We start from the raw sequence: 114,448 nt of genomic DNA on the forward strand, positions 1-114,448 counted from the left end.
TATTTTCGCTTTCGTCTGACTGACGCCGGGGTTGTTAAGCCGCTTTCGAAGCCGCTTCACCGTGTCAGTGGAGGCGCATTATAGGGAGTTCTCAGAGCCTGACAACCCCTAATTTGAAAAAACTTTCTGACCGCATTCTTTTTCACCAACGACGCGCAGAAAGCCAGCAAATCAGGGATATTTGCTGCATAAATCACCGCAAAATCATCGCCGGTGGCATACTAGGGTAAGAAATACAGCTAAAGGAATTGCGTCATGTCTTTATCCACTCAACAGCTCGCCGCCCAAAAAAACCTTTCTTATGTACTGGCGGAGAAAATAGCCCAGCGAATTCTTAAGGGTGAGTATGCGGCAGGCAGCATTCTTCCGGGCGAGATGGAACTGGGCGATCTCTTTGGCGTCAGCCGGACGGCCGTTCGTGAAGCCGTCAAGACGCTAGCCGCTAAAGGCATGCTGTTGCCTCGTCCAAGGATTGGCACTCGCGTTATGCCCCGCAGCCACTGGAATTTCCTTGATAAGGAACTGATAGCCTGGTGGATGACCAAAGATAACTTCAGCCATGTAGTAGAAGAGTTTTTGATTATGCGTAATAGCCTGGAACCGCAGGCCTGCGCATTAGCCGCTATTAATAGTAATGAGGAGCAACGCACCAGGCTGGCTCAACTGATGGCGCAAATGACGGAACTGCAGACGGCCTTTGACCGTCAGCGGTGGATTGAAGTGGATATGGCCTACCACGAGCTCATCTATGAAATGAGCGGTAACCCTTTCATGACATCTTTCGCGAACTTATTCAGATCGATTTATTACACTTACTTCACCGCGATTACCGATAACCAAGTCATTAAGCTCGATTTGCATCAGGCGATTGTTGATGCCATTACTCAGGGAGAGGACCAGGTAGCCTTTAACGCCTGCCTGGCGCTATTAAAGGAACCCGTCGTTCATCGGTAGTTAAAGGCGTACATAACCTTCAGGATAATAATGACGAAAACAGCACGCAGTATGGCCGGCTTGCCGTGGATAGCCGCAATGGCGTTCTTTATGCAGGCGCTGGATGCCACCATCCTTAACACCGCGCTACCGGCAATAGCCCATAGCCTGAATCGCTCCCCGCTGGCCATGCAGGCCGCCATTATTAGCTACACCTTAACCGTCGCCATGCTTATCCCGGTAAGCGGCTGGCTAGCCGATCGCTTTGGCACACGCCGCGTATTTATGGTAGCCGTTAGCCTGTTTACTCTCGGCTCCTTTGCCTGCGCCATGTCGGGATCTTTAACCGAACTGGTTATCTTCCGCGTGATTCAGGGAATTGGCGGCGCAATGATGATGCCGGTTGCGCGTCTGGCATTACTTCGGGCTTACCCACGCAGCGAGCTATTGCCTGTACTCAACTTTGTGACCATGCCCGGCTTGGTCGGCCCCATTATTGGCCCACTGCTCGGCGGCGTTCTGGTGACCTGGGCAAGCTGGCACTGGATATTTTTAATCAATATCCCGATTGGCATTCTGGGTCTGCTGTATGCCCGCAAGTATATGCCCAACTTCACCACACCGAAGCGCGGGTTTGATATGAGCGGCTTCCTGCTGTTTGGTGCGGGCCTGGTTCTGATCTCCAGCGGGGTTGAGCTGTTTGGCGAGCGAATCGTTGCCAGCTATATAGGGATGTTAGTCATTCTGGGCGGTATTTTATTGCTGCTGGCTTATGTCTGGCATGCCCGCCGCGTTCCAACGCCGCTTATCCCCCTTCCTCTCTTTAAAACGCGTACCTTCTCCGTTGGCATAGTCGGCAATATAGCCTCTCGGCTCGGCACCGGCTGCGTACCTTTTTTAATGCCGCTTATGCTGCAGGTCGGTTTTGGTTACTCGGCACTGCTGGCTGGCTGCATGATGGCACCTACGGCGGTGGGTTCGTTACTGGCTAAATCGACGGTGACTCAGGTGCTGCGCTGGCTGGGCTATCGTAAAACGCTGGTCGGGATCACTCTGGTCATCGGTCTGCTGATTGCGCAGTTCTCGCTGCAGTCACCGGGCATGGAGGTCTGGCTGCTGATCCTACCCCTCTTTATATTAGGGATGGCAATGTCGACGCAGTTTACGGCCATGAACACCATTACCCTTGCGGACCTGACGGATGAGAACGCCAGCAGCGGTAACAGCGTGCTGGCCGTGACTCAACAGCTCTCAATTAGCCTTGGGGTTGCCGTTAGTGCCGCGGTGCTACGTGCATGGGAAGGAATAGACAGCGTCAATACCATTGAACAGTTCCATTACACGCTGCTGACGATGGGCGCGATAACGCTAGTCTCTTCGGCGGTATTTCTGCTGTTGCGCCCAAAAGACGGGCGCAACTTAATAAAAGAACGTCACAAGCCTTAAACGGAGCTTCGCTCCACCAGCTCTGGCGTGAGCAGTAAGCGTTGCTGCGCCAGGTCTGGCTGCCCCATTCGGTGAATCAGCACATCCACGGCCAGCTCGCCGAGCTCATCTTTAGGCTGATGAATGGTCGTCAACGGCGGTGTCATGTAGCGCGCAAGTTCAATATCATCGTAGCCAATCACCGCCATATCCTGCGGAATGCTAAGACCAGCCTGATACAAAGCATGGTAGGCCCCAACGGCCATGGCGTCATTTCCCATGAATACCGCGTCCGGCCTGTCCGCCAGGGTAAGCAGTTCGCTCATGGCGCTAAATCCCCCCTGAAACTCGAAATCACCGATAATTTCATATCCTGGATGAATAATTAGCCCGGCCTGCGCCATTGCCTTACGGTAGCCTTCAAGGCGCAGTCTGGCCGGTGTTTTGTCCTGCGGCCCGGCGATGCAGGCAATACGGGTATAGCCATTGTCGATCAGGTGCTGCGTGGCCATTTCTCCTCCGAGCAGCGAGTTATCCTGAATCACATCGCTTTGTCCTTCAAACGGTGCCCAGTCCATCATCACGGTCGGAATAGTTGGGTAGCGGTTGATGATTTCAGGCGAGGGCTGATGTGTTTCGGTACACAACAGCAGTAATCCATCGACGCGCTTTTGCAGCAACGTTTCCAGATTTCGATTCATGCGGTGTTCATCGCCTTCGGTGTTGCACAGCACCAGGCTGTAGCCGCGCTCAAAGCAGCTACGCTCCACGCCGCGAACCAGTTCGGAATAAAAGGGGTTGCTACTCGCGGTGATCAGCATACCGATGGTATGCGTTTGATTCAGCTTGAGGCTGCGAGCCAACGCAGAAGGCGCATAATTCAGCGTTTTTACCGCAGCCTCAACCTTCTGGCGAATGGCATCGCTAACAAAGCGATCGTTATTAATGACGTGAGAAACGGTAGAAGTAGAAACGCCCGCCAGGCGGGCGACGTCTTTCATGGTAGCCATGGCTTACCTCTGCTGCTGCAGGAACTCATCTATTTCCTTGCGCCACGGCACGGACGGCTGAGCACCTTTTCGCGTTACGGCAATTGCGGCGGCAGCGTGAGCAAATCGCACGGCGTCTTCCATCGGCTTATCTTCCAGCAATGCAGTCACCAGCGCACCGTTAAAGGTGTCGCCGGCGGCGATAGTATCGACGGCTTTAACCTTAAAGCCTGGTACACGTTTGCCGTGACCTTTTTCACTTAGCCATACGCCACGGCTGCCGAGCGTGATAATCACCGTTTCGATTCCCTTACCGTGCAGCACTTCTGCAGCTTTGGCAGCATCTGCATCGTTCTCAACGCGCACGCCGGTCAGTTTTTCTGCTTCCGTTTCGTTCGGCGTGATCATATCTAACAGAGAAAGAAGCTCATCAGAGAGTTCACAGGCCGGGGCCGGGTTTAGAATCACTTTGGTCTGGTGTTGATGGGCAATTTTCGCCGCCGCCAGCACGCTTTCAAGCGGGGATTCCAGCTGCATTAATAATGCCGAAGCATCAGCGATTTTTTGCCGTTGGGCTTCAACCAGCACAGGGGTCAATACCGCGTTAGCGCCTGCATGAATGCCGATCACATTTTCACCTGCACCGTTGACAAAAATTAGTGCCACGCCGGTCGCTTCATCTTTAATGGTACTGATTGGCGAAGTATCAATATTATCGCTGGCAAGCTGCTTACAAACGCGGCCACCGGTATCGTCATCGCCCACACAGGCAATAAACGCAATGTCTGCTCCACTGCGCCCTGCCGCAACGGCCTGGTTCGCACCTTTACCGCCGAACGCCACCTGATACCCCTGCCCGGTGACGGTTTCACCCGGCGTTGGGAAATGTTCGAGGTTGAGGATATGGTCAGCATTGATGCTGCCAAGAACGACGAGTTTGCCTGTGCTTTTCATATCTTGATATCCAGTTTGAGTGCGCCGCTCATGCCTGAGCGGCGCGTTGCCCTGCTTTTCTTTAATTCTTATTTGGTGATCAGTTTTAAATCAACCGGGATTTTCGCATCCACTTTCTCGCCTTTGAGCACTTTATCAGCGGTTTCCACACCGATAACGCCGATCTGGTCAGCCATCTGAGCCACTGTCGCGCCCAGTTTGCCGCCTTCAACCGCTTTCACACCGTCAGCCGTACCATCGAAACCGACGACCAGCACATCAGATTTACCCGCGGTTTGCAGCGCACGCAGGGCACCCAATGCCATTTCGTCGTTCTGAGCAAACACAGCCTGGACGTTAGGGTGTGCAGTCAGCAGGTTCTGCATAACGTTCAGACCTTTAGTACGATCGAAGTCAGCTGGCTGGCTGGCCAGCACGTCAAATTTATGTGCCGCAACCGCCTGTTTGAAACCTTCGCCGCGTTCACGGGCTGCGGAAGCACCAGCAATACCCTGCAGCTCAATAACTTTCGCGCCGTCGCCCAGTTTCTTAGCGATGAAATCACCGGCCATTTTACCGCCAGCAACGTTATCAGAAGCAATGTGGCTCACCACGGTACCCTGGTTGGCCATACGGTCGAGGGTGATCACCGGGATTTTAGCCTGGTTTGCCATCTTAACGGCATTGCCCACCGCGTCGGAATCCGTTGGGTTAATCAGCATTAATTTGGTGCCGCGAACCGTTAAGTCTTGCACGTTGGCCAGCTCTTTTGCCGGGTTGTTTTGTGAATCCAGCACCACCAGGTTGTAGCCCAGTTTGTCAGCTTCTTTCTGCGCGCCATCTTTTAGCGACACGAAGAACGGGTTATTCAGGGTAGACACTACCAGCGCGATGGTGTCTTTTGCCATGGCGTTTGCGCTTACGGTGGCGCTCAGGGCGACAGCGGAAACCAGGGTAGCCAGTTTTTTCATGTTCATAGTCAGATGTCCTGTAGGGTTATGGTTTTACTGCTTTTTATTGTCCACCAGCACCGCCAGCAAAATTACCACCGCTTTGACGATCATCTGGTAATAAGAAGAAACACCTAATAAATTCAGACCGTTGTTCAGGAAGCCGAGGATCAATGCCCCGATCAGCGTGCCGACAATCCGGCCTTTGCCGCCCGCCAGACTGGTACCGCCCAGCACAACCGCCGCAATAGCATCCAGTTCATATCCCGCACCCGCCGTTGGCTGCGCAGAGGAAAGACGTGCTACTTCGATGATCCCAGCCAGCGAGGCCAGCAGACCACACAGAGAGTAGACGATGATTTTCACTTTGTTGACGCTAATACCTGACAGGCGCGTTGCCGCTTCGTTGCCGCCGAGGGCATAGATATAACGCCCCAGGCGAGTGTGATGCAGCATGTACCATGCGGCCAGGAAAACAATCGCCATGATCCAGACCGGCGTCGGGATCCCCAGCGGGCGGCCAATACCGAACCAGCCAAACAGGTCAGCATTATCCGAGAAGCCGGTGTTCATCGGGCTGCCGTTGGTGTAAACCAGCGTCACCCCGCGCAGCAGCAGCATCATCACCAGGGTGGCAATAAAGGCCTGAACCCGCCCTTTCGCTACAATCACGCCCGTTACGGCACCAATTGCGGCCCCGAGAGCCAGCGCAGCGGCAACGGCCACCAGTGCATTCACCTCAAAGCCCACAATCGAAGCCGCTACCGCTCCGGTCAACGCCAGAAGAGAACCGACGGACAGGTCGATCCCGGATGTCAGAATGACCAGCGTCATTCCCACCGCCATAATGGCGTTCACCGACGTTTGCTGCAGGATGTTGAACAGGTTATTCACGGTAAAGAAGTTCGGGCTCAGGGCCGAGACAATCGCAATCAGCACCAGCAGAGCGATCAGCGATTTTTGCTCCATCAGCCACGCTTTGGTGAACCAGCGACGGGTGGACACGGTCTGGGTACTCATTTATCTAACTCCTGATTCACTCGATGAAGCTTACCAACGGCCGCGGCCATCAGCGCCTCCTGGGTGGCCTCTTCACGGGAGAATTCACCGCTCAGTCGACCTTCGTGGATAACCATTATACGGTCGCTCATGCCCAGCACTTCCGGCATCTCGGACGACACAAGGATGATGCTCAACCCTTCGGCTTTAAACTGGTTAATTAACTGATAAATTTCTTTTTTCGCCCCAACGTCCACGCCACGGGTTGGCTCGTCGAGGATCAGCACTTTCGGGCGGGTCATCAGCCCGCGCGCAATGGCGACTTTCTGTTGGTTACCACCGGACAGCAGGCCAATCGGCTGCTCCATAGATGGCGTTTTGACGTTGAACAGGCGAATAAAGTCCTGCACCGCCTGCTGCTCATCTTTATGCTTCAGGCTGCCCGCCCCGCGGCTGAAATAACGCAGCGCGGTCAGCGACATGTTCTCCTTCACCGACATCCCCAGAACCAGGCCATCACGCTTGCGGTCTTCAGAGATATAAACGATGCCGTTAGCCAGCCCATCCTGCGGAGAGCGAGTCACCACCTCACGGCCATCCAGCGCCACATAGCCGCCGGTTCTCGGCAGCGCGCCATACAGCACTTTCATCAATTCGGTACGCCCGGCGCCCATCAGTCCGGCAACGCCGAGGATTTCGCCTTTGCGCAGCGTGAAAGAAACCGCCTTCACGCCGGGGCCGGAGACGTTATCGACCCGCAGGCGAATATCGCCGGGCTGTTTGTCCAGATGCGGATACTGGTCTTCCAGCTTGCGGCCAACCATCATTTCGATCAGGGTATCTTCGGTAAGCGAGGAGACTTCACGCTCGGCAATAAACTGCCCGTCGCGCAGCACGGTAACATCGTCGCACACCTCAAAAATTTCTTTCATGCGGTGGGAGATATAAACAATGCCGCAGCCCTGGGCCTTCAGTTCACGGATAACGCGGAACAGCGACTCGGTTTCCGTGTCGGTCAGCGCATCGGTAGGCTCATCCATAACGATGACTTTAGACTCAAAGCTCAGCACTTTGGCGATCTCAACCATTTGCTGATCGCCAATCGACAGCTCACCCACCAGACGCTCGCTGGTGTAGCGTAAATTCAGCTTCGCCAGCAGCTTGTCGGCTTCGCGGTACATCTTCTTCCAGTCAATGTTGCCAAAATGCCCGACAAACTCGCGGCCAAGGAAGATGTTCTCCGCAATGCTGAGCTGCGGGATCAGGTTGAGTTCCTGGTGGATAATCCCGATACCGGCTTCCTGAGACGCTTTGGGCCCGCTAAAGGCGGTTTCTTTTCCCAACCACAGCAGTGAACCGGCATCCTTGGTATAGATCCCGGTCAGGACTTTCATCATCGTGGATTTGCCGGCGCCGTTTTCACCCACCAGCGCCATAGCACGACCCGGATAGACGTTCAGCGCCGCGCCAGACAGGGCTTTCACCCCAGGGAACGATTTATCGATCCCTTTAAGTTGCAGTAAGGGTTCCATGCTGACCTCCTCAGAAGGTTACGCCGGCACAGAGAATGATATTCGCATACGGGGAACACTCCCCGCTGCGAATAACCGCATGTGCATCCGCGGTGTGCTGCTTGAACTGCTCATGGCTGATGTAACGAATAGTTATGGTGTTTCCCTGGTGTTTTTGCAGCTGCTCAATATGGCTGAGCAACGTTTCGTGAAGCGCGGGATTATGTTGTTTGATTTCAGAAGCAATGATTGCCGCCTCAACCTGCATTTCCTGCGTTACCACATCCACGACCTGCATAAAGCCCGGGACGCCGTGAGTTAATGCCAAATCAATGCGCTGGGTATGACGCGGAATTGGCAGTCCGGCATCGGCAACCACCAGCATATCGGTGTGCCCCAGACGGGAGATAACGGCCGAAATATCAGCGTTAAGAACGGTACCTTTCTTCATTTTCCTGCTCCACTAGCGAAACGTTTCGCTGATAATGAGTGTAGGAAAAGAGGTGGCGGTTAAACAACCACTAGGTTAAAGAAGTGTGATCGACATCGAAACGTTTCGCTAATAAATGCAAAACGGCACCTGAGTACCGTTTTTTAGTCTTTGCGCCCTCTCCTTGTGGGAGAGGGTCGGGGTGAGGGCATCAGGCCAGTAAAGACTGGCTGACTTAAATCTCGACCTGGGTTCCCAACTCGATAACCCTGTTCGGTGGGATCTCAAACTGGTCAGGCGCGCGCAGTGCATTTCGCTGCAGGGCCAGGAACAGCTTTCCGCGCAGGCGGAGGTACCAGGGGCGTTTGCCGATAATCAGCGACTCATGCGACATGAAGAACGAGGTTTCCATCATCCGGCAGCTCAGGCCTTCCAGACCACAGCGGTGGAAAATCTCTTCCACGTTCGGCGTTTCACGCCAGCCGTAGCTGGCCACCACGCGCCAGAAGGTGGGCGACAGCTGCTCAATAGAAACGCGCTTAACGTTGTGAACATAGGGGGCGTCTTCGGTGCGCAGCGTCAGCAATACGACTCGCTCATGCAGCACTTTGTTGTGCTTCAGGTTATGCAGCATAGCAAACGGGATCACGTTCAACGCGCGGGACATATAAACCGCTGTACCCGGCACACGAACCGGCGGCGATTTCTCAAGGGACGCAATCATCGCTTCCAGCGAGTTACCGTGCTCGTGCATACGCCGCAGCAGGCGGAAACGCTCGCTTTTCCACGTCGTCATGATGGTAAACATGACAAGCCCCAGCGTAAGCGGCAGCCAGCCACCGGAGACGATTTTCTCGAGGTTAGCAGAGAACAGCGGCACGTCGATAAACAGGAAACCCACGCACATCAGGAGCACGGCAATTTTATTCCAGTGCCAGTTTTTGCGCGCAACGGTACAGCAAAGAATCGAGGTCAGCACCATTGTGCCGGTTACTGCGATCCCGTATGCCGCCGCCAGGTTACTTGAATGTTCGAAGCTAACGATGACGATCACCACGGCGATATACAGAATCCAGTTAATCGCTGGAATGTAAATCTGCCCGGATTCCATTTCCGAGGTATGGATGATACGCATTGGCGAGAGATAACCCAGGCGAACCGCCTGACGAGTCAGCGAGAATACGCCGGAAATCACGGCCTGAGATGCGATAACCGTTGCCAGCGTTGCCAGAACCAGGAGCGGGATCAGCGCCCAGTCAGGAGCCAGCAGGAAGAACGGGTTTTTAATCGCTTCCGGGTTCTTTAATAGCAGGGCGCCCTGGCCAAAATAGTTCAGAACTAATGAAGGCAGAACCGCGATAAACCATGCGATACGAATCGGGAGCTTACCAAAGTGCCCCATATCGGCATATAGCGCTTCAACCCCGGTTATAGCCAGCACAACAGCGCCGAGAGCAACGAACGACACGGCTTTGTACTGCACGAAGAAATTCACCGCCCAGGCCGGGTTAAGCGCCTGCAGAACTTCCGGGTTGCCGATGATACTGCGCGCGCCCAGAACAGCGAGCGTCAGAAACCACAGCAGCATAACCGGCGCAAACAGCTTGCCCACGATGCCGGTACCGTGTTTCTGAATCATAAACAGCAGCGTCAGCACAATAATAGAAAGGGGAACGATGTACTGATCGAGCTGCGGCGCGGCTATCTCCAGGCCCTCTATGGCCGACATCACCGATATCGCCGGCGTGATAACCACCTCGCCGTAGAAGAAGCTACCGCCAATCAACCCCATGATTACCAGTACAGAGGTCATTCGCGCCGTCGTATTACGCCCGGCAAGCGACATTAACGTTAAGATCCCGCCTTCTCCGGCGTTATCCGCCCGCATCACGAAGGTGAGATATTTGATGGAAACGACCAGTACCAACAGCCAAAAAATTAACGATAAAAAGCCAAACACGGCGTCGCGTTCAACGCCAAACCCAAACTGCCCGGACAGGCATTCTCGAAGGGTATAAAGCGGGCTGGTACCAATATCACCGTACACAACCCCGATAGCAGCCAGCGTAACTGCCGGCAATGATTGTTTATTATCAGCGCTCATAGACTAATCTTTTGTTGGAATCCCGAAAACGTGTGCTTAGTCCCTTGGCCCACAAAACGGCGCACAGTATGCACGATAATTGTGTAAATCGTACTCCTAAATGCATTTGACTTATCCCAGCTCAAACGCTGCATGCGGCATAATCAGCACATTAACTGGCTAAAAATAAACGCTATACTCGCGTTTCTCCACAGGGTTAACCGCGTAAGGATGCAAAGCTAATTATGGCTCAATCACATTTGCTGGCCGAAAGAATTTCTCGTCTCAGCCAGGCGCTGGAAAAGGGACTTTTTGAACGTCAGCACGCCGTTCGCCTCTGCTTGCTGGCGGCGCTGAGCGGCGAAAGTGTCTTTTTACTTGGCCCGCCAGGTATTGCAAAAAGCCTGATCGCCCGCCGCCTTAAATTCGCCTTTCGCGAAGCCCGCGCCTTTGAATATCTAATGACTCGCTTCTCAACGCCAGAAGAAGTTTTTGGCCCGCTTTCTATTCAGGCGCTGAAAGATGAAGGCCGCTATGAGCGCCTGACCGCCGGCTACCTGCCGGAAGCCGAGATCGTGTTTCTGGATGAGATCTGGAAAGCCGGCCCGGCAATTTTAAACACCCTGTTGACCGCCATTAACGAACGTCGCTTCCGCAACGGCGCCAGCGAAGAAAAAATCCCCATGCGCCTGCTGGTGGCGGCCTCCAACGAATTACCCGAAGCGGACAGCAGCCTGGAAGCGCTGTATGACCGTATGCTGATCCGCCTGTGGCTCGACAAAGTGCAGGACAAAGCGAATTTCCGCTCAATGCTCATCAGCCAGCACGACGAAAACTTCAATCCGGTCACCGAAAACCTACAGGTCACCGATGAAGAATATTTCGCCTGGCAGCAGCAAATTGGCGGCGTCGCGCTGCCGGACGACGTTTTTGAACTGATCTTCACCCTGAGGCAGTTGCTTGAGGCGACGCCTGGGGCGCCTTATGTATCCGATCGCCGCTGGAAAAAAGCCATTCGTCTGCTGCAGGCCAGCGCCTTCTTTAACGGCCGCGATACCGTGGCACCTATCGATCTTATCCTGCTCAAAGACTGTCTGTGGCACGACACGGCGACCATGAATTTGATGCAGCAACAGATTGAAGTTTTGATGACCGGGCACGCGTGGCAGCAGCAGGCCATTCTGAGCAAACTCAGCGCCATCGTACAGCGCCGCCTTCAGCTTCAGCAGCAAAGCAGCGATCGCGATGCTTTTACCGTGCTCAAGCAAACCGGCATGTTCAGCCGCAAACCGCAGTACCAGCTCCCGGATGAGTTAACAGGCGAAACGCTGACGCTTTTACTGCAAAAGCCGCTAAAGCTTCACGATATCGAAGTGATCCATATCACTCTGGCGCGTGAGGCGCTGGCGCAGTGGCTTAATAAAGGCGGCGAGATCCGCGGCAAACTGAACGGTATCGGCTTTGCGCAGTTGCTTAACCTCGAAGTGGACAACAGCCTGCACCTGACCATTCGCGATGTCAGCCTTCAGGCCACGCGGCTGGCGCTGCCGGGCCACCAGCAGCAGGGCGTACCTGATGAGATCAAAAAGCAGTTTGACGATCTCGACGCCGCGCTGCACCAGCAGCACGAGCGCTTTAACGATCAGCAAAAATGCCTGTTTATTGAAAGCAACTGGCTGGGAAAAATTGAAGCCAGCCTGCAGGACGTCGCGGCACAGCTGAAACAGGCCCGGCAATGATAAGCGTTGAAACGCTGGATATGATCCTGGCTATTGGTGAAGGTGAACTGATAGAAGAGATCATTATTACTCTGCTGGCTGCCCCGCAGCTGGCGGTGTTTTTCGAAAAATTCCCGCGTTTAAAAAAAGCCGTTAGTGAAGACTTACCTCGCTGGCGAGACCAGCTTAAAGGCCGCCTGAAGGACGGACTCGTTCCGGATGAGCTGGCACAGGAAGTCCTTTGCTACCAGCAAAGCCAGCTGCTGACGACAGGACAACTCATCATCCAGCTGCCGGAAATTATTCAGCTGCTGCATAAGCTCGGCTCGCCGTTCTATGAACAGGCCAAAGCGCTGGTGGCCGATAATCCACACTTTACCCCGGCGCAGCATACGCTGTTTCTGCAGCGCTGGCGGTTGAGCCTGGTTGTACAGGCCACGTCGCTTAATCAACAGCTGTTAGAAGACGAGCGCGACAAGCTGCTGGCGGAGATTCAGGAACGTCTGGCACTTAGCGGGCAACTTGACCCTGCACTTGCCGAAAACGATAAAGCCGCGGGCAAGCTGTGGGACATGAGCGGCGGCACGCTCAAACGCGGGGACTACCAGCTGATTGTGCAATACGGCGAGTTTCTCACCGGCCAGCCGGAGCTAATGCAGCTTGCTGAACAGCTGGGCCGCTCCCGCGAGGCAAAATCCGTCCCACGGAAAGACTCACCCACGGAGCCCTGGCGTATGCTGGTTCGGGAACCTGCCACCGTGCCCGAACAGGTTGATGGCCTGCAGCGCAGCGACGATATCCTGCGCCTGCTGCCGCCAGAGCTGGCAACCCTGGGGATTACCGAACTGGAATTTGAGTTCTACCGCCGTCTGGTGGAGAAGCAACTGCTCACTTACCGTCTGCACGGTGACGCATGGCGTGAAAAAGTCATCGAACGTCCGGTTGCTCATCAGGACTTTGACGAACAGCCTCGAGGGCCATTTATTGTCTGCGTGGACACTTCCGGTTCCATGGGCGGGTTCAACGAGCAATGCGCCAAAGCCTTTTGCCTCGCACTGATGCGTATTGCCCTCGCCGATAACCGGCGCTGTTTCATTATGCTGTTTTCCAGCGAAGTGGTGCGCTATGAGGTCAGCGGGCGGGACGGCATCGATCAGGCGATCCGTTTTTTAAGCCAGCACTTCAGCGGTGGGACGGATCTGGCCAGCTGTTTTCGCTCAATCCTGGAAAAAATGCAAACCGGAGACTGGCATGACGCCGATGCGGTGGTGATCTCAGATTTTATCGCCCAGCGGCTGCCGGACGATGTCGTCAGCAGCGTGAAGGCGCTGCAGCGACAGTATCAGAACCGCTTTCACGCGGTCGCCATGTCGGGCCATGGAAAGCCCGGTATCATGCGCATTTTTGACCATATCTGGCGCTTTGACACCGGGATGAGAAGCCGCCTGCTGCGTCGCTGGCGGCGCTAAGACTTACAGCAGGTCGCTAACCTTAGCCTGTACTTCTGGTGCCCAAACGCCGCACTGAACCTGGCCGATATGCGGCAGCTGAAGCAGCAGCATCGTCAGGCGGGACTGGCCGATACCACCGCCAATGGTTTGCGGCATTTCACCTTTCACCAGCGACTGATGCCATTCGAGCTGAAGCCTGTCTTCGTCTCCGGTGATCGCCAGCTGGCGCTTCAGGGTGTCCGCATCCACGCGGATCCCCATTGAAGAAAGCTCCAGCGCATCTTCCAGCACCGAGTTCCAGACAAGAATATCGCCGTTCAGCCCCGGTAAACCGGCTTCTCCGCCCGTTGACCAGTCATCATAATCCGGGGCGCGAACGTCGTGACGCTTCCCGTCCGACAGCTTGCCCCCGATGCCGATTAAGAAAACCGCACCCAGCTCTTTAGCGATCGCCCGCTCGCGGCCTTTTGCGTCCAGACCAGGAAAGCGCTGCAATAACGTTTCGCTGTGAACAAAATGGATTTTCTCCGGCAGCAAGGCGGCCAGGCCAAACCGTTCACTCACTTCAGCCTCGGTAGCCTTAATTGCCGCCCAGATGCTTTCTACGGTTTGTTTTAGCGTGCCGGTGTGGCGTTCGCCGTCACCCATCACGCGTTCCCAGTCCCACTGATCGACATAGACCGAGTGAATCGGGGATAAACGGTCTTCATCGGGGCGAAGAGCTTTCATGTGCGTGTAAAGCCCTTCGCCCGCGCTGAAGTCGTGCTGGCCGAGCGTTTTTCTTTTCCATTTGGCCAGCGAATGCACCACTTCAAACTGCGCCTGCGGCAAGGTTTTCACCTTGACCTGCACTGCTTTCTCGCTGCCAGAAAGGTTGTCCTGTGTGCCATCCCCCACGCGGCTGAGGATCGGGGCCTGTACTTCTATCAGGCCCAGCTTCTCTTCCAGCTGACGGGAAAAATGGGTTTTCACAAAACTGATCTGACGTTGTTTAGCAATCCAGGCGGTTTTCATGGCTTTTCTCTTTGTTGTGGTGTTTCTGTCATCGATTAAGCAACAAAAACGTCACCGTATTCAATAATCAACAATAAAAAAGGCCAGCCTCTTTTTAATCGACGAATTTAAGGCTATAAAAAATGGAAAATCGGCATTTATCATAGGAAAAAACGATGGATAATTATCAGATCGACAATCTCGATCGCGGCATACTCGAAGCATTAATGGCAAATGCCCGCACCGCATATGCAGAACTGGCCAAACAGTTTGGCGTCAGCCCGGGTACCATTCACGTTCGCGTCGAAAAAATGAAGCAGGCGGGAATAATTACCGGCGCGCGCATCGACATCAGCCCGAAGCAGCTCGGCTACGATGTCTGCTGCTTTATCGGCATTATTCTGAAAAGCGCCAAAGACTATCCTTCCGCCCTCACCAAGCTGGAGAACCTGGATGAGGTGACCGAGGCTTATTACACCACTGGCCACTACAGCATCTTTATAAAGGTAATGTGCCGCTCCATTGATGCCCTTCAGCAGGTACTTATCAACAAGATCCAAACAATCGATGAAATTCAATCCACTGAAACGCTGATCTCGCTGCAGAACCCGATCATGCGTACTATCCGGCCCTGATCGTTAATTTTAATACCCATATTATCCACAGGTAGATCCCCGCTCTTTCACAGCGTACAATACGCGACGATTTGAAAAGGCGGGACACAATGGCTGATATCACTCTGATTAGCGGCAGTACGCTGGGTAGTGCCGAATACGTAGCAGAACACCTGGCAGAGAAGCTTGAAGAAGCGGGACATGGCACTGAAATGCTGCACGGCCCTCTTTTAGAGGATCTGAAAGCCAGCGGTATCTGGCTGGTGGTCTCTTCCACGCATGGTGCTGGCGATCTGCCGGACAACCTGCAGCCTTTCTATGACGCTATAAATGAACAGCGTCCGGATCTGAGCGACGTAAGCTATGGCGCGATCGGGATCGGCAGCCGCGAATACGACACATTTTGCGGTGCTATAGAGAAGATCGATCTGCTGCTGACCGAATGTGGTGCGACCCGCATAGGATCTTTGCTCAAAATAAACATCCTCGATCACGACATTCCTGAGGATCCAGCCGAAATTTGGGTAGGTTCCTGGATTAATTTACTCCCTGAAGTGTAAATATTGCGCGATCAGATGTGGATAACTCTGGTTAAAAGCTTGGATTAACCCGTAGTTATCCAAATAACAACTGTTGTTCACTTTTTGAGTTGTGCATAAACCTCAATTCTGATCCCAGCTTATACGGTCCGGGATCACCGGTAGTACACAGCAAACGATCCTTTCCAGGTTGTTGATCCTAAAATGGATAAATGGCTTATCCACAGAGGTGGTCGATCCTAATAAGAGATCACAATAAAGAGATCTTTAAATAAAAAAGATCTTCTTTTAATTACCGAAGATCCCGACGCTTTCTCGAAAGACTAAAGTTGAGTAGAATCCCCAGCCCGGGAAGTCACAAACCCTCATTCGCGAAACCGAGGCAGTTACCATGTTTTATCCAGATCCTTTTGACGTCATTATCATCGGCGGGGGTCATGCAGGCACAGAGGCGGCAATGGCCGCAGCTCGTATGGGTCAGCAGACCCTGCTTCTGACACACAATATCGACACGCTGGGACAGATGTCCTGTAACCCGGCTATCGGCGGTATTGGCAAGGGACATTTGGTTAAGGAAGTGGATGCCCTCGGTGGCCTGATGGCTACCGCGATCGATCATGCGGGTATTCAGTTTAGAATACTAAACGCCAGCAAAGGCCCGGCAGTCCGAGCCACTCGTGCTCAGGCGGACCGCGTGCTTTACCGGCAGGCCGTTCGCACTGCGCTGGAGAACCAGCCCAACCTGATGATTTTCCAGCAGGCGGTGGAAGATCTTATCGTTGAGAACGATCGTGTCGTCGGGGCGGTTACCCAAATGGGGCTCAAATTCCGCGCCAAAGCGGTGGTGCTGACCGTAGGGACCTTCCTGGATGGTAAGATCCATATCGGGCTGGACAACTACAGCGGTGGCCGTGCAGGGGATCCTCCGTCGATCCCGCTCTCACGCCGCTTACGTGAACTGCCGCTGCGCGTCAGCCGTCTGAAAACGGGGACACCTCCGCGCATTGACGCCCGCACTATTGATTTCAGCGTACTTGCTCCGCAGCACGGGGATAACCCAATGCCGGTTTTCTCCTTCATGGGGAATGTGAACCAGCATCCGGAGCAGGTACCTTGCTACATCACGCATACCAACGAACAAACCCATGAGGTGATCCGCAATAACCTCGACCGCAGCCCAATGTATGCGGGGATTATCGAAGGTATCGGCCCTCGCTACTGTCCGTCTATCGAAGACAAAGTCATGCGTTTTGCCGATCGCAACGCGCACCAAATTTTCCTCGAGCCAGAAGGGCTGACCAGCAACGAGATTTACCCGAACGGGATCTCCACCAGCCTGCCGTTTGACGTTCAAATGCAAATCGTTCGTTCGATGAAGGGGATGGAAAACGCGAAGATCGTTCGTCCAGGCTACGCGATTGAGTATGACTTCTTCGATCCGCGCGATCTGAAGCCAACCCTGGAAAGCAAATTTATTCAGGGGCTGTTCTTTGCGGGACAGATCAACGGTACCACCGGGTACGAAGAAGCCGCTGCTCAGGGCCTGCTTGCCGGTCTTAACGCTGCCCGTTTCTCTGCTGAGAAAGAGGGCTGGGCACCGCGTCGCGATCAGGCTTACCTTGGCGTACTGGTCGATGACCTGTGCACTTTGGGGACCAAAGAACCGTACCGCATGTTTACTTCTCGGGCTGAATATCGCCTGATGCTGCGTGAAGATAACGCCGATCTGCGTCTCACCGAAGCAGGCCGTGAGCTGGGTCTGGTGGATGATGCTCGCTGGGCTCGTTTCAACGATAAGCTTGAAATGATCGAACGTGAGCGCCAGCGCCTGAAAGATATCTGGCTGCACCCGAACGCTGAGCAGGTCGCAGAGGTGAACGCGCAGCTCAGTGCCCCGCTTTCCAAAGAAGCTAACGGCGAAGATCTGCTGCGTCGCCCTGAAATGACCTACGCTGCGATGACGCAGTTGTCGACTTTTGCGCCCGGTCTGGAAGATCCTCAGGCTGCCGAGCAGGTTGAGATCCAGGTTAAATACGAAGGCTACATCGCGCGGCAGCAGGACGAGATTGAAAAGCAGCAGCGTAATGAAAATACGGTGCTGCCAGCTACGCTTGACTATAGTCAAGTGAGTGGGCTGTCTAACGAGGTGATCGCGAAGCTTAACGATCACAAACCCGTTTCAATTGGCCAGGCATCCCGTATTTCGGGGATCACCCCGGCGGCAATCTCTATTTTGCTTGTCTGGCTTAAGAAACAAGGGCTGCTGCGACGCAGTGCTTAAAAACAGACGACAACAGGCCTGGCAAACCTGGCCTCTTTTTTTGATGGATTTACGACGTGCTGACTAAATTATCTCGCCTGCTGAAAGAAGCGGGCATCACTCTCCCTGAAAATCAGCAGCAGCAACTGGTGGGTTATGTTTCGCTGCTCGACAAATGGAACAAGGCCTATAACCTCACTTCGGTGCGTAATCCTGATGAAATGCTGGTGCGGCATATTCTGGATAGCATTGTGGTCGAACCGCATTTGCAGGGCAGCCGGTTTATCGACGTTGGCACGGGCCCTGGTCTGCCTGGGATCCCGCTGGCAATCGTGCGCCCTGATTCGCATTTCACTCTGCTGGACAGCCTCGGCAAACGTGTGCGATTCCTGCGTCAGGTACAGCACGAGCTGAAGCTGGAAAACATTACTCCGGTACAAAGCCGCGTGGAGGATTTTCCGGCGGAACCTCCGTTTGACGGCGTTATCAGCCGGGCTTTTGCCTCGCTAAGCGACATGGTGAACTGGTGTCACCATCTGCCTGCCGCGCACGGGAAGTTCTATGCGCTGAAAGGGGTACGTCCGGACGAAGAAATAACCCAACTACCTGCCGGATTCACCGTTGAAAATATCGTCAAACTCAATGTGCCGAGCCTGGAAGGGGAGAGGCATTTGGTGCTGATTAAGGCAAACAAAACTTAATATTTATCAAAAAACGACGCGATAGAGATGTTTCACTGAGGTTAAAAAGCGACGGGGCGATCGATGTAATGGTTGGTTACATTTAACCAACTTTTAACTAGGATTTATCCTTCTTTTAACTTAGAAGTGATTAATTACCAGGGTAATAATTTTATTCGAAAATATCATCCGGCTAAAATTATGCCGAAAAACGGCCTTTGTCGGATGTTAAAAGTTTAACTGGAATGTCAATGAAAGGTTTTTATGATGTTTCAGCTTGTTTTAAACAGAGTGCACATTAATCAGCTTAATTATCAGTCATCTGTAATTAGTGCTTTCTTAGACGGCAAAATAATGTCTGCCGATAAGATGTTTAATTTGTGATCGTGTGCACGCTTTGCTGTCAGGGATTTCGGCCTATTTGCACTTTTTGAGGAAGCCGATGCGATTCATCAAAAGTCAGAAAATGGCTGTGCAGAAAATTAATTAAACATTTGTTCACCTTTTCGCTACTTATTGTTTGAAATCACTGGGCCGCACCGTATAATTTGCTCGCTTTTTGAGGCTTGACTCAGCGTCGCAAAGACAGTTTTATACGACACGCGACATACCTCATAGGTAGCAGGAGTTAGGAAACGTCATGTCTGTGTCGCTCTTGAGTAAGAACGTAGCCCGCAAGCTATTGTTCATCCAACTTCTGGCTGTAGTAGCAATTGGACTGCTGTTTTGCCTTAAAGCGCCTTCTTGGGGCGCTTCCGCGCTCGGCGGAGGCCTGGCGGTTTGGCTGCCAAACGTGCTGTTTATGATTTTTGCCTGGCGCCATCAGGCGCATACACCCGCTAAAGGCCGCGTGGCCTGGACATTCGCTCTCGGCGAAGTGCTAAAGGTGATTGCGACCTTCATCATTTTAGTGGTGGCGCTGGCGTACTTTAAGGCGGTGGTATTGCCGCTAATAGTGACGTGGGTTTCGGTGCTGGTTGTGCAGATACTCGCACCAGCTGTAATTAACAACAAAGGGTAAGAGGCATCATGTCTGCAGGAGAAATCTCTACACCGCAGGAGTATATAGGTCACCACCTGAAGAACCTTCAGTTGGACCTGCGTACTTTCTCGCTGGTGGATCCGCATAACCCCCCGGCTACCTTCTGGACGCTCAACATCGACTCCATGTTTTTCTCAGTATTTCTGGGTCTGGTGTTCCTGGTGTTGTTCCGTAAAGTGGCGAAAACCGCAACCAGCGGTGTCCCGGGAAAATTCCAGACTTTTGTAGAGCTGATTATTGGCTTTGTACATGGCAGCGTGAAAGACATGTACCATGGCAAAAGCAAGGTTATCGCTCCACTCGCCCTGACGATTTTCGTCTGGGTCTTCCTGATGAACTTGATGGATCTGCTGCCTATCGATCTGCTGCCATACATTGGTGAGCACATCTTTGGCCTGCCAGCCCTGCGCGTGGTGCCGTCTGCGGACGTGAATATCACCCTCTCTATGGCGCTTGGCGTGTTTATCCTCATTCTGTTCTACAGCATCAAAATGAAAGGCATTGGCGGCTTCACGAAAGAGCTGACGCTGCAGCCGTTCAATCACTGGGCATTTATTCCTGTCAACTTAATCCTTGAAGGGGTAAGCCTGCTGTCCAAACCTGTATCACTGGGTCTGCGACTTTTCGGCAACATGTATGCCGGTGAGCTGATTTTCATTCTGATTGCTGGCCTGCTGCCGTGGTGGTCACAGTGGATTCTGAATGTGCCTTGGGCCATTTTCCACATCCTGATTATTACGCTGCAAGCCTTCATCTTCATGGTTCTGACGATCGTCTATCTGTCGATGGCGTCTGAAGAACATTAATTTACTTACCACTACTGCGTTTAACTGAAACAAACTTGGAGACTGTCATGGAAAACCTGAATATGGATCTGCTGTACATGGCTGCCGCTGTGATGATGGGTCTGGCGGCAATCGGTGCTGCGATCGGTATCGGCATCCTCGGGGGCAAATTCCTGGAAGGCGCTGCACGCCAACCAGATCTGATTCCACTTCTGCGTACTCAGTTCTTTATCGTAATGGGTCTGGTGGATGCAATCCCAATGATTGCTGTTGGTCTGGGTCTGTACGTGATGTTCGCCGTCGCCTAGTGAGCGATGTTTGAGTCATCTAGTAATATCAGAACGTTAACTAACAAAGAGGCATTGTGCTGTGAACATTAACGCAACAATCCTCGGCCAGGCCATCGCGTTTGTCCTGTTTGTTCTGTTCTGCATGAAGTACGTATGGCCGCCATTAATGGCAGCCATCGAGAAGCGTCAGAAAGAAATTGCTGACGGTCTTGCTTCTGCAGAACGTGCACAAAAGGACCTTGACCTTGCACAGGCCAACGCGACCGACCAGCTGAAAAAAGCCAAAGCGGAAGCTCAGGTGATCATTGAGCAGGCGAACAAACGCCGTGCCCAGATCCTTGATGAAGCGAAAACTGAGGCAGAGCAGGAACGTAATAAAATCGTTGGACAGGCTCAGGCAGAAATCGACGCTGAGCGTAAACGCGCTCGTGAAGAGCTGCGTAAGCAGGTCGCTCTGCTGGCAATTGCCGGTGCCGAGAAGATAATCGAACGTTCCGTAGATGAAGCTGCTAACAGCGACATCGTCGATAAACTGGTCGCTGAACTGTAAGGAGGGAGGGGCTGATGTCTGAATTTGTTACTGTAGCTCGCCCCTACGCCAAAGCAGCTTTTGACTTTGCCGTCGAACACCAGAGCGTAGACCGCTGGCAGAACATGCTGGCGTTTGCCGCCGAGGTAACGAAAAACGAACAAATGGAAGAGCTTCTTTCCGGTGCACTGGCACCAGAAACGCTCGCAGATTCGTTCATCGCCATTTGCGGCGAGCAGCTGGACGCCAACGGCCAGAACCTGATTAAGGTGATGGCTGATAACGGTCGTTTGAAAGCGCTCCCGGATGTTCTTGAGCAGTTCGCGCATTTGCGCGCGCTGAGTGAAGCGATTGCAGAGGTTCAGGTAACCTCCGCGTCTGAACTTAGCCATGAACAGCTTGCAAACATTACGTCCGCAATGGAAAAACGTCTGTCACGCAAAGTTAAGCTGAATTGCAAAATCGATAAGTCTGTTATGGCGGGCGTTATCATCCAGTCGGGTGATATGGTCATTGACGGTAGCGTACGCGGCCGTCTTGAACGCCTTGCAGACGTCTTGCAGTCTTAAGGGGACTGGAGCATGCAACTGAATTCCACCGAAATCAGCGAACTGATCAAGCAGCGCATTGCTCAGTTCAATGTTGTGAGCGAAGCTCATAACGAAGGTACTATTGTTTCTGTAAGTGACGGTATTATCCGCGTTCACGGCCTGGCCGATTGTATGCAGGGTGAGATGATTTCCCTGCCGGGTAACCGTTACGCTATCGCACTGAACCTGGAGCGCGACTCCGTAGGTGCGGTAGTGATGGGTCCATACGCTGACCTCGCCGAAGGCATGAAGGTTAAGTGTACTGGCCGTATTCTGGAAGTACCGGTTGGCCGTGGCCTGCTGGGCCGCGTGGTGAACACCCTGGGTGCACCAATTGACGGTAAAGGTCCGGTTGATAACGATGGCTTCTCGCCAATCGAAGTTATCGCGCCGGGCGTAATCGAACGTCAGTCCGTCGACCAGCCGGTTCAGACCGGTTATAAATCCGTCGATGCGATGATTCCAATCGGCCGTGGCCAGCGTGAGCTGATCATCGGTGACCGTCAGACCGGTAAAACCGCGATGGCAATCGATGCCATCATCAACCAGCGTGACTCCGGCATTAAATGTGTGTACGTGGCTATCGGCCAGAAAGCGTCCACCATTTCTAATGTGGTTCGTAAACTGGAAGAGCACGGTGCACTGTCCAACACCATCGTTGTTGTGGCAACTGCTTCTGAATCCGCTGCACTGCAATATCTGGCACCATACGCCGGTTGCGCAATGGGCGAGTACTTCCGTGACCGCGGTGAAGATGCGCTGATCGTATACGATGACCTGTCTAAACAGGCCGTTGCTTATCGTCAGGTTTCCCTGCTGCTTCGTCGTCCACCAGGTCGTGAAGCCTTCCCGGGCGACGTGTTCTACCTCCACTCCCGTCTGCTGGAGCGCGCATCCCGCGTTAACGCTGAATACGTGGAAGCTTTCACCAAAGGTGAAGTTAAAGGTAAAACCGGCTCCCTGACCGCTCTGCCGATTATCGAAACCCAGGCGGGTGACGTTTCTGCGTTCGTTCCAACCAACGTAATTTCGATTACCGATGGTCAGATCTTCCTGGAAACCAACCTCTTTAACTCCGGTATTCGTCCGGCGGTTAACCCAGGTATTTCGGTATCTCGTGTTGGTGGTGCTGCTCAGACCAAGATCATCAAGAAACTGTCCGGTGGTATCCGTACCGCGCTGGCACAGTATCGTGAACTGGCTGCGTTCTCTCAGTTCGCATCCGATCTGGACGAAGCCACCCGTAAACAGCTGAGCCACGGTCAGAAAGTGACCGAGCTGCTGAAACAGAAACAGTATGCCCCAATGTCTGTTGCACAGCAGGGCCTGGTGCTGTTCGCGGCTGAGCGCGGTTACCTCGAAGACGTGGAACTGGCGAAAATCGGTAGCTTCGAAGCCGCTCTGCTGGCTTACGCTGACCGTGATCACGCTCCGCTGATGCAAGAAATTAACCAGACCGGTGGCTATAACGACGAGATCGAAGGCAAGCTGAAAGGCATCCTCGACTCCTTTAAAGCAACCCAGTCCTGGTAACGTCTGGCGGCTTGCCTTAGGGCAGGCCGCAAGGCATTGAGGAGAAGCTCATGGCCGGCGCAAAAGAGATACGTAGTAAGATCGCAAGCGTCCAGAACACGCAGAAGATCACCAAAGCGATGGAGATGGTCGCCGCTTCCAAAATGCGTAAATCGCAGGATCGCATGGCGGCCAGCCGTCCTTATGCAGATACCATGCGCAAAGTGATTGGTCACCTTGCCAACGGTAATCTGGAATATAAGCACCCATACCTGGAAGAACGCGACGTTAAGCGCGTGGGCTACCTGGTGGTGTCGACCGATCGTGGTTTGTGCGGCGGTTTGAACATTAACCTGTTCAAAAAAGTGCTGGCGGATATGAAAGAGTGGTCCGATAAGGGCGTTCAGAGCGAACTCGCGATGATCGGCTCCAAAGGCGTTTCTTTCTTCAACTCCGTTGGCGGCAACGTGGTTGCTCAGGTTACCGGCATGGGAGATACCCCTTCCCTGTCAGAACTGATCGGCCCGGTGAAAGTGATGCTGCAAGCCTACGACGAAGGTCGTCTGGACAAGCTGTACGTTGTCAGCAATAAATTTGTTAACACCATGTCTCAGGTTCCGACCATCACTCAGCTGCTGCCGTTACCGGCATCAGAAGATGAGGAGCTGAAGCGTAAATCCTGGGACTACCTGTACGAACCGGACCCGAAAGCGCTGCTGGACACCCTGCTGCGTCGTTATGTCGAGTCTCAGGTTTATCAGGGCGTCGTAGAAAACCTGGCCAGCGAGCAGGCCGCACGTATGGTGGCGATGAAAGCCGCAACCGATAACGGCGGCAGCCTGATTAAAGAGCTGCGGTTGGTATACAACAAAGCTCGTCAGGCCAGCATTACTCAGGAACTTACCGAAATCGTCGGTGGTGCGTCCGCGGTTTAAACCAGGTTTATTACCCTAAATAGTTCGGTTTGCAGAAAGACGCCAACTGAGCAAATCCTCAAGAGCTTACTTCAGTAAGTGACGGAGGTGAGGGAAGGCAGTCAACGCATCTGCAAATTGAAATATGACGGGTAAACGAATTACGTAGAGGATTCAAGATGGCTACTGGAAAGATTGTCCAGGTAATCGGCGCCGTGGTGGACGTCGAGTTCCCTCAGGACGGCGTACCACGCGTTTATGACGCGCTTGAGGTACAGAACAACAATGAGAAGCTGGTGCTGGAAGTTCAGCAGCAGCTCGGCGGCGGTATCGTGCGTACCATCGCAATGGGTTCCTCCGACGGTCTGCGTCGCGGTCTGCAAGTCAATGACCTCGAGCACCCGATCGAAGTCCCGGTAGGTAAAGCGACCCTGGGCCGTATCATGAACGTGCTGGGTCAGCCAATCGACATGAAAGGCGACATCGGCGAAGAAGACCGTTGGGCTATTCACCGTGCAGCACCTTCCTACGAAGAGCTCTCCAGCTCTCAGGAACTGCTGGAAACCGGCATCAAAGTTATCGATCTGATTTGTCCGTTCGCTAAAGGCGGTAAAGTTGGTCTGTTCGGTGGTGCGGGCGTAGGTAAAACCGTAAACATGATGGAGCTGATCCGTAACATCGCGATCGAGCACTCCGGTTATTCCGTGTTTGCGGGCGTGGGTGAGCGTACTCGTGAGGGTAACGACTTCTACCACGAAATGACCGACTCCAACGTTCTGGATAAAGTAGCCCTGGTTTACGGCCAGATGAACGAGCCACCAGGTAACCGTCTGCGCGTAGCGCTGACCGGTCTGACCATCGCGGAGAAATTCCGTGACGAAGGCCGTGACGTTCTGCTGTTCGTTGATAACATCTATCGTTATACCCTGGCCGGTACAGAAGTATCTGCGCTGCTGGGTCGTATGCCTTCTGCGGTAGGTTATCAGCCTACGCTGGCAGAAGAGATGGGTGTTCTTCAGGAGCGTATTACCTCCACCAAGACCGGTTCTATCACCTCCGTACAGGCCGTTTACGTTCCTGCGGATGACTTGACTGACCCGTCTCCGGCGACCACCTTTGCGCACCTGGACTCAACGGTTACGCTGAGCCGTCAGATCGCATCTCTGGGTATTTACCCGGCAGTTGACCCGCTGGACTCCACCAGCCGTCAGCTGGATCCACTGGTAGTTGGTCAGGAGCACTACGACACCGCGCGTGGCGTTCAGTCTATCCTGCAGCGTTACCAGGAACTGAAAGACATCATCGCGATTCTGGGTATGGACGAACTGTCCGAAGAAGACAAACTGGTTGTAGCACGTGCGCGTAAGATCCAGCGCTTCCTGTCTCAGCCATTCTTCGTAGCAGAAGTCTTTACCGGTTCTCCAGGCAAATACGTTTCGCTGAAAGATACCATCCGTGGCTTTAAAGGCATCATGGACGGCGAATACGACCATCTGCCAGAGCAGGCGTTCTACATGGTTGGCTCCATCGACGAAGCCGTTGAGAAAGCGAAAAAACTTTAACGCCTAATCGGAGGGTGACATGGCTATGACTTACCACCTGGACGTCGTCAGCGCGGAGCAGCAAATGTTCTCCGGTCTGGTCGAAAAGATCCAGGTAACGGGCAGCGAAGGTGAGCTGGGTATCTACCCAGGTCACGCCCCGCTGCTCACCGCCATTAAGCCTGGTATGATTCGCATCGTTAAACAGCACGGACATGAAGAGTTTATCTACCTGTCCGGCGGTGTTCTGGAAGTGCAGCCGGGTAACGTAACCGTCCTGGCTGACACCGCGATTCGCGGTCAGGATCTCGACGAAGCGCGTGCCCTGGAAGCGAAACGCAAAGCTGAAGAGCACATGCACAGCTCCCACGGTGACGTGGATTACGCTCAGGCTTCTGCTGAACTGGCTAAAGCGATCGCCAAACTGCGCGTTATCGAGTTAACCAAAAAAGCGATGTAACTACCTGCTTGAAAAGACAAATGCCAGTCCGGGAAACCTGACTGGCATTTTTTTATTCCGCAGCTTTATTCCATGCTCAAAATAACCATAAAACCAGCTAGATAGCGGTTTTCTCGAGGTGTTTAGCCCCTGTTTCGGCCTTAATTCTCATGGATTCTACCGCAATTACTGCTATAAAAGACGCAGACAATGTCAAGGCGGTTAAATTAGCAGCAACGTATTTTTTGGTGCAAAATATGTAGAATTTTCAAGGCTAAATCGCTTTACTTCACACACTAAACAGATTCAGGACACGTATGTCAAACAGCGCAATGAGCGTGGTTATCCTTGCCGCCGGCAAAGGAACCCGCATGTACTCAGATCTTCCAAAGGTGCTGCACACGCTGGCTGGGAAGCCAATGGTTCAGCATGTCATTGACGCCGCTAATAAATTGGGCGCCCAGCGGGTAAACCTGGTGTATGGCCACGGCGGCGACCTGTTAAAGCAAACCTTGAATGACGGCTCGCTTAACTGGGTATTGCAGGCGGAGCAGCTGGGAACCGGCCATGCGATGCAGATGGCGGCGCCGTTTTTTGCCGATGACGAAGATATTCTGATGCTGTACGGCGATGTGCCGCTGATCTCCGTCGAGACTTTACGGCGCTTGCGTGAAGCCAAACCGCAGGGCGGCATTGGTTTGCTGACCGTTAAGCTTGATGATCCTACCGGCTATGGCCGCATTGCGCGGGAAAATGGCAAAGTCGTTGGCATCGTTGAGCATAAAGACGCCAGCGAAGAGCAGCGCAAAATCAATGAAATCAACACCGGGATTCTGGTGGCTAACGGTGCAGATCTGAAGCGCTGGCTCGGTAAACTGGACAACAACAACGCCCAGGGCGAGTTTTACATCACGGACATTATTGCTCTGGCTCATGGTGAAGGGCGTGAAATTGCCGCCGTTCATCCGGATCGCCTGAGTGAAGTCGAAGGCGTGAATAACCGCCTACAGCTTTCTCGCCTGGAACGCGTTTACCAAACGGAGCAGGCCGATAAGCTGCTGCTGGCGGGCGTCATGCTGCGCGATCCGGCTCGTTTCGATCTGCGCGGTGAATTAACGCACGGGCGCGATGTTGAAATCGATACTAATGTCATTGTGGAAGGCCGCGTTACGCTGGGTAACCGCGTGAAGATCGGGACCGGCTGCGTGATTAAAAACGCCGTTATTGGCGATGACTGCGAAATCAGTCCGTATAGCGTGATTGAGGATGCGACGCTTGAAGCAGCCTGCACCATCGGACCATTTGCCCGACTGCGACCTGGCGCTGAACTGGCGCAAGGCGCTCACGTCGGCAACTTTGTTGAAATGAAGAAAGCTCGTCTGGGTAAAGGCTCCAAAGCTGGTCATTTGAGCTACCTCGGTGATGCCGAAATTGGTGATAACGTGAACATCGGTGCCGGCACTATTACCTGTAACTACGATGGCGCGAACAAACATAAAACCATTATTGGTGATGACGTGTTTGTTGGTTCTGATACTCAGCTGGTGGCCCCGGTCACCGTGGCCAGTGGCGTTACAATTGGCGCCGGAACGACTGTGACGCGCGACATTGCTGAAAACGAACTGGTGATCAGCCGCGTAAAACAGAAACACATTCAGGGCTGGCAGCGTCCGGTGAAGAAAAAGTAATTTCCCCTCACCCTAACCCTCTCCCCTAAGGGAGAGGGAACTGGACTGAGATGGCTTTCCCTTCCTCTCAAAGGGCCAGGGAGCTGAATCAAACACGGATTTTCTCCCTCTCCCCAAAGGGGCATGGGAACTGAACAAAACACGGATTTCCTCCCTCTCCCCAAAGGGCCTGGGAGCTGAATAAAACACAGATTTCCTCCCTCTCCCTTCCAGGGAGAGGGTTGGGGTGAGGGTCGTTCTTGAAAACGCCCCACCCAAAAGCAGTAACCATAAAAATAACCCCACTCTCTACAAGGCTCGGGGCTCCGGAAAACCGGAATAAACAGGTCAGCGACAACACATGGCTAACGCCATTATCAGGACTTAAAAATTATGTGTGGAATTGTTGGCGCAGTGGCGCAACGTGATATCGCTGAAATCCTTCTCGAAGGGCTTCGTCGTCTGGAATACCGCGGGTACGACTCCGCGGGCCTGGCGGTTGTTGACGAGAAAGGTCAAATGACCCGTCTGCGTCGTCTGGGTAAAGTACAGAAGCTCGCAGAAGCGGCAGAAGAAACCGCTCTGCATGGCGGCACCGGGATTGCCCATACCCGCTGGGCAACGCACGGCGAACCTTCAGAAATTAACGCTCACCCACATGTTTCCGACCATATTGTGGTCGTACACAACGGCATTATCGAAAACCACGAGCCGCTGCGTGAAGCGCTGCAGTCTCGCGGCTACACGTTTGTCTCCCAGACGGATACCGAAGTTATTGCTCACCTGGTGCACTGGGAGCTGGAGCAGGGTGGCACGCTGCGCGAGGCGGTCCTTCGCGCTATTCCTCAGCTTCGCGGCGCTTACGGCACCGTGATTATGGACACCCGCAACCCGGATGTTCTGCTGGCCGCGCGCTCCGGTAGTCCGATGGTTATCGGTCTGGGCATGGGTGAAAACTTTATCGCTTCTGACCAACTGGCATTGCTGCCGGTGACCCGCCGCTTCATCTTCCTTGAAGAGGGCGATATCGCCGAAGTGACGCGCCGCGCAGTGACCGTTTTTGATACCAAAGGCGAGCAGGTTCAGCGCCCGGACATTGAATCTAACCTGCAGTATGACGCTGGCGACAAAGGCATTTATCGCCATTACATGCAGAAAGAGATTTATGAGCAGCCGAATGCCATCAAAAACACCCTGGCCGGGCGCATCAGCCACGGTGAAGTGGATTTGACGGAGCTGGGGCCAAAAGCCAACGAAATGCTCTCTCAGGTTGAGCATATTCAAATTGTCGCCTGCGGCACTTCCTATAACTCAGGTATGGTTTCCCGCTACTGGTTCGAAGCGCTGGCCGGCGTGCCTTGCGATGTTGAAATCGCCTCTGAATTCCGCTACCGCAAATCTGCCGTGCGCCGCAACAGCCTGATGATTACCCTTTCCCAGTCTGGTGAAACGGCAGACACGCTGGCGGCGCTGCGCCTGTCTAAAGATCTGGGCTATCTCGGTTCGCTGGCGATTTGTAACGTGGCAGGCTCTTCTCTGGTGCGTGAATCCGATCTGGCGCTGATGACCAATGCCGGAACGGAAATCGGCGTGGCTTCAACCAAAGCGTTTACCACTCAACTGACCGTACTGTTGATGCTGGTGGCTAAGCTGAGCCGCCTGAAAGGCGCTGACGCTCAGATTGAGCAAGATATCGTGCATGGCCTGCAGGCGCTGCCAAGCCGTATCGAGCAGATGCTGTCCCAGGACAAACGCATTGAGCAGCTGGCGGAAGATTTCTCTGATAAGCATCATGCTCTGTTCCTTGGCCGTGGCGATCAGTACCCGATCGCCATGGAAGGTGCGCTGAAGCTGAAAGAGATCTCCTATATTCACGCTGAAGCCTACGCGGCAGGCGAGCTGAAGCACGGTCCGCTGGCGCTGATTGACGCCGATATGCCGGTTATCGTTGTGGCACCGAATAACGAGCTGTTGGAAAAACTGAAATCCAACATCGAAGAAGTTCGCGCCCGCGGCGGCCAGCTGTATGTCTTCGCCGACCGTGATGCCGGCTTTACCAGCAGCGACAACATGCACATCATCGAGATGCCGCATGTGGAAGAGGTGATTGCACCAATCTTCTACACTGTCCCGCTGCAGCTGCTGTCCTACCACGTGGCGCTGATCAAAGGCACCGACGTGGACCAGCCGCGCAATCTGGCGAAATCGGTAACGGTTGAGTAATTTTTTGTCACTAATCAGTCGCGATTAGCGGATGGAAAAGCCGTTTCTCACCAGATCAATAATGCTATAAACGAAGCTAACCTCGGGCGAGATACCGGGTTAGCTATCGCATCCACCCTGCGAACGGCGAGTTTGCAGGGTGTTTTTATTTCTGAGCGGGAAACAACAAATGTCGGCAAACAAACCTCACTGTCGGCTGGTCAAGCCGCAGCCAGTATTTATCGGTAAGCAGGGGCTTTCTTATCAGGTAGGTGTTTCAAAGGAGGCCGTCGATTCGCAGCATATCCATATGCAGCTGGCGACCATTCCTCCTCGTTCGCAGGCTAAAGCCCACAAGCACGAACACCATGAAACCGCAATTTATGCCCTGAGCGGAACTTCGTCGGTGCTTTATGGCGATGCGCTGGAGCATTTTCTTGAGCTTCCCGCCGGCAGCTTTCTTTATATCCCGATGGATACCCCGCACCTGCCTTACAACAATACCGATGAGCCTGCGGTGGTGATTATTTCGCGGACCGATCCTAACGAGCAGGAGAGCGTGGTGATGATGCCCGAGCTGGACAGAGACGTGCTCTAGCGTCGCCGGATAAATTGTCGCGGAGTCATAGATAAGCCCTCAACTGCGTAGAGGGCTTTTTTGTTATTTAATTTTCTGGGCGAGTTCATCAATCTTGCGGGAAAGCTGCTCGTTATCCCGCTTCAGGCTGTCCATTTTGGATTGCTGCTCATTGGCTTTACTTTCCATTTGAGACAGTTTGTTTTTCATCTCATCCAGCCTGCTTTCCTGCTCATCTATTTTCCTGACGCTACCGTCGTAATTTGACTGCAACTTTTCCAGGCGATTCTTCATCTCGACAATTGTGCTTTCCTTAATCGATGTCGGGACGATCGTACTACTGCCTGCAAAGGTGGCGAGCGTAGAGGTGAAAGAATCCGTATTGCGTGCCTGAACGGCATCAGCGTAAACGGTAGAGGCTGTCATAATGAGTGATATCGTACATAATACAGACAGATAGGCTTTCATTTTTACACACCTTTTTAAACAAACTGAATTTAATGATGCTTTAAAAAACATGGGGTTGTGTGTTTTTTTATGACACTGAGCGGATTGTCATAAAACTGTCATAATTCGTACATTTAACTGTCACCAAACTGTCCTATTTTCTACCCTGTATTTAATTAAACAACAATTTACGAACATCTGGCAGGAGACATTATGAACGTTATGCGTACCACTGTCGCAACTGTTGTCGCCGCGACCTTATCTCTGAGCGCTTCTACTGCGTTTGCAGCTGCAAGCCTGACTGGCGCTGGTGCAACCTTCCCTGCGCCGGTGTATGCCAAGTGGGCAGATACCTACCAGAAAGAAACTGGTAACAAGGTGAACTATCAGGGTATCGGTTCCTCCGGCGGCGTGAAGCAAATCATTGCTAACACCGTTGACTTCGGCGCTTCTGACGCCCCTCTGGCGGATGACAAATTACAGCAAGAAGGCCTGTTCCAGTTCCCTACCGTAATCGGTGGCGTAGTGCTGGCGGTTAACCTGCCTGGCTTCAAGTCTGGCGAGCTGGTCCTGGACGGCAAAACCCTGGGCGACATCTACCTGGGCACCATCAAAAAATGGAACGACCCGGCGATTGCTAAGCTGAACCCAGGCCACAAACTGCCGGATCAGAACATCGCGGTTGTTCGTCGTGCTGACGGCTCCGGTACTTCCTTCGTGTTCACCAGCTACCTGTCTAAAGTGAACGAAGAGTGGAAATCTAAAATTGGCGCAGGCTCTACCGTTAACTGGCCAACTGGTCTGGGCGGTAAAGGCAACGACGGCATCGCGGCCTTCGTACAGCGTCTGCCAGGCTCCATCGGCTACGTTGAATACGCTTACGCTAAGCAGAACAACCTGACTTACACCAAGCTGCTGTCCGCTGACGGTAAGCCAGTTAGCCCGACCGAAGCAAACTTTGCTAACGCGGCTAAAGGCGCTGACTGGAGCAAATCCTTCGCACAGGATCTGACCAACCAGAAAGGTGACGAAGCGTGGCCAATCACCTCCACCACCTTCATCCTGGTTCACAAAGAGCAGAAAAACCCTGAGCAGGGCGCAGAAGTGCTGAAGTTCTTTGACTGGGCATACAAATCCGGCGCGAAAGAAGCTAACGCCCTGGATTACGCAACGCTGCCGGCCTCTGTGGTTGAGCAAGTTCGCGCTGCATGGAAGACCAATGTAAAAGACAGTTCCGGTAAGGCGCTGTACTAAGTGCAAAAATCTGGGGTAACAGGTATGTTACCCCGGTTTATTCAGCAACTACGAAGAGTACGCTATGGCTGTGACTAAGCCGACGTTTAAAGCCCCTGGCAAACAAGGCGATGTAATTTTCAGTGCGCTGGTAAGACTGGCTGCGCTGATTGTGCTATTTCTGCTGGGTGGGATTATCATCTCGCTGTTTATCTCCTCGCTGCCGAGCATTGAGAAGTTTGGCTTCTCTTTCCTCTGGTCTAAAGAGTGGGATGCCCCTAATGAAGTTTTCGGCGCGCTGGTGCCGATTTACGGAACCCTCGTTACCTCGTTTATCGCTCTGCTGATTGCGGTTCCGGTGAGCTTTGGTATCGCCCTGTTCCTGACAGAACTTGCGCCCGGCTGGCTGAAGCGCCCGCTGGGTATCGCTATTGAACTGCTGGCGGCCATTCCAAGTATCGTGTACGGCATGTGGGGCCTGTTTATCTTTGCTCCCCTGTTCGCGACCTACTTCCAGGAACCCGTAGGCAACGTGCTCTCTGCCGTGCCTATCGTTGGCGCGCTGTTCTCTGGCCCTGCGTTTGGTATCGGCATTCTTGCCGCCGGCGTGATCCTCGCCATTATGATCATCCCTTACATCGCCTCCGTGATGCGCGATGTCTTCGAACAAACGCCAGTGATGATGAAAGAATCGGCCTACGGCATCGGCTGCACCACCTGGGAAGTTATCTGGCGCATTGTTCTGCCGTTCACCAAAAACGGCGTTATCGGCGGCGTGATGCTTGGCCTTGGCCGTGCGCTGGGCGAAACCATGGCGGTGACCTTTATCATCGGTAATACCTACCAGCTCGACAGCGCCTCGCTGTATATGCCGGGCAACAGTATTACCTCTGCGCTGGCGAACGAGTTTGCCGAAGCGGAATCCGGCCTGCATACCGCCGCGCTGATGGAGCTTGGCTTAATTCTGTTTGTGATTACCTTTATCGTACTGGCTATCTCTAAGTTCATGATTATGCGCCTGGCGAAAAACGAAGGGGCTCGCTCATGACCACGATGGAAATGCAAAGCAGCGCGGCACTGGCTGAGTCGCGCCGCAAAATGCAGGCGCGTCGCCGCATGAAGAACCGTATCGCCCTGACGCTCTCTATGGCGACCATGGTGTTCGGTCTGTTTTGGCTGGTGTGGATCCTATTTTCCACGGTAACCCGCGGCATCGACGGCATGTCGCTGGCGCTGTTTACCGAAATGACGCCTCCGCCTAATACCGCGGGCGGTGGCCTGGCTAACGCCCTGGCGGGCAGCGGCCTGCTGATCCTGTGGGCGACCGTTATCGGCACGCCGCTGGGCATCATGGCCGGGATTTATCTGGCGGAGTACGGACGTAAGTCCGCGCTGGCCGAAGTGATTCGTTTTATTAACGACATTCTTTTGTCTGCCCCGTCGATTGTGGTCGGCCTGTTCGTTTACACCATTGTGGTGGCGAAAATGGAACACTTCTCCGGCTGGGCGGGCGTGATTGCGCTGGCGCTGCTGCAGGTGCCTATCGTCATTCGCACCACTGAAAACATGCTGAAACTGGTGCCGGACAGTCTGCGCGAAGCAGCTTACGCACTGGGAACACCAAAATGGAAGATGATCTCCGCGATTACGCTTAAGGCGTCCGTCTCCGGGATTATCACCGGCGTGCTGCTGGCGATTGCGCGTATCGCTGGCGAAACCGCTCCGCTGCTCTTCACCTCCCTCTCCAACCAGTTCTGGAGCACGGACATGATGCAGCCTATCGCCAACCTGCCGGTGACCATTTTCAAATTTGCGATGAGCCCGTTTTCCGAGTGGCAACAGCTGGCCTGGGCAGGGGTGCTGATTATTACCCTCTGCGTGCTGCTGCTGAACATTCTGGCGCGCGTGATTTTCTCGAAGAGTAAACACGGTTAAATTTTACGGCGCGGCTCTCGCGGCGCCGGACGGAGATTAAGACACAGATGAGTAAGGTTGATTTAGCCCCAGGCAAAATCCAGGTTCGCGATCTGAACTTCTACTACGGTAAGTTCCACGCCCTGAAGAACATCAATCTGGATATCGCGAAGAACCAGGTTACCGCCTTCATTGGGCCGTCAGGCTGTGGTAAATCCACCCTGCTGCGTACCTTTAACAAAATGTACTCGCTCTATCCTGAGCAGCGTGCAGAAGGTGAAATCCTGCTGGATGGGGAAAATATTCTCACCCAGAGCCAGGACATCGCCCTGCTGCGTGCCAAAGTCGGCATGGTCTTCCAGAAGCCGACGCCGTTCCCAATGTCCATCTACGACAACATCGCTTTTGGCGTGCGTCTGTTTGAAAAGCTGTCCCGCAGCGACATGGATGAACGCGTGCAGTGGGCATTGACCAAAGCCGCGCTGTGGAACGAAACTAAAGATAAACTGCACCAGAGCGGCTACAGTCTCTCCGGTGGCCAGCAGCAGCGTCTGTGCATCGCTCGCGGCATCGCAATCCGCCCGGAAGTTCTGCTGCTGGATGAGCCGTGTTCCGCGCTTGACCCGATCTCCACCGGGCGTATCGAAGAGCTGATCACCGAGCTGAAAGAAGACTATACCGTAGTGATCGTGACCCACAACATGCAGCAGGCGGCGCGTTGTTCTGACCACACGGCGTTTATGTACCTCGGCGAGCTGATCGAATTCAGCGAAACCGATACGCTGTTTACTACGCCAGCGAAGAAACAAACCGAAGATTACATTACTGGCCGCTACGGTTGATTTGGAGAGCGCGATGGATAACCTCAACTTAAACAAACACATTTCTGGCCAGTTCAACGCCGAGCTGGAGTACATCCGTACTCAGGTGATGACGATGGGCGGGCTGGTGGAACAACAGCTCTCCGACGCGATCACCGCGATGCACAACCAGGACAGCGAGCTGGCGAAGCGCGTTATTGCCGGTGACCAGAAGGTTAACATGATGGAAGTGGCGATCGATGAAGCCTGCGTGCGCATCATCGCCAAACGTCAGCCAACCGCCAGCGACCTGCGTCTGGTGATGGCTATCATCAAAACCATCGCCGAGCTGGAACGTATTGGTGACGTAGCGGACAAAATCTGCCGCACCGCGCTGGAGAAATTCTCCCAGCAACACCAGCCGCTGCTGGTCAGCCTGGAATCGCTGGGGCGCCACACCGTGCAGATGCTGCACGACGTGCTGGACGCTTTCGCGCGTATGGATCTGGATGAAGCGGTACGTATCTACCGCGAAGACAAGAAAGTTGACCAGGAATATGAAGGCATCGTGCGTCAGCTGATGACCTACATGATGGAAGACTCCCGTACGATTCCAAGCGTGCTGACCGCGCTGTTCTGCGCCCGTTCTATCGAGCGTATCGGTGACCGCTGCCAGAATATCTGCGAATACATCTTCTACTTCGTGAAGGGGCAGGATTTCCGTCACGTGGGCGGCGATGAGCTGGACAAGCTGCTGGCAGGTAAAGATCCGAAAGAGTAAGCATTTCCGTTCCCTCTCCTTTTAGGAGAGGGTTCGACGCTTCTTTCCCCCCTCTCCCTTTTGGGGAGAGGGTTGGGGTGAGGGGACGTTACTTCCCGAACAAACGCCGCGAATTATCCTCGATCTTCCCTGAAATTCTGCGCTTCTGCATCGTTCTGCTCCAGCTTACCGACAGTCCCGCCGCCGACAAAAGCCGATGATATTGCGAGTCATCAAACGGCATATGCCAGGCAATGGCGATAGCTTCTGCCACCGTCACGTCGCTAACGCGAGAGGCCAGTTCCAGCGGTGCATCGGCGGAAACATTCCCCGCCAGAATCACCCGATAAAGCCAGCCGCAGTAGCCCGCTTCTTGCATCCGCGTTGCCATATCCTCCACGCCAAAATGGTAGTTCAGCTTAAAGCACGGGGAACGAGGCTGCGTTACCTGAATCAGCGCCTCACCCCAGCGGTAAATATCCCCCATAAAGACGTTCTTTTCCGTCATCCCTTCTGTCGACAGATTTTCACCGAAGGCCGGGGCGTTAAACAGCTCCGCTTTATCCGGGAAGAGTTGCGCCCAGTGCTGATAATGCTCGCGCGGATAGTGGCACAGCGCCCTGTCTGGTCCGCCGTGAATCACCTTCTCCGCCTGCTCGTCTCCTTCCAGCCCAGTCTCGGTCAGGCGAAGTTCGCCGTCCACCTGAACTTTGGCGATGGCGCTGGGCCGACTCCCTTCGTAATCACGAATTTGGCCGGCGTAAACCTGAAGCGGATAGCGGTGCATAAGCGACTCCCTGCGAAATAGACATAAAAAAAGCGAGCCATCAGGCTCGCTTCTCTAAGGTCGTATTGCAACCTTATTTTTTAGCGGCGAAACGTGCTGCTGCTTCGTCCCAGTTAACCACGTTCCAGAACTCTTTCGCGTAGTCCGGGCGACGGTTCTGGAATTTCAGGTAGTAAGCGTGTTCCCAAACGTCCAGGCCTACAATCGGGAAGCCGGAAGCGCCGGAGACAGCTTCACCCATCAGCGGGCTGTCCTGGTTTGCAGTAGACACTACAGCCAGTTTGTCGCCTTTCAGTACCAGCCACGCCCAGCCGGAGCCGAAACGGGTAGCAGCTGCTTTTTCGAACTCAGCTTTGAACGCGTCAACGCTGCCGAAATCGCGCTCGATAGCGGCTTTCAGGTCACCCTTCAGCTCGGTGCCTTTTTTCAGGCCTTTCCAGAAGAAGCTGTGGTTAGCGTGGCCGCCGGCGTTGTTACGCAGTACGGTTTTCTTATCCGCTGGCAGCTGATCCAGTTTGGTAATCAGCTCTTCAGCAGACAGGCTGGCAAACTCAGGCAGGGATTCCAGCGCGGCGTTCGCGTTGTTAACGTAGGCCTGGTGGTGTTTGCTGTGGTGGATTTCCATGGTTTCTTTATCGAAATGCGGTTCCAGCGCGTCGTAAGCGTAAGGCAGGGATGGCAGTGTATAGCTCATATTCATCGTCTCCATTAACGTAGAGCGGCTGTAGTGCTGTTAACGCCGCGTAATCAGTCGGTTCATTATAGTTAATTAAATGATATTGAAAATGTTTATCAATGCCGTACTTAGCGTGTGGTTATAACTTTTCTTCATGAAACCACGGCTTACGGCTATAACGCAGCGGGTAAAAAGTCCCTCTTCGCAGAGTAGCGACGGATTGTTACCCGGTCGTGACGTTAAGCTTTGGCAGGGAAAGGGGGATAACAAACTGTGATCGCCATCAGCAGCATTCTCTGATTTTTGCCAGCTTCCCCCGGCGTGCGGCACTGCCCTAAAGGTTAGCCGGTTGCTCACTCTTTAGACTCGTTGATATTGCAGGCTGTCGCAGAGGCGACGGCCCAAAAACAGCGAGGGTTAATCATGAGCAATGCAATCACGATGGGGATCCTGTGGCATCTGATCGGTGCCGCCAGCGCCGCCTGTTTTTATGCCCCGTTTAAAAAAGTGCGGCACTGGTCCTGGGAAACCATGTGGTCCGTCGGCGGGATTGTCTCCTGGCTTATCCTGCCCTGGGCGGTGAGTGCCGTACTGCTGCCCGATTTCTGGGGTTATTACGGCTCGTTCAGCGCGGCCACGCTGCTGTCTGTGTTTTTGTTTGGTGCCATGTGGGGCATCGGTAATATCAATTATGGCCTGACGATGCGCTATCTGGGAATGTCGATGGGGATTGGCATCGCCATCGGCATCACGCTGATTGTCGGCACATTACTGACCCCGATCATCAATGGCAAATTTGCCATGCTGACGGGTACGCCAGGCGGACGCATGACGCTCCTTGGCGTGCTGGTGGCGCTTATCGGTGTGGCTATTGTGACCTGGGCAGGCCTGCTAAAAGAGCGTCAGATGGGGATTAAAGCGGAAGAATTTAACCTGAAAAAAGGGCTGCTGCTGGCGGTGATCTGCGGCATTTTTTCCGCCGGTATGTCATTTGCGATGGATGCAGCGAAGCCCATGCATCAGGCGGCGTCGAATCTTGGCGTCGATCCGCTTTATATTGCCCTGCCAAGCTATGTGGTGATCATGGGGGGCGGGGCCGTTATTAATCTGGGCTTCTGCTTTATCCGGCTGGTAAAAGTAAAGAAATTGTCGGTAAAAGCTGATTTCTCGCTGGCAAAATCGCTGATTGTCACCAACCTGATTTTATCGGCACTTGGCGGCCTGATGTGGTATCTGCAATTCTTCTTCTACGCCTGGGGGCACGCTAAAATTCCGGCACAGTATGACTACATGAGCTGGATGCTGCATATGAGTTTCTATGTGCTCTGCGGCGGGCTGGTAGGGTTAATCATGAAGGAGTGGAAGTCCGCGGGGCGCAGGCCGGTTGGCGTACTGGCGATGGGCTGCCTGACGATCATTCTTGCCGCCAATATCGTCGGTATGGGCATGGCTAACGGATGAGGCTTAACGAAAACGCTGGCGCCATAACCTTGGCGTTACGCCCGTCTCTTTAGTGAACACCACGGAAAAATAGTTACTGTCCTCGAAGCCGCACTGGGCGGCAATTTCGCTGATCAGCAGTTCGCTGTGGCGCAGCAGATACTGCGCCTGGCAAATACCGAGCTGGCGCAGGTACTGGTTTAGCGTCATGCCCGTTTGCTGGCGAAACAAGGCACGCATCTGCCGCTCTGTTACCTGATGGTGGTGGCAAAACAGCTTGAAATCAAACGGCTCGTCAAGGCTGTTTCCTAGCGCGGCCATCAGCAGATCCAGCGTTTCACCCTCACGCAGGCTGGTGGCATCGGCCACCCGGTAGCGATGGCGGCGCAGGGTTATCAGCAGTTGTAAAAACAAGCTTTCCGACAGGCAGCGTGACAGTGGGTCCGTTTTCGGGCTTTCATGCTCAAGCTGCCCGATTATCTGACGTACCTGCGCCATGCCCTGGCTGCTCAGACGCCAGCGCGGATCGCTACCGTCAGGCATGGCTGGATTATGCAGAAGATCGGCCCAGTCGACGTTTAGCGCCAACCTTTCCGGGCAGTAAATGATGTTATGTAGCACCAGCTCATGCACCGACTCATAGCCGTGCCGATCCTCCGCGCGGATATAAAACAAATCCCCGCAGGTAATACGCCAGGGCCTGCCGTTAAGCATGTGCAGCCCGTTGCCGCGCCATACTACGACCAGTTCGCAAAAATCATGGGTATGCTCGGCAAAAACGTTTTGCGGATAGCGGTCGGCCACCGCTACCGGCTGCGCATCCGAGGCAAAAAAATCCGCTTTCTTTAGTATCAACTGGCCTGGCACAGACATTGCTCCGTTACTGAATGACCTGAAAGTATTGAGTTTTTTTGCCTAAAAAACGGTGATGGTCTCCGCGTTACGCAAATTCGCGATCGAGTCCCTGGCGTACGGCGCGAGGGCTGCAGGAAAACTCGCGTTTAAACAGCGTGGAGAAATGGTTGCTGTCGCCAAAGCCGCACTGGAAGGCGATATTCGTGATGTTCTCTTCGCTGTGGCGCAGCAAATAGCGCGCTTTAATCAGGCGTAGCCGGTTGAGGTAGCGCTGCGGCGTCAGGCCGGTTTTCTGCTTTAGCTGGCGGTGCAGCGTACGAAGGGAGAGCGTAAAAGACGCTGCCAGCTGCTCCCAGCAAACCTCCTCGGCATAATTCTCTTCAAGCCAGGCGACAAGCTGGTTTAAGCGCTCGTCGGCTCCGCCCCCGTTCTCTGCCTGATTAGCCTGCCGGAGCAGCATCAGAAGCTGCATAAACAGAAGCTCACGGTTGGCAACCGAGTGGTCGTCGCTTGCGCCGCTCAGGCTCTCAAAGCGGTCAATAAACCCTTTAACCTGATGCAATACGCTCTGGCTTATGCGCCAGTGGGCGGGGTAGTTGCCGTCCCGTTCCTGAGGGAGCAGCTTTTCGAATCCGGAAAGAAAACAAAAAGCCTGAGCTTCCCGATGGAGGATGTTTGTCAGGCAAAGATTTTCGGTGTGCTCAAACAGGTGACGATCGTGGTCGCGAACAAAACAGACTGAGCCGCCGCTCAGGGTATAGGGTTGCCCGTTGAAAATGTGGCATCCGGTGCCGTGCTCCACGATAATAATTTCACTAAAATCATGGTGATGCTCAGGGAAATCTGGCTGAGGCAGGCGAGGTTCAATGGTCACTGATATCGAGGTTTCCGGGAAAAAATCAACGCTGTGTAATACCGTCATGACTGCCTCCTGCCGTACTGAATGTCGCTCGATAGTAGAGAACGCTGCCCGACAGCACCTTAAATTTTTGACGCAAAATCGCGCAAAAAGCGCTCGTTTTTGAAGATAAGACGGGCTTTGTTGGAAAATGCGCGTGCGGTCACAGGCCAGGGCACAGACCGCTCTGAGGCGGCTAAAGCAAAAGTGTGAACTGCCTTTCGTTCACCTTTGCCTCCTTGCCAGACGTGGCTGGCCGCTGTCAGTAAGGCGAAGGTAGGGGCAGACTGACATTTTTAGACTGATGGGTAATGACTCCAATAAGGACACCCATCATGACCCTTCGCCACAGCGTTGCCGTTGACCTCGGTGCCTCCAGCGGCCGCGTAATGCTGGCCCGTTTCGACGCGTCCTCCCGGCATCTCTCCTTGCGTGAAATTCACCGCTTTACCAATCGCCTGGTCCGCATTGACGGCTATGACTGCTGGGATCTGGATAGCCTCGAAGCTGAAATACGTTTTGGGCTACAACAAGCCTGCGATGAAGGCGTACGCATTGAAAGTATTGGTATCGATACCTGGGGCGTGGACTTCGTGCTGGTGGACGAAAACGGCAGCCGGATTGGCCTGCCCGTCTCCTATCGCGATAGCCGAACGGACGGCGTAATGGCGCGAGCTGTGAGCGAGCCTGGGCGTGAAGAGATTTACCGCCGCAGCGGCATCCAGTTCTTACCCTTCAATACGCTGTATCAACTTCGTGCTTTGGTTGAGCAACGCCCTGAGTGGGTGAAGCGAACGGCGCATGCTCTGCTTATCCCAGATTATTTCTGTTTTCGCCTGACCGGCGTGCTGAACTGGGAATACACCAACGCCACCACAACCCAGATGATAAATATCCACACCGACAGCTGGGACAGACAGCTGCTGGCGTGGGCTGGCGTTCCTGAGCGCTGGTTCGGAAAGCCAACCTACCCCGGCGTGGCGATCGGGGAATGGGTCTGTCGCGAAGGTAACAAGATCCCGGTAGTCAGCGTTGCCACGCACGATACGGCCAGCGCGGTGATTGCTGCTCCGCTGACGGGTAACCATGCGGCTTATCTCTCCTCCGGTACCTGGTCGTTGATGGGCTTTGAAAGCAAAACGCCCTGCGTCAGCGAGGCCGCGCTGGCGGCCAATATCACTAACGAAGGCGGTGCGGAAGGACGCTACCGGGTACTGAAAAACATCATGGGGCTGTGGCTGCTGCAGCGTGTTTCCCGCGAAAGATCGATCACGGATATCGCAGAGCTTATTGGCCTCGCTCAGCAGCTACCCGGCTGCCGCTTTACCATCAACCCCAACGACGATCGCTTTATTAACCCCGAGAGTATGTGCCGTGAGATTCAGGCTGCCTGCCGCGAGGCGAACCAGCCCGTGCCGGAAAGCGATGCAGAGCTTGCGCGCTGTATTTTCGACAGCCTGGCTTTGCTCTATGCCGGGGTACTGCACGAGCTGGAAATGTTGCGGGGCCAGGCTTTTGACTGTCTGCATATCGTCGGCGGCGGTAGCCAGAATCATTTTCTCAACCAGCTTTGTGCTGACGCCTGCGGGATCCCCGTTGTTGCCGGGCCGGTGGAGGCTTCAGCGCTGGGAAACATTGGCTGTCAGCTGATGGCGCTGGACGTTATTCCTGACGTAAACGCTTTTCGCCATCTTGTGCGCCAAAACAGCAATCTCATTTCCTTCATGCCGACCCCGGACAGTGACATTTGCCGCCACGTCGGGCTGCAACGGCAAAACATTCAGACACGTAAGGAGCTTTACGCATGACGACACAAATCGAAGAAGCATGGGCCCTGGCGAAACAGCGTTTTGCCGAGGTAGGCGTTGATGTGGAAGAGGCTTTACGCCAGCTCGACCGCCTGCCCGTCTCCATACACTGCTGGCAGGGCGATGACGTGGCCGGGTTTGAAAACCCCGAAGGTGAGTTAAGCGGCGGCATCCAGGCAACGGGCAACTACCCGGGTAAAGCGCGTAATCCGGCTGAACTGCGCGCCGATCTGGACTGCGCCCTGAACCTGATTCCGGGACCAAAGCGTCTGAATTTGCATGCGATTTATCTCGAGTCCGACGAACCTGTCTCTCGCGATCGCATCAAGCCCGAGCATTTCAAAAACTGGGTTGCGTGGGCTAAAAAACACGGTCTGGGGCTGGATTTTAACCCTTCCTGCTTCTCTCACCCGCTGAGTGCGGACGGTTTTACGCTGTCACACGCCAATGATGAAACCCGCCAGTTCTGGATCGATCATGTGAAAGCCTGCCGTAAAATATCGGCTTACTTCGGCGAACAGCTGGGAACGCCATCGGTGATGAATATCTGGATCCCGGACGGCATGAAAGATATCACCGTCGACCGTCTCGGCCCGCGCAGGCGCCTCGTGGAGGCACTGGATGACGCTACGGCTGAAAAACTTAACCCGGCACACCACATTGATGCGGTGGAAAGCAAACTGTTCGGTATCGGCGCGGAAAGCTACACCGTTGGCTCCAGTGAATTTTACTTCGGCTATGCCACCAGCCGCCAGACGGCCCTGTGCCTCGATGCTGGCCATTTCCATCCCACCGAAGTGATATCCGACAAAATCTCCAGCGCCATGCTCTACATCCCTCGCCTGTTGCTGCACGTCAGCCGCCCGGTACGCTGGGACAGCGACCACGTTGTGCTGCTGGACGACGAGACCCAGGCTATCGCCAGCGAAATCATCCGTCACGACCTGTTTGACCGCGTCCATATTGGCCTCGACTTCTTTGATGCCTCAATCAACCGCGTTGCCGCCTGGGTTATCGGCACGCGCAACATGAAGAAAGCCCTGCTACGCGCCCTGCTTGAGCCTACCGCACAGCTTCGTCAACTGGAGCTGGCAGGTGATTACACCGCCCGCCTGGCGCTGCTTGAAGAGCAGAAATGTCTGCCGTGGCAGGCCGTCTGGGAGATGTACTGCCTGCGCCACGACACTCCAGCGGATGCCTCCTGGCTGAGCACTGTTCGCCAGTATGAACAGCAAATTTTAGCGCAGCGCGTGAATTGACCCTCATCCCGGCCTCTCCCTGAAAGGGAGAGGGGGAAACCGACATGCTTACTGAACAATACCCTCGCCCCTTTGGGGAAAGGGTCAGGATGAGGGGCCGTCTTCATCCTTCTTTAAGGAACACGAAACAATGCAGAACATCCTCAATTCATGGTTTATTCAGGACATGGTGAAGGCCACCAGCGATATGTGGCTAAAGGGCTGGGACGAGCGCAACGGCGGCAATATTAGCCTGCGGCTGGATGCCGAAGACGTCGAATATTACCGCGACCAATTCAGCCAGGCACCGCACTGCGTCGCGCTAAGCCAGCCCGCAGAAATGCTGGCGGGAAGCTGGTTTTTGGTGACCGGCTCAGGCAAGTTTTTCCGTAACGTTCAGCTCGATCCGGCGGACAACCTGGCGCTGCTGCAGGTCAGCGGTGATGGCCAGTCCTACAACATCCACTGGGGGCTGACCAACGGCGGGATGCCAACGTCAGAACTCGCGGCACATTTCCAGTCCCACGCGGTACGCAAGCTCATCTCCGGCGGGAAAGATCGGGTGATCATGCATTGCCACGCCACCAACCTGATTGCGCTGAGCTACGTCCTGCCGTTGGAGAACGCAGCCTTCACGCGCCAGCTTTGGGAAGGCAGTACCGAATGCCTGGTGGTCTTCCCGGAGGGTATCGGCATTGTGCCGTGGAAGGTACCTGGCACTGACGACATAGGCAACGCCACCGCGGATCAAATGCGCGCTCACAGCCTGGTGCTGTGGCCTCATCATGGCATTTTTGGCACCGGACCCACGCTCGACGAAGCCTTTGGCCTGATAGACACCGCAGAGAAGTCCGCTGAAATTCTGGTGAAAGTCTATTCGATGGGCGGCATGAAGCAGACTATCACTCGCACGGAACTGGTGGCACTTGGCGAGCGTTTCGGCGTCACGCCGCTTGCAGAGGCACTTAAGGATTGAGGAGCAAAAGATGAGTTTTATGCTGGCACTACCCAAAATCAGCCTGCACGGAGCGGGCGCCATTGGCGATATGGTGGAACTCATCGCCGAAAAACGCTGGGGCAAAGCGTTAGTGGTAACCGACGGACAACTGGTGAAAATGGGGCTATTAGATAGCCTGTTTGCGGCGCTGGACGCGCATCACCTGCCTTACGAACTGTTTGATGAAGTGTTCCCCAACCCGACCGAAGCGCTGGTGCAAAAAGGCATCACAAGATTTAACCTGGCCGACTGCGACTACCTCATTGCTTTCGGCGGCGGCAGCCCGATTGATACGGCGAAAGCGGTGAAAATCCTAACCGCAAACCCGGGGCTTTCCGTGCATTATTCCGGTGTAGGGAAAGTAAAAAATGGCGGAGTTCCTCTGGTGGCGATTAACACCACGGCGGGCACGGCGGCGGAAATGACCAGCAATGCGGTGATTACCGACAGCGAGCGTCAGGTGAAGGCGGTGATCATCGACACCAACCTTATCCCGGATATTGCCGTGGATGATGCCAGCGTGATGCTGAATATTCCGTCCTCCATTACCGCTGCAACGGGGATGGATGCGCTTACCCACGCCGTTGAAGCCTATGTTTCCGTTAGCGCACATCCGCTAACGGATGCCAACGCGCTGGAGGCTATTCGCCTGATAAACACCTGGCTGCCGAAAGCCGTAGAGGACGGGCAGAACCTGGACGCGCGTGAAATGATGGCCTACGGCCAATACCTCGCGGGGATGGCGTTCAACAGCGCGGGGTTGGGACTGGTACATGCGATGGCACACCAGCCGGGCGCGACGCATAACCTGCCGCACGGCGTTTGTAATGCGATTTTGCTGCCGGTTGTTGAAGCCTTTAACCGACCCAATGCGGTGTCTCGCTTTGCCCGCCTGGCGCAGGCTATGGGGAATGATACTCAGGGGCTGACAGACGAACAGGCAAGCTATAAAGCCATCGAAGCGATTCGTGTGTTATCCGCCAGGGTTGGCATCCCGTCCGGCTTTCGGGAGCTTGGCGTTCAGCCTGCCGATATTGAAGGCTGGCTGGACAAGGCGCTGGCCGACCCGTGCGCGCCGTGTAACCCAAGAAACGCCTCGCGTGAAGAGATTCGCCAGCTTTATCTGGAGGCGCTGTGATCAGGAAAGCTTTTGCTATGCAGGTTAATCCTGACGCCCACGAAGAGTATCAGCGCCGTCATTCGCCGATTTGGCCCGAGCTGGAAGAGGTGCTTAAACGGCACGGCGCTCATCACTATGCGATCTATCTGGACGAACAGCGTCATCTGCTGTTTGCCACGGTAGAAATTGAGTCCGAAGCGCTCTGGAATGCCGTGGCCGGGACCGAAGTTTGCCTGCGCTGGTGGCAGCATATGCGCGACATCATGCCCTGCAACCCGGACGGCAGCCCGGTCAGTCAGGCGCTAAAAGAAGTGTTCTGGCTTGAATAAAAAAACAAGGCCCGGTTTCCGGGCCTTTTCTCATCTCTTAACGCGTGGCGGCGTCTTCCAGCGCTTTGTGAATCACGGAAGACAGCTCGGCGACGTCAAACTTGGCGACATAGCCGTTGGCGCCGACTTTGCGGACGTGATCTTCGTTGGCGCTGCCGGAAAGCGAGGAATGGATCACCACCGGAATGTGCTTCAGCGAAGGTTCGGTCTTAATGTTGCGGGTCAGGGTAAAACCGTCCATCTCCGGCATCTCGATATCGGTCAGCACCAGGCCGATTTTGTCGGTGATCGGCGTGCCGGATGCTTTGGCATCGGCAGCAATAAGTTTGATTTTTTCCCAGGCTTCCAGGCCGGTTGCGTGCATGATGGCCGGAATGCCCATCCCTTTCAGGCCCTGCTCCAGCATTGATCGCGCGACTTTGGAATCTTCGGCAACAATAGCCACCGCGCCAGGCTTCAGGGTATACGTTTTCTCTTCTATCGCGGCAATATTCACATCTCTCCCGGATGGGATAATGTCATACAGGATCTGCTCCACGTCCAGCACCAGCGCCAGGTCTTTGCCGGTTAGCGGGTCGTCAATATTGGCGATGCTGGTGATATTGCGGCTGCTGACCCCGGCCTCGGCGGCGTGCACCTGGCTCCAGTCGAGGCGAATAATGTTCTCCACGGACTCCACGGCAAACGCCTGGGTGCTGCGGGCATATTCGGTGATCAGTAATAAATTCAGGCCGGTGGTCGGCGTGCAGCCGGTGACCGCAGGCAGATCGATAACCGGGATAATCTGGTCGCGAATATTAGCCATGCCCAGCAGCGGTGATTCCATGCCTGCGGCACGGTTAATCTTCGGCATCGGCACAATTTCACGCAGCTTAAAAACGTTGATACCGTACAGCTCGGACTTGCTGTCGTGCTGGCTGGTGCCTAAGCGGAACAGCAGCAGCTCGAACTTGTTGGATAACGCCAGGTTGGCCCTTTCATCGATATCTTTCTGAAAACTATCCATTTTAACCTCAAGTGATAACCCGGCCTCAGAACCCAACCGTACGGAGTGAATGCTTGTCTAAGTTATCGGCAGCGTCTGGAAAAAATGAAGGGAAAAGGCGAAATGATTTCGCTTAGAGGGACGTGATATCCCTCTGAGCGGACGGCGCTTACTTTTTCTTGTTCAGCATCGCTTTGAGGTCGGCAAACGGATTATAGGTTGCTTCGCCTACATCCTTTTGCGCGTCCTCTCCGGCAATCACCGTGGAGCCGTACTGGTCGGCCTCGGTGTATTTAGAATGTTCATGATCGTGGCAGTACAGGCATAAAAGCTCCCAATTGCTGCCATCTTCCGGGTTGTTGGTGTGATCGTGATCCATATGGTGAACGGTCAGTTCGCGCAGATTGGAATAAACAAACTCGCGCGAGCAGCGCCCGCAGACCCACGGGAAAAGCTTCAGCGCCTTTTCGCGGTAGCCGCTTTCCAGTCGCGTATAGTTCTTGGGGATAATCGCCATGATTCAGGTTCCAGACAAAAATGTAGGGTTATGCCCAGTTTCCGGCTAAAGCGCGTCTTTATCAATCCCCAGGCGCTTCATCCGGGAAAGTAACGTAGTGCGCTTCAGTCCTAATCGCTGGGCAGCGCCGCGAGGCCCGGCCACCACGCCGTTTGCCTCTTTCAGCACGCGCAGGATGCGCTGGTACTCGTCCTCATCTTCCCGCCTCTCTTCTTCCACACCCGGAGAAAGATGGCGTTCCAGAGGAGGGCGGTGATCCATTTCCGGTAGGGAAAGATGCAGCACGCTGCCCCGGGTTAACAGCACCGCCCGCTCAATCACGTTTTCCAGCTCGCGCACGTTGCCCGGCCACTCCATGCGGCTCAGGGCGCGCAGCGTTTCCGCCGGGATACTGTCGATGTTGCGGTTCAGGCGGCGGGCGATTTTAAAGGTGAAGGATTTCACCAGCAGCGGGATGTCCTCCGGGCGTTCGCGCAGCGGCGGCAGAGTGATAGGAAAAACGTTCAGCCGGTAATACAGATCGCTGCGAAACTCCCGGTCGGCGACCATCTCTTTCAGGTTGCGGTTAGTGGCGGCGATCAGACGCACGTCCACTTCCTGAATCTTATTACTGCCGAGGCGTTCGAACTCCTGCTCCTGCAGCACGCGCAGTAGCTTGGGCTGTAGCTCGAGGGGCATATCGCCCACTTCATCCAGAAACAACGAACTTTTATCCGCCAGCTCAAAGCGGCCGATGCGCTGATTGTTCGCCCCGGTAAACGCCCCGCGCTCGTGGCCGAATAAATCACTCTCCAGCAGCCCGGCTGGCATGGCAGCGCAGTTGATCTTCACCATCCGGCGGCTGTTGCGTTCGCTCAGATTATGGATCGCCCGGGCAATCAGCTCTTTACCGGTGCCGGTCTCGCCGAGGATCAGCACCGTGCTGTCGCTGCTGGCGACCATTTCAACCTGCTTCAGCACGATAGACATCGCCTCGCCGCGCCCGATAATTTCGCCAAAATCGCTGTCGACGTTATTAATCTGCTCGGTAAGGTAAAGGTTTTCATCCACCAGGTTCTCTTTCAGGCGGTTGATTTCCTGATAGGCAAGGGCGTTATCCACCGCGATGGCAATGCGTTCGGCGATCTGGCGCAGCAGTTTAAGGTTGGCCGGCGTAAAGCCCTGCTCGCTGCATTTGGCAAGCTTCAGGACGCCCAGCATATTGGGGCCGAACTTCAGCGGCAGCAGGCAAAGCGTCTGCGGTTTGTTATCCCACATCTCCAGCAGCATCCGCTCATACGGTGCCAGTTTGTCGTCAGGGCAAAGGTTGAGCAGCAGCATTTCGCCACTTTTAAAGACGCGTTCTGACAGCGTGCCTTCCTCAAGTACGTCACTTTGATCGTGAATCGGCGAGGCTTCATCAACAAAGTGAGTGGAATAGAGCGTGAGCCGCGACTTGCGGCTGCTTTTCAGCACGATGCTGATGGAATCAATGGCGAAGTGATAGTGAATTTCCCGGGCAATCTCGCCGATCAGTTCGTCCAGGTCCAGCTTCGACAGCACCGCGTTGGTGACGGCCACCAGAATGCGAAAATCGTCGCGCTCCCGGCATAACAGCTGGTGATCGTGGCTCGAATTGAGCCGGGTCTGGATCTGCTCGGTCACCAGGCTCACAATTTGCGCCAGGGTATAAAGCCGGTTCAGTTCTTTTTCAGTCCAGGCCTCCGCCCGGTTGCGGATAAATTCGCAGCCGCCGAAAATTTTGCCTTCAGAGGCCAGCGGCAGCAGGCAGTAACGGCCAAAAGAGGCGTACAGATCGAGGCTCGCCATTTGCGGCCAGGTTTCATCGAATTCTTGCTGGCTGCAAATCAGCGCCTCCGGACGCGACAGTATGCGGCGTACCGGGCCGTTGGCCAGCGCCATTTCATCTTCGTAGTGCAGTTCCTTGCCGTGTTTATCCTTGCCATAAAAGCTCACCCGCTGATGCCGGGGATGGTAAAGCAGAATGTTAACGCGATCGGCCAGCGCACCCTGTTTCACCAGCTGCGTCAGGCTGCTGGCGAGTTCGTTGATATCGGGCTGCTGGAGTAGCGTGCGGGTGATATCAAATAATCCCTGCTGCCCGAGATCGCTCATCGGCGTGTATGACATTTTTGCTTTCCATTGAAATGCCCTGCGGCGTGCGCAGGGCCAAAAAATATTATTAATATAAATATTGTTTAAGTTTAGTCAGCGTTGCGTGAACGCATACTGGTGCAGGTCAACAAATGCGCGGTAAGGGTTCAAAATGCGGCAGATCCAGCGTGCGTTTTACGCCATAAAGTCCCGTCACGCGCACGCCTTTTCGTGCCACAACTTCGCCCACGATAGCCGCCTGTTTGCCGCATGGATGCTGCTGTAACGCCTGAATAACGGCCGCGGCAGACTCGGGAGAAGCGGCGATAACCAGCTTGCCTTCATTAGCAAAATTTAACGCATCCAGCCCAAGCAGTTCGCAGACGCCGCGCACCGCCGGGTTCAGGGGCAATTTATTTTCGCTGATTTCCATCCCGCAGCCGCTGGTTGCGGCAAACTCATACAGCACGGCGTTTACCCCGCCGCGCGTGGCGTCCCTCAGCGCTTTTACGCCGGGAATTTGCAGCAGCGGGGCGATCATCGGCGCCAGCACCGCACAATCGCTTTGTAGATCGCCGTCCAGACCCAGCTTCTCGCGCAGGTTGAGGATGGTTGCGCCGTGATCGCCGAGCGTGCCGCTCACGATAAGCAGATCGCCGGCGTTAATCTGAGCCGCGCCCCAGTTAACGCCGGCAGGAATAGCGCCGATCCCGGCGGTATTGATAAACAGTTTGTCTGCCGCGCCGCGCGGTACGACTTTGGTGTCGCCGGTGACGATGGCGATATTCGCCGAGCGAGCCGCGTTTGCCATGCTGATGACCACACGCTCCAGCGTTTCAAACGGCAGGCCTTCTTCCAGAATGAAGCCGCACGACAGCCAGCGTGGCGTAGCGCCGCTTACCGCGACGTCGTTTGCCGTGCCGCACACGGCCAGCTTGCCGATATCGCCGCCGGGAAAAAACAGCGGGTCAATAACGTAGCTGTCGGTAGAAAATGCCAGCCGGTCGCCGCTGGCGGTAAGTTCTGCCAGCGAAAGCCGGGCCTGATCTTCCTGCTCCGCCAGCCACGGATTATCGAAGGCTTGCATAAACAGGCTGGCGATAAGCTGCTGCATTGCCTGTCCGCCGCTGCCGTGAGCCAGCTCAACGGTTTTCATACTTCACACTCCTGAGAACGGTACTGATACCACGCCGCGCAGGCTCCTTCGGAGGAGACCATCAGCGCGCCGAAGGCGTTTTGCGGATTGCAGTCGCGGCCAAACAGCGGGCATTGCTGCGGCCTGCAGCGCCCGGTGAGCACATCGCCGCAGCGGGCTTTCGGGTCGTCGTAAACCCGCTGAGGTGTGGGCTGGAAATGCACCTCTGCATCAAACTGACGATACGCTTCGGTGAGCTGCACGCCGGAATCGCCGATGACGCCCAGGCCGCGCCATTCCGCTTCGCCGCGCACCGTAAACACGTCGCTTATCGCCTTCTGTGCAAGCAAATTGCCTTCCTCCGGCACGACCCGACGGTACTGGTTTTCTACCTTGCTGTGCTGCTGGATTTTTTGTTCCACCAGCATCATTACGCCCTGCAGCAGATCGAGCGGCTCAAAACCGGCCACCACCAGCGGGCGCTGGTGTTCAGAGGCAATAAAGTCATAGGCTTCGATACCAATCACCATGCTGACATGCCCCGGCGCCAGAAAAGCGCCGATGCCGTTATCGGGCCGGGAAAGCAGGCTGCGCAGCGTCGGGATCAGCGTGATGTGCTGGCAGAAGAAAGAGAAGTTATCGATGCCCTGCGACTTCGCCTGTTGAAGCGTGATTGCCGTGGCGGGCATGGTGGTTTCGAAGCCGAGGCCAAAGAACACCACTTTTCGCTCCGGATTCTGGCGAGCCAGCGTCAGCGCGTCCATGGGCGAGTAAATCACCCTGACGTCCGCGCCTCGCGCTTTGGCCTGCATCAGCGAGCCGTTTTTACCCGGGACGCGCATCGCATCCCCAAAGGTGCAGAAAATCACTTCCGGGTGGCTGGCTATCTCAATGCAGCTGTCGATTCGCCCCATCGGCAGCACGCAAACCGGGCAGCCGGGGCCGTGGATAAACTCGATGTTTTCCGGCAGCAGCCGATCGAGGCCGAATTTAAAAATGGCGTGGGTATGGCCGCCGCAAACTTCCATGATGCGCAGGGGGTGGCTCGCCGTGTAGTTGAGCTGCGTGGCGCGGGCTTTCAGCGTCTCAATCAGCTGCATCACGCGGTCTGGATCGCGGTATTCATCGACGTAGCGCATCAGCGACGCTCCTCGCCGTAAAGCAGCGCGCCGACGTCCGGCTCAACCTCGAACATGTTTTGCAGGGCATCCAGCGTGTCCCGCGCCTCCGCTTCGTCGATAATGCTCATAGCAAACCCGACGTGAACCAAAACCCATTGCCCCACGACGGCGTCGCCCACCAGGGTTAAATTCACGTCGCGCTGCACGCCGCAGACGTCCACTTTCGCGCTGCCGTCGGCCTGGCGCTCAACAATTTGCCCTGGAATGCCTATGCACATTGCTCCGCCTCCAGCCAGCTAAGCCACTCGTCCATCCCTTCGCCGCTGGTCGCTGAAACCAGAATGATTTTGATGTCCGGATTGACCTCGCGGGCAAAAGCTAAGCACTTGCTGACGTCGAACTGCAGGTACGGCAGCAGGTCAATCTTGTTCAGCAGCATCAACGACGCTGCAGCGAACATGTGCGGGTATTTCAGCGGCTTATCTTCGCCTTCCGTCACCGACAGCACCGCGACCTTATGGCGCTCGCCTAAATCAAAGCTCGCCGGGCAAACCAGGTTGCCGACGTTTTCGATAAACAGCACGCCGTCGCGCTCAAGCGGCAGGCGCAGCATGGCATCGCGAATCATCTGGGCATCAAGATGGCAGCCTTTCCCGGTATTCACCTGAATGGCCGGTGTGCCGGTTTCGCGGATGCGCGCGGCGTCGTTCACCGTTTGCTGATCGCCTTCGATAACCGCGCACGGCACTTTGGCATTCAGGCGCTTCAGCGTTTCGGTGAGCAGGGTGGTTTTGCCGGAACCGGGGCTGGAGACGAGATTCAGCACCAGTTGATTCTGGCTGGCGAAACGGTCGCGGTTATGGGCGGCGAGCTGGTTATTTTTGTCGAGCACGTTCAGCTCGATCTCCAGCATCTTACGCTGAGTCATCCCCGGCGCGTGGGTTCCCGCCGCGCCGTGGCCGTAATGCAGGTCACCCTGTTCGTCGGCCGTGGGGGCAAATTTGATGCCGGTTATCTGCTGCATCGGGCGTGCCGCCGGGGCAAACGGGGCGCTGCGAAAGCCAGAGTGGGGATTGCGTTCGTCCCCTTCAATGTACAGGTTGCCTTCGCCGCAACCGCAAGTGCTACACATGAGCTATCTCCTGATCGATTTCCAGACGTTTAATCTGCATGCCGTCATCCGCCACGATGCGCAGGTTGCTGCCGTTACAGTTGGGACAGCACTTCACGCGCTGAGTCAGTAAGGTGACGAACTGCTGGCAGTCGTGGCACCAGCATTCGGCTTCCTGCTGGTGGATATGCAGCTCGCAGCCTTCCGCCAGAGTGCCGCGGCAAACAAGATCAAAGCAAAACTCCAGGGCGCTGGTTTCCACGCACGAAAAGGCGCCGACCTCCAGCCAGACGCCGGTCACGCGACGGGCATTGTTCTGGCGGGCGTGGTTTTCGATAAGTTCGACTGCGCGCTGGCAAAGGGTGATTTCGTGCATGGGGCCTCCGGGGTTAACTGGGGCGGATAATGCAAGGACGGTGCCAGGCTTTTTCTGTGCCCCTCACCCCGGCCCTCTCCCCGAAGGGGCGAGGGAGAATTCTTTTAAGAAAAGGGAACGTTTATCCCGTCTCCCTTCCGGGAGTAGCCTGGATTGCTTTTATCCCCTCTCCCTTCCGGGGAGAGGGTAAGGGTAAAAAAGTGCCGTCAGCCAAAGTCAAAGATGACGAAATGACACGCCACCCGTCATTTCCCCGGCACAAATTTCAATGAAAAACATTTAAAAACAATAAATTAAAAACATGGCACGAAACGTGCCTTACGGAGGGACAAGCACTAACAGAGCGAACAAAACATGAACATTTGGGAACTGAGCGAAAAAGCCGAGTACATCGCCGACAAGCACCAGCGGCTGCTTTCGCAGTGGCATCTGTACGGCAACACCCTGATTCAGGGGATCACCTTATCCAAAGCGAAGCTGCATCACGCCGTGGGCTGCAACCCGGACGAAAGCCTGCGCTTCTTCTTATTTGACCACTTCGTCATTCAAATCAATCTCGCCGAAGGCTTTAACAGCCACACCATCGAGTACAGCATCGAACTGCGCGACGGCAGCGATAACGTGCTGATTGCCAAGGCGACTATCGACGATAACGGACTGATTGATAACGCCGTCAGCAACCGCGATCGCGAGAAAGTGCTGGAACACTATCTGGAGCTTATCCGCCCGGTGTACGACAGCCTTTATCTGGCCGTGCAGCAAAACACCCCGCTATCCATGGCGCTGCTGCAAAAGTCCGCCGTGGCATGAAGAGATCTGGGGTGTCGAGAACTGTCGAACCGGCAGCTTTTCGGCATGTTTTCGTCAAAAATGACGATTGTCACCTGAGGAAGAACTGGTGAACCGTTTTGTAATCGCTGACTCAAAATTGTGTATGGGCTGCCATACCTGTGAAGCGGCCTGCGCCGAGACGCACCGCCTGCACGGTCTGCAGTCCATGCCGCGCCTGAAAGTCATGCGCAACCTGAATGAATCTGCGCCGCAGATGTGCCACCACTGTGAAGACGCCCCCTGCGCCGGGGTTTGCCCGGTCAACGCGATCACCAGCGTGGACGGCGCCGTACAGCTGAATGAAAGCCTGTGCGTAAGCTGCAAACTTTGCGGCATCGCCTGCCCGTTCGGCGCCATTGAATTTTCCGGCAGCCGCCCGCGGCATATTCCCGCCAACGTGAACAGCCCGAAAGCCCCGCCTGCGCCTCCGGCCCCGGCTCGCGTCAGCCCGCTGCTGGACTGGGTTCCCGGCGTTCGCGCTATCGCCGTGAAATGCGACCTGTGCAGCTTCGACGAAAGCGGCCCGGCCTGCGTTCGCACCTGCCCGACCAAGGCGCTGCGGCTGATCGACACCAAAGACATCGCTCAGGCCAGCAAGCGCAAACGTGAGCTGACCCTTGGCGCAACGCTTGGCGACCTGACCCTGTTTACCCAGCCAGAGGCGAGAAAATGAATGCTTTTTTACTGATTCACTGGGCGCTATTGGGATTTGTCACCAGCGCTGTGTTAGCCGGCGTTCTGGCATTTTCCAGGCCTGTGAGCGGCTTTATCGGCGGCGTTGGCGGTGCAATTAGCGCCGTAATTTTGCTGGTGGCCGGTATTCAGGCGCTGCTCGGCTTCAGCGGCGATGCACAAATCTGGCACTGGCACCTGCAGCTCAACGCCTTTAACGGCGTCTGGCTGGTAACGGTAGCAATCAGCGGCCTGTTTATTTCCGTCTATAACTGCGCCTGGCATTGCCACCCTGAAGTAAAAGCCAACGGCCTGCTGATTAACTTAATCCTTGCGGCAAGCGTGGCTGCGCTGGTGGCCGACAACTTTGTCACCCTGGTGGCGATGGCGGAAATTATCTCCCTGGCGGGTTATTTCCTCACCGGCTGCCAGCAGTCCGGGCAGCTGTGGTTTGCCCTTGGTCGTCTGGGCACCGTGCTGCTGGCGATGGCCTGCTGGCTGCTGTGGCAGCGCTACGGCACCCTGGAGTATGGCTCTCTGCGTCATCTGCTCGACGGCGCGCCGCTGCCTGCCCCGGTGCTGATCCTCGCGCTGCTCGGTTTTGGGCTGCTTGCCGGGATTATTCCGCTACACGGCTGGGTGCCGCAGGCGCATGCGAATGCCTCCGCGCCGGCAGCCGCGTTGTTCTCCGCCGTGGTGTTGAAGATTGGTCTGTACGGCATTATGAGCTTCTCGCTTATCAGCAATACGCTGCCGCTGTGGTGGGGCGTGCTGGTGGTGGTGGTCGGCATGATCACCGCGTTTATCGGCGGGCTTTACGCGCTGATGGAGCACAACATCAACCGCCTGCTGGCTTATCACTCCCTTGAAAATATCGGCATTATTTTGCTGGGGCTGGGCTGCGGCCTGATCGGTATCGCGCTGCATGAGCCGGTGCTGGTGGCGCTGGGCATGACCGGCGGTCTTTATCACCTGTTCAACCATAGCCTGTTTAAAACCACGCTGTTCCTTGGCGCTGGCGCGGTGTGGTTCCGTACCGGACACCGTGACATCGAGAAGCTGGGCGGGATCGGCAAACGTATGCCGGTTATTTCGCTGGCGATGCTGGTTGGGCTGATGGCGATGGCCGCGCTGCCGCCGCTGAACGGCTTTGCCGGGGAATGGGTGATTTATCAGTCGTTCTTCCGTCTCGGCAGCCTGCCGATGTTTGTGGGCCGCTTTATCGGGCCGTTGCTGGCCGTGGGGCTGGCAATCACCGGCGCGCTGGCGGTGATGTGCATGGCGAAAGTGTATGGCGTCACCTTCCTCGGTGCGCCACGTACTCAACAAGCGGAAAGCGCGACCTCTGTGCCGTGGCTCATGAATGTCTCCGTCGCCCTGCTTGCCGCGTGCTGCGTGGTCGCCGGGGTTGCTGCCCCGTGGCTGCTGCCCCTGCTTCAGCACGCCGTACCATTGCCTCTGCAACCGGCACATACCGCCGTATCCCAGCCGATGATAACGCTGCTGCTGATCGCCTCTCCGCTGCTGCCGTTTATTTTGATGATCGTTTTCCGCGGCGACCGTTTGCCAAACCGCTCTCGCGGCTCGGCCTGGGTCTGCGGCTACGATCACGAACAGGCGATGGTGATCACCGCGACGGGCTTTGCTCAGCCGGTAAAAGCGGCGTTTGCGCCTTTGCTTAAGCTGCGCCAAACCCTGAACCCGGTGAAGTGGATCCCTGGCTGGCAGGGCGAGTGTCTGTCCGGCACGTTCCGCCGCCTGGCGATGGTTGAGCTGGCGGTCTTACTGGTGGCGGTAGTTGCCTGAGGAACTGATATGACTACGTTTTTATTTGCTTTAATCCAGGCGCTGGCACTGTTTTTTGCTGCACCGCTGCTGGCCGGGATTACCCGCGCAACGCGTGCCCGCCTGCATAATCGCCGTGGTCCCGGCGTGCTGCAGGAATACCGGGATCTGTTCAAACTGCTGGGCCGCCAGAGCGTGGCACCTGCCGCCTCAGGCTGGGTTTTCCGTCTGATGCCGTTTGTGATGGTGGGCGTGATGCTTACCATCGCCACCGCGCTGCCGGTCGTGGCGATTGCTTCCCCGCTGCCGTCATTAGGAGACCTGATCACCTTAATTTACCTGTTCGCCATCGCCCGCTTCTTCTTCGCCATTGCCGGGCTGGACACCGGCAGCCCGTTCACCGGGATTGGCGCGAGCCGCGAAGCGATGCTGGGTGTGTTGGTCGAGCCTATCCTGCTGCTTGGCCTGTGGGTGGCCGCGCAGGTGGCCGGCAGCACGCACATCAGCAATATCGCCGGGGCGATTCACGCCTGGCCGACGACGCAAAGCCTGACGCTGGTCCTGGCCTTCGCTGCCTGCGCCTTCGCCACCTTCATTGAAATGGGCAAGCTGCCGTTTGACCTCGCCGAAGCCGAGCAAGAGCTGCAGGAAGGGCCGTTGTCCGAATACAGCGGCGCGGGTTTTGCGGTGCTGAAGTGGGGCATTGCTCTTAAGCAACTGGTTGTGCTGCAAATGTTTGTCGGCGTGTTCCTGCCGTGGGGACAGATGAGCGCCTTTAGCTGGGGTGGGCTGGTCCTTGCCCTGGCGCTGGCCGTTGTGAAGCTGGTGGCGGGCGTGCTGATTATCGCGCTGTTCGAAAACAGCATGGCGCGCCTGCGGATGCTGGAAACCTCGCGGATTACCTGGGCCGGTTTTGGCTTTGCCTTTTTAGCCTTCGTCTCCTTGCTGGCGGCGTGATTTAAGAGAACCTATCAATGTCTGAAGAAAAAATTGGTCAACACTATCTCGCCGCGCTGCATAAGCAATTCCCGAATGCCGTGCTCGACGAAGCCTGGCAAACGAAAGATCAAATCACCGTCACCGTGAAGCTCAACATGCTGCCGGAGGTGGTGGAATGGCTTTACTACCAGCAGGGCGGCTGGCTTTCGGTGCTGTTTGGCAACGATGAACGCCAGCTGTGCGGCAGCTATGCGGTGTATTACGTGCTGTCGATGGAAAGCGGCGTGAAGTGCTGGATCACCGTGCGCGTGGAAGTGGACGCCGACAAACCAGAGTTCCCATCCGTCACGCCTCGCGTTCCTGCCGCCGTTTGGGGCGAGCGCGAAGTCCGCGATATGTACGGCCTGCAGCCGGTTGGCCTGCCCGATGAGCGTCGTCTGGTGCTGCCGGACGACTGGCCTGACGATCTTTATCCGCTGCGTAAAGACAGCATGGATTACCGCCAGCGCCCGGCACCGACCACCGACAAAGAGACCTACGAGTTTATTAACGAACTGGGCACGAAAAAGAACAACGTGGTGCCGATTGGCCCGCTGCACGTCACTTCTGATGAACCCGGCCATTTCCGCCTGTTCGTCGATGGCGAAAACATTATCGACGCCGACTACCGCCTGTTCTACGTCCATCGCGGCATGGAAAAGCTGGCGGAAACCCGCATGGGCTACAACGAAGTCACCTTCCTGTCCGATCGCGTGTGCGGTATCTGCGGCTTTGCCCACAGTACCGCCTATACCACCTCGGTGGAAAACGCGATGGGGATTGTGGTGCCGGAGCGCGCGCAAATGATCCGCGCCATCCTGCTTGAAGTTGAGCGCCTGCACAGCCATCTGCTGAACCTCGGCCTGGCCTGCCACTTTGTCGGCTTCGATTCCGGTTTTATGCAGTTCTTCCGCGTGCGTGAAATGTCGATGAAGATGGCGGAAATCCTCACCGGGGCGCGGAAAACCTACGGCCTGAATCTGATCGGCGGCATCCGCCGCGACCTGCTGAAAGACGACATGATCCAGACCCGCCAGCTCGCCCAGCAGATGCGCCGGGAAGTGCAAGATCTGGTGGATATCCTGCTGAGCACGCCGAACATTGAGCAGCGCACCGTCGGCATTGGCCGACTCGATCCGCAAATCGCCCGCGACTTCAGCAACGTCGGTCCAATGGTTCGCGCCAGCGGCCACGCCCGCGACACCCGTGCCGATCACTCGTTTGTGGGTTACGGCCTGCTGCCGATGGAAGTGCATAGCCTTGACGGCTGCGACGTGCTTTCCCGCCTGAAAGTACGCATCAACGAAGTCTTCACCGCGCTGAACATGATTGATTTCGGGCTGGATAACCTGCCGGGCGGCCCGCTCGCCGTGGAAGGCTTTACCTACATTCCAAACCGCTTTGCCCTGGGCTTCTCGGAAGCGCCGCGCGGGGACGATATCCACTGGAGCATGACCGGCGACAACCAGAAGCTGTACCGCTGGCGCTGCCGCGCGGCGACGTATGCCAACTGGCCAACGCTGCGCTACATGCTGCGCGGCAATACGGTATCGGACGCGCCGCTGATTATCGGCAGTCTTGACCCTTGCTATTCCTGCACCGACCGCATGACGGTGGTGGACGTGCGCAAGAAGAAAAGCCAGGTGGTGCCGTACAAAGAGCTGGAGCGCTACAGCATTGAGCGCACCAATTCGCCGCTGAAATGATTTTGATGCCTGGTGTTTGAGGGAAACCCCCTCACCCTAACCCTCTCCCCAAAGAGGAGAGGGAACTGCATCGAGCCAGATTTCTCCCTCTCCCTTTCAGGGAGAGGGCCGGGGTGAGGGTCAATCATTCAGGCCAGGCAAACAAGGAAAACGCATGTTTAATTTCATCAAAAAAGCCATCAAGGGCGGCGTGGCAACCGAGTCTTATCCGCTCCAGCCGATTGCCGTCGATCCGAATTTTCGCGGCAAACCGGAGCACAATTCGCAGCAATGCATCGGCTGTGCGGCCTGCGTGAACGCCTGCCCGTCCAATGCCCTGAGCGTTGAGACCGATCTTGCCGCCGGTCAGTTGCAGTGGAGCTTTAACCTCGGACGCTGCATCTTCTGCGGGCGCTGTGAAGAGGTTTGCCCGACGGCCGCCATCAAACTCTCACAGCAGTACGAGCTGGCTGTGTGGAATAAAGCCGACTTCCTGCAGCAGGCCAGCTTCCCGCTGTGCAACTGTCGCGAATGTGGCCGCCCGTTTGCCGTGCAAAAAGAGATCGACTACGCCATTGCGCTGCTTGAGCACAACGGTGATTTCCGCGCGGAAAGTCGCCGTGGGGCATTTGAAACCTGCCCGGACTGCAAACGCCAGCAAAGCCTGGTGTCGTCCGACCGGATCGACTTTAGCCGTCAGATGAGAGAGGCCAGCTAATGAGTAACCTACTTGGGCCGCGCGACCACAATGGCATTCCGGTGCCGATGACGGTGGACGAGTCTATCGCCAGCATGAAGGCGTCGCTGCTGAAAAACATTAAACGATCCGCCTACGTTTATCGCGTGGACTGCGGCGGCTGTAACGGCTGCGAAATCGAGATTTTTGCTACGCTTTCGCCACTTTTCGACGCAGAACGCTTTGGAATCAAAGTGGTTCCTTCCCCGCGCCATGCCGATATTCTGCTGTTTACCGGGGCGGTAACCCGCGCGATGCGTTCCCCGGCGCTGCGTGCCTGGGAGTCGGCGCCTGACCCTAAAATCTGTATCTCCTACGGCGCCTGCGGCAACAGCGGCGGGATTTTCCACGACCTTTATTGCGTCTGGGGTGGCACCGACAAAATCGTGCCGGTCGATGTTTATATTCCCGGCTGCCCGCCAACGCCTGCTGCCACGCTGTACGGTTTCGCGATGGCGCTTGGCCTGCTGGAGCAAAAAATCCATGCCCGCCCGGCAAGCGAACTGGACGTTGAGCCTGCAAAAATCCTCCATCCGGATATGGTCCAGCCGCTGCGTGTGCGCATTGACCGCGCTGCTCGCCGCCTGGCCGGTTACCGCTATGGCCGCCAGATTGCCGACAGCTACATGACTAACCTGACGACCGGGGGCGACGCCGTTCAGCAGTGGCTGAGCGCGGAAAACGACCCACGCCTGACGGAAATCGTCACTAACCTTGAGCAACTGGTTCATCAGGAGCGCGCGTAATGAGCGAGTCGGTGGTGTTCTGTCAGCTCAGCCGCAAGTTTGTCGACGAGAACGACAACACCCCGGCTGACGCTCAGCAGGTGGTCTACTACAGCCTGGCGATTGGCCACCATTTGGGGGTGATCGACTGCCTGAAAGAGAGCCTGGTTTGCCCACTGGAAGCCTATCAGGCGTGGATTGCCACGCTTGACGCTGACGGCGAGGCCTGGCGAAAAATGAACGGCGTGCCGCGCTACGGCGAAATCGTTATCGACCAGAATCACGTGGTGATGCTGGCCCGGGCTCTGGATGCCGTTAAGCCGACGCAGACCCCGGAACAGCAGGCCTGGAGCCAGGCACTGCTCGACATGCTGCAGGCCATTCAACAAGAACCCGCCATCTACCTGATGGTAAGGAGACGCTATGACTAAGGTACTGCTTTGCGTAGGTAACAGCATGATGGGTGACGACGGGGCTGGCCCGCTGCTGGCCGAGAAGTGCCTGGCTTCTCCGCAGGGAGACTGGGTGGTGATTGACGGCGGCAGCGCCCCGGAAAACGATGTGGTGGCCATCCGCGAACTGCATCCGGAACTGCTACTGATTGTGGATGCCACCGACATGATGCTCAACCCCGGCGAGATCCGCGTCATTGATCCGGACGACATCGCCGAGATGTTTATGATGACCACCCACAATATGCCGCTTAATTATCTGGTCGATCAGCTGAAAGAGGACGTGGGGGAAGTGGTGTTCCTCGGCATTCAGCCGGATATCGTCGGCTTTTACTACCCGATGACGGAGGCGATGAAAGCGGCGGTGGAGCAGGTTTATCAGCGGCTGGCGACGTGGACTGGCTTTGGCGGGTATGAGCCCCTCACGCTTTCAGAGAGCGAAACGTCTTTCTAGTCTTTCCCCTCACCCTAACCCTCTCCCCAAGGGGAGAGGGGATCAGAACGGCAGTACTACTTTTCCCCTGCTTACATGGGAGAAAGGGCACGATTCTTTTCCCTTATTTACATGGATGAAGGGCGCGACTCTTTTCCCCCTCTCCCTTCCAGGGAGAGGGCCGGGGTGAGGGTCATTAATGACCAGTGTTACCAAAATGACATCGTCAAAAGTGTCGAATATTCCTCTGACCTCTCATCAAACCCGCTAACCACGCGGCCTGTAAACCTGGCACGCTTTATGAATAACCCCACGCAATAACACACTTATTGCAGGAGTTTATGATGAACCGCTTCATCATTGCCGATTCGGGCAAATGCATCGGCTGCCGCACTTGTGAGGTGGCGTGCGTGGTCTCTCACCAGGAGAATCAGGACTGTTCGGCGCTGACCCCACAAACCTTCTTGCCGCGCATTCACGTCATCAAAGGCGTGAATGTCTCTACCGCCACCATGTGCCGCCAGTGCGAGGATGCACCCTGCGCCAACGTCTGCCCTAACGGCGCCATCAGCCGTGACAACGACTTTGTGCACGTGATGCAAGAGCGCTGCATCGGCTGCAAAACCTGCGTCGTCGCCTGCCCTTATGGCGCGATGGAGGTCGTCGTGCGGCCGGTTATTCGCAATAGCGGTGCCGGGCTGAACGTGATGGCGGAAAAAGCCGAGGCCAACAAATGCGACCTTTGCTACCACCGTGAGGCTGGCCCGGCCTGCCTGGAAGCCTGCCCGACTAACGCCATCCTGTGCGTGGACCGTAACCGGCTGGAACAAATGAGCGCGGAAAAACGTCGCCGTGCCGCGTTGGATGCCCCTGCGGCGCTGACTTTCTAATCCCTTTGCATTTCAACTTTTAACAGGTCTGTTACTGATGAAAAAAATTACCAGCGTCTGCCCTTACTGCGGGGCCGGCTGCAAACTGAAACTGGTCGTTGAGAACAACAAAATTATTCGCGCCGAAGCGGCCGGGGGCGTGACCAACCAGAACGAACTCTGCCTGAAAGGCTACTACGGCTGGGATTTTCTTAACGACACCAAACTGCTGACGCCTCGCCTGACGCAGCCGATGATCCGCTACGAAAAGGGCGGCAAGCTGCAGCCGGTAAGCTGGGAAGAGGCGATTAGCTATACCGCTGCGCGCCTGAAGGCGATCAAAGAGCAGTTCGGCCCCCGCGCCATTATGACCACCGGTTCTTCACGCGGAACGGGGAACGAAACCAACTTTGTGATGCAGAAATTTGCCCGCGCGGTGCTGAACACCAACAACGTCGACTGTTGCGCCCGCGTGTGCCACGGCCCTTCAGTTGCAGGGCTGCAAGCAACGCTGGGTAACGGGGCGATGAGCAACTCCATCGGCGATATCGAAAACTCCAAATGCCTTCTGGTGGTGGGCTATAACTGTGCCGATTCGCACCCTATCGTGGCTCGTCGGGTGATTAAAGCCAAAAGCAACGGCGCGAAAATCATTGTCTGCGACCCGCGCCGCATCGAAACCGCCCGCATAGCCGATCAGCATCTGCAAATCAAAAACGGCTGCAATATGGCGCTGGTGAACGCCTTTGGCTATGTCCTGCTGGAAGAGCAGCTGTACGACAAAGAGTACGTCGCCAAATATGCCGAAGGCCTGGAGGCCTACCGCGAAACCGTGAAGGACTACGCGCCGGAGGACGTCGAGCATTTAACCGGCGTCCCGGCTCTGCAGGTTCGCCAGGCGATGCGGACCTTCGCCGCAGCGCCTTCCGCCACCATCATGTGGGGCATGGGCGTGACCCAGTTCGGCCAGGCGGTGGACGTGGTAAAAGGGTTGTCCAGCCTGGCGTTACTCACCGGCAATCTGGGCCGTGAAAACGTCGGCGTTGGCCCGGTGCGTGGGCAGAACAATGTGCAAGGCGCCTGCGATATGGGCGTGTTGCCTAACCAGTTCCCTGGCTATCAGGATGTGGTGGATCCTGAAGTGCGCGCGAAGTTTGCCCAGGCCTGGGGCATCGACCCGGCGGTGATGGATGACAAAGTTGGCGTGCGTATTACCGAAGTACCGCACCTGGCGATAGAAGGCAAAGTCAAAGCCTACTACATCATGGGGGAAGATCCGCTCCAGACAGAAGCGGACCTGGGCCTGGTGCGCAAAGGATTTGAGGCGCTCGACTTTGTGGTGGTACAGGACATCTTCATGACCAAAACCGCCGAGGTTGCGGACGTGCTGCTGCCCGCCACGTCCTGGGGGGAGCACGGCGGCGTCTTTACCTGTGCCGACCGGGGCTTCCAGCGTTTCGAGAAAGCCATCGAGCCGAAGTACAACGTGAAGCGCGACTGGGAAATCATCAGCCTGCTTTCGACGGCGATGGGCTACCCGATGCACTACGAAAACAACCAGCAAATCTGGGATGAGCTGCGCGAGCTTTGCCCGCTGTTTTATGGCGTTACCTACGAAAAAATGGGCGATATGGGGCACGTGCAGTGGCCTTGCCCGACGCTGGACCACCCCGGTACGCCGTATCTCTACAAAGACAGCAAATTCGACACGCCGAGCGGAAAGGGCCAGCTGTTTGCCGCCGCCTGGCGTGCGCCCGCCGAAGTGCCTGACGATACCTACCCGCTGGTGCTTTGCACCGTCCGCGAAGTCGGGCACTACTCCTGCCGCTCGATGACCGGCAACTGCGCGGCGCTGCAAACCCTCGCCGATGAGCCCGGCTTTGTGCAAATCAACCCGCTGGATGCGGATACGTTAGGCATTAAGGACCGACAACTGGTCTGGGTAAGTTCGCGTCGCGGCAAGGTTATCAGCCGCGCGGACGTGAACGAGCGCATCAATAAAGGCTCCGTCTACATGACGTATCAATGGTGGATTGGCGCCTGTAACGAGCTGACGCAGGACAACCTCGACCCGATCTCCAAAACGCCGGAAACCAAATATTGCGCGGTGAACGTTAGCGCGATTGAGGATCAGGCGTGGGCGGAGAACTATGCGCAAACGACCTATAACAGCATGAAAGCGCGGCTGCGCGAGGCGGTGGAAGCGTGATTTTTACCCTCACCCCGGATGGAGGAAACGTGGAGTCTGAACGCGATTTTTCCCCTCGCCCCTTTGGGGAGAGGGTTAGGGTGAGGGGCACCGAACTCCGCATTCGCGGCAAAGTGCAGGGCGTTGGCTTCCGCCCCTTTGTCTGGCAAATCGCCCAGCGGCTGAAGCTGGTGGGCGATGTCTGCAATGATGGCGAAGGCGTTGTGGTACGTCTGGCGGCCAGCCCGGAAGCGTTTCTGAACGAGCTGTACCAACATTGCCCGCCGCTGGCGCGCATCGACAGTGTGGCGCAGCAGCCAATTTTCTGGGACGTTTTGCCCCAGGACTTTAGCATTCGTCACAGCGGCCATGGCGCGATGGACACCCAAATCGTGCCGGATGCCGCTACCTGCCCGGAATGTCTGCGGGAGCTTAACGATCCGACGGACCGCCGCTATCGCTACCCGTTTATCAACTGCACCCACTGTGGGCCGCGCTTCACCATCATCCGGGCGATGCCTTATGACCGCCCGTCTACGGTGATGGCGGCTTTTCCGCTCTGTGCCGCCTGTGAGGCCGAGTATTGCAGCCCGTTGGACAGGCGTTTTCACGCTCAGCCGGTAGCCTGCCCGGACTGCGGGCCGCAGATCTACTGGCAGCAGGGCGAGCAGCGACTGGATCGCGAACAGGCAATCGCCCGGGCCGTTGCCGCGCTGCAGGAAGGTAAAATCGTTGCGGTAAAAGGCCTCGGCGGTTTTCACCTTGCAGTGGATGCCCGTAACGATGCCGCCGTTGAACGCCTCCGGGCACGTAAGCAGCGGCCAGACAAACCGCTGGCGGTGATGATTACCACGACCGAAGGGATGCCTGATGAGGCCGTGGCGCGGCTTTCAACGCCTGCGGCGCCGGTGGTGCTGGTGGCCAGTGATTTTCTGCCTGAGCTGAGCGCAGCCGTGGCGCCGGGACGAAACGAAACCGGCGTAATGCTGCCCGCTAATCCGCTCCAGCACTTGCTGGTTCAGGACTTCGGTGGCCCGCTGGTGATGACCTCCGGGAACCTCAACGGCAGGCCGCCGGCCATCGACAATGCTCAGGCGCTTCAGGATTTGGAAGGCGTTGCCGACGGTTTTTTGCTGCATAACCGCGATATTCTTCAGCGCATGGACGACTCGGTTATGCGTGCCAGCGGTGAAATGCTGCGCCGTGCGCGAGGTTTCGTACCGGATGCGCTTCCTTTGCCTGCAGGCTTTCAAGATCTTCCGCCGATTCTGGCGCTGGGGGGAGATCTCAAGAACACCTTCTGTCTGGTTCGCGGCGGGCAGGCGGTGCTCAGTCAGCATTTTGGCGATCTGGCCCAGGAGGGCGTTGAGGCCCAATGGCAAAGTTCGCTGGCGCTGATGAGCGAAATCTATGGCTTTAAGGCAGAGCATGTCGCGCTCGACGCACATCCTTGCTACCGCAGCGCGCGGGTTGGGCGTGACATGGCGCTTCCGGTTACTGAAGTGCTGCATCACCACGCGCACGCGGCGGCCTGCCTGGCCGAGCACGGCTGGCCGCTGAACGGCGGCAATGTACTTACCCTTGCGCTGGACGGTATTGGCTATGGCGAGGCCGGCAAGCTCTGGGGAGGCGAATGTCTGCTGGTAAATTACCGGCGCTGCGTCTCTCTCGGCGGGCTGCCCGCCGTGGCGTTGCCGGGGGGAGACCTGGCCGCCGTGCAACCGTGGCGTAACCTGCTCGCCCAGTGCGAGGCCTTTGTGCCCGGCTGGCAGCGTTATCCCGAAACAGAAGGGGTGCGAGCGCAGGCGTGGCGACCTCTGGCGAAAGCGATGGCTCGCGGAGTTAATGCTCCACTGGCCTCCTCCTGCGGGCGACTGTTTGACGCGGTTGCCGCTGCGCTCAACTGTGCACCGTACCAACAGAGCTATGAGGGCGAAGCCGCCTGCCGCCTTGAAGCCCTGGCGCTGGACGCTGGCCCTTGCTCGCACCCTGTCACGCTGCCGTTGGTGAACGGTCATCTCGACCTGGCGGCCTTCTGGCGGCAGTGGCTGGGCTGGCAGGGTGAGGCTGGAGCGCGGGCCTGGGCATTTCACGATGCGCTGGCGAAAGGCCTGTCGGCGCTGGTTCGCTATCATGCCCTGCTCACCGGCGTGACCACCGTGGCCTGCTGCGGTGGCGTACTGCACAACCGCCTGCTGCGCGAGCGCCTGGCGTTCTACCTCTCCGATTTTACAACGCTCTTCCCAACGCGACTCCCGGCCGGCGACGGGGCGCTTTCCCTGGGGCAGGCGGTGGTTGCCGCTGCCCGCTATTTGAATCACCACAAGGATAAAAAAGATGTTAATGCGTGTCCTTCGTGACAACCCGCGCGCCGGCCTGCTGCTGGCGGTTTTAGTGGCGGCGAACGTTGCCGCCTGGGCCTGGGCGCTGGCGGCGTTTAACCACATCCCGGCGCTGATGGCAGCCAGCCTGCTGGCCTGGGGCTACGGCCTGCGCCACGCGGTGGATGCCGACCATATTGCCGCGATTGATAACGTTACGCGCAAAATGATGCAGCAGGGCAAACGCCCGTTTGGCGTCGGGGCCTGGTTTTCGCTGGGCCACTCAAGCATTGTAATCCTGGCTTCTGTCGCCATTGCGGTCGCGGCGGCGGCCTTCCAGCAAAAAATGAACTGGTTCCACGACGTTGGCGGCGCGATCGGCACCGCCGTATCGGCCTGTTTCCTGCTGGCGATGGCGCTGGTCAACCTGGTTATCCTGCGTGGCGTGTGGCGCAGCTTCCGCCAGCTTAAGCGCGGTGAAGCACTGGCCGCAGAGGCGACGGAAATAACCGGCGGCGGCATGATGAGCTGGCTGTTTAACTCTGTTTTCCGCCTGATCGGCAAAAGCTGGCATATGTACCTGGTCGGCTTCCTGTTTGGCCTGGGCTTTGACACCGCCACCGAGATTGGCGTACTGGGTATTTCTGCCGCCAGCGCCTCCAGCGGCATGTCCATCTGGTCGATTCTGGTCTTCCCAGCGCTGTTTGCCAGCGGTATGGCGCTGGTCGATACCCTCGACAATGTGATTATGGTGGGCGCTTACGGCTGGGCGTTTAACAAACCGCAGCGCAAGCTCTACTACAACATGACGATTACCGGCACTTCTGTGATAGTGGCGCTGTTTATCGGCGGGCTTGAAGCGCTGGGCCTGCTGGCTGATAAATTCCAGCTTGAGGGCGGGATCTGGCCGTGGGTTGGCGCGCTCAATGATAACCTCGGCAATGCCGGATTTGTTGTGGTCGGGCTGTTTATCGCCTGTTGGGGGATTTCGATGCTGAACTACCGCTGGAAAGGCTATGACGCTTTAGCGGTGAGATAAGAAAACGGGGCATTACGCCCCGTTTTACATTGTTGCTCGTTACTCGGCTTCCGCCCAGGCTCGCTCAATCTCTTCGGCCAGAATTTTTACCCCCGCCTCGATCTTCTCCGGCTCCGGGACATAGTTCATGCGCATGCACTGGTGCGTGTGCGGCCACGGCTTGTCCAGCCCCGGGAAGAAGTAATCGCCCGGCACCATCAGCACGCCGCGCTTTTTCAGGCGCTGGTAGAGCAGCTCGGTGGTGATCGGCAGGTCTTTAAACCACAGCCAGAGGAAGATAGCGCCTTCTGGCTTATGGATCAGGCAGCGTTCCGGCGACAGATAACGGCGGATCACGGCAATAGTTTCGTGCACGCGCTGGTAGTAGAACGGCTTGATAACCGTTTCGGACAGGCGCAGCAGATCGTTGCGCTTAATCATTTCGCAGGCCATGGCCGGGCCAATGCCGCCCGGTGCCAGGCTGATGATGCCGTTCATGTTGCTGATGGCGGAGATGATTTTCTCGTTAGCGATAATTATCCCGCAGCGGCTGCCCGGCAGGCCGAGCTTGGACAGACTCATGCAAAGGATGATGTTCGGGTTCCACAGCGGGCGGGCTTCGCTGAAGATGATGCCAGGGAACGGCACGCCGTAGGCGTTATCGATCACCAGCGGAATACCGTGCTGGTTCGCCAGCGCGTCCAGCTTCATCAGCTCTTCGTCGGTGATCACGTTGCCGGTGGGGTTAGTCGGGCGAGAGACGCAGATCATGCCGGTATCTTCGCCGATATGCAGATGTTCGAAGTCTACGTGGTACTTAAACTGGCCTTCCGGCAGCAGTTCGATGTTCGGACGGGTGGAGACAAAGAGCTCCTCTTCCAGCCCTGCATCCGCGTAGCCAATGTACTCCGGCGCCAGCGGGAAAAGCACCTTTTTGGTGCGGCCATCCGCATGACGTCCGGCGAAAAGGTTAAACAAGTAGAAAAACGCGCTCTGACTGCCGTTTGTTAGTGCAATATTCTGTGGTTCGATGTCCCAACCCAGTTCATCGCGCAGCATACCGGCAAGCAATTTTAGCAGTTCACTTTTCCCCTGCGGACCGTCGTAGTTGCATAGCGTGTCGGTCAGTTTACCGCTGGCCAGCATCTCGGAAAGCAGCTGCTGGAAGTAGTCGTTCATCGCCGGAATCTGCGCAGGGTTGCCGCCGCCAAGCATGATGGCGCCTGGCGTGCGCAGGCCGTCGTTGAGATCCTCCATCAGGCGGGTGATGCCTGCATGGCGGGTGAATTTATCGCCGAAAAGTGAAAACGTCATAACGTGGGTCTGCTGAATACTTTTGAAAAGAGGCTAACCATAGCGCTACAAATAACGCCGTGCAAACCCGGTAAGCATAGCCACTGTTGGCGAATATGCTGTGTGATTTGTGCTGTGCAGCAGGATATGTTGAAGCCGGGCGCTCTTTTCAGGGATGTGGCGTTATTACCCTCACCCTAATCCTCTCCCTCACGGAAGGGGAATAAACCGCTTATTTTCTCCCTTGCTGAGGGGCTTTAACGCCTATGGATTGCCCGCCCACACCACCATCACTTTGTCAGCGCCGCTGACCCGGCTAAAGGCATAGCCCTGCTTCACGCTCAACGTGGTTTGTTTCCCTGCTCCAATAGCCTGGTGGCGGGCGCGGAACTGGCTCAGCTTCTGCCAGTGGGCAAGCGTTGCGGCCTGTTTGCCGGTGGTATCCTGCCAGTTCATGTCCGAGCGGGTGCCCTGCAGCGGGTCAGAGCCCGTGGGGCCAAACGGCCTTTGGGTTTCATCCCCGTAGAAAATCTGCACCGTGCCTGGCGTGAGCAGCAACAGCTCCGCCGCTTTTTGTCCGCCTTCCCGGAACAGACGGGTATCGTGGGAGGAGAGGTAGCTCAGCACGTTGAATTGCTGGAGTTTGTCTGACATTTGCTGCCAGGTTGGGTCAATCGTGGCCAGGCAATCTACCGCTTTGGCCGCCTGTTCCTGATAGTCGAAGTTGATCATCGCGTCGAAGCCGCTGGCGTAGTAATCGCTTTTCATCACGCCGTGGCCCCAGGCTTCGCCGGTCATCCAGAATGGTGCGTCATCGATTTTTTTGTCCGGGTTGGCCCGCTTCCATTCGGCCAGTGCCGCGCTGGACTGTGTTTTTAATTGCTGCCAGGCCGCTTTTTCGACGTGTTTTGCCGTATCGACCCTGAAGCCATCAATGCCGTAGTCACGTACCCACTGACTTAGCCAGTGAGTCAGGTAATCGCGAACCGTGTAGCCGGGTATCGCGCTCGCGGCGGTATCCGGCTTGTGGCGGTAAAACACCGGTAATTCTGCCGGAGCGGTCGCTTCGGTTTTCAAATCGGGCAGGAAGGCGAGCGACATCGTTAAGTCATCAAAGCCGGGATTGTCGTAATCGCCAATATCCGTTCTGATCCAGGCTTTGCCCCACCACTTATCCCACGCGGCCTTGTCGCTGAAGTTGATGTAATCGTTAAAGCTGTGCCAGCTTTGTCCCGGCGCTGGCTTCCAGTCAGTCCAGCGCTCGCCGAGGTTTTTTTTAAGTTCATCGCCTTTGAGATAGAGGGCGCCAAACTGGTACTCCTGCATGTCGGCGAGCGTCGCGTATCCGGTGTGATTCATCACGACGTCAAACAGAATGCGGATCCCGCGCTGATGGGCTTCATCCACCAGTTGACGGAGATCGGCTTCGTTACCCATGTTGGCATCAAGCTTGGTCCAGTCCTGAGTGTAATAGCCGTGGTAGGCATAGTGGGGGAAATCGCCTTTGGTGCCACCGCCCACCCAGCCGTGTATTTGCTCCAGCGGGGAGCTTATCCAGAGCGCGTTCACGCCAAGCTGCTGCAGGTAATCCAGCTTGCTGGTCAGCCCGGCGAGATCTCCGCCGTGGAAGGTACCTATCTCCTGCATGCCGTCTTTGTGGCGGCCATAGCTGTGGTCGTTAGCCGGGTTGCCGTTTTCAAAACGGTCGGTGAGAACGAAATAGACCGTCGCATTCCGCCAGCTAAACGGGGCCGGCTTCTCCACGGCGGCAGACTCCAGCAGCAATAAACCGCCGCTTCCGGCCGCGGGCATGAGTATGATGCGGCCCTGCTCAACCTTTGCCGTATTCCCGCTGTAGAAATCCCGCACCAGTGCACCTTCCGGGAAGGTGCTGCTGACCTCAACGGTGAGCGGCTTTCCGTCCCATTTCGGGCACTGCGCGACAGCTTGCTGGGGCTGACCGCTGGCCTCCGGCTGAAGGGTCAGCATCAGCGTTGGCGTCCCGCTGCGGGTATCTATTTGCGCCAGGTACTCTCCGGTGCGAAAAAGCCGCCACATCGGGGAATCTCCGGCGCAAGGCGTCAGGGACAGCACCTGATTAAGTTTGATGGTCTCTGAGGGCTGCCAGCATTGATTATCCAGCGTCAGCCTGAGGGGAATAGAGCCTTTATCGAGGCGTGTTGAGCTGGCAAACAGGCCGGGACTCGTGGCCTGAAAAGGAGAAAGCCCAGGCGCGTTCCAGCCCGCGTATGCCAGGCAGGGCGTGAACAACAGGCAAAGAGAAAGTCGTTTCATACGCATCATCCAGCGAGGGTTTATTGCGCAGTTTGCCATGCCCCTGAAAACATGCGCTCATCCTGCCCATGCGTTTTGCAGGGTGTAGCCGCCGGGGTGAGTGACGGCGTTAACGTTTTTATTTGTTCGTTAACCAGTGGCCGAAGTGCGCGCTCAGCGTGTTGCGGGTGGCGAGTAGCTCATCAATTGTTTTGGTGAGCCTGGCATTCAGGGTTTCACACTGCTCAAAGCTGTAATGGTTATCGGCGCGCAGATTCTCGAGTTTTTCGTGCAGGTGAGCCACTTCCGCTTCCGCTTTGTAGCGCGCTTCCTGCTGGGTTTTAATCAGTTCGTCGGCGGCTTCCAGGCGCTGATGCAGCTCGGCCTTTTCCCGCTGATGTGTCTCAAGCTGGTCGGAGCCGGACTCTTTCTGACGGTTCAGCAGGCTTTTCAGCTCGTCGATTTCCCGCTGCATCACGCTGCGCACCAGAGCGGATTCTTTCAGGTGCATTTCCTGGCTGATATTCAGCGCTTTCTGGAGCTCCGCGACCTGTTTTTCATATCTTTGCAGACGGGCGGTTGTTTCTACGGTGTTACCCTGAGCGGAGCGCTGCTGGGCTTCTCGCAGCTGGGCAAGCAGGCTGGTGGAGAGTGACTCAGCTTCTTTCAGGCGACGGAGTGTTTCTGGCGAGTCCTGGTAAACCGTTTTGGTTTGCGGCGGTTTTTCACTGATACGAACGAGATTAACGTTGACTAATGCCGCGCTAACTTCGGCCTGAATCTGCTCTTTATTATGCGCTTTCATACGGTTGCATGCGCTGGCAAGGAAGCTAGCGGCTTCGTTAGCGTTCGCCGTCGCAAAGGCTTTTTTTATCAGGTTCTGCACCAGGCTCATGTTGCCAGTTTTCCTGTATCAAATGTTATTTGAGCGCCTTAATCCCGGTCGTACCGCCGCCAGGCTATTGCCGCCGCCACCTTAAAAATATAACCAATAATCTCACTCTCTAAACGCGGGAATCATCCTTCGACGTGCATTTTTTTGCTGTGCCGCGAAGTGTGATTAAGCCCCGAATTTTACAATACTTTTTATCACCATAAGAAGTTCCAGGGTGACATTGTTTCGGAATAGTACTATTTCTAAAGGTGCTCTGAGCGGTTAATTTTGATATAATTCGCCTCTATTTTTCTAAAACCTTTTAAAAAATAAGGCACTGGAAACGATCGATCCGACCAGGAGAGCTAATGATATCACCCCCATTTCGACGATTCGGGGCCGCGATACTCATGCTGCTGACCGTGGGCTTTTCAAGTCACGCGCTCGCCAGTAAACATGAGCCTAAATCGCACAGCAAAGCCCACATAACGAAAGTAAGCAGCAAGAAAGCGGTAAGCAGTAAACTGGCAAGTAGTAAAAAAGAGTATTCTCGCAATAGTGAAAATGGTTCGCTTCCTGATTTGCGAAAATACCCTTCCGGGACACCAAGGAAAAAAGCGTTTCTCCGGACGGTCATGCCATATATTACCCGCCAAAATGCAGCGATAACTGCCGACCGTAACTGGTTGATTTCAAAGCAGTACGAGAAGCGCTGGTCGCCAACTGAGCGTGCACGTCTGAAAGAAATCACCCAGCGTTACAAGGTGGCGTGGCGCGGCAACACCAACCGTGTGCCGTGGAACAGCCTGCTGGAAAAAGTCGATATCATTCCTACCAATATGGTGGCGACAATGGCCGCGGCGGAAAGCGGCTGGGGCACATCTAAACTTGCCCGCAGCAACAACAACCTGTTTGGCATGAAGTGCACTAAGCGCCATTGCAACAGCGAGCCGGGCAAAGTGAAAGGCTACCTGCATTACGGCTCTCTGAATGAAGGCGTGAATGCTTACGTCGCTAACCTGAATACCCATCCGGCCTATTCTTCGTTCCGTAAAGAGCGCGCCAAGCTGCGCAAAGCGGATCAGGAAGTGACGGCTAATAATATGATTCACAAGCTGAAAGGGTATTCGGCGAAAGGCTCAAGTTATAATAATTTCCTGTTCGCGATGTATCAGAGCAATCAGCGTTTAATGCTGCCGAATTAATTATCATTGCCTGAATGAAATAAACAATGCCCTCTTCGGAGGGCATTGTTATTTAGAGGTTTAAACTAAAATTTCACTAAAGCGATCGCGGTGTTCTTTAGGCGTGGCGTCATACTCTTTTTTAAATACCGAATAGAAATATTGCAAAGATGGGTAGCCGCACATCTGTGATATTTCATTGATAGATAAAGAGGTTGAAATCAGCAGGCTGCGCGCTTTTTCCAGTTTTTCGGCGTGAATCACCGCGTGAATCGTCTCGCCGACCTCTTCTTTAAAACGTTTCTCCAGGTTCGAACGTGAGATCCCGACCGCATCCAGCACTTGCTCGACTTTAATTCCCTTGCAGGCGTGATTGCGGATGTAATGCATCGCCTGGATCACCGCCGGGTCGTGCAGCGAGCGATAATCCGTGGAGCGGCGTTCCACAACCCTCACCGGCGGCACCAGTACGCGCTGCAGCGGCAGGATTTCGCTGTCCAGCAGGCGATGCAGCAGTTTGGCCGCCTGATAGCCCATCTGGCGCGTGCCCTGCGCCACCGATGAGAGCGCAACCCGCGATAAATAACGGGTCAACTCCTCGTTATCGATGCCGATCACGCAAAGCTTTTCCGGGACGGGGATATGCAGGTGCTCACAGACCTGCAGCAGGTGGCGGGCGCGGGCGTCCGTGACCGCAATAATGCCGGTTTGCGGCGGCAGCGTTTGTACCCAGTCCGCCAGGCGGTTTTGGGCGTGCTGCCAGTTTTCTGGCGCCGTTTCGATGCCCTGATAAACCACGCCCCGGTACTTCTCCTTCGCTACCAGCTGACGAAAAGCGTGCTCGCGCTCGGCGGCCCAGCGTTTGCCGCTCGAGCCGGGCAACCCATAAAACGCAAAACGCTGCACGCCTTTCTCTTTCAGGTGCAGGAAGGCGCTTTCCACCAGCGCGTGGTTGTCGGTCGCGATGTAATGCACTGCGGGATAGTGCTCCGGCGTGTGGTAGGAGCCACCGACGCCGACAATCGGAACGTCTGCGCCTTCCAGCAAGTGTTCAATCTCCCGATCGTCAAAATCGGCAATCACGCCGTCGCCCAGCCACTCCTTGATATTATCGATCCGGGCGCGAAAGTCCTCTTCGATAAAAATATCCCATTCTGACTGAGAGGCCTGCAAATATTCCCCCACGCCTTCAACCACCTGGCGGTCATAGACTTTATTGGCGTTGAATAACAGCGTGATGCGATGACGTTTCTCAAACATGCCAATAGTTTCCCGTAGCTAACCTGATGTCTGAATACCACAGCCGCGAGCGAGCCGGGGAACGCCACCCCGGCAGTGTGATCGTTTGCACGTTTTGCCCGGCAGGCCTATTACGCCCGGCGTTTGGTCGCAGAATCCATCCACACCGCGAGCAGCAAAATGGCGCCTTTGACGATGTACTGCCAGAAGGTCGGGACGTCCATCATGCTCATGCCGTTGTCGAGCGAAGCCATAATAAATGCCCCCATCACCGCCCCGGCGACGCTGCCTATGCCGCCAGCCAGGCTGGTTCCTCCGATGACGCAGGCGGCGATGGCATCCAGTTCGGCGATATTCCCGGCGGAAGGTGAACCTGCCCCGAGGCGCGAGCTAAGGATCAGCCCGGCAATCGCCACCATCAGGCCGTTTATAGCAAACACGGCCAGCTTGGTACGCTCGACGTTTATTCCCGACAGGCGCGCAGCATCAATATTGCCGCCAATGGCGTAGATGCGGCGGCCAAACGCGGTTCGGGTGGCCATAAACATCCCGGCGAGCAGGAGCAGCGCAAGGATCAGCACCGGCGTGGGGACGCCGCGATAATCGTTCAGTAGCCAGATGGCTCCAAGCACGATGACTGCGGTGATGGCCTGCCGGCCAACCACACCCCCCGACGCGGGCGTAGCAAGGCCCAGAGCCTGGCGACGCATACGAAGCCGCCACTGCCAGGCGACAAAACCCATCAACCCAAGAACGCCAACAATAAAGCCAATGCCGTCTGGCAGGTAGCTTTGCCCAATTTGAGACATGGCACCGCTGGTCGGCGACACGGTGGTGCCATTGGTGATACCGATCAGAATGCCCCGGAACGCCAGCATGCCCGCGAGCGTGACGATAAAGGAGGGGACTTTGCGATAGGCAACCCACCATCCGTTCCATGCCCCGAGAATCAGGCCGAGGGCCAGCGTGACAACAATCGTGAGTGGCAGAGGCCAGCCGAGCCAGACGTCAAAAATAGCCGCTACGCCGCCCAGAAGACCCATCATTGAACCAACCGAGAGGTCTATTTCAGCCGAAATAATGACAAACACCATCCCCACCGCCAGGATGCCGGTAATGGCCGTTTGCCGAAGCAGGTTGGAGACGTTGCGGGCGCTCAGGTAGGCGCCGTCCGTCTGCCAGGTGAAGAACAACATGATGACCAAAATAGCGGCAATCATGACAAAAACCTGCAGATTCAGCGATTTTAATGCCCCAACGGAGCCGCGGCCTGGTGCCGTCATTTTCATTTCAGACAAATTGCTTTTCGACATGGGGGTCACTCCTCAGGGCGGCTTCCATGACCTTTTCCTGGGTCAGATTATGGTTAATCAAATCGGCTTTTATGCGGCCCTCATGCATCACCAGCACGCGGTCGCTCAGGCCGAGTACTTCCGGCAGTTCAGAGGAGATGACAATGACGGCGATCCCCTGCTGTACCAGTTGATTGATAAGCTTGTAGATCTCGTACTTCGCACCAATGTCGATGCCTCGCGTGGGTTCATCGAGTATCAGAATGCGTGGATTGAGCAGCAGGCAGCGGGCAAGAATTGCTTTTTGCTGGTTCCCACCGCTCAGGCGGCCAATCGCCAGGCTGGGTGATGACGTTTTGACTTTCAGGCGACTCAACGACTGCAGCATACAGTGCTGCTCTTGCGCTTCATCCAGGTGGCTCAGTGCGCCAGTAAACTGACCCAATGCGGCAAGCGTGATGTTTTGCCCTACGGCCATGACCGGCACGATGCCGTCCTTCTTACGGTCTTCCGGCACCATGGCGATGCCGTGAGCGATAGCCTGCTGACAGTTATTGATATGAACCTGCTGCCCGTCGATGTAGATATTCCCTTCCCAGCGCCCCTGCCAGACGCCAAACAGGCACTGCACCGCTTCGGTTCTGCCAGCGCCGACCAGCCCGGCAATGCCCAGAATTTCCCCTTTTCGCAGAGAAAAAGAGGCATCGTTGACCCGCTTGATGTGCCGGTTGACCGGATGCCATGCGGTCAGGTGTTCGACGCGCAGGACCTCATCGCCGGTTTGGTGTGGTTCGCTGGGGTACAGCGCGGTCAGTTCCCGGCCAACCATCATGGTGATGATATCGTCCTCGCTCATCTGCTTCGCCTCACGAGTGCCAATGGGCTGCCCGTCGCGAATGACACAGATGGTGTCGGAAATGGCTTTCACTTCATTAAGCTTGTGGGAGATATAAATGCAGGCGATGCCGTGCGCCTGCAGATCGCGAATAATCCCGAGCAGCACGGCGGTTTCCTGCTCGGTGAGCGAGGCGGTGGGTTCGTCCAGAATAAGCAACCGAACCTGCTTGTTCAGCGCCTTCGCGATCTCAACCAATTGCTGCTGCCCCAGCCCCAGGTCGCCCACACGTGTTTCCGGAGACATCGTCAGGTTCACCTGGGCAAGTAGCTTCTGGCAGCGCAGCGTCATGGCATCGAAGTCCAGCAGGCCGCGATGCGTAATCTCTACGCCCAGGAAGATGTTTTCCAGCACCGTAAGATGCTTCACCAGCGCCAGTTCCTGATGAATGATGGCGATGCCTTTGCGTTCAGTATCGCGAATATGGTTTGCCTGAAGCAGTTCACCGGCAAACCAGATCTCACCTTCATAGCTGCCGTGAGCGTAAATACCGCACAGCACTTTCATCAGCGTGGATTTACCCGAACCATTTTCACCGCACAGCGACATGACTTCTCCAGCGTCCAGGGCCAGACTCACGTTATCCACGGCTTTTACTGGCCCAAAGGATTTGGTGATGTTTTTCATTTCCAACAAATGAGGCATTAGGCTCCTCCTGGTGAAAGAGAAGGCCCGCATATACGCGGGCTAGGTGGCTACAGATCGCTTTTTTTGTGGAAACCATCGGCGATAACGGTGCTGTCGATATTGGTTTTTTCCACCTCAATAGGCGTCAGGAGGCGGGAGGGAACATCTTTCAAGCCATTATTTAATGTGGCATCTGCAGCCGGTTGTTTACCTTCACCCAACTCGACGGCAATTTCAGCGGCGGTATCGGCCAGTTTGGTAATAGGCTTATAGACGGTCATTGTTTGGGTGCCGGCAATAATGCGCTTAATGCCAGCGAGATCGGCATCCTGGCCTGAAATAGCGACTTTCCCTGCCAGCCCTTGTGCGCTAAGCGCCTGGATTGCGCCGCCCGCAGTGGCGTCGTTAGACGCGACTACGGCATCAATCTTGTTATTGTTCGCCGTCAGGGCATTTTCCATAATTTTCAGTGCGTTTTCCGGCAGCCAGCCGTCAACCCACTGATCGCCGACGACGTTAATTTTCCCATCGTCGATATAAGGCTTTAATACTTTCATCTGCCCGGCGCGGAATAATTTTGCATTATTATCCACCGGCGAACCGCCCATTAAGAAATAGTTCCCTTGAGGCACTTTACTCACGATGCTTTTTGCTTGTAATTCACCGACTTTTTCATTGTCGAAAGAAAGATAAAAATCAATATCAGCATTATTAATCATGCGGTCGTAGGCGAGCACTTTAATGCCTTCGCGTTTGGCTTCTGCTACCACGTTGCTTAATACCTGGCCGTTGTAGGGAATAATGACCAATACATCAACGCCGCGGTTAATCATATTTTCAATTTGCGACATCTGGGTTTCTTCGTTGCCATTGGCGGACTGGACAAAAACTTTCGCCCCTAACGATTCCGCTTTTTTCACAAAAATATCGCGATCTTTTTGCCAGCGCTCCAGGCGAAGGTCGTCAATCGCCATACCGATTTTCACTTCTTTTGCGATGCCGCTTACGCTGGTCAGGATAAGTGAGGCGCATATCGTGACTAAGAGGTTCTTTATCTTCATGTTATTTACCTGTAGGGGAAAGTGTCTTATCGGAATAAAGAGTGATTCATATCAGCAGCCGATTTGAATTGTTATCGTTCATGCAGAAAGCATCAATTACTGATTTTTATCTTCGCGTTATGTTTTTTTGTTTAATCGTAAAATTATGATGGCGATCTGATTTCATATTGAATGGCCTGCCTGTTGCACTAATTTATGGAGGCGGTTACGCGATGTTTATTTATTATTTTATTCGTTTTTTGCGAGGTGACGCACATTTGAGTATTCTCTCAATCCAAGAGTGAAATAACGTAATTGAGCAACCGTCAGGGAAAATTCAGGATGAGCTGACCAGCTATCCTGCCGCAGTTTTCTGATGACGGAGTTAACTATGCAAGCTTATTTCGACCAACTCGATCGCGTACGTTTCGAAGGCCCTAAAACCACCAACCCACTGGCGTTTCGTCACTACAATCCGGATGCATTAATTCTTGGAAAACGCATGGAAGAGCACCTGCGTTTTGCGGCCTGCTACTGGCACACATTCTGCTGGACGGGCGCGGATATGTTTGGCGTGGGCGCTTTTGAACGCCCGTGGCAGCAGGCCGGAGACGCGATGGCGCTTGCGAAGCGCAAGGCCGATGTGGCGTTTGAGTTTTTCCAGAAACTGGGCGTGCCGTATTACTGTTTTCATGATGTTGATGTGTCGCCAGAAGGCGCGTCGCTGAAGGAATACCTGAACAATTTTGCACAGATGACGGAAGTCCTGGCGCAAAAACAGCAGGACAGCGGCGTGAAGCTGCTGTGGGGCACGGCTAACTGCTTTACCCACCCCCGCTACGGCGCTGGGGCAGCAACGAATCCCGATCCCGAAGTGTTTACCTGGGCGGCGACGCAAGTCGTGACGGCAATGAACGCCACCCATCAACTTGGCGGGGAAAACTATGTGCTATGGGGCGGGCGTGAAGGGTATGAAACCCTGCTGAATACCGACCTACGGCAGGAGCGTGAGCAAATCGGGCGCTTCATGCAAATGGTCGTTGAGCACAAGCATAAAATTGGATTCCGCGGCACATTGCTTATCGAACCGAAGCCGCAGGAACCGACCAAGCATCAGTACGATTTCGACGTGGCGACGGTCTACGGCTTCCTGAAGCAGTTTGGTCTCGAAAAAGAGATAAAGGTAAACATTGAGGCTAACCACGCGACGCTCGCCGGTCACTCATTCCACCACGAAATCGCCAGCGCGATTGCACTGGGTATTTTTGGCTCGGTGGATGCTAACCGCGGCGATCCGCAGCTGGGCTGGGATACCGATCAGTTCCCGAACAGCGTCGAGGAAAATGCGCTGGTGATGTACGAGATCCTGAAAGCTGGCGGGTTCACGACCGGTGGCCTGAACTTCGACGCCAAAGTGCGCCGCCAGAGCACTGACAAATATGACCTGTTCTATGGTCATATCGGCGCCATGGATACGATGGCGCTGGCGCTGAAAGTGGCTGCCCGCATGGTTGAAGACGGTGAGCTTGATAAACGTGTCGCCAAACGCTATGCCGGGTGGAATAGTGAGCTGGGCCAGCAAATTCTTAAAGGGCAGATATCGCTCACGCAGCTGGCGCAGTACGCTGAGCAGCACAAGCTGGCTCCGCAGCATCAAAGCGGGCATCAGGAGCAGCTGGAAAACCTGATCAACCACTATTTGTTCGATAACTAAACTTGCCTGCGCCGCTGAAAAGCGGCGCGATATTAAGGAGCTACCATGTATATCGGCATCGATCTTGGCACCTCAGGCGTGAAGGCGATCCTGCTCAGTGAAGCAGGTGAGGTGATGGCTACATGCAGCGAGCCGCTGACTGTATCCCGGCCTTATTCCCTGTGGTCTGAGCAAGATCCCGAACACTGGTGGCAGGCAACGGACCGTGCAATGCGGGCGTTGGGCGTGAAACATGCACTCAGCGGTGTACAGGCGATTGGTCTTGCGGGTCAGATGCATGGGGCAACGTTGCTGGACAGCAAACAGCGCGTACTTCGCCCGGCTATCCTTTGGAACGATGGCCGCAGCGGCGAGGAATGTGCGCTGCTGGAGAGCAACGTAGAAGAGGCAAGAGCGATAACCGGCAACCTGATGATGCCCGGTTTTACCGCGCCTAAGCTTTTGTGGGTCGAGCGTCATGAGCCGGAGATCTTTGCACAAATCAATAAGGTGCTGCTGCCGAAGGATTATCTGCGTCTGAGAATGACCGGAGAATTCGCCAGCGACATGTCCGATGCGGCAGGCACGATGTGGCTGGATGTCGCTAAGCGCGACTGGAGCGACACGATGCTCGACGCCTGTCGCCTTTCCCGGCGGCATATGCCTGAATTGTTTGAGGGCAGTGAAATCACCGGGGTGCTAACGCGTGAAGTCGCAGAGGCCTGGAAAATGCCTGCAGTGCCCGTTGTTGCAGGCGGGGGCGATAATGCCGCTGGCGCGATCGGTGTCGGCATGGTTGATGCCGGGCAGGCGATGCTCTCGCTCGGCACATCCGGGGTTTATTTTGCCATCAGCGACGGTTTCCGCAGCAGGCCGGAAAGTGCAGTACACAGTTTTTGCCATGCGTTACCCAACCGCTGGCATTTGATGTCCGTGATGCTCAGTGCGGCCTCCTGTCTTGACTGGGCAGCTAAGCTTACTGGCCTCGGCAGCGTACCGGCTCTACTGGCGGCGGCGGAGCAGGCCAGTCAGGATGCTGGCGTGGTTTGGTTCCTGCCTTATCTTTCTGGTGAGCGTACGCCGCACAATAACCCGCAGGCTAAAGGCACCTTTTTTGGTCTGACCCACCAGCACGGCCCCGCCGAGCTTGCCCGTGCGGTGCTGGAAGGCGTGGGCTACGCGCTGGCGGACGGCATGGACGTTGTGCACGAATGCGGGATTACGCCGGACAGCGTCACGCTGATTGGCGGCGGCGCACGTAGCCCGTACTGGCGCCAGATGCTGGCGGATATCAGCGGCCAGGTGCTGGACTACCGGACCGGCGGCGACGTTGGGCCCGCGCTTGGGGCGGCGCGCCTGGCGCAAATTGCGCTCTCACCGGGCCAGTCTTTGCAGGCTCTGTTGCCTCAGCCACCGCTGGAACAAAGGCATCAGCCTGATTTGGCTCGCCACCAGCGCTATGCCGGGCGCCGACAGGTCTTTAATCAGATTTATCAGCAGCTGCTGCCGCTGATGTCCTGAGCGTCGTGTTCATCTTCCCCTCACTCCAAAGGGGAGAGGGAGAAAACAAAAGCCATGGGAAATCTTGTTTATTCCCTCTCCCTTCCAGGGAGAGGATTAGGCTGAGGGCACAAATTGCGGTTGAAGAAGATGCCGGACGTACAGCGAGCCGTTCATCGTCTCAAACCAACATCATCCTGTCCGTTTTTGGTCTTATCATCCGCGGCTTCCCTTGTCAGAATGGTTTTAACCTCACTAGCAAGGAGTCCGAAAATGTCTCGTTCAGCCCTGATCAATATTGATACCCAACGGTCCTTCTTCCACCGGAATTACTGGCAGGAGGACGATGTCCCTGCATTCCAGCGGGCGATGCTAGAGCTTATTACGGGCTGCCAGCAGAAAGGCGTGCCGGTGGTGGATATCTTCCATGTGGATGAAGATGATGTCTTTTCGCTGGCCTCCGGGTTTGTTACGCCGATGCCATTTTTACGCCATCAGCCAGCGGTCAGTTTTCAGAAACATGTCCATAACGCCTTTACCGATACCGGACTGGATCATTGGCTCCGTGTGCGAGACATCAACCGTCTGATTATCTGTGGGATCCGTACCGAGCAATGCTGCGAAACTACCGCGCGGGTGGCGTCAGACTTGGGATACCGGGTTTCTTTTGTTAGCGAGGCGATGCTGACCTTCCCGATGAGCTGGAAAGGCGTTACGCTGGACGCCGTCACCCTACGCCACCGCACGGAAACCGTGCTGGCAGGGCGGTTCGCCGAAATTCAAACTGTAGCCGAGTGCCTGGAGTCGCTGGAATGCGTGTAGGGGTCTGGTTTGTGGTGCTGCCGGGGGTTTTGTCCCTCGATCTGAGCGGCCCGGCGGAAACGCTGGTGCTGGCGAGGAACGCGTTTGATCTGCACTACATTGGCCCGGACCCTGAGGTCGAAACCTCTATCGGCCTGACGTTCAGCGGCATTCAGCCGTTACCCGACAACCTTCCCGCCGGGAGCCTGCTGGTGCTGCCCGGCGTATGCGATTCAAACCGATTCTTTGCCACACCGCAGGCGGAAGACGTCCGGTGCTGGTTAACCCGCCTGCAGCCGCAGATCCACAGCCAGCAGCTTACTCTGATGTGCGTTTGTTCCGGGGCATTGTTGGCAGCCCGCGCGGGTTTGATGCACGGTATTCAGTGCACAACGCACCATGACGTGCTTGAAAGGCTGAAAGCCGCTGCGCCGGGCGCGCAGGTGAAAGATAACCGCATTTTTGTGGAAGACAGGGGCATCTGGACCAGCGCAGGGATTACATCGGGGATCGATCTCGCTTTGCATTTGATTAACCGCTACTGCGGCCCGCGGATGGCACTCGATGTTGCCAGAGAGATGGTGGTCTGGTTCCGCCGCTCGGGTGACGACCCGCAGCTTTCGCCCTGGCTCCGTTACCGGAACCACATTCATCCGGCGGTGCATCGTGCGCAGGATCTGCTCTCGGCTGCGCCTGAGGCGGCCTGGCCGATCCCGGAAATTGCTAACCGGGTGCACGTTAGTCCCCGACATTTATCCCGCCTGTTTCAGCACCACCTGGGCATTTCCGTACGCGACTATCTGGAGCAACTGCGGCTGGCGGTGGCGGAACAGCGGCTGCAGCAGGGGCAGCGTATGGAACAGGCGGCCAGCGCCGCCGGGTTTTCCTCTTTGCGCCAGTTCCATCGAGCCAGAGGCCGGAGCCGCGACGCTTAGCTCACCAGCTTTTTGCGATCGAGCTTTCCAACGCCAACGGCCAGCAGCAGGCTGCCCGCCAGGGTCGCGCCGAAGATCCACAGAATATCCAGCACCGGCCAGTGGGTCAGCTCGATATTATGGGTGCGCAGGTAATGGATAATCAGCGCATGAAACCCGTAAATACCCAGCGAGTAGCGTGAGATAAACGTCAGGCCGGGCAGCGGGCGCTGGTTCAGGCAGTTTTTGGCGACGACCAGCAGGCTGATGGCGGCGATAAACACCAGCGGGCCGCAGTAGACGTAAAAGGTTTCGGCGAAGTTTTTGTTGATTTCCAACAGCCGATGCGTGCCCAGCGCAATGGCGATGACGCAAATCACAAACAGGCTGCCCGCCAGGCCACTCACACCTTTTCTTTGGGTATCGAGCATCCCAATCGCCCGGCCAAGCAGCCCATAAAGCACGTAATAGAAGGTGTCACCGTTTATATAAAGGTTAACGGGTAGCCAGCGCATATTGCCTAACGTCTGCGGTACCGTGTTGGGGTTGGCCACCACGCCGAGCAGCACCATCAGCCCCAGAATTGTCACGGCGCTGACCTTCTTCACCTGAATCAGCGGTGAAAGCAGGTAAATCACCATAATCGCGAAGAAAAACCACAGGTGATAGAACACAGGCTTGACCAGGATGTAGCGTAGCGCAAGGCCGGTGCTGATGGGGGTAAACAGCCAGATATACAGCAGCGCAATGGCGCTATAAAACAGCAGGCAGCTGGCTATCCGTAGGAAGTGGCGCTGCTGCGCGCTGCGTTCACCAAAAAACAGGTATCCAGAGATCATGAAAAACAGCGGGACGCTAACGCGAGAAGCCGAGTTCAGAACGTTGGAAAAGTCCCAGCTGAACGCAGTGACGGTGTGTGGATTCGTGATGTACCAGGTCGTGGTGTGGATCATGACTACCATCAGGCAGGCGATGCCCCGAAGGTTATCTATCCAGTTTATTTTTTGCTGCATTCGTTCCTCTGAACCCGTTTGCTTACCCGTGTCCGGAAATATCTGAGTTTGCCCGGCGCATCTTGCTATCCCCGTGGCGGCTTCGCAAAATGCCTGCTGCACGAGGAGTTGATATAAGAAACCGAGTTTAACGTACTGGTAGCAAATGATGATGGCAGAAAGAAAAAATAGGCTCCTCTTAACCGCTTTGCTGGCGTTAATGCTCAGCGCCTGCAGTTCTACGCCACAACAAGGCCAGGCCGCGCAGAAGCTGCACCCGGTGGTTCACACCGAAGCGATGGAGCTTGCCTGTAAAAATCAGGCCGCTTATCGCTACAACACCCAGCCGCAGCGCATTAACCTGTCAGACTTTAAGCAGTATCAGGCCAGCTACGAAATGATGGGCAGCACCGCCCGCAAAGAGGGTTTTACCTGTTCGTTTGATGAAAGCGGTCAATTTTCACACCTTTCCAGCCGCGAAAACCTCAACCAACGCGCAACAACCTGACGCCTTTCTCCCTCACGGCCGTTCCGTTGCCGTGTTGATACAACTCGACCGCGTTTGCGTATATACTGGCCGCTTCTCTTAAATCCACCGAACGCGTGCGAATTCAACATGCAAAAGTTTGATACCAAGACCTTTCAAGGCCTGATCCTGACTTTACAGGACTACTGGGCTCGCCAGGGCTGCACCATTGTTCAACCTTTGGACATGGAAGTGGGCGCAGGCACCTCTCACCCGATGACCTGTCTGCGTGCCTTAGGGCCGGAGCCAATGGCCACCGCTTATGTGCAGCCGTCCCGCCGTCCTACCGATGGCCGCTACGGCGAAAACCCGAACCGTTTACAGCACTACTACCAGTTCCAGGTAGTGATTAAGCCTTCTCCGGACAACATTCAGGAGCTGTACCTCGGGTCACTGAAAGAGCTGGGTATGGATCCGGAGATCCATGACATTCGTTTCGTGGAAGATAACTGGGAAAACCCAACGCTTGGCGCGTGGGGCCTGGGCTGGGAAGTCTGGCTCAACGGTATGGAAGTGACGCAGTTCACCTATTTCCAGCAGGTCGGCGGCCTCGAGTGTAAGCCGGTAACCGGTGAGATCACCTACGGCTTAGAGCGCCTTGCCATGTACATTCAGGGCGTAGACAGCGTTTACGACCTCGTCTGGAGCGACGGCCCGCTGGGGAAAACCACCTACGGCGACGTGTTCCACCAGAACGAAGTGGAGCAGTCCACCTATAACTTCGAATACGCTGACGTGGACTTCCTGTTCACCTGCTTCGAGCAGTACGAGAAAGAAGCGCAGCAGCTGCTGGCGCTGGAAACTCCGCTGCCGCTCCCGGCCTACGAACGTATTCTGAAAGCCGCTCACAGCTTTAACCTGCTGGATGCGCGCAAGGCCATTTCCGTGACCGAGCGCCAGCGCTACATTCTGCGCATTCGCACCCTGACCAAAGCCGTGGCTGAAGCCTACTACGCTTCTCGTGAAGCGCTTGGCTTCCCGATGTGCAATAAGAAAAACTAAGAGGCCGCCATGTCTGAAAAAACTTTTCTGGTGGAGATCGGCACTGAAGAGCTGCCACCAAAAGCCCTGCGCAGCCTGGCTGAATCCTTCGCTGCCAACGTTACCGCCGAGCTGGATGCGGCCAACATCGCCCACGGCGAAGTAAAATGGTTTGCTGCCCCGCGTCGTCTGGCGCTGAAAATCGCGAATCTGGCGGCTTCACAGCCGGATCGAGAAGTCGAAAAACGCGGCCCTGCAGTGTCTGCGGCGTTCGATGCCGAAGGTAAACCAAGCAAAGCCGCCGAAGGCTGGGCTCGTGGCTGCGGGATCACCGTAGACCAGGCCGAGCGTCTGGCGACCGACAAAGGCGAGTGGCTGATGTACCGCGCCCACGTGAAGGGCGAAAGCGTGCAGGCTCTGCTGCCGAACATGATCGCCACTTCTCTGGCGAAGTTGCCGATTCCTAAGCTGATGCGCTGGGGCGCGTCCGATATCCAGTTCGTGCGTCCGATTCATACCGTGACGCTGCTGCTGGGTGACGAGCTGATCCCTGCCACTATTCTGGGCATTCAATCCGCCCGCGTCATTCGCGGCCATCGCTTTATGGGCGAGCCAGAGTTCACCATCGACAATGCCGACCAGTACCCGCAGATCCTGCTGGAGCGCGGGAAGGTCATTGCCGATTACGAAGCGCGTAAAGCCGTCATCAAACGTGATGCCGAAGAAGCTGCCCGTAAAATCGGCGGTCAGGCCGATCTGAGCGAAAGCCTGCTGGAAGAAGTTACCTCGCTGGTGGAATGGCCGGTGGTGCTGACCGCGAAGTTCGAAGAGAAATTCCTGGCCGTGCCTGCCGAAGCGCTGGTTTACACCATGAAGGGTGACCAGAAGTACTTCCCGGTCTACGCGGCCGACGGCAAACTGCTGCCGAACTTCATCTTCGTGGCGAACATTGAGTCCAAAGACCCGGTGCAAATCATCTCCGGTAACGAGAAGGTGGTTCGCCCACGCCTGGCGGACGCCGAGTTCTTCTTCAATACCGACCGCAAAAAGCGCCTGGAAGACAATCTGCCGCGTCTGGAAACCGTGCTGTTCCAGAAAGAGCTGGGCACCCTGCGCGACAAAACCAACCGTATCGAAGCCCTTTCCGGCTGGATTGCGGGCCAGATTGGTGCCGACGTGAACCACGCGACCCGTGCAGGCCTGCTGTCCAAGTGCGACCTGATGACCAACATGGTGTTCGAGTTTACCGACACCCAGGGCGTGATGGGCATGCACTACGCGCGCCACGATGGTGAAGCGGAAGACGTGGCGGTTGCGCTGAACGAGCAGTACCAGCCACGCTTTGCGGGCGATGCCCTGCCGTCTAACCTGGTAGCCTGTGCGGTGGCGATTGCCGACAAGATGGACACCCTTGCGGGCATCTTCGGCATCGGCCAGCATCCGAAAGGCGACAAAGATCCGTTCGCACTGCGCCGTGCCGCGCTGGGCGTGCTGCGTATTATCGTCGAGAAAAACCTGCCGCTGGATCTGCAGACCCTGACCGAAGAAGCGGTTCGCCTCTACGGCAGCAAGCTGACCAACACCAACGTGGTGGATGAGGTTATCGACTTTATGCTGGGTCGCTTCCGCACCTGGTATCAGGAAGAAGGCCACGCGGTTGACACCATCCAGGCGGTACTGGCGCGTCGTCCTACCAAACCGGCTGATTTCGATGCCCGTATGAAGGCGGTTTCTCACTTCCGTACTCTGGAAGCGGCGGCGTCTCTGGCGGCGGCGAACAAGCGTGTTTCCAACATTCTTGCCAAGTCTGACGAAGTGCTGAACGACACCGTACAGGCCACCGTGCTGAAAGAAGCCGAAGAAATTCGCCTGGCGACCAACGTCGTCGTGCTGCGCGATAAGCTACAGCCGTACTTCGCCGAAGGCCGTTACCAGGAAGCCCTGGAAGAGCTGGCGAACCTGCGCGAGCCGGTGGATGAGTTCTTCGACAAAGTGATGGTAAACGCAGAAGATAAAGATCTGCGTATTAACCGCCTGACGCTGCTGACCAGGCTGCGCGAGCTGTTCCTGCAGGTGGCGGACATCTCTCTGCTGCAGTAATCGCTTTGCTTTAAGCAGAAATCCTTAAACCCGCTTCGGCGGGTTTTTTATTAATTTTTTTACTTTCAAATATCAATGGATTAACAAAAAGTCGCGTCTGGGGCGGTAAGGTAAATTTGCGCCGAACCGATATATCTCATATCGGCCATTACTTCAGGAACGTTGGGCGCTATGAAAAATATCAAAGTTATCACCGGAATTGTCACTACGCTGGGGATCTTCAGCGTGCTCTTGCTGGTGACCGGGGCTCTGTACTACTCCTCCGTCAGCAGCGATCGCCTTAACTTCCAGAATACCGGCCTGCTGAACTACCAACAGCAACAGCTGGGCGGCAGCTTCCAGACGCTGGTTGAAACTCGCGTCACCATCAACCGCGTGGCGATCCGCGTGCTGAAAAATCAGCGTGACCCTGCCTCGCTGGAGGCGATGAACAAGCTGCTGGCGAATGCCGGTGTGCTGCTGGCGGATGCGCAAAAGCAGTTCTCCAGCTACATGGATTCCGACGATGTGCCGGGCCAGGATAAAGCCCTGGACGACAAAGCGGCGGCCAGCTTCAAGCAAATGCACGACGTCATGGCTCAGTCCATTCAGTTCCTGAAGGCCGATAACTACCAGGCCTATGGCAACCTCGACGCCCAGCAGGCTCAGGACGATTTCAAAGCCGTTTACGGCCAGTGGCTGACTCAGAACACCCGGCTGTTGAAGGCCGCCAGCGCGGAAAACCAAAGCAGCTATACCGGTATGCTCTGGACGCTGGGCACCATTTTACTGATTGTCATCGCGGCGCTGGTGGTTATCTGGCTGGGGCTGCAGCGCGTGCTGCTGCGCCCGCTGAAAAACGTAATGGGGCATATCCAGGCGATCTCTGAGGGGGATTTAACTCGCGCGATCGACGCCGAAGGGCGCAGCGAAATGAGCCGCCTGTCTGCCGGGCTTAAATCCATGCAGCAATCGCTGGCGAAGACCGTGAGCGTGGTGCGCGACAATGCGGACTCCATTTACACCGGCGCCAGCGAAATCTCTGCCGGCAGCAGCGATCTTTCCTCCCGCACCGAGCAGCAGGCGGCGGCGCTGGAGGAGACGGCGGCCAGCATGGAGCAGCTCACCGCGACCGTGAAACAGAACACCGATAACGCACGTCAGGCAACCGGCCTGGCGAAAAACGCCTCCGAAACCGCGCAGAAAGGCGGGCGCGTGGTGGATAGCGTGGTCAGCACCATGAATGAAATCGCCGAAAGCTCCGGTAAAATCGTGGATATCACCAGCGTTATCGACAGCATTGCCTTCCAGACCAACATTCTGGCGCTGAATGCCGCGGTAGAAGCCGCGCGTGCGGGCGAGCAAGGGCGTGGATTTGCCGTGGTTGCCGGCGAAGTCAGAACGCTGGCCAGCCGCAGCGCCCAGGCAGCGAAAGAGATTAAAGTGCTGATTGAAAACTCGGTGTCGCGCATTGATACCGGCTCCAGTCAGGTGCGTGAAGCCGGGGCCACCATGAAGGAGATCGTTTCGGCGGTCACCCGCGTGACTGACATCATGGGCGAAATAGCGTCGGCCTCTGAAGAGCAAAGTAAAGGCATTGAGCAGGTCGCGCAGGCGGTATCCGAGATGGACAGCGTGACCCAGCAGAACGCCTCGCTGGTGGAAGAGTCCGCCTCTGCCGCTGCGGCTTTGGAAGACCAGGCGAGCGAGCTACGCCTGGCGGTGGCGGTGTTCCAGCTTCAGCAGACCGGCGGGCGCCGCGTGGAGGCGGTGCAGGAAAAACTCCGCCCGCAGCCAGCGACATTAAAACCGCAAGCGGCCTCAGCCTCTGATGCAAACTGGGAAACGTTCTGATTTTTTTCGTTGCCAGCGCTGAACGAAGAGACTCTGGGGGTGGTTTCCGAAGGTACAGGACTTCCGATTCCACCCCCGCGAACAGGCATGATTCATCCTGCTGACGGCTGGCAGGATGACACTTTAAATTGTCCGGGCGTCTTGCCAAATCTCAACCGAAACGCCTCTATGTAAGCGCTGATATTGCTGTAGCCACTTCGCTCGGCGACTTCACTGATGGGCAAACCCGACGTTATCCACTGGAGTGAGGACACTATTTTCGCCTGTTGCCGCCACTGGCTGAAACTTAATCCGGTTTGCTGATTGAACAAACGGCTGAGATTTCTGACGCTTAGTCCCCATTGCTGAGCAAGCTGCGCCTGATCGAGCCTGGTGGCGGGGTGTCTCAATAATTCCTCTGCAACGTTACGCGCCCGGCGATCCGAAGGCAAAGTGAGCTCGAGAGGCCATTGTGGGAGCTGCTTTATTTCATGGCTCAGGAGCGTGAGAAGGTTACATAAATAATCAGATGACAGGGGCTGGTTAGCATTAAGTTCTAAACGCGCCAGCAGCGCAAACACAAAATGGTCCGCCCCGTAAACCCCCGGTTCAGGTGGGAATAAGGAGCAGGAGGCGGCAGAGAGATAAAGGCTGCTTCCTTTGACGTTGCCCGGAAACCAGGCCCGGTGCTCTATTCCGGTGGGAAACCAACCCAGCGTGCCGGCGGTAACGTGCCACTGCGCCTGTAGCGTTTCAATCACCATCACGCCCTGCTCAAGCCAATAAAGCTGCCCCGAGGTATGTTTGTGCCAGGGCGTTGAGTGTTGACGCAAATAATCAATTTTTTGTGTTTTTATCATTTGGCTGATTAACCGTAAAAGTTGTCTTGATACGGATAATATCCAGTTGTTAATGCTTTGTAGACTGGGGGCTCCAACAAAAGGAGTTTTCTATGAAATCGCAAAGCCAGAGCGTCATTGACGCATTGCAGGAAATTATTTGTCGCCCCGAGCATGATGAACAAAAAATTGCACAGTACTTTGCTGCGGATTACCGGCAAATCGTCGATGGCAAATCACTGAGCTATGATGACTTCATTAATCATATGCGCGCGCTAAAAGTGCAGACCCAAAAAATGCATCTGATAGTTAAGGCCGCCGTTGGGGAAGGAGACACCGTATTTACGCAGCACTATGTCAAGGTCGAGAAAAGTGAGACTGAATGGAGTGAATTCGAAGTGTTTGCCCGATTTACCTTACTGGCTGGAAAAATTCATCGTTGCGAAGAGGTAACCCGGATGATTCACGGGGTGAGCGAGGACAGTGATTTTGGCAGCAGGCGCTGATTTTCTTTAGTACCCACCACGATGTTGCCAGAGACAGGAGCTAAGACGGTGGCTTCTTAATGACAAACCCCGCATCATGGCGGGGTTGTTTTCTTGCGGTACAGCGGTTTTCTAACTGATTAACTGTTTACTAAGGCCTGGGTTGGCCTGAATCAGACGCATTAATTTCAGTTCGGTGATGGAGGGCTTGAGTCGTCTGGACTCCCATTCCTGCACCATCGTTACGCTAACCCCCATCACCTGAGCAAAATCATCGATTTTTAGTCCGGTACTTTTACGTAGCTGCTCAAACTCCGAGAAGGCGCTGGGTTTCTGACTCAGGCTAACGGCCTGATTATCTTTAAAAACAATCTGCTCAAGACTGCTAAGCAGCTCAATCATTGGATCTTTATATTCCATTGAGAACTCCTCATAAATCACACAGCGAGAACGTGAACGCAAAGAAGCCTATTAACTGTAGCTGGATTTAAAGCGTGCGTGGGATCACGCGAGTGGCTAAACGTGCTGCAAAAAATGCTTATGCGTTTCAGCTGAATACGCAGTCGAAGTAAGCGCTTGAAAAGCCATAGATGCAGGCTTTTAGTATAAATATGTAAATAGTTATGCGGTTTATGACATCATGCCTGAGGCAGAGGTGCTGGCCGCAGCGGGCAAAGATAAAATTTTGCTGGACTGTCTAATGTACTCACATTAAAAAATAACTCATCCGCTGATGCGGTACAAAACCAAATAAAATTAGATTGGCCGTTATTAATTAGATGTCTAATGAATTAATTGTGTGTTTTGTTTTGCTGTCGTTTATTTATCCTGCGTTTCACTGTCGGTGCTATACGTTGTATTTTGCGGTATCTGAATATAAAAAGATGTGTTTTTAACATTTACCATTAATTCAATGATTTCAATTCCTTAATACCTAATCGTGGTTTTAAATAAAGGAACTTTATTTTGAAAAAATCTCTGGCAATCTCGGCATTTGCTTTATCTCTTTTATTTCCTGTATTAGCCCAGGCTGAAGATGGAAAAGCTTATTTAACCGTTGGCGGCGGCGTCGCGTTTGCGCCGGCTTATCAGGGGGCGGATAAATATCGGCCAACGGCGCTTTACGATTTGAGCATCGGCTACAGTCACGGAAGCTGGGGCAGCGTGAGTCTTGGGAATAATGGCCTTAGTTGGGCGCTGCCGCTGGATGAGCCTTTTGGCGTGGCGCTCTTGCTTGATTACGACTCAGGCCGGGATGAAGTTATTAAGACGCTCGATGGCAAAGACAGAACGCTTAAGGGCATGGGCGACCTGGGGGGCGCTTTGCAGGCGGGCGTGGAGCTAAGCTATCTGTTGGATCCCTTCCGCAGCTATGTAAAGGTGCTACAGGCGACGAAGAAAAGGCATTATGGCGGAGAGGATTTAGGCCGCACTTTACTGGCTGAGCTGGGGGTTGGCACCGTAACGCCTCTTAACGATCGGTTCTCTCTGCAAACAAATCTCTCCACAACGTGGGCGAACAGCGGCTATCAACGCGGCTATTTTGGCGTGACTCCCGAGCAGGCGCAGCGCACGGCCTTTTCTACCTGGCGACCAGGCAGTGGTTTTAAGGATGTCACGCTGACCGCAGCGCTAAATTATGAATGGACCCAAAATATTGCGCTACAGGCGGGGGCGGGAGTCACCGCCTTAGTGGGTGATGCCGCCGACAGCCCAATTGTTGCAAAGAAAGTGGCCACGCTGAGTTTTGTCAGCGCCAGCTACAGTTTCTGATATTAGTCCTGGACGAGAATGTGTTTGCATAAGCGGCCAGATTAGCGGCCGCTTTATTATTTACTCTGCATGACTAAACCTTGCAAAATAGAAGGTCTTTGTTATTCCTCAGCCAGTGCCTTGCCAAAGTTCAGGCTGAGAGAGGCAAAGCTTGCTCAGAGCGGAAAGAGATTATCGCGAAAGGGTATCTTGCGAAGGGCGGTTGGACTATTCTTAGCATCGTTATTGGGTGGCATTTGCCAGGTAGTGCATTGGTGACAGGAGTAGAAATGATGGCGACAGGTAAGTCCTGGTCTCGCTGGTTTGCGCCGCTGGCGGCGTTATTAATGGTGGTGAGCCTGAGTGGTTGCTTCGATAAAGAAGGCGACCAGCGCAAGGCGTTCATCGATTTTCTGCAAAACACGGCTATGCGTAGCGGCGATCGCCTGCCGACGCTAACGTCCGATCAGAAAAAACAGTTTGGCCCGCTGGTCTCTGACTACGCCATTCTGTACGGTTTTTCCCAGCAGGTTAGCCAGGCCATGGACGAAGGCATGAAGCCGGTTGTGGATAGCGTGAACAGCATCCGCGCTCCGCAGGATTACATGACCCAGCGCGACGCGCTGCGCCAGGCTAACGGTTCGCTGAACGTTTTGGGTCAGCAGGTTCAGAATGCCAAGATGCAGGCCGACGGTGCGCTTGCAGCGCTGAAGCAGCCTGACGATCTGAAAACCGTTTACTATCAGGTTTACCAGAAAGTTGTCACCGGCCCGGCGAACGCTATGGCACCGCTGATCCCAGCCGCGCAGACCCTGACCCAGCAGCTGGTGCAGGTGGGTGATTTTATCGCGCAGCAGGGAACGCAGGTTGGCTTTGCTAACGGCGGGATTCAGTTCCCGACTTCCCAGCAGGCAAGCCAGTACAACTCGCTGATTGGTCCGCTGTCCGCTCAGCACCAGGCATTTACTCAGGCCTGGGCCGCAGCGCAGACGGCTACGCAGTAAGTTTTATGCTCTAAGAAAAAGCGGAGCGCTTCACGGCGACTCCGCTTTTTTTATGGCTGATATTCTCGATAAAAGTATGGCCTGCTGGGTTATTTAATAAACGCTTTTTATTTACTTGCCGGATTTTAAAATATACCCTTTTAAAAGGACTTAATAATTAGCACGGAGCGGCTATGTATTACACATCCTGCTTTACTGAAGAATACAAGGATGTGTGCCAGCAGCAAAAAACTGAAGATATCAGATTTACTAAGGGTGTTATTTATCTGTTAAAGAATGGTGGCGTTATTGGTGATATGTTGAAGATTTACTTTTCCGAGCTTTTTAAATTTAAGACATCTGCACAACTAAAATACATCCAGAAAAAACTGATGGCTGTAAATGTCCATGTTGCTACTGGAGCCTTTATCAAGAGTGGGTTTGCATTAGCTATTGCAAGTTCAGTTGCTATTAAAATGAGGTTGAGTTTCAACATACAGATGTTAGCAGGCCATATGTCGAGTGGAGTAATAATGGCGACGGGCATGTATGGTTCAGTTCAGAAAGCCGCAGATAGTGCACAGCGACTTAGTGCCTCGTATCCTGGCTACTATGCTGCGCTATACGCACAAGGTCTGGAAATGATGTATTTCCTCATAGAGCCATTGTTTCAACATTCTCGTGCACGGGATGTACTTCGAGCATCAGATGACGAAATTATCGACATTGTCACTGGCATGGCTCGATAACTATGATGAATCTGATAAAGAGATTTTTTAGGCGGGTGTTTAAGTCTCTTGTTGGGCTATATGCCCCGCAGTTAATCATCATTGTATACGCAGTAGTGCAGATTCACTTTTTTCCAGGTGCTCCACTTTGGCTTGTGCCAGTTTTCGCTATATTCATAATTTATATATTTGCACGCTATGTAAGATGGTAGTGGGCATATTGCTTCTTAATTGCAGGAAATGATTCCATAGTTATGATGAATATGATTAAAAGATTCCTTAAGCGACTTTTTAGATCTTTATTGTTCCCCTCTATTCCTACAGCAGCAACGGCCTTGTTCGCTATTCTCTGGATCTATTTTTTTCCTGATGGCCCCATCTGGCCTGTTGGTGCTTTCGCCATGTTTATGATTTATATCGTTGCCAGATACTTAAGATGGTGATGTGCAGGGCAATCTATCGTGGCTTATTGATAAAATAATTATATTTATATGCGCGTAAACATAAATACAGGAAATGATTATGCGGTATAAGACTTAGGCTGAGTCCGTCTTATACCGGCATAACGTCATTTATTCGACGGGCTAGCTTTTTTCTGGCCCGCCGAAAAAACTATTTCAGCACCTGCGGATTGACGCAGTTCACTTCCACCTTGCCGGTTAGCGCGGTAATCAGGTTTTCCACCGCGCATTCCGCCATGCCGTAGCGGGTTTCATGGGTGGCGGAACCGATGTGCGGCAGGGCGACTACGTTCGGCATGCCGAGCAGCGGGGAATCCAGCGGCAGCGGCTCCTGTTCGAACACATCCAGCCCGGCGGCGTGAATTTTTCCCGCTTCCAGCGCCTGAATCAGCGCTTTCTCGTCCACCACCGGGCCGCGGCCGACGTTGATTAAAATGGCGGAAGACTTCATTTTCGCGATTTGTTCTGCGCCAATCAGGTGGCGGGTTTCGTCGCTCAGCGGCAGCAGAATACAAACGAAGTCAGACTCGGCCAGCAGAGTATCGAGGTCACAGTAGCGGGCGTTAAAGCGCTCTTCCGCTTCTTTATGCTGGCGGCGGGCGTTGTACAGAATCGGCATGCTGAAGCCGAAATGCGCCCGCTGCGCCAGCGCCAGACCGATGCGCCCCATTCCCAGAATGCCGAGCGTTTTATGATGCACGTCGATACCAAACCAGTCAGCGCCAATACTGCTTTGCCATTCGCCCACCTTCACGCGCTCGGCCACTTCCACCACGCGGCGTGCGCTGGAGAGGATCAGCGCCATGGCGGTGTCGGCGACGGTTTCGGTCAGCACCGTTGGGGTGTGCATCAGCACAACGCCGCGTTCGTTCAGGGCGTCCACATTGAAGTTATCGTAGCCGACTGAAACGGTAGAAGCCGCGCGCAGCTTTGGTGTATTAGCGAGAAACCCAGCGTCGACTTTGCCCCCAGATCCTAAAATCCCTTCTGCATTGGCGAACAGCGCTGCGTTCGCTTGCACGGTTTCCGGGCTGATGTCGTCCAGTTGAGTGACGGTAAAGTGGCTTTCAAGGCGGGACAGCAGGTTGTCAGGCAGCGCCTTGTAGAGGATGACGGACGGCTTCATGAGATTCTCCGTTTTCGGTTAAACGCGAACCGGGCGACAGAGCGCCCGGTGCGGAGTCAGGCGTGATGTGCGCCGGACGGGATTTGTTGATGATGAGCAGGCTTCACAATCAGAGTAAGCCATACCGAGGCGAGCAGCGCCAGCCCCATAAAGACATAGGAGGCAGACGGGCTGCCGGTGGCACCGTTCAGATAGCCCACAAACCAGGAGCCGACGAAGGAGCCCAGCGCGCCCATGCTGTTAATTAAGGCCATCGCGCCGCCGGCAACGTTCTTCGGCAGCATCTCCGGGATAATGGCGAAGAACGGGCCATAAGGGGCGTACATGGCCGCGCCGGCGATCACCAGCAGCGTATAAGACACCCAGAAATGGTTGGCGCCAACCAGCCACGAGCCGAGGAACGCCAGAGCGCCAATCAGCAGCAGCGGCCAGACAAACAGCTTCCGGTTTTGCATTTTGTCCGACGCCCAGGAGACGGCGATCATCGCGATGGTCGCGGCCAGATAAGGCACGGAAGAGAGCCAGCCGACCTCCACCATTCCCATGCCTGCCGCGCCCGCGCTGCGGATAATCGACGGCAGCCACAGCACGAAACCGTACACGCCGATGCTCCAGGCAAAATACTGCATACACAGAATAACCACGTTACGTGACCGGAAGGCTTCACTGTAGTTACGCACGGCTTTGATACCTTCCTGCTCTTTCTGTAACTGCGCCTGCAGTGCGGATTTTTCACTGTCGGACAGCCAGCCCACCTGGGCCGGTTTATCTTTTACCAGCATCCACCAGGCAAACGCCCAGATAACCGCCGGGATCCCTTCGATGATAAACATCTCGCGCCAGCCGAAGGCCTGAATCAGGTAGCCCGAAACGACCGACATCCACAGCACGGTGACCGGGTTGCCGAGGATCAGGAAGGTATTGGCGCGTGAGCGTTCGGATTTGGTAAACCAGTTGCTGATGTAAATCAGCATCGCTGGCATCACCGCCGCTTCTACCACGCCGAGGACAAAGCGGATGGCGGCCAGCATTGGAATGTTACTCACCACGCCGGTGAGTGACGCACAGCCACCCCACAGAATCAGGCAGACGAAGATAAGTTTGCGCACGCTGCGGCGCTCGGCGTACATCGCCCCGGGGATCTGGAAGAAGAAGTAGCCGAGGAAAAACAGCGCCCCCAGCAGCGATGAAATGCCTTTGGTGATGCCGAGATCGTCGTTGATGCCTGCGGCGGAGGCGAAACTGAAATTAGCGCGGTCGAGGTAAGCCAGGCTATACGTGATAAACACGATAGGCATGATGTACCACCAGCGCTTTGGCGCGATTGTCTGGTTTTTCATGAGAAAGCCTCTGTTTTGAGGTTAACCGTATCGCTTTGTATGTAGGGTACAGAGCGATGGGGTCGGGTTTATTCGCCCAGTGCGCTTCGGGTCGGTAGCCCTTCGCTGTCACCGATGACCTGTATTGCCAGTGAGCCGATTTTGTTGCCCCGGCTGACGGCCTGATGCAAAGATTTCCCTTCCAGCAGGGCGCTTATCACCCCGACCGCAAAGCCGTCTCCGGCCCCCACGGTGTCCACTACGTTTTCCACTTTTACCGCCGCGACGGCGCCTTTCTCGCCGTCTGCGGTTTTATACCAGGCACCATCCGCGCCGGTTTTTAGCACCACGACCTTCACGCCCTGATGCAGATAAAAATCGGCGATCCCTTCAGGCGTGTTTTGACCGGTCAGCACAATGCCCTCCTTAACACCGGGCAGCACCCAGTCGGCCTGGAATGCCAGCTGATTAATCTGCTTCACCATTTCGGCTTCGCTGCGCCACAGCACCGGGCGCAGATTTGGATCGAAGGAGAGTGTTTTTCCCTGCTGTTTCATCGTTTTGGCCGCGTGGTTCAGCAGCGCCAGAGAGGTTTCTGAGAGTGCCGCCGCCACGCCGCTCAGGTGCAGATGGCGAGCCGAAAGAAAGTACTCCGCATTGAAGTCAGCCACCGACAGATGGCTGGCGGCAGAGTCTTTACGGAAATATTCCACAATGGGATCGGTTCCATCTTCGACTTTGGATTTGAGCTGAAAACCGGTGCGATACTGCCCATCGACGTTCACACCGCGGCTGTCGATGTTTTCTTTCGCCAGCTGTTGCAGCACGTAGCGGCCAAAGGAGTCATTGCCTACGCGGCTTACCCAGCCCACGTTCAGGCCCAGGCGAGCCAGCCCCGTGGCGACATTTAACTCCGCGCCAGCCGCGCGTTTCACAAAATGTTCGGCGGCGGCAAGATCGCCGGTTTCGCTGGCGACAAACATCGCCATCGCTTCACCTATCGTGATGACATCCAGCTGATGCATGGTTATTCCTCGCGTAAAAGATTGACGTAATGACGGGTAACCGCGACCAGGTCTCGTCCTTCCAGCGGAAACTCAATGCCGCGTGGGACATCTCCCGGCAGCATATCCAGCAGCCCTTTCCAGTCTGAACTGGCGTCATCCAGCGCTACAGCGCGGTAACGGTTATGCCGGGCAGTCGCTGTTTTAACGTGGATATAGCTTACGGAAGGTGCCAGCGCGCTGGCGGCCTGCTGTGGAGAGTCGTCCACCCACAGCCAGTTGGCCATATCGAAGGTGAGTGTCACCGGCAGATTGTGAACGCCGCAGGCGGCCTGGAAGCGCTGCATCGGCGCAAGTTTGCCGCCGTCGGTTTGGTCGTTTTCCACCACCAACGCAACGGGGCTTTCGCTGAGCCACTGTTTCAGCGTGTCGAATGCCCGGGTATGGTTAAAATGCCCCAGAGAGAGCTTCAGCCAGCGGGCTTTTAACTGGTGGGCTTCCTGCAGAAGCGATGGGATCAGCGGGTTTAGATTGCCTTCACCCGTGAACAGCGGCTCCGGTGCGGAATAGCAGGCCTCAAGCCCGTTCTGGGTAATTTCGCCGGCCACGGTCGACAGAAAATCTAGCTGGCTGGTGGTGAACAGTTCGCGGCGGATTTCGACGCCGTCGGCCCCCGCTTCAGCAATGATGGGCAGCACCGCCTGTTGGCCACCGAGGGCGGCAAGGCGGTCGTGGCCGTAGGCGGCGGTGACGACAATAATTTTTCGCGGCATGGTGGTCTCCAGGCGATAACAACGAACGACGGATGCTATTTACGCTAGATGGAACCGGTTCCAAAGAAAAGATCATGCTTACCAATTTTTGAGCGCCATCACGAACAAAATATTTAGCGAGAGGTGGAGCCGCGCACGATAAGCTCGCCGGAGAATAGCTGTTCACGTACTGTTTCAGCGGCGCCCTCAATGCGCCTCACGACCTGCTCCAGCGCGGCGTAGCCTATTTGCCAGGTGGGTTGCTTGAGCGTGGTAATACCGACCCCGGCAAGCTCCGCCCACTCCAGCTCGTCAAACCCCAACAGCCCGATATCGCTGCCCCAGCTCAGGCCGAGGCGGCGCATTGCGCGGGCAACCTGCAGCGTTAGCGCGCCGTTGGCGGAGATCACCGCTTTACGCATACCGCGGTGGCGGGAGTGGAACTCGCGAAGCGTGTTGTCTATTCGTTCTGCTTCATGCAGCGGTGTTTCGGCATTTTCGGCAATTATGCCGGAATGGCAGGCTAATGTGCTGCGAAATGCTCGCAACCGCTCATGGCGGGTGTTCACCATGCCAAGCGGTTCGCTCAGGAAAAGGAGAGCTTCGAAGCCCTGCTCGATGAGATGTTCGGTGGCGGTTGTCGCGGCCTGAATATTATCCAGCCCGACCATATCACAGGCAAAGTCCGGGATTTTGCGGTCGATAAGCACCATCGGCAGCGCGGACTGTTGCAGGCGGTTAAGCCCCTCTTCACGCATGCCGACCGCATTGACCACGATCCCCTCCACCTGGTAGCTGCGCAGCAGGTCGAGATAATGTAGCTCCTGATCGACTTCGTTGTTGGTATTACACACCAGTGGCGTAAAGCCTTTCTCGCGGCAGGCGGCTTCTATACCGCTCAGCACGTCAACGGAATAGGGGTTGGTGATGTCGGCAATGATCAGCCCGATGAGGCGGGTGCGCCCTCGCTTCAGGCCGCGTGCCATCTGGCTCGGGCGGTAGTCGAGTTCGGCAATGGCGCGCTCAATGCGCCCACGAAGGTCATCAGACAGCGCATGCTGCTCACCGTTAAGGTAGCGGGAAACGCTGGTCTTTCCGGTCTTCGCCGCTTTCGCGACATCGCTTATCGTAGGGCGCGCTGCCTTGCCGTTCATAGCCGTCTCCAGAGGGTTAACCCTGCGGAGAGTAACATATTTTTATGCGGGGAAAAGTGAGGTGGCGTCTTTACACCGGTCAGGTAAACCGCGCCACGGCCCATTCAATAAATACCCGCAGCCTGGCGCTAAGGTGGCGGTTGGAAGGATAAACCAGGTACATCTGTTCCAGCGGCGGTGGGTAAGCCTCAAGCACGCTGACCAGCCTCCCGCTGTCGAGATACGGCTGGGCGGCAAAGCGAACGACCTGGGTTAAGGCCGCCCCGGAAAGCGCGATGGCGAGATGGGCGTTGCTTTCGTTGACGCTTATCTGATAGCGGTGCTGCATCTCGATGGTTTTTCCCCGATCGACAAAGCGCAGCGGAGAGATGCGGTCATTGCGCGCGTGGCGGTAATGCGCCAACGGGTATCCCTGTTCAAGTTCTTCTGGCCGGGAAGGCGTGCCGTAGCGCTGAAAGTAGTCCGGCGTGGCGCAGGTCACCCAGTCCATAGTAAACAGGCGGCGGGCAATCAGCGTGGAATCAACCAGTGGGCCGCTGCGTATCACGCAGTCCGCATTGTCGTTGATTAAATCGACCAGTCGGTCGCTGACGCCAAGATCTATGGAGATACCCGGGTAGCGTTCAAGAAATTCCGGCAGCGCGGGAATCAGTATCTGGCGAGAGAAAGATCCGCCGACGTCCACGCGCAGCACGCCCTGAGGCTCGGTTTGTGATTCGGTCATGCTGCCTTCCATCTGCTCCAGGTCGGCCAGCCATTTTACGGTGCGGCGGTAGTAGCATTCGCCCTCTTTGGTAACCGATACGCTGCGGGTTGTGCGCTGAAACAGCTTGGTCTGCAGGTGGTTTTCAAGATTTTGAATCAGCTTAGTGACGGTCGCTTTCGGCATGCTCAGAGAGTCAGCGGCACGGGTAAACCCGCCGGTTTCCACCACCCGATTAAACACCCGAATAGCCAGCAAATGATGATCCATAGCTGTCCTCAACGAAAAACCCTGCCTGCGGCAGGGTTTTGTTTATCCACGTAAACAATCATCCACATTGTTTAGCGCTAATCATCCGGCTGTGCAAGGAGAGGCCGAAAACCAGCGTAGCCGAGAGCATCAGCGCCCCGCCAAACAGCATGGCGCTGCTTACGCCATGCCAGTCCACGACTTCACCGCCGATCAGCGCACCTGATGCCAGGGCAATCTGAATCACCGTGACCATCAGCGCCTGGCCTGCTTCCGGCGCGTCCGGCACCGCTTCAAACATCCAGTTTGTGGCGCAGACCGGCACGGCCCCAAAGGCCAGGCCCCACACCAGCACCATTACCGTTGCGCCCGCAAGGCCGCTAAGCAGTGGGGAAACGAGCAGGATAATGGCCAGCATCGCCGTCGCCAGAATGAAGGTCCCGCGCAGGCTGCGCTCCGCCAGGCGTTCCCCGATAAAGGTACCCAGCAGGCCAACTGCGCCGTAGGCCAGCAGCTGGAAAGTGATCGCCGACGGGCTGAGCACAAAGACCTGCTGCAGCAGCGGACGCAGGTAGGTGTAAGCCGAGAAATGGCCCACAAACAGCAGCACAATGGCGATAAGCCCAATGCGAGCCATCGGCAGACGCAGCGGAGAGATCAAATCCTGAACGGTGAGCGCCCGGCCAGGCGGAACGGAAGTCAGCAGGCGAAACTGGGCCAGCAGCGTGATGGCGGCTAAACAGGCGCTGGCAAAGAATGCCGTACGCCAGCCGAACAGGTCGCCGATTAATGCCCCGGCAGGGACGCCGCACACCGCGCCGACGGACACGCCGCTAATGATCAGCGCCACGGCGCGCCCCTGACTCGCTTCCGGCACAAGGTGACGGCCATAGTTCATCGAGAAGGACCAGAACCCGCCGACGGAGATCCCCAGCAGTACGCGACCCAGCAGCATCATCGGGAAGTTAACGGCCAGGGCGGACACCAGGTTTGAGACGACCAACAGCAGCGACAGGCCAAGCATCAGCAGGCGGCGGTCGAGGCTGCCGGAAGCCAGGCTCAGCACCGGGGCCGCGATGGCGGCAACGATGCCTGGCATGGTCACCATCAGCCCGGCGGTGCCGGTGGAAACATTCAGGGAAGGTGCGATGTTGGTCAGCAAACCGATGGGGAGAAACTCGGTGGTAACCATGACAAAGCAGGCCACGGTCAGGGAAAAGACCGCGATCCACGGGGATGTTGCAGGTTTATCTTTATTATTCGACATAGTATTGCGCTTCCGCAGAGACATGCATGAGTGACAGGGATCACAATTTACTCAGTCAACGGCGGTGGATAAATGCAGGATTTATGATTTCACTGTTTCTGTGGGGGAATAATCGAGGGATTTTGTCTGGGAGGAACTTAGAGATATTCCAGGAAGTGTGCCAGCGGTTCCATGTTTTGGTGTTGAGTAAAAATGCATCTATTTAACATGGGAAGTAGGAACTTGAAATTAGTATATCCCATTGACATATCCCGTTGTGAGGGTAGTCTATAATGACGATAAAGTGAACACATCAGGAGGCCGTTGATGGAAAAAACCACCGTATTTAAAAGTAACCGCAGCCAGGCGGTTCGCCTGCCTAAAGCGGTTGCCTTACCGGAAGATGTGAAACATGTCGATATTGTCGCTATTGGCAGAACACGGGTGATCACGCCGGCGGGCGAAAGCTGGGATAGCTGGTTCAATGGCGACAGCGTGACGGCTGATTTTATGTCAGACAGGGAACAGCCGGGCGAACAGCTCAGGGAAGAGTTTTGATGCTTAAATACATGCTGGATACCAATATTTGTATCTTTACCGTAAAGAATAAGCCGCAGATCGTCCGCGAAGCCTTTAATCGATATTACGGGCAAATGTGTATTAGCTCGGTTACGTTGATGGAACTTATTTATGGTGCTGAGAAGTCGCTCTATCCAGAAAAAAATCTGGCCGTTATTGAAGGATTTGCGGCCCGTCTTGAGGTGCTGCCCTACGGCACTGATGCGGCAATACATACCGGGCAGGCTCGGGCTGAACTGGCCAAAAAAGGGACACCGATTGGGCCTTATGACAGCATGATAGCCGGGCATGCTCGATCCCTTGGTCTGGTTGTCGTGACCAATAATCTTCGGGAATTTGAGCATGTACCGGGGCTAAGGTTGGAAGACTGGACTGTGCAGTAACATCGTCTGTATGAACTAAAAAACCGACGCTCTCACGTCGGTTTCGTGGTAAATGAGAGTACTGAATGTGCGTAATTGAAAATCAGAGCCAGCCTGGCTGTGCTTGACTATTTATCCTTGCTAATCCATCGGTCGTTCTGACAAAACGCGGCGTTTTTAAATCTTCAGCCAGCAGGTGAATGAGCTCAAACAGCAAACCGGTAATGTGCTGCTGAGTCTCCACTGAACTTTGCCTGGTCAGCAAAACCACAGTTAAGGCACTGCAATATCCACGTATCGACTCTGAGTCATCGCAAATCGAGTGGGTATTGTTCTTGAAATAATTATCTTCAACCGTGAGCTGCTGAATAAGGTGATCCGGTAAAGGCGCTTCGCACGTCCAGCCCCGCCAGAAGGCGGCCACAAAGCGCCATGCAATCGGTGACATCTTTGCTCTCAACCAGCTCATCAACATAGGCCTGGCTGGCTTCCAGCAGCTCGAACAGATCGTGGGAAGCGCCGAGCGGGGCTTTTATTAACGTCCCTATTGCGGATTCAGTAACTGGTTGAAAGACCAGATTTTCAGTATTAGCGGTTGTGGTACTATCGGCGTTAACCATAGCGTTACTCCTAATCAGTTAACGTTTGTGGTTAGCCCTCGTCTGGTACTCTTAATACCTTTCGGGGGCGTTCTTTTTCAGGAAATCCTGTGCTAGGGTGTGTACCTTTCAGGTCAAACCTTAACCTCGAAGGTACATACAAATTAATGGTCAAATATGACGAAAAACACCCTGGAGCGGGTCGAAATCCTGCTTTTCAGATACGGATCGCACCAGAACTGAAAGCGCAGTTTGAAGTTGCAGCGAAAGAGGCCGGAATGAGTCTGGGAAACTGGCTGAAAACGCTTGGACGGAAGGAGTTGGAGCAAAATGGAATTGAACCTAAAGGATAGTTTCCACACTCTTAGCTCTGTTATATATTTAAAATCTAATTCAAGATATAACACTAAATATTAATTGGAAAAATATATATAGTTTGAGGTTTTATGGACGTTAAAAAAATACAGGATCCATTTTTTTCACTGAAATCGCCGTTCAATATTTTTTCTTCTGAAGAAGAATTGAGTAAATTACTTCTTAATTCCTCACATATTAAAAATATTCTATATCAGCCAGAGAAGTTGTCTATAAAATCTATAGATGGAATAGTTTTTGAGAATGTATCACTGTCAAAAACAACCTTGAGTAATATCACAATAAAAAAATGCAAATTTATTGATTGTCTTTTCATTGGTTGCGTTTTTGATGATGTCAGATTTCATGATTGTATTTTTGAAAGATGTAATTTTTTTAGAGTTAAATTTAATGCATGCTATGGGCGACCATCTCAGTTTGAGAATGCAATTAGAGATAAGAAATATGCAAATATAGCAGTTCATCTATTTGATCAATTAAGGTCTCTTTATAGAATTGAATCTCAAAAAAGATATAAGTCGGAAGCGGAGTATCATTTTAATAAATGGAACTATATTCTTTCTTTCAGTAAAAAACCGCAAAAGAAAGATCTGTTATTTTTTTATGCAAAAAAAATAGTTGTCAAAACATACGGGATTCTTTTCGGCTATGGCTATAGGCTTCGAAATTTAGTCAGAACTACGCTAGTGGCTATTTTGGGGCTAATGTCTGTTAATTTTATTTTTGGGGCTCAGTTGTTTGAGTCTGGTGCTATTGATACTTTTGAAAAAACCATATATTTCACACTAACTACTATGTTCACTTTAGGAGCGTCAGGTTTTGAGAGTCCTACGAATTTAGGCATGTGGTTAATTTTATTAAATATGATATTAGGTATATCACTTTTAACATTTACTGTGAGTGCATTATTTAACAGGATTATAAAATAATGATTGCGGTAGAGTTTGGTAGTAAACATAATGGATTTCCATCTCTCTTATCTGACCGGGATTTACTTATTGTGCACGAGGATTGGAGTCAGGTTGATAGGGAGATGAACAGATTTAAATTATTGGGTTATGATATATCAATTATGCATAGAAAGAAGATGGGTTTCCTATGCGCATCAGGAAGTCTGTTTATGAAACATATAATAGATCAAGGGGTTGTGATTTTTGGTGGAGAGGGTGAAATAAATAGGGCAAGAAAGGAATGGACACCAAAATTAAATTACCAAACAGAGATAAATGAGAATCTTGAACTGTTAGAACTTCTCGGTTTTCTACCTAAAAACAATTATTCTTCATTGTTTGCAATAGATTTGCTAATTATTAGTATAAGGAATATTCTCATTCGTAGATTTGCTGCGGAGGGTATGTATATATTTTCATGGGAACAACTTTTTGATAGTGCTGTAAAATTTAAATGGCTAAGTGAAAGAGATGTTTCAATATTACTAATCTCAAGAAAAATAAAAAATGCGTATAGGAATAAAATATATTTTAATGTAGGGAGAAGTTTTCTAGATGTTTTGATGTCTATAGCTAGGAAAGTCATTGGGTTGAATTTTTATTTGGGGTTTTGTAATAACAAGAAAACAATCTTATCTCTTCCGGAAAGATTTGCTGATAGATCTTATAAGCAACTTCGATCTATTGAAATTATATGCTCTTATTATGGTTATGGACATAATGTAAATCATTTACATGAGATGGTGGCGTCTCCAAGTTATTTCTGTAATGCGAAATTGTAGAGATGAGTAAGTGGAAGTTTATATAGCATTAAGGTTTCTATGAAAGTAAATATCATAAAGTAAAAGGTATATATCTTAAATTAATAAGAGTGCTGTGAATGAAAATTTTTGGACTTACTAATATTCTGTTGCTCTGAGTATGGCTGTTAATGAAAAATATTATAATTCATGGGGTTGAGGTTATGTTGTTGGAGGTGGATTCAGCAATGGTTACTTGGTTTTGAAATTATTTACTAAATTTTTCAGTGTCAAATAGAAATTGATGTTGTTACATTCTTTGCATTAAGGTATCAAATCGAGATGGTTTTATTCTCTGAATGGTTTTTATTTAACTTAAAAAAACCGACGCTCTCACGTCGGTTTCCTTTTTTCCTGCTGAGAAATTAACGCAGTTCCCCGTTCACATCCTGATCGACCGCGAAGCAGGCCACCAGCTGGCCGTTGCCGTAGTCTTTCAGCTGCGGCTGAAGCTGGGTGCATGGCCCGAAGCGGCGGCTGCAGCGGGCGTTAAAGGCGCAGCCCGGCGGCGGGTTCAGCGGGCTTGGCAGCTCGCCGGTCAGCTTGATGCGTTCGCGACGTTCGTCCGGGTTCAGGCGCGGCGTGGCGGACAGCAGCGCCTGGGTGTACGGGTGGCGCGGGTTAGAGAAGATCTGCTCTTTGCTGCCTTTCTCCACGCAGCGGCCCAGGTACATCACCATCACTTCATCGGCAATGTGCTCCACCACCGACAGGTCGTGGGAGATGAACACGTAGGACAGCCCCAGATCCTGCTGCAAATCCATCATCAGGTTCAGTACCTGAGCACGAACGGACACGTCCAGCGCGGAGACTGGCTCATCGGCAATCACCACGTCCGGGTCAAGCATCAGGCCGCGGGCGATAGCGATACGCTGGCGCTGGCCGCCGGAGAACATGTGCGGATAGCGGTCGTAATGCTCGGTTTTCAGACCGACTTTCGCCATCATCTCCAGCGCTTTTTCACGGCGCTCGACTTTGCTCAGGCTGGTGTTGATTTGCAGCGGTTCTTCCAGGATCTGCCCCACTTTTTTACGCGGGTTCAGCGAGCCATACGGGTTCTGGAAGACGATCTGGATTTTCTGCCGGCGCAGCTTTTCCGCCGAGGCGTCCGGGATCAGCAGATCCTGGCCCTGGTAGTAAAGCTCCCCGCCGGTCGGCACTTCGATCATGGTCAGCAGGCGGCCGAGGGTGGATTTCCCGCAGCCGGATTCACCGACGACCGCCAGCGTTTTGCCGCGCTCGAGGGTAAAGCTTACGCCGTCCAGCGCTTTTACCAGGCGTTCAGGAGCGAAAAAGCCCTTCTTCACCGGGTAATGTTTTTTCAGGTCGATGGCCTGCAACAGCGGTTGCGTGGTGGCCTGTGGGGTACTCATAGGGTTGGCCTCCCGGCATCATCGAGTGGGTAGTGGCATTTGGACTGACGCCCGTCTGCCAGCAGGGTTAACGCAGGCTCTTCGCTGCGGCATTTGTCGGTCGCATACGGGCAGCGCGGGTTCAGCAGACAGCCGTTCGGGCGGTCGTATTTGCCCGGTACTACGCCCGGCAGCGAGGCCAGACGCGCTTTATCCTGAGCAAATTCCGGCAGCGCACGGAGCAGAGCCTGGGTGTACGGGTGGCGCGGCGCACGGAAGATATCGTGGGACGAACCTGCTTCCACGACCTGGCCTGCGTACATCACGATGATTTTATGGGCGGCTTCGGCAACCAGCGCGAGGTCATGGGTGATCAGGATCAGCGCCATGTTCTCTTTTTGCTGCAGCTCCAGCAGCAGTTCGATGATCTGCGCCTGAATAGTTACGTCGAGCGCGGTGGTTGGCTCATCGGCGATCAGCAGCTTAGGACGGCAGGCGATCGCCATAGCGATCATCACGCGCTGGCTCATGCCGCCGGAAAGCTGGTGCGGGTAAACGTCAAGACGTGAAGCCGGGTCAGGAATCCCCACCTGGGTCAGCAGGTCGATTGCGCGCTGGCGGCGGGTTTTCTTGTTGCCACCCTGGTGCACCTTAATGGCTTCCATAATCTGGAAACCGACGGTGTAGCACGGGTTCAGGCTGGTCATCGGGTCCTGGAAGATCATCGCCACTTCGGCGCCCACCAGGTTGCGGCGCTCTTTCTCAGAAATGCGCTTCAGGTCCCGGCCGTTGAATTCCAGTTTTTCCGGCATCACGCGGCCAGGGAAGTCGATAAGCCCCATAATAGCCAGCGAACTGACGGATTTACCGGAGCCGGACTCGCCCACGATGCCGACAACTTGCCCCTGATCCACGCTATAGCTAATGCGGTCCACGGCACGGAACGGTGCGTCTTCGTCGCCGAAATGCACCGATAATTTATCTACATTTAATAACGCCATCTCGAACCTCTTACTGCTTCAGTTTGGGATCGAGCGCGTCACGCAGACCGTCACCCATCAGGTTAAATGCCAGCACCGTTAGCAGAATCGCAACCCCTGGGAAGGTCACAACCCACCAGGCACTCTGCGCGAACTGCAACACGTCGGCGAGCATGGTGCCCCACTCCGGTGTTGGCGGCTGCGCACCCATGCCGAGGAAGCCAAGGGCGGCCATATCGAGAATGGCGTTCGAGAAGCCGAGCGACGCCTGAACGATCAGCGGCGCAAGGGTATTCGGGAAGATATTCACAAACATCTGGCGAACCGGGCCAGCGCCTGCCACTCGGGAGGCGGTCACGTAATCACGGTTAACTTCCACCAGCACCGCAGCACGCGTTAAACGCACATAGTGCGGCAGCGCGACGAAGGTCAGCGCCAGCGCGGCGTTACCGATGGACGGGCCGAAGATAGCCACCAGCACCAGCGCCAGCAGCAGGCTTGGCAGCGCCAGCATGATATCGACCACGCGCATGATGATGTTGTCCACCACGCCACCGAAGTAACCGGCGACCAGGCCCAGCACAATCCCCATCACCAGCGACAGGACGACCACCAGGCAGCCGACCAGCAGCGACAGGCGAGCGCCGTACATCAGGCGGGAAAGCACATCGCGACCGACGTCGTCGGTGCCGAGGATGTAGCTCCAGCTGCCGCCTTCCTGCCATACCGGCGGGTGCAGCAGCGCGTCGCGGAACTGCTCCGCAGGCGCGTGGGGCGCGAGGAAGTTAGCGAAGATGGCGATGAAGATCATGATGGCGACGTACACCAGGCCGATCACTGCGCCTTTATTGCGTTTGAAGTAGTGCCAGAACTCCTGGAAAGGCGTCATCGGCTTGGGTGCTGCCACCACTTTATTTTCTGTCAGTTGCGTCATGATGGCCCCTTATTTCTTATGGCGTATACGCGGGTTCACCACGCCGTACAGCAGGTCTACCAGCAGGTTGACGAGGATAATCATCGTCGCCACCAGCAGCACGCCGCCCTGGACTACCGGGTAGTCACGACGCTGCAGGGCGTCGATGAGCCAGCGGCCAAGACCCGGCCAGGAGAAGATAGTTTCCGTCAGGATGGCGCCCGCCAGCAGAGTACCGACCTGCAGGCCGATAACCGTGACGACCGGCAGCATCGCGTTGCGCAGGGCATGAACGACGATCACGCGCATGCGGGTCAGACCTTTGGCGCGCGCGGTGCGGATGTAGTCTTCACCCAGCACTTCCAGCATGGAAGAACGGGTCATACGCACGATAACCGCCAGCGGAATAGTACCCAGCACAATGGCAGGCAAAATCATGTGGGCGACGGCGTCAATAAAATCACCCGGCTGGCCCCAGATAGCGGTATCTATCAGCGCAAACCCGGTGAGCGGCAGGGAGTCATCAAGGAACACGGTATCGCTGATGCGTCCGGACACCGGCGTCAGGTTCCAGTGAACCGACACCAGCATGATGAGCATCATGCCCCACCAGAAAATTGGCATGGAATAGCCGGTCAGCGCGAGGCCAACGGCGGTGTGGTCGAAGATTGAACCCCGCTTCACGGCGGCAAGGACGCCCACCGGAATGCCGACGGCAACGGCGAAAATCATCGCGCAGATGCCGAGTTCCAGCGTCGCTTTAAAGCGCGGCACGAACTCGTCCCAGACCGGGAGGCGGCTCTTTAATGAAATGCCCAGATCGCCATGCATTACGCCCCAGATGTAATGGAGGTACTGTTGCCACATTGGCTTGTCGAGACCCATCTCGGCCAACAGTTGAGCATGGCGCTCAGGAGAAATACCGCGCTCTCCGGCCATAATCATCACCGGGTCTCCGGGGATCATATGCACGAAAGCGAAGGTGAGTAGGGTAATACCTATAAACGTGGGGATGACTAACCCCAGTCGTCGGAGGATGAACTGCAGCATATCCCGGATTCTCTGTAGTGACGGAAAGCCTGGTAACTGTTCCGTCTGTATTGCTCACAAATGTTTCCCCCTCTCCCTTTGAGGGAGAGGGTCGGGGCGAGGGTGGACAACGCCAATATCCCTCACCCTAACCCTCTCCCCATGGGGGAGAGGGAATAAAGCACGTTACTTTTATTATTCGACGGACACGTTTTCGAAGTGGTGTTTGCCCAGTGGATCAACCACGTAGCCTTTGACTTCTTTACGTACTGGCTCGAACACGGTGGAGTGAGCGATGATCAGCGCTGGTGCCTGATCGTGCATCACAACCTGAGCCTGTTTGTACAGTTCTACACGCTTGTTGTGGTCGTCGGTGGCGCGAGCCGGCTGAATCAGATCTTCAAACGGCTTGTAGCACCAGCGAGAGTAGTTGGAACCGTCTTTCGCTGCGGCACAGCTGAACAGGGTGGCGAAGAAGTTATCCGGATCCCCATTGTCGCCGGTCCAGCCCATCATGACGGCCTGGTGTTCACCCGCTTTGGCACGCTTCAGGTACTCGCCCCACTCGTAGGTCACGATTTTGGCGGTCACGCCAACTTTCGCCCAGTCAGCCTGAATCATCTCAGCCATGCGGCGAGCGTTCGGGTTGTATGGACGCTGAACTGGCATCGCCCACAGGTCAACGGTGAAGCCTTTATCCTGGCCCGCTTCTTTCAGCAGCGCTTTCGCTTTTTCAGGATCGTAGGTGTAGTCCTTCACGTCATCGTTGTAGCCCCACATGGTTGGTGGGATCAGGTTTTTAGCCGCGGTGCCCGCGCCCTGATAAACAGCTTTGATGATCGCTTCTTTGTTCACTGCGTAGGTCAGCGCCTGACGCACTTTCACGTCGTCAAACGGCTTCTTCTCGGTGTTGAAGGAGAGATAGCCCACGTTCAGGCCAGCCTGTTCCATCAGATTGATGTTCTTGTCTTCTTTCATGCGGGCAATGTCGGCCGGGTTCGGGAACGGCATCACCTGACATTCGTTTTTCTGCAGTTTGGCATAACGCACGGAAGCGTCAGGCGTGATGGAGAAGACCAGGCGATCGATCTGTGGCTTGGTACCCCAGTAGCCCGGGAAGGCTTTATACAGAATACGGGAATCTTTCTGGTACTGCAGCAGCTGGAATGGACCGGTACCGATTGGGTTCAGGTCGGTTTTTTCCGGAGTGCCGGCTTTCATCATGTTGTCCGCATATTCTTTAGAAAGAATAGAGGCGAAGTCCATGGCCATGTCCGCGAGGAATGGTGCTTCCGGACGAGCCAGTACGAACTGCACGGTATTATCGTCGACTTTCTTGATGTCGGTGATCAGGTCAGGCAGGCCCATACCTTCGAAGTATTCGTAGCTGCCGCCAGAAACTTTGTGATACGGGTTATCTTTGTTTTTCTGACGGTCAAAGGAGAATACAACGTCGTCTGCGTTGAAATCGCGAGTCGGTTTGAAGTCTTTATTGTCCTGCCACTTCACGCCTTTACGCAGGTGGAAGGTGTAGGTTTTACCGTCCGGGCTAACGTCCCATTTCTCAGCCAGGCCTGGGATGATTTCGGTGGTGCCGGTTTTAAATTCCACCAGACGGTTATAAATCGGTACGGAGCTGGCATCGTAAGTCGTGCCGGAGGTGAACAGCTGTGGGTTAAAGCCCTCTGGGGAACCTTCTGAACAGTAAACCAGGGTTTTGGCTTGTACGCTTGCTGCAACGGTCATGGCAACCAGGCTCAGACCAAATTTCAGCATCCCTGACTTCTTCAAGGAAATACTCATTATTCTGCTCCAATTATGTGTCGTGTTGTGTTTTGTAACCGTCTGACCATTGTTATTTGTGGGTGGTCGGTACGGTGTGCCCGGAGGCGGTGGTGAGGCTAGCAGTTCCTTTCGCGAGTCATGCGTGGAGGTAGCACAGACGGTCCGTAAATAGCCCCTCTCGTCCTACAATCTGTCAACAGATTAAGGAAACGTCAATACAGGTCACGGGGATTTACAAGCAAGGTGGGATTCGGCGGGCAAAGATTAAAAAAACCTTCCGGGGACATTTCCAGCAGGGAAATTTATGCTACAGGCTTGTTACCAGAATATTGCACTGCTTAATTTGCAACCTATAGCGAGAATCAATTGTCAGGAATAGGTAAAATTTTGTGTTAAACGATGAATTGTTGCACGATTTATTTTGTGATCTGCATCGCCTACAGCGGAAAATGCTGTCAGCCATCATAAGCGACGGCGCAAAAAACCACGGTTTTCCATAACCAAATACGATGCATTATCCCCCGCATAGTGAGACGGCGCAGGACGCAGGGAATGACATAATTATCAGCGAGCGGGATACGACGTTGGGTGGGGCACTGGTGAGCACGGAGGCGGTAGGTGAGCTCATATAAAATGGCTCTTATGTTTATAATTCAGGTAATTAGTTTATATGCTTTTTGAGATGTACTGCCGCATTAAATAATACATAATGTTTCTGTCGGTATAATATTATTACTTTGTTGTCATTTTACTCTGGAGATACAATGAACAAAGGATCCTTTGTTTTTTCAGGCGTTTTCATCGCCCTGCTTAGTGCATGTTCATTTCAGGCCGCAGCGGAAGACTATAGCCGCGTTGATTGCAATCAGGTGGAAGTCAGAAAGGCGCTGATTGAAGCCTATAACGATGTGCTGGATTCCAATAACGCCGGGGTAAAAGTGATTGATGCTTACGATCAGGTCACGGTTAAAGCCGGCAAGGATAAGCTCGAGTGCACCGGAACCTACGATTTCTCTGATGGCGATTCTGCTAAAGTAAAATACAGAACCTACCTGAACAGCATGGGCGAGCCGATTGACGAGTTTGTGCCTGTAGAATAATCACCATGAATGCACCGTCAGGTGCTTTCAGGCGACGAAAAAGCTCATGACCTTCTGGGGTTTTGAGCTTTTTTCATTCTGCGGTAGGGGGCAGCCCCACACAATACTTTCCTCTCTATATACCGGGCTGATTGTCATCGCCGGGTTCGCTTCCGGGCTGCTCTGCCAGAAAATCATCGGCGCTGATACCGTTACGCAGGTGCGCAGTGGCATAGCTAACCAAGGCTCTGAGCTTGGGCAGGGACTGGTGGCGGCCAGGATAATAAATATTTAACCCCGGCACGCTGCGGGCGCTGTTCTCCAGCACGATTTCTAGCTGGCCTTGCGCAAGGTAACGGCTAACCAACGACCGTACCGTATAGATCATCCCGGTTCCGCGCAGGGCAGCCTGAATCAGGCTCAACGGATCGTTCAAGATCAGGGGGCCGTCGACTTTTACCTTCACCGGCCGGCCTTGTTGCGTCAGTTCCCAGCTGTTTACGGCCTGGTTGTGGCGGCTTATCAACAGTGCCGGCAGCTTTTGCAGCTCTTCTATATTCTTTGGTCGGCCGTAGCGCGCCAGGAGGGAAGGAGCACAGACGACAAGATACTCATCCGGCGGTGTTAGCCAGACGGCAACCATATCCCTTTCCACCACATGCCCGAGTCGAATCCCGGCATCAAATCCGCCTTCCACGATATCAATAAACTCGTCTTCGGCCCGGAGCTCCAGCCGGATGTTCGGGTACTGCTCGTGAAAACCCGGCAGCAGGCGATTAATTAATAGCGGCAGGCTGGCGCGGGTGGTATTGATCCGCAGGTTGCCGCCCGGTTGTTCACCGAGTTCCCGGGCTGAGTCCAGGCCGGCGAGAAACAT

The 114,448-nt window shown here is 55.1% G+C and carries 108 protein-coding genes (1 of these 108 cut by a window edge); 63 read left to right on the plus strand and 45 right to left on the minus strand.

The window, feature by feature from the left end:
* Window positions 1–255 precede the first annotated feature (255 nt).
* Window positions 256–954, plus strand: coding sequence for a FadR/GntR family transcriptional regulator (locus F3J29_RS16030; RefSeq protein ID WP_166867555.1), 699 nt, complete (start codon window positions 256–258; stop codon window positions 952–954).
* Between the two features lie 30 nt (window positions 955–984).
* Window positions 985–2,379 (plus strand): multidrug transporter subunit MdtD, encoded by a 1,395-nt coding sequence (gene mdtD, locus F3J29_RS16035; protein ID WP_205246821.1) that lies wholly within the window; start codon window positions 985–987, stop codon window positions 2,377–2,379.
* On the opposite strand, the gene rbsR is transcribed toward mdtD, so the two are convergent.
* From rbsR to kup, 7 genes are all read right to left on the minus strand, one after another.
* Window positions 2,376–3,368, minus strand: coding sequence for a ribose operon transcriptional repressor RbsR (gene rbsR / locus F3J29_RS16040; RefSeq protein ID WP_166867557.1), 993 nt, complete (start codon window positions 3,366–3,368; stop codon window positions 2,376–2,378). The two genes, mdtD and rbsR, sit on opposite strands and share 4 nt — an antisense overlap.
* A 3-nt stretch (window positions 3,369–3,371) precedes the next feature.
* Entirely contained in the window at window positions 3,372–4,301 is a 930-nt protein-coding gene (rbsK, locus tag F3J29_RS16045) for a ribokinase (protein WP_166867559.1), read from the minus strand.
* Between the two features lie 68 nt (window positions 4,302–4,369).
* On the minus strand, window positions 4,370–5,257 hold the full coding sequence (gene rbsB / locus F3J29_RS16050) for a ribose ABC transporter substrate-binding protein RbsB (protein WP_039299035.1): 888 nt from the start codon (window positions 5,255–5,257) through the stop codon (window positions 4,370–4,372).
* A gap of 27 nt (window positions 5,258–5,284) precedes the next feature.
* Window positions 5,285–6,250 carry a ribose ABC transporter permease gene (rbsC, locus tag F3J29_RS16055; RefSeq protein ID WP_008457775.1) on the minus strand — a complete coding sequence of 322 codons (966 nt, stop codon included), beginning with the start codon at window positions 6,248–6,250 and terminating at the stop codon, window positions 5,285–5,287.
* Entirely contained in the window at window positions 6,247–7,761 is a 1,515-nt protein-coding gene (rbsA, locus tag F3J29_RS16060) for a ribose ABC transporter ATP-binding protein RbsA (protein WP_166867561.1), read from the minus strand. Before rbsA ends, rbsC begins: the two co-directional genes overlap by 4 nt.
* A gap of 10 nt (window positions 7,762–7,771) precedes the next feature.
* Window positions 7,772–8,191, minus strand: a complete 420-nt coding sequence (gene rbsD / locus F3J29_RS16065) for a D-ribose pyranase (protein ID WP_166867563.1) — start codon at window positions 8,189–8,191, stop codon at window positions 7,772–7,774.
* 214 nt (window positions 8,192–8,405) lie between these two features.
* Complete coding sequence (kup, locus tag F3J29_RS16070) at window positions 8,406–10,274, minus strand: low affinity potassium transporter Kup (protein WP_039289105.1); 1,869 nt, start codon at window positions 10,272–10,274, stop codon at window positions 8,406–8,408.
* Window positions 10,275–10,498: 224 nt separating this feature from the next.
* Between kup and ravA the strand changes: the two genes are divergently transcribed.
* Both ravA and viaA read left to right on the plus strand, forming a co-directional pair.
* Window positions 10,499–11,992, plus strand: coding sequence for an ATPase RavA (ravA, locus tag F3J29_RS16075; RefSeq protein ID WP_166867564.1), 1,494 nt, complete (start codon window positions 10,499–10,501; stop codon window positions 11,990–11,992).
* Window positions 11,989–13,440 (plus strand): ATPase RavA stimulator ViaA, encoded by a 1,452-nt coding sequence (gene viaA / locus F3J29_RS16080; RefSeq protein WP_166867566.1) that lies wholly within the window; start codon window positions 11,989–11,991, stop codon window positions 13,438–13,440. The genes ravA and viaA overlap by 4 nt, the downstream gene beginning before the upstream one ends.
* A 3-nt stretch (window positions 13,441–13,443) precedes the next feature.
* Here the strand turns inward: viaA and asnA are convergent, their stop codons facing one another.
* Window positions 13,444–14,436, minus strand: coding sequence for an aspartate--ammonia ligase (gene asnA, locus F3J29_RS16085; protein ID WP_166867568.1), 993 nt, complete (start codon window positions 14,434–14,436; stop codon window positions 13,444–13,446).
* Window positions 14,437–14,591: 155 nt separating this feature from the next.
* On the opposite strand from asnA, the gene asnC reads away from it, so the two are divergent.
* The 16 genes from asnC to F3J29_RS16165 all read left to right on the plus strand — a co-directional run bounded on the left by asnC (window position 14,592) and on the right by F3J29_RS16165 (window position 30,617).
* Window positions 14,592–15,050: a transcriptional regulator AsnC gene (gene asnC, locus F3J29_RS16090; RefSeq protein WP_008457765.1), complete on the plus strand. Its 459-nt coding sequence runs from the start codon at window positions 14,592–14,594 to the stop codon at window positions 15,048–15,050.
* 89 nt (window positions 15,051–15,139) lie between these two features.
* A complete protein-coding gene (gene mioC / locus F3J29_RS16095; protein WP_008457762.1) occupies window positions 15,140–15,589 on the plus strand; it encodes an FMN-binding protein MioC in 450 nt (149 codons plus the stop codon).
* A gap of 370 nt (window positions 15,590–15,959) precedes the next feature.
* Window positions 15,960–17,849: a tRNA uridine-5-carboxymethylaminomethyl(34) synthesis enzyme MnmG gene (gene mnmG, locus F3J29_RS16100; RefSeq protein ID WP_166867570.1), complete on the plus strand. Its 1,890-nt coding sequence runs from the start codon at window positions 15,960–15,962 to the stop codon at window positions 17,847–17,849.
* Window positions 17,850–17,905: 56 nt separating this feature from the next.
* The gene (gene rsmG / locus F3J29_RS16105) at window positions 17,906–18,529 is read left to right on the plus strand and encodes a 16S rRNA (guanine(527)-N(7))-methyltransferase RsmG (protein WP_008457757.1); all 624 of its coding nucleotides are present in this window, start codon (window positions 17,906–17,908) and stop codon (window positions 18,527–18,529) included.
* Between the two features lie 619 nt (window positions 18,530–19,148).
* Entirely contained in the window at window positions 19,149–19,529 is a 381-nt protein-coding gene (gene atpI, locus F3J29_RS16110) for a F0F1 ATP synthase subunit I (RefSeq protein WP_045784452.1), read from the plus strand.
* An 8-nt stretch (window positions 19,530–19,537) separates the two neighbouring features.
* Window positions 19,538–20,356 (plus strand): F0F1 ATP synthase subunit A, encoded by an 819-nt coding sequence (atpB, locus tag F3J29_RS16115; RefSeq protein ID WP_166867571.1) that lies wholly within the window; start codon window positions 19,538–19,540, stop codon window positions 20,354–20,356.
* A gap of 47 nt (window positions 20,357–20,403) precedes the next feature.
* On the plus strand, window positions 20,404–20,643 hold the full coding sequence (gene atpE / locus F3J29_RS16120; RefSeq protein ID WP_000429386.1) for a F0F1 ATP synthase subunit C: 240 nt from the start codon (window positions 20,404–20,406) through the stop codon (window positions 20,641–20,643).
* 61 nt (window positions 20,644–20,704) lie between these two features.
* The gene (gene atpF, locus F3J29_RS16125; protein ID WP_008457751.1) at window positions 20,705–21,175 is read left to right on the plus strand and encodes a F0F1 ATP synthase subunit B; all 471 of its coding nucleotides are present in this window, start codon (window positions 20,705–20,707) and stop codon (window positions 21,173–21,175) included.
* 14 nt (window positions 21,176–21,189) lie between these two features.
* On the plus strand, window positions 21,190–21,723 hold the full coding sequence (gene atpH, locus F3J29_RS16130; RefSeq protein ID WP_166867573.1) for a F0F1 ATP synthase subunit delta: 534 nt from the start codon (window positions 21,190–21,192) through the stop codon (window positions 21,721–21,723).
* Between the two features lie 12 nt (window positions 21,724–21,735).
* The gene (atpA, locus tag F3J29_RS16135; RefSeq protein ID WP_008457747.1) at window positions 21,736–23,277 is read left to right on the plus strand and encodes a F0F1 ATP synthase subunit alpha; all 1,542 of its coding nucleotides are present in this window, start codon (window positions 21,736–21,738) and stop codon (window positions 23,275–23,277) included.
* 50 nt (window positions 23,278–23,327) lie between these two features.
* Entirely contained in the window at window positions 23,328–24,191 is an 864-nt protein-coding gene (gene atpG, locus F3J29_RS16140; RefSeq protein ID WP_045784450.1) for a F0F1 ATP synthase subunit gamma, read from the plus strand.
* 158 nt (window positions 24,192–24,349) lie between these two features.
* Entirely contained in the window at window positions 24,350–25,732 is a 1,383-nt protein-coding gene (gene atpD, locus F3J29_RS16145) for a F0F1 ATP synthase subunit beta (protein WP_008457741.1), read from the plus strand.
* Between the two features lie 19 nt (window positions 25,733–25,751).
* Window positions 25,752–26,171, plus strand: coding sequence for a F0F1 ATP synthase subunit epsilon (locus tag F3J29_RS16150; protein ID WP_008457739.1), 420 nt, complete (start codon window positions 25,752–25,754; stop codon window positions 26,169–26,171).
* A gap of 296 nt (window positions 26,172–26,467) precedes the next feature.
* Window positions 26,468–27,838, plus strand: coding sequence for a bifunctional UDP-N-acetylglucosamine diphosphorylase/glucosamine-1-phosphate N-acetyltransferase GlmU (glmU, locus tag F3J29_RS16155; RefSeq protein WP_166867575.1), 1,371 nt, complete (start codon window positions 26,468–26,470; stop codon window positions 27,836–27,838).
* A gap of 372 nt (window positions 27,839–28,210) precedes the next feature.
* Window positions 28,211–30,040, plus strand: a complete 1,830-nt coding sequence (glmS, locus tag F3J29_RS16160; RefSeq protein WP_166867577.1) for a glutamine--fructose-6-phosphate transaminase (isomerizing) — start codon at window positions 28,211–28,213, stop codon at window positions 30,038–30,040.
* Window positions 30,041–30,209: 169 nt separating this feature from the next.
* The gene (locus F3J29_RS16165) at window positions 30,210–30,617 is read left to right on the plus strand and encodes a cupin domain-containing protein (protein ID WP_008457733.1); all 408 of its coding nucleotides are present in this window, start codon (window positions 30,210–30,212) and stop codon (window positions 30,615–30,617) included.
* Window positions 30,618–30,680: 63 nt separating this feature from the next.
* Here F3J29_RS16165 and F3J29_RS16170 read toward each other — a convergent pair whose 3' ends face one another.
* Window positions 30,681–31,064: a hypothetical protein gene (locus tag F3J29_RS16170; RefSeq protein ID WP_166867579.1), complete on the minus strand. Its 384-nt coding sequence runs from the start codon at window positions 31,062–31,064 to the stop codon at window positions 30,681–30,683.
* Window positions 31,065–31,256: 192 nt separating this feature from the next.
* Between F3J29_RS16170 and pstS the strand changes: the two genes are divergently transcribed.
* The 5 genes from pstS (at window position 31,257) to phoU (ending at window position 35,771) form a co-directional block, all read left to right on the plus strand.
* Window positions 31,257–32,297 carry a phosphate ABC transporter substrate-binding protein PstS gene (pstS, locus tag F3J29_RS16175; protein ID WP_008457728.1) on the plus strand — a complete coding sequence of 347 codons (1,041 nt, stop codon included), beginning with the start codon at window positions 31,257–31,259 and terminating at the stop codon, window positions 32,295–32,297.
* Window positions 32,298–32,361: 64 nt separating this feature from the next.
* On the plus strand, window positions 32,362–33,324 hold the full coding sequence (gene pstC, locus F3J29_RS16180) for a phosphate ABC transporter permease PstC (protein WP_008457726.1): 963 nt from the start codon (window positions 32,362–32,364) through the stop codon (window positions 33,322–33,324).
* The gene (gene pstA / locus F3J29_RS16185; RefSeq protein ID WP_166867581.1) at window positions 33,321–34,211 is read left to right on the plus strand and encodes a phosphate ABC transporter permease PstA; all 891 of its coding nucleotides are present in this window, start codon (window positions 33,321–33,323) and stop codon (window positions 34,209–34,211) included. The genes pstC and pstA overlap by 4 nt, the downstream gene beginning before the upstream one ends.
* 47 nt (window positions 34,212–34,258) lie before the next feature.
* Window positions 34,259–35,032: a phosphate ABC transporter ATP-binding protein PstB gene (gene pstB, locus F3J29_RS16190; RefSeq protein WP_008457722.1), complete on the plus strand. Its 774-nt coding sequence runs from the start codon at window positions 34,259–34,261 to the stop codon at window positions 35,030–35,032.
* A 13-nt stretch (window positions 35,033–35,045) separates the two neighbouring features.
* The gene (gene phoU / locus F3J29_RS16195; protein WP_008457720.1) at window positions 35,046–35,771 is read left to right on the plus strand and encodes a phosphate signaling complex protein PhoU; all 726 of its coding nucleotides are present in this window, start codon (window positions 35,046–35,048) and stop codon (window positions 35,769–35,771) included.
* A gap of 88 nt (window positions 35,772–35,859) precedes the next feature.
* Here the strand turns inward: phoU and yiiM are convergent, their stop codons facing one another.
* A complete protein-coding gene (yiiM, locus tag F3J29_RS16200) occupies window positions 35,860–36,537 on the minus strand; it encodes a 6-hydroxyaminopurine reductase (RefSeq protein WP_166867583.1) in 678 nt (225 codons plus the stop codon).
* A gap of 73 nt (window positions 36,538–36,610) precedes the next feature.
* Window positions 36,611–37,231 carry a superoxide dismutase [Mn] gene (sodA, locus tag F3J29_RS16205; RefSeq protein WP_166867585.1) on the minus strand — a complete coding sequence of 207 codons (621 nt, stop codon included), beginning with the start codon at window positions 37,229–37,231 and terminating at the stop codon, window positions 36,611–36,613.
* Between the two features lie 405 nt (window positions 37,232–37,636).
* Between sodA and rhaT the strand changes: the two genes are divergently transcribed.
* Window positions 37,637–38,674 (plus strand): L-rhamnose/proton symporter RhaT, encoded by a 1,038-nt coding sequence (gene rhaT / locus F3J29_RS16210; protein ID WP_166867587.1) that lies wholly within the window; start codon window positions 37,637–37,639, stop codon window positions 38,672–38,674.
* A 3-nt stretch (window positions 38,675–38,677) separates the two neighbouring features.
* Here rhaT and rhaR read toward each other — a convergent pair whose 3' ends face one another.
* Both rhaR and rhaS read right to left on the minus strand, forming a co-directional pair.
* Entirely contained in the window at window positions 38,678–39,520 is an 843-nt protein-coding gene (gene rhaR, locus F3J29_RS16215) for an HTH-type transcriptional activator RhaR (protein ID WP_166868098.1), read from the minus strand.
* A gap of 73 nt (window positions 39,521–39,593) precedes the next feature.
* Window positions 39,594–40,430, minus strand: a complete 837-nt coding sequence (gene rhaS, locus F3J29_RS16220; RefSeq protein ID WP_166867589.1) for an HTH-type transcriptional activator RhaS — start codon at window positions 40,428–40,430, stop codon at window positions 39,594–39,596.
* Between the two features lie 311 nt (window positions 40,431–40,741).
* On the opposite strand from rhaS, the gene rhaB reads away from it, so the two are divergent.
* From rhaB to rhaM, 5 genes are all read left to right on the plus strand, one after another.
* Window positions 40,742–42,214, plus strand: coding sequence for a rhamnulokinase (gene rhaB, locus F3J29_RS16225; protein ID WP_166867591.1), 1,473 nt, complete (start codon window positions 40,742–40,744; stop codon window positions 42,212–42,214).
* Window positions 42,211–43,473: an L-rhamnose isomerase gene (gene rhaA, locus F3J29_RS16230; protein ID WP_166867593.1), complete on the plus strand. Its 1,263-nt coding sequence runs from the start codon at window positions 42,211–42,213 to the stop codon at window positions 43,471–43,473. The genes rhaB and rhaA overlap by 4 nt, the downstream gene beginning before the upstream one ends.
* 130 nt (window positions 43,474–43,603) lie before the next feature.
* The gene (gene rhaD / locus F3J29_RS16235; RefSeq protein ID WP_166867596.1) at window positions 43,604–44,428 is read left to right on the plus strand and encodes a rhamnulose-1-phosphate aldolase; all 825 of its coding nucleotides are present in this window, start codon (window positions 43,604–43,606) and stop codon (window positions 44,426–44,428) included.
* Between the two features lie 10 nt (window positions 44,429–44,438).
* On the plus strand, window positions 44,439–45,587 hold the full coding sequence (gene fucO / locus F3J29_RS16240) for a lactaldehyde reductase (RefSeq protein WP_166867598.1): 1,149 nt from the start codon (window positions 44,439–44,441) through the stop codon (window positions 45,585–45,587).
* Window positions 45,584–45,898 (plus strand): L-rhamnose mutarotase, encoded by a 315-nt coding sequence (rhaM, locus tag F3J29_RS16245; protein WP_166867600.1) that lies wholly within the window; start codon window positions 45,584–45,586, stop codon window positions 45,896–45,898. Before fucO ends, rhaM begins: the two co-directional genes overlap by 4 nt.
* A 37-nt stretch (window positions 45,899–45,935) precedes the next feature.
* Here rhaM and F3J29_RS16250 read toward each other — a convergent pair whose 3' ends face one another.
* The 8 genes from F3J29_RS16250 to hypA form a co-directional block, all read right to left on the minus strand.
* Window positions 45,936–46,904, minus strand: coding sequence for a chemotaxis protein (locus tag F3J29_RS16250; protein ID WP_039298985.1), 969 nt, complete (start codon window positions 46,902–46,904; stop codon window positions 45,936–45,938).
* Between the two features lie 148 nt (window positions 46,905–47,052).
* Window positions 47,053–47,400, minus strand: coding sequence for an HNH nuclease YajD (yajD, locus tag F3J29_RS16255; protein ID WP_008457693.1), 348 nt, complete (start codon window positions 47,398–47,400; stop codon window positions 47,053–47,055).
* Window positions 47,401–47,445: 45 nt separating this feature from the next.
* The gene (flhA, locus tag F3J29_RS16260; RefSeq protein ID WP_166867602.1) at window positions 47,446–49,530 is read right to left on the minus strand and encodes a formate hydrogenlyase transcriptional activator FlhA; all 2,085 of its coding nucleotides are present in this window, start codon (window positions 49,528–49,530) and stop codon (window positions 47,446–47,448) included.
* 109 nt (window positions 49,531–49,639) lie between these two features.
* Window positions 49,640–50,650 carry a hydrogenase expression/formation protein HypE gene (gene hypE, locus F3J29_RS16265; protein ID WP_166867603.1) on the minus strand — a complete coding sequence of 337 codons (1,011 nt, stop codon included), beginning with the start codon at window positions 50,648–50,650 and terminating at the stop codon, window positions 49,640–49,642.
* Window positions 50,647–51,768: a hydrogenase formation protein HypD gene (gene hypD, locus F3J29_RS16270; RefSeq protein WP_166867605.1), complete on the minus strand. Its 1,122-nt coding sequence runs from the start codon at window positions 51,766–51,768 to the stop codon at window positions 50,647–50,649. Before hypD ends, hypE begins: the two co-directional genes overlap by 4 nt.
* Window positions 51,768–52,028, minus strand: a complete 261-nt coding sequence (locus tag F3J29_RS16275) for a HypC/HybG/HupF family hydrogenase formation chaperone (RefSeq protein ID WP_166867607.1) — start codon at window positions 52,026–52,028, stop codon at window positions 51,768–51,770. The genes hypD and F3J29_RS16275 overlap by 1 nt, the downstream gene beginning before the upstream one ends.
* On the minus strand, window positions 52,019–52,882 hold the full coding sequence (gene hypB / locus F3J29_RS16280; protein WP_166867609.1) for a hydrogenase nickel incorporation protein HypB: 864 nt from the start codon (window positions 52,880–52,882) through the stop codon (window positions 52,019–52,021). Before hypB ends, F3J29_RS16275 begins: the two co-directional genes overlap by 10 nt.
* Entirely contained in the window at window positions 52,875–53,237 is a 363-nt protein-coding gene (gene hypA / locus F3J29_RS16285) for a hydrogenase maturation nickel metallochaperone HypA (protein ID WP_166867612.1), read from the minus strand. The genes hypB and hypA overlap by 8 nt, the downstream gene beginning before the upstream one ends.
* A gap of 354 nt (window positions 53,238–53,591) precedes the next feature.
* Between hypA and hycA the strand changes: the two genes are divergently transcribed.
* The 13 genes from hycA to F3J29_RS16350 all read left to right on the plus strand — a co-directional run bounded on the left by hycA (window position 53,592) and on the right by F3J29_RS16350 (window position 67,951).
* Window positions 53,592–54,047: a formate hydrogenlyase regulator HycA gene (gene hycA, locus F3J29_RS16290; RefSeq protein ID WP_166867614.1), complete on the plus strand. Its 456-nt coding sequence runs from the start codon at window positions 53,592–53,594 to the stop codon at window positions 54,045–54,047.
* A gap of 88 nt (window positions 54,048–54,135) precedes the next feature.
* On the plus strand, window positions 54,136–54,741 hold the full coding sequence (locus tag F3J29_RS16295) for a 4Fe-4S dicluster domain-containing protein (RefSeq protein WP_166867616.1): 606 nt from the start codon (window positions 54,136–54,138) through the stop codon (window positions 54,739–54,741).
* Window positions 54,738–56,546, plus strand: coding sequence for a formate hydrogenlyase subunit 3 (gene hycC / locus F3J29_RS16300; protein WP_166867618.1), 1,809 nt, complete (start codon window positions 54,738–54,740; stop codon window positions 56,544–56,546). Before F3J29_RS16295 ends, hycC begins: the two co-directional genes overlap by 4 nt.
* 9 nt (window positions 56,547–56,555) lie before the next feature.
* Window positions 56,556–57,482 (plus strand): respiratory chain complex I subunit 1 family protein, encoded by a 927-nt coding sequence (locus tag F3J29_RS16305; RefSeq protein WP_166867620.1) that lies wholly within the window; start codon window positions 56,556–56,558, stop codon window positions 57,480–57,482.
* A 17-nt stretch (window positions 57,483–57,499) separates the two neighbouring features.
* On the plus strand, window positions 57,500–59,209 hold the full coding sequence (locus F3J29_RS16310; RefSeq protein ID WP_166867622.1) for a hydrogenase large subunit: 1,710 nt from the start codon (window positions 57,500–57,502) through the stop codon (window positions 59,207–59,209).
* A gap of 154 nt (window positions 59,210–59,363) precedes the next feature.
* Window positions 59,364–59,906 (plus strand): formate hydrogenlyase complex iron-sulfur subunit, encoded by a 543-nt coding sequence (locus F3J29_RS16315; protein ID WP_166867624.1) that lies wholly within the window; start codon window positions 59,364–59,366, stop codon window positions 59,904–59,906.
* A complete protein-coding gene (locus tag F3J29_RS16320; RefSeq protein ID WP_166867626.1) occupies window positions 59,906–60,670 on the plus strand; it encodes an NADH-quinone oxidoreductase subunit B family protein in 765 nt (254 codons plus the stop codon). Before F3J29_RS16315 ends, F3J29_RS16320 begins: the two co-directional genes overlap by 1 nt.
* Window positions 60,670–61,080, plus strand: coding sequence for a formate hydrogenlyase maturation HycH family protein (locus tag F3J29_RS16325; protein ID WP_166867627.1), 411 nt, complete (start codon window positions 60,670–60,672; stop codon window positions 61,078–61,080). Before F3J29_RS16320 ends, F3J29_RS16325 begins: the two co-directional genes overlap by 1 nt.
* A complete protein-coding gene (gene hycI, locus F3J29_RS16330; RefSeq protein WP_166867629.1) occupies window positions 61,073–61,555 on the plus strand; it encodes a hydrogenase maturation peptidase HycI in 483 nt (160 codons plus the stop codon). The genes F3J29_RS16325 and hycI overlap by 8 nt, the downstream gene beginning before the upstream one ends.
* A gap of 323 nt (window positions 61,556–61,878) precedes the next feature.
* Window positions 61,879–62,424, plus strand: coding sequence for an electron transport protein HydN (gene hydN, locus F3J29_RS16335; RefSeq protein WP_166868100.1), 546 nt, complete (start codon window positions 61,879–61,881; stop codon window positions 62,422–62,424).
* Between the two features lie 37 nt (window positions 62,425–62,461).
* A complete protein-coding gene (fdhF, locus tag F3J29_RS16340; protein WP_166867631.1) occupies window positions 62,462–64,612 on the plus strand; it encodes a formate dehydrogenase subunit alpha in 2,151 nt (716 codons plus the stop codon).
* A gap of 80 nt (window positions 64,613–64,692) precedes the next feature.
* Complete coding sequence (hypF, locus tag F3J29_RS16345; protein ID WP_166867632.1) at window positions 64,693–66,951, plus strand: carbamoyltransferase HypF; 2,259 nt, start codon at window positions 64,693–64,695, stop codon at window positions 66,949–66,951.
* Entirely contained in the window at window positions 66,929–67,951 is a 1,023-nt protein-coding gene (locus F3J29_RS16350; protein ID WP_166867634.1) for a HoxN/HupN/NixA family nickel/cobalt transporter, read from the plus strand. Before hypF ends, F3J29_RS16350 begins: the two co-directional genes overlap by 23 nt.
* Window positions 67,952–67,990: 39 nt before the next feature.
* Here F3J29_RS16350 and avtA read toward each other — a convergent pair whose 3' ends face one another.
* From avtA to F3J29_RS16365, 3 genes are all read right to left on the minus strand, one after another.
* The gene (gene avtA / locus F3J29_RS16355) at window positions 67,991–69,244 is read right to left on the minus strand and encodes a valine--pyruvate transaminase (protein WP_039289038.1); all 1,254 of its coding nucleotides are present in this window, start codon (window positions 69,242–69,244) and stop codon (window positions 67,991–67,993) included.
* A gap of 243 nt (window positions 69,245–69,487) precedes the next feature.
* The gene (locus F3J29_RS16360) at window positions 69,488–71,518 is read right to left on the minus strand and encodes an alpha-amylase (RefSeq protein WP_166867636.1); all 2,031 of its coding nucleotides are present in this window, start codon (window positions 71,516–71,518) and stop codon (window positions 69,488–69,490) included.
* A 118-nt stretch (window positions 71,519–71,636) separates the two neighbouring features.
* Window positions 71,637–72,392 (minus strand): hypothetical protein, encoded by a 756-nt coding sequence (locus F3J29_RS16365; protein WP_166867637.1) that lies wholly within the window; start codon window positions 72,390–72,392, stop codon window positions 71,637–71,639.
* A gap of 347 nt (window positions 72,393–72,739) precedes the next feature.
* Between F3J29_RS16365 and F3J29_RS16370 the strand changes: the two genes are divergently transcribed.
* Window positions 72,740–73,576 carry a protein bax gene (locus F3J29_RS16370; protein WP_166867638.1) on the plus strand — a complete coding sequence of 279 codons (837 nt, stop codon included), beginning with the start codon at window positions 72,740–72,742 and terminating at the stop codon, window positions 73,574–73,576.
* Between the two features lie 60 nt (window positions 73,577–73,636).
* Here the strand turns inward: F3J29_RS16370 and xylR are convergent, their stop codons facing one another.
* The 4 genes from xylR to xylF form a co-directional block, all read right to left on the minus strand.
* Entirely contained in the window at window positions 73,637–74,815 is a 1,179-nt protein-coding gene (xylR, locus tag F3J29_RS16375) for a D-xylose utilization transcriptional activator XylR (RefSeq protein WP_166867640.1), read from the minus strand.
* 110 nt (window positions 74,816–74,925) lie between these two features.
* Window positions 74,926–76,107 carry a xylose ABC transporter permease XylH gene (gene xylH / locus F3J29_RS16380; RefSeq protein ID WP_166867641.1) on the minus strand — a complete coding sequence of 394 codons (1,182 nt, stop codon included), beginning with the start codon at window positions 76,105–76,107 and terminating at the stop codon, window positions 74,926–74,928.
* On the minus strand, window positions 76,085–77,626 hold the full coding sequence (locus F3J29_RS16385; protein WP_166867643.1) for a xylose ABC transporter ATP-binding protein: 1,542 nt from the start codon (window positions 77,624–77,626) through the stop codon (window positions 76,085–76,087). Before F3J29_RS16385 ends, xylH begins: the two co-directional genes overlap by 23 nt.
* A gap of 50 nt (window positions 77,627–77,676) precedes the next feature.
* Complete coding sequence (gene xylF, locus F3J29_RS16390; RefSeq protein WP_166867644.1) at window positions 77,677–78,669, minus strand: D-xylose ABC transporter substrate-binding protein; 993 nt, start codon at window positions 78,667–78,669, stop codon at window positions 77,677–77,679.
* 370 nt (window positions 78,670–79,039) lie between these two features.
* On the opposite strand from xylF, the gene xylA reads away from it, so the two are divergent.
* The 4 genes from xylA (at window position 79,040) to F3J29_RS16410 (ending at window position 83,577) form a co-directional block, all read left to right on the plus strand.
* Window positions 79,040–80,362: a xylose isomerase gene (xylA, locus tag F3J29_RS16395; protein ID WP_166867646.1), complete on the plus strand. Its 1,323-nt coding sequence runs from the start codon at window positions 79,040–79,042 to the stop codon at window positions 80,360–80,362.
* A 45-nt stretch (window positions 80,363–80,407) separates the two neighbouring features.
* Entirely contained in the window at window positions 80,408–81,862 is a 1,455-nt protein-coding gene (xylB, locus tag F3J29_RS16400; protein WP_166867648.1) for a xylulokinase, read from the plus strand.
* A 252-nt stretch (window positions 81,863–82,114) separates the two neighbouring features.
* Complete coding sequence (locus tag F3J29_RS16405) at window positions 82,115–82,663, plus strand: isochorismatase family protein (protein ID WP_166867650.1); 549 nt, start codon at window positions 82,115–82,117, stop codon at window positions 82,661–82,663.
* Window positions 82,654–83,577: a GlxA family transcriptional regulator gene (locus F3J29_RS16410; protein ID WP_166867651.1), complete on the plus strand. Its 924-nt coding sequence runs from the start codon at window positions 82,654–82,656 to the stop codon at window positions 83,575–83,577. Before F3J29_RS16405 ends, F3J29_RS16410 begins: the two co-directional genes overlap by 10 nt.
* On the opposite strand, the gene F3J29_RS16415 is transcribed toward F3J29_RS16410, so the two are convergent.
* Window positions 83,574–84,569 (minus strand): acyltransferase, encoded by a 996-nt coding sequence (locus tag F3J29_RS16415; RefSeq protein ID WP_166867653.1) that lies wholly within the window; start codon window positions 84,567–84,569, stop codon window positions 83,574–83,576. The two genes, F3J29_RS16410 and F3J29_RS16415, sit on opposite strands and share 4 nt — an antisense overlap.
* 145 nt (window positions 84,570–84,714) lie before the next feature.
* Here F3J29_RS16415 and F3J29_RS16420 point away from each other — a divergent pair, with 145 nt between their 5' ends.
* The 4 genes from F3J29_RS16420 to tcp all read left to right on the plus strand — a co-directional run bounded on the left by F3J29_RS16420 (window position 84,715) and on the right by tcp (window position 89,988).
* Window positions 84,715–85,056, plus strand: coding sequence for a YsaB family lipoprotein (locus tag F3J29_RS16420; RefSeq protein WP_502706567.1), 342 nt, complete (start codon window positions 84,715–84,717; stop codon window positions 85,054–85,056).
* A 108-nt stretch (window positions 85,057–85,164) separates the two neighbouring features.
* Window positions 85,165–86,076, plus strand: a complete 912-nt coding sequence (gene glyQ / locus F3J29_RS16425) for a glycine--tRNA ligase subunit alpha (protein WP_039298895.1) — start codon at window positions 85,165–85,167, stop codon at window positions 86,074–86,076.
* 9 nt (window positions 86,077–86,085) lie between these two features.
* The gene (glyS, locus tag F3J29_RS16430; protein ID WP_166867655.1) at window positions 86,086–88,155 is read left to right on the plus strand and encodes a glycine--tRNA ligase subunit beta; all 2,070 of its coding nucleotides are present in this window, start codon (window positions 86,086–86,088) and stop codon (window positions 88,153–88,155) included.
* 171 nt (window positions 88,156–88,326) lie between these two features.
* Window positions 88,327–89,988: a methyl-accepting chemotaxis citrate transducer gene (gene tcp, locus F3J29_RS16435; protein WP_166867656.1), complete on the plus strand. Its 1,662-nt coding sequence runs from the start codon at window positions 88,327–88,329 to the stop codon at window positions 89,986–89,988.
* 92 nt (window positions 89,989–90,080) lie between these two features.
* On the opposite strand, the gene F3J29_RS16440 is transcribed toward tcp, so the two are convergent.
* Complete coding sequence (locus F3J29_RS16440; RefSeq protein ID WP_166867658.1) at window positions 90,081–90,827, minus strand: AraC family transcriptional regulator; 747 nt, start codon at window positions 90,825–90,827, stop codon at window positions 90,081–90,083.
* Between the two features lie 92 nt (window positions 90,828–90,919).
* Between F3J29_RS16440 and F3J29_RS16445 the strand changes: the two genes are divergently transcribed.
* Window positions 90,920–91,312 carry a nuclear transport factor 2 family protein gene (locus F3J29_RS16445; protein WP_166867659.1) on the plus strand — a complete coding sequence of 131 codons (393 nt, stop codon included), beginning with the start codon at window positions 90,920–90,922 and terminating at the stop codon, window positions 91,310–91,312.
* Window positions 91,313–91,423: 111 nt separating this feature from the next.
* Here the strand turns inward: F3J29_RS16445 and F3J29_RS16450 are convergent, their stop codons facing one another.
* Entirely contained in the window at window positions 91,424–91,711 is a 288-nt protein-coding gene (locus F3J29_RS16450) for an HTH-type transcriptional regulator (RefSeq protein WP_008457638.1), read from the minus strand.
* Between the two features lie 546 nt (window positions 91,712–92,257).
* Here F3J29_RS16450 and F3J29_RS16455 point away from each other — a divergent pair.
* From F3J29_RS16455 to F3J29_RS16465, 3 genes are all read left to right on the plus strand, one after another.
* Window positions 92,258–93,064, plus strand: a complete 807-nt coding sequence (locus tag F3J29_RS16455) for a MipA/OmpV family protein (RefSeq protein WP_166867661.1) — start codon at window positions 92,258–92,260, stop codon at window positions 93,062–93,064.
* A 272-nt stretch (window positions 93,065–93,336) separates the two neighbouring features.
* Window positions 93,337–94,047, plus strand: coding sequence for a DUF3053 domain-containing protein (locus F3J29_RS16460; RefSeq protein WP_039296391.1), 711 nt, complete (start codon window positions 93,337–93,339; stop codon window positions 94,045–94,047).
* Window positions 94,048–94,220: 173 nt separating this feature from the next.
* On the plus strand, window positions 94,221–94,775 hold the full coding sequence (locus F3J29_RS16465; RefSeq protein ID WP_166867663.1) for a hypothetical protein: 555 nt from the start codon (window positions 94,221–94,223) through the stop codon (window positions 94,773–94,775).
* A gap of 591 nt (window positions 94,776–95,366) precedes the next feature.
* Here F3J29_RS16465 and ghrB read toward each other — a convergent pair.
* From ghrB to F3J29_RS16500, 7 genes are all read right to left on the minus strand, one after another.
* Entirely contained in the window at window positions 95,367–96,341 is a 975-nt protein-coding gene (ghrB, locus tag F3J29_RS16470) for a glyoxylate/hydroxypyruvate reductase GhrB (protein ID WP_166867665.1), read from the minus strand.
* 56 nt (window positions 96,342–96,397) lie between these two features.
* Window positions 96,398–97,681 (minus strand): MFS transporter, encoded by a 1,284-nt coding sequence (locus tag F3J29_RS16475; RefSeq protein WP_166867667.1) that lies wholly within the window; start codon window positions 97,679–97,681, stop codon window positions 96,398–96,400.
* 68 nt (window positions 97,682–97,749) lie between these two features.
* Window positions 97,750–98,685 (minus strand): sugar kinase, encoded by a 936-nt coding sequence (locus tag F3J29_RS16480; RefSeq protein WP_166867669.1) that lies wholly within the window; start codon window positions 98,683–98,685, stop codon window positions 97,750–97,752.
* 2 nt (window positions 98,686–98,687) lie between these two features.
* Window positions 98,688–99,437: a sugar phosphate isomerase/epimerase family protein gene (locus F3J29_RS16485; RefSeq protein ID WP_166867671.1), complete on the minus strand. Its 750-nt coding sequence runs from the start codon at window positions 99,435–99,437 to the stop codon at window positions 98,688–98,690.
* Between the two features lie 113 nt (window positions 99,438–99,550).
* Window positions 99,551–100,570 carry a LacI family DNA-binding transcriptional regulator gene (locus F3J29_RS16490; RefSeq protein WP_166867673.1) on the minus strand — a complete coding sequence of 340 codons (1,020 nt, stop codon included), beginning with the start codon at window positions 100,568–100,570 and terminating at the stop codon, window positions 99,551–99,553.
* Between the two features lie 79 nt (window positions 100,571–100,649).
* Window positions 100,650–101,543, minus strand: coding sequence for a LysR family transcriptional regulator (locus tag F3J29_RS16495; protein WP_166867675.1), 894 nt, complete (start codon window positions 101,541–101,543; stop codon window positions 100,650–100,652).
* A gap of 58 nt (window positions 101,544–101,601) precedes the next feature.
* A complete protein-coding gene (locus tag F3J29_RS16500) occupies window positions 101,602–102,789 on the minus strand; it encodes an MFS transporter (RefSeq protein ID WP_166867677.1) in 1,188 nt (395 codons plus the stop codon).
* Between the two features lie 306 nt (window positions 102,790–103,095).
* Here F3J29_RS16500 and vapB point away from each other — a divergent pair, with 306 nt between their 5' ends.
* Window positions 103,096–103,326, plus strand: a complete 231-nt coding sequence (vapB, locus tag F3J29_RS16505; RefSeq protein ID WP_166867680.1) for a type II toxin-antitoxin system VapB family antitoxin — start codon at window positions 103,096–103,098, stop codon at window positions 103,324–103,326.
* Window positions 103,326–103,730: a type II toxin-antitoxin system tRNA(fMet)-specific endonuclease VapC gene (vapC, locus tag F3J29_RS16510; protein WP_166867682.1), complete on the plus strand. Its 405-nt coding sequence runs from the start codon at window positions 103,326–103,328 to the stop codon at window positions 103,728–103,730. Before vapB ends, vapC begins: the two co-directional genes overlap by 1 nt.
* Before the next feature lie 329 nt (window positions 103,731–104,059).
* Here vapC and F3J29_RS22780 read toward each other — a convergent pair whose 3' ends face one another.
* The gene (locus F3J29_RS22780; RefSeq protein ID WP_286175419.1) at window positions 104,060–104,329 is read right to left on the minus strand and encodes a hypothetical protein; all 270 of its coding nucleotides are present in this window, start codon (window positions 104,327–104,329) and stop codon (window positions 104,060–104,062) included.
* A 146-nt stretch (window positions 104,330–104,475) separates the two neighbouring features.
* Between F3J29_RS22780 and F3J29_RS16520 the strand changes: the two genes are divergently transcribed.
* The 3 genes from F3J29_RS16520 (at window position 104,476) to F3J29_RS16530 (ending at window position 106,415) form a co-directional block, all read left to right on the plus strand.
* Window positions 104,476–104,661 carry a toxin-antitoxin system HicB family antitoxin gene (locus tag F3J29_RS16520; RefSeq protein ID WP_166867684.1) on the plus strand — a complete coding sequence of 62 codons (186 nt, stop codon included), beginning with the start codon at window positions 104,476–104,478 and terminating at the stop codon, window positions 104,659–104,661.
* A 93-nt stretch (window positions 104,662–104,754) separates the two neighbouring features.
* Window positions 104,755–105,612 carry a pentapeptide repeat-containing protein gene (locus F3J29_RS16525; RefSeq protein ID WP_166867685.1) on the plus strand — a complete coding sequence of 286 codons (858 nt, stop codon included), beginning with the start codon at window positions 104,755–104,757 and terminating at the stop codon, window positions 105,610–105,612.
* Window positions 105,612–106,415, plus strand: coding sequence for a hypothetical protein (locus F3J29_RS16530; RefSeq protein WP_166867687.1), 804 nt, complete (start codon window positions 105,612–105,614; stop codon window positions 106,413–106,415). The genes F3J29_RS16525 and F3J29_RS16530 overlap by 1 nt, the downstream gene beginning before the upstream one ends.
* Window positions 106,416–106,798: 383 nt before the next feature.
* Here the strand turns inward: F3J29_RS16530 and dppF are convergent, their stop codons facing one another.
* From dppF to dppA, 5 genes are all read right to left on the minus strand, one after another.
* Window positions 106,799–107,806 carry a dipeptide ABC transporter ATP-binding subunit DppF gene (gene dppF, locus F3J29_RS16535; protein WP_166867689.1) on the minus strand — a complete coding sequence of 336 codons (1,008 nt, stop codon included), beginning with the start codon at window positions 107,804–107,806 and terminating at the stop codon, window positions 106,799–106,801.
* A complete protein-coding gene (gene dppD, locus F3J29_RS16540) occupies window positions 107,803–108,786 on the minus strand; it encodes a dipeptide ABC transporter ATP-binding protein (protein ID WP_008457613.1) in 984 nt (327 codons plus the stop codon). The genes dppF and dppD overlap by 4 nt, the downstream gene beginning before the upstream one ends.
* 10 nt (window positions 108,787–108,796) lie before the next feature.
* Window positions 108,797–109,699, minus strand: coding sequence for a dipeptide ABC transporter permease DppC (dppC, locus tag F3J29_RS16545; RefSeq protein ID WP_085541705.1), 903 nt, complete (start codon window positions 109,697–109,699; stop codon window positions 108,797–108,799).
* Window positions 109,700–109,708: 9 nt separating this feature from the next.
* Complete coding sequence (gene dppB, locus F3J29_RS16550; protein ID WP_008457609.1) at window positions 109,709–110,728, minus strand: dipeptide ABC transporter permease DppB; 1,020 nt, start codon at window positions 110,726–110,728, stop codon at window positions 109,709–109,711.
* A gap of 174 nt (window positions 110,729–110,902) precedes the next feature.
* Window positions 110,903–112,510: a dipeptide ABC transporter periplasmic-binding protein DppA gene (gene dppA / locus F3J29_RS16555; RefSeq protein ID WP_039288980.1), complete on the minus strand. Its 1,608-nt coding sequence runs from the start codon at window positions 112,508–112,510 to the stop codon at window positions 110,903–110,905.
* A gap of 746 nt (window positions 112,511–113,256) precedes the next feature.
* Here dppA and F3J29_RS16560 point away from each other — a divergent pair.
* Window positions 113,257–113,592 carry a hypothetical protein gene (locus F3J29_RS16560; RefSeq protein ID WP_166867691.1) on the plus strand — a complete coding sequence of 112 codons (336 nt, stop codon included), beginning with the start codon at window positions 113,257–113,259 and terminating at the stop codon, window positions 113,590–113,592.
* 115 nt (window positions 113,593–113,707) lie between these two features.
* On the opposite strand, the gene F3J29_RS16565 is transcribed toward F3J29_RS16560, so the two are convergent.
* Window positions 113,708–114,448, minus strand: the 3' portion of a protein-coding gene (locus F3J29_RS16565; protein ID WP_166867693.1) for a LysR family transcriptional regulator. 228 nt of this gene lie beyond the right edge of the window; 741 of the gene's 969 nt are visible here — the last part of the coding sequence; its start codon lies off the right edge, out of view; it ends in the stop codon at window positions 113,708–113,710.

The organism is Enterobacter sp. Cy-643, assembly GCF_011752815.1.
Taxonomy (GTDB): Bacteria; Pseudomonadota; Gammaproteobacteria; order Enterobacterales; family Enterobacteriaceae; genus Cedecea.

Excerpts from the sequence above, each read along its gene's own strand:
- F3J29_RS16030 (WP_166867555.1), top strand. The coding sequence starts at position 256 with ATGTCTTTATCCACTCAACAGCTCGCCGCCCAAAAAAACCTTTCTTAT.
- mdtD (WP_205246821.1), top strand. The coding sequence starts at position 985 with ATGACGAAAACAGCACGCAGTATGGCCGGCTTGCCGTGGATAGCCGCA.
- rbsR (WP_166867557.1), bottom strand. The coding sequence starts at position 3,368 with ATGGCTACCATGAAAGACGTCGCCCGCCTGGCGGGCGTTTCTACTTCT.
- rbsK (WP_166867559.1), bottom strand. The coding sequence starts at position 4,301 with ATGAAAAGCACAGGCAAACTCGTCGTTCTTGGCAGCATCAATGCTGAC.
- rbsB (WP_039299035.1), bottom strand. The coding sequence starts at position 5,257 with ATGAACATGAAAAAACTGGCTACCCTGGTTTCCGCTGTCGCCCTGAGC.
- rbsC (WP_008457775.1), bottom strand. The coding sequence starts at position 6,250 with ATGAGTACCCAGACCGTGTCCACCCGTCGCTGGTTCACCAAAGCGTGG.
- rbsA (WP_166867561.1), bottom strand. The coding sequence starts at position 7,761 with ATGGAACCCTTACTGCAACTTAAAGGGATCGATAAATCGTTCCCTGGG.
- rbsD (WP_166867563.1), bottom strand. The coding sequence starts at position 8,191 with ATGAAGAAAGGTACCGTTCTTAACGCTGATATTTCGGCCGTTATCTCC.
- kup (WP_039289105.1), bottom strand. The coding sequence starts at position 10,274 with ATGAGCGCTGATAATAAACAATCATTGCCGGCAGTTACGCTGGCTGCT.
- ravA (WP_166867564.1), top strand. The coding sequence starts at position 10,499 with ATGGCTCAATCACATTTGCTGGCCGAAAGAATTTCTCGTCTCAGCCAG.
- viaA (WP_166867566.1), top strand. The coding sequence starts at position 11,989 with ATGATAAGCGTTGAAACGCTGGATATGATCCTGGCTATTGGTGAAGGT.
- asnA (WP_166867568.1), bottom strand. The coding sequence starts at position 14,436 with ATGAAAACCGCCTGGATTGCTAAACAACGTCAGATCAGTTTTGTGAAA.
- asnC (WP_008457765.1), top strand. The coding sequence starts at position 14,592 with ATGGATAATTATCAGATCGACAATCTCGATCGCGGCATACTCGAAGCA.
- mioC (WP_008457762.1), top strand. The coding sequence starts at position 15,140 with ATGGCTGATATCACTCTGATTAGCGGCAGTACGCTGGGTAGTGCCGAA.
- mnmG (WP_166867570.1), top strand. The coding sequence starts at position 15,960 with ATGTTTTATCCAGATCCTTTTGACGTCATTATCATCGGCGGGGGTCAT.
- atpI (WP_045784452.1), top strand. The coding sequence starts at position 19,149 with ATGTCTGTGTCGCTCTTGAGTAAGAACGTAGCCCGCAAGCTATTGTTC.
- atpB (WP_166867571.1), top strand. The coding sequence starts at position 19,538 with ATGTCTGCAGGAGAAATCTCTACACCGCAGGAGTATATAGGTCACCAC.
- atpE (WP_000429386.1), top strand. The coding sequence starts at position 20,404 with ATGGAAAACCTGAATATGGATCTGCTGTACATGGCTGCCGCTGTGATG.
- atpH (WP_166867573.1), top strand. The coding sequence starts at position 21,190 with ATGTCTGAATTTGTTACTGTAGCTCGCCCCTACGCCAAAGCAGCTTTT.
- atpA (WP_008457747.1), top strand. The coding sequence starts at position 21,736 with ATGCAACTGAATTCCACCGAAATCAGCGAACTGATCAAGCAGCGCATT.
- atpG (WP_045784450.1), top strand. The coding sequence starts at position 23,328 with ATGGCCGGCGCAAAAGAGATACGTAGTAAGATCGCAAGCGTCCAGAAC.
- atpD (WP_008457741.1), top strand. The coding sequence starts at position 24,350 with ATGGCTACTGGAAAGATTGTCCAGGTAATCGGCGCCGTGGTGGACGTC.
- F3J29_RS16150 (WP_008457739.1), top strand. The coding sequence starts at position 25,752 with ATGGCTATGACTTACCACCTGGACGTCGTCAGCGCGGAGCAGCAAATG.
- glmU (WP_166867575.1), top strand. The coding sequence starts at position 26,468 with ATGTCAAACAGCGCAATGAGCGTGGTTATCCTTGCCGCCGGCAAAGGA.
- glmS (WP_166867577.1), top strand. The coding sequence starts at position 28,211 with ATGTGTGGAATTGTTGGCGCAGTGGCGCAACGTGATATCGCTGAAATC.
- F3J29_RS16165 (WP_008457733.1), top strand. The coding sequence starts at position 30,210 with ATGTCGGCAAACAAACCTCACTGTCGGCTGGTCAAGCCGCAGCCAGTA.
- F3J29_RS16170 (WP_166867579.1), bottom strand. The coding sequence starts at position 31,064 with ATGAAAGCCTATCTGTCTGTATTATGTACGATATCACTCATTATGACA.
- pstS (WP_008457728.1), top strand. The coding sequence starts at position 31,257 with ATGAACGTTATGCGTACCACTGTCGCAACTGTTGTCGCCGCGACCTTA.
- pstC (WP_008457726.1), top strand. The coding sequence starts at position 32,362 with ATGGCTGTGACTAAGCCGACGTTTAAAGCCCCTGGCAAACAAGGCGAT.
- pstA (WP_166867581.1), top strand. The coding sequence starts at position 33,321 with ATGACCACGATGGAAATGCAAAGCAGCGCGGCACTGGCTGAGTCGCGC.
- pstB (WP_008457722.1), top strand. The coding sequence starts at position 34,259 with ATGAGTAAGGTTGATTTAGCCCCAGGCAAAATCCAGGTTCGCGATCTG.
- phoU (WP_008457720.1), top strand. The coding sequence starts at position 35,046 with ATGGATAACCTCAACTTAAACAAACACATTTCTGGCCAGTTCAACGCC.
- yiiM (WP_166867583.1), bottom strand. The coding sequence starts at position 36,537 with ATGCACCGCTATCCGCTTCAGGTTTACGCCGGCCAAATTCGTGATTAC.
- sodA (WP_166867585.1), bottom strand. The coding sequence starts at position 37,231 with ATGAGCTATACACTGCCATCCCTGCCTTACGCTTACGACGCGCTGGAA.
- rhaT (WP_166867587.1), top strand. The coding sequence starts at position 37,637 with ATGAGCAATGCAATCACGATGGGGATCCTGTGGCATCTGATCGGTGCC.
- rhaS (WP_166867589.1), bottom strand. The coding sequence starts at position 40,430 with ATGACGGTATTACACAGCGTTGATTTTTTCCCGGAAACCTCGATATCA.
- rhaB (WP_166867591.1), top strand. The coding sequence starts at position 40,742 with ATGACCCTTCGCCACAGCGTTGCCGTTGACCTCGGTGCCTCCAGCGGC.
- rhaA (WP_166867593.1), top strand. The coding sequence starts at position 42,211 with ATGACGACACAAATCGAAGAAGCATGGGCCCTGGCGAAACAGCGTTTT.
- rhaD (WP_166867596.1), top strand. The coding sequence starts at position 43,604 with ATGCAGAACATCCTCAATTCATGGTTTATTCAGGACATGGTGAAGGCC.
- fucO (WP_166867598.1), top strand. The coding sequence starts at position 44,439 with ATGAGTTTTATGCTGGCACTACCCAAAATCAGCCTGCACGGAGCGGGC.
- F3J29_RS16250 (WP_039298985.1), bottom strand. The coding sequence starts at position 46,904 with ATGGATAGTTTTCAGAAAGATATCGATGAAAGGGCCAACCTGGCGTTA.
- yajD (WP_008457693.1), bottom strand. The coding sequence starts at position 47,400 with ATGGCGATTATCCCCAAGAACTATACGCGACTGGAAAGCGGCTACCGC.
- flhA (WP_166867602.1), bottom strand. The coding sequence starts at position 49,530 with ATGTCATACACGCCGATGAGCGATCTCGGGCAGCAGGGATTATTTGAT.
- hypE (WP_166867603.1), bottom strand. The coding sequence starts at position 50,650 with ATGAAAACCGTTGAGCTGGCTCACGGCAGCGGCGGACAGGCAATGCAG.
- hypD (WP_166867605.1), bottom strand. The coding sequence starts at position 51,768 with ATGCGCTACGTCGATGAATACCGCGATCCAGACCGCGTGATGCAGCTG.
- F3J29_RS16275 (WP_166867607.1), bottom strand. The coding sequence starts at position 52,028 with ATGTGCATAGGCATTCCAGGGCAAATTGTTGAGCGCCAGGCCGACGGC.
- hypB (WP_166867609.1), bottom strand. The coding sequence starts at position 52,882 with ATGTGTAGCACTTGCGGTTGCGGCGAAGGCAACCTGTACATTGAAGGG.
- hypA (WP_166867612.1), bottom strand. The coding sequence starts at position 53,237 with ATGCACGAAATCACCCTTTGCCAGCGCGCAGTCGAACTTATCGAAAAC.
- hycA (WP_166867614.1), top strand. The coding sequence starts at position 53,592 with ATGAACATTTGGGAACTGAGCGAAAAAGCCGAGTACATCGCCGACAAG.
- hycC (WP_166867618.1), top strand. The coding sequence starts at position 54,738 with ATGAATGCTTTTTTACTGATTCACTGGGCGCTATTGGGATTTGTCACC.
- F3J29_RS16305 (WP_166867620.1), top strand. The coding sequence starts at position 56,556 with ATGACTACGTTTTTATTTGCTTTAATCCAGGCGCTGGCACTGTTTTTT.
- F3J29_RS16310 (WP_166867622.1), top strand. The coding sequence starts at position 57,500 with ATGTCTGAAGAAAAAATTGGTCAACACTATCTCGCCGCGCTGCATAAG.
- F3J29_RS16315 (WP_166867624.1), top strand. The coding sequence starts at position 59,364 with ATGTTTAATTTCATCAAAAAAGCCATCAAGGGCGGCGTGGCAACCGAG.
- F3J29_RS16320 (WP_166867626.1), top strand. The coding sequence starts at position 59,906 with ATGAGTAACCTACTTGGGCCGCGCGACCACAATGGCATTCCGGTGCCG.
- F3J29_RS16325 (WP_166867627.1), top strand. The coding sequence starts at position 60,670 with ATGAGCGAGTCGGTGGTGTTCTGTCAGCTCAGCCGCAAGTTTGTCGAC.
- hycI (WP_166867629.1), top strand. The coding sequence starts at position 61,073 with ATGACTAAGGTACTGCTTTGCGTAGGTAACAGCATGATGGGTGACGAC.
- hydN (WP_166868100.1), top strand. The coding sequence starts at position 61,879 with ATGAACCGCTTCATCATTGCCGATTCGGGCAAATGCATCGGCTGCCGC.
- fdhF (WP_166867631.1), top strand. The coding sequence starts at position 62,462 with ATGAAAAAAATTACCAGCGTCTGCCCTTACTGCGGGGCCGGCTGCAAA.
- F3J29_RS16350 (WP_166867634.1), top strand. The coding sequence starts at position 66,929 with ATGTTAATGCGTGTCCTTCGTGACAACCCGCGCGCCGGCCTGCTGCTG.
- avtA (WP_039289038.1), bottom strand. The coding sequence starts at position 69,244 with ATGACGTTTTCACTTTTCGGCGATAAATTCACCCGCCATGCAGGCATC.
- F3J29_RS16360 (WP_166867636.1), bottom strand. The coding sequence starts at position 71,518 with ATGAAACGACTTTCTCTTTGCCTGTTGTTCACGCCCTGCCTGGCATAC.
- F3J29_RS16365 (WP_166867637.1), bottom strand. The coding sequence starts at position 72,392 with ATGAGCCTGGTGCAGAACCTGATAAAAAAAGCCTTTGCGACGGCGAAC.
- F3J29_RS16370 (WP_166867638.1), top strand. The coding sequence starts at position 72,740 with ATGATATCACCCCCATTTCGACGATTCGGGGCCGCGATACTCATGCTG.
- xylR (WP_166867640.1), bottom strand. The coding sequence starts at position 74,815 with ATGTTTGAGAAACGTCATCGCATCACGCTGTTATTCAACGCCAATAAA.
- xylH (WP_166867641.1), bottom strand. The coding sequence starts at position 76,107 with ATGTCGAAAAGCAATTTGTCTGAAATGAAAATGACGGCACCAGGCCGC.
- F3J29_RS16385 (WP_166867643.1), bottom strand. The coding sequence starts at position 77,626 with ATGCCTCATTTGTTGGAAATGAAAAACATCACCAAATCCTTTGGGCCA.
- xylF (WP_166867644.1), bottom strand. The coding sequence starts at position 78,669 with ATGAAGATAAAGAACCTCTTAGTCACGATATGCGCCTCACTTATCCTG.
- xylA (WP_166867646.1), top strand. The coding sequence starts at position 79,040 with ATGCAAGCTTATTTCGACCAACTCGATCGCGTACGTTTCGAAGGCCCT.
- xylB (WP_166867648.1), top strand. The coding sequence starts at position 80,408 with ATGTATATCGGCATCGATCTTGGCACCTCAGGCGTGAAGGCGATCCTG.
- F3J29_RS16405 (WP_166867650.1), top strand. The coding sequence starts at position 82,115 with ATGTCTCGTTCAGCCCTGATCAATATTGATACCCAACGGTCCTTCTTC.
- F3J29_RS16410 (WP_166867651.1), top strand. The coding sequence starts at position 82,654 with ATGCGTGTAGGGGTCTGGTTTGTGGTGCTGCCGGGGGTTTTGTCCCTC.
- F3J29_RS16415 (WP_166867653.1), bottom strand. The coding sequence starts at position 84,569 with ATGCAGCAAAAAATAAACTGGATAGATAACCTTCGGGGCATCGCCTGC.
- F3J29_RS16420 (WP_502706567.1), top strand. The coding sequence starts at position 84,715 with ATGATGATGGCAGAAAGAAAAAATAGGCTCCTCTTAACCGCTTTGCTG.
- glyQ (WP_039298895.1), top strand. The coding sequence starts at position 85,165 with ATGCAAAAGTTTGATACCAAGACCTTTCAAGGCCTGATCCTGACTTTA.
- glyS (WP_166867655.1), top strand. The coding sequence starts at position 86,086 with ATGTCTGAAAAAACTTTTCTGGTGGAGATCGGCACTGAAGAGCTGCCA.
- tcp (WP_166867656.1), top strand. The coding sequence starts at position 88,327 with ATGAAAAATATCAAAGTTATCACCGGAATTGTCACTACGCTGGGGATC.
- F3J29_RS16440 (WP_166867658.1), bottom strand. The coding sequence starts at position 90,827 with ATGATAAAAACACAAAAAATTGATTATTTGCGTCAACACTCAACGCCC.
- F3J29_RS16445 (WP_166867659.1), top strand. The coding sequence starts at position 90,920 with ATGAAATCGCAAAGCCAGAGCGTCATTGACGCATTGCAGGAAATTATT.
- F3J29_RS16450 (WP_008457638.1), bottom strand. The coding sequence starts at position 91,711 with ATGGAATATAAAGATCCAATGATTGAGCTGCTTAGCAGTCTTGAGCAG.
- F3J29_RS16460 (WP_039296391.1), top strand. The coding sequence starts at position 93,337 with ATGGCGACAGGTAAGTCCTGGTCTCGCTGGTTTGCGCCGCTGGCGGCG.
- F3J29_RS16465 (WP_166867663.1), top strand. The coding sequence starts at position 94,221 with ATGTATTACACATCCTGCTTTACTGAAGAATACAAGGATGTGTGCCAG.
- ghrB (WP_166867665.1), bottom strand. The coding sequence starts at position 96,341 with ATGAAGCCGTCCGTCATCCTCTACAAGGCGCTGCCTGACAACCTGCTG.
- F3J29_RS16475 (WP_166867667.1), bottom strand. The coding sequence starts at position 97,681 with ATGAAAAACCAGACAATCGCGCCAAAGCGCTGGTGGTACATCATGCCT.
- F3J29_RS16480 (WP_166867669.1), bottom strand. The coding sequence starts at position 98,685 with ATGCATCAGCTGGATGTCATCACGATAGGTGAAGCGATGGCGATGTTT.
- F3J29_RS16485 (WP_166867671.1), bottom strand. The coding sequence starts at position 99,437 with ATGCCGCGAAAAATTATTGTCGTCACCGCCGCCTACGGCCACGACCGC.
- F3J29_RS16490 (WP_166867673.1), bottom strand. The coding sequence starts at position 100,570 with ATGAACGGCAAGGCAGCGCGCCCTACGATAAGCGATGTCGCGAAAGCG.
- F3J29_RS16495 (WP_166867675.1), bottom strand. The coding sequence starts at position 101,543 with ATGGATCATCATTTGCTGGCTATTCGGGTGTTTAATCGGGTGGTGGAA.
- F3J29_RS16500 (WP_166867677.1), bottom strand. The coding sequence starts at position 102,789 with ATGTCGAATAATAAAGATAAACCTGCAACATCCCCGTGGATCGCGGTC.
- vapB (WP_166867680.1), top strand. The coding sequence starts at position 103,096 with ATGGAAAAAACCACCGTATTTAAAAGTAACCGCAGCCAGGCGGTTCGC.
- vapC (WP_166867682.1), top strand. The coding sequence starts at position 103,326 with ATGCTTAAATACATGCTGGATACCAATATTTGTATCTTTACCGTAAAG.
- F3J29_RS22780 (WP_286175419.1), bottom strand. The coding sequence starts at position 104,329 with ATGGTTAACGCCGATAGTACCACAACCGCTAATACTGAAAATCTGGTC.
- F3J29_RS16520 (WP_166867684.1), top strand. The coding sequence starts at position 104,476 with ATGGTCAAATATGACGAAAAACACCCTGGAGCGGGTCGAAATCCTGCT.
- F3J29_RS16525 (WP_166867685.1), top strand. The coding sequence starts at position 104,755 with ATGGACGTTAAAAAAATACAGGATCCATTTTTTTCACTGAAATCGCCG.
- F3J29_RS16530 (WP_166867687.1), top strand. The coding sequence starts at position 105,612 with ATGATTGCGGTAGAGTTTGGTAGTAAACATAATGGATTTCCATCTCTC.
- dppF (WP_166867689.1), bottom strand. The coding sequence starts at position 107,806 with ATGAGTACCCCACAGGCCACCACGCAACCGCTGTTGCAGGCCATCGAC.
- dppD (WP_008457613.1), bottom strand. The coding sequence starts at position 108,786 with ATGGCGTTATTAAATGTAGATAAATTATCGGTGCATTTCGGCGACGAA.
- dppC (WP_085541705.1), bottom strand. The coding sequence starts at position 109,699 with ATGACGCAACTGACAGAAAATAAAGTGGTGGCAGCACCCAAGCCGATG.
- dppB (WP_008457609.1), bottom strand. The coding sequence starts at position 110,728 with ATGCTGCAGTTCATCCTCCGACGACTGGGGTTAGTCATCCCCACGTTT.
- dppA (WP_039288980.1), bottom strand. The coding sequence starts at position 112,510 with ATGAGTATTTCCTTGAAGAAGTCAGGGATGCTGAAATTTGGTCTGAGC.
- F3J29_RS16560 (WP_166867691.1), top strand. The coding sequence starts at position 113,257 with ATGAACAAAGGATCCTTTGTTTTTTCAGGCGTTTTCATCGCCCTGCTT.